General features: G+C 71.8%; 96 protein-coding genes (2 of these 96 only partly in view). 59 read left to right on the top strand and 37 right to left on the bottom strand.

The window, feature by feature from the left end; genetic code table 11:
• On the bottom strand, positions 1-657 hold the 5' portion of the coding sequence (locus tag BJ992_RS01055) for a sensor histidine kinase (protein ID WP_343072440.1). The gene continues 498 nt to the left of window position 1, outside the view; only the first 657 of its 1155 coding nucleotides appear in the window; the start codon lies at positions 655-657; its stop codon lies beyond the left edge, outside the window.
• Between the two features lie 120 nt (positions 658-777).
• Between BJ992_RS01055 and BJ992_RS01050 the strand changes: the two genes are divergently transcribed.
• Both BJ992_RS01050 and BJ992_RS01045 read left to right on the top strand, forming a co-directional pair.
• Positions 778-1908 carry a DUF418 domain-containing protein gene (locus tag BJ992_RS01050; RefSeq protein WP_184978092.1) on the top strand — a complete coding sequence of 377 codons (1131 nt, stop codon included), beginning with the start codon at positions 778-780 and terminating at the stop codon, positions 1906-1908.
• Between the two features lie 221 nt (positions 1909-2129).
• Positions 2130-2753 (top strand): lytic polysaccharide monooxygenase auxiliary activity family 9 protein, encoded by a 624-nt coding sequence (locus BJ992_RS01045; protein ID WP_246496484.1) that lies wholly within the window; start codon positions 2130-2132, stop codon positions 2751-2753.
• Positions 2754-2770: 17 nt separating this feature from the next.
• Here BJ992_RS01045 and BJ992_RS01040 read toward each other — a convergent pair whose 3' ends face one another.
• Positions 2771-3856, bottom strand: a complete 1086-nt coding sequence (locus tag BJ992_RS01040) for a Gfo/Idh/MocA family protein (protein WP_184978090.1) — start codon at positions 3854-3856, stop codon at positions 2771-2773.
• Positions 3857-4043: 187 nt separating this feature from the next.
• Here BJ992_RS01040 and BJ992_RS01035 point away from each other — a divergent pair, with 187 nt between their 5' ends.
• From BJ992_RS01035 to BJ992_RS00995, 9 genes are all read left to right on the top strand, one after another.
• A complete protein-coding gene (locus tag BJ992_RS01035; RefSeq protein ID WP_343072439.1) occupies positions 4044-8258 on the top strand; it encodes a bifunctional nitrate reductase/sulfite reductase flavoprotein subunit alpha in 4215 nt (1404 codons plus the stop codon).
• A gap of 97 nt (positions 8259-8355) precedes the next feature.
• Positions 8356-10032, top strand: a complete 1677-nt coding sequence (locus BJ992_RS01030) for a protein kinase domain-containing protein (RefSeq protein ID WP_184978089.1) — start codon at positions 8356-8358, stop codon at positions 10030-10032.
• A gap of 95 nt (positions 10033-10127) precedes the next feature.
• Positions 10128-10535 carry a TOBE domain-containing protein gene (locus tag BJ992_RS01025; protein ID WP_184978088.1) on the top strand — a complete coding sequence of 136 codons (408 nt, stop codon included), beginning with the start codon at positions 10128-10130 and terminating at the stop codon, positions 10533-10535.
• 12 nt (positions 10536-10547) lie between these two features.
• Positions 10548-11342 carry a molybdate ABC transporter substrate-binding protein gene (gene modA, locus BJ992_RS01020; RefSeq protein WP_184978087.1) on the top strand — a complete coding sequence of 265 codons (795 nt, stop codon included), beginning with the start codon at positions 10548-10550 and terminating at the stop codon, positions 11340-11342.
• Positions 11342-12166: a molybdate ABC transporter permease subunit gene (gene modB / locus BJ992_RS01015; protein ID WP_184978086.1), complete on the top strand. Its 825-nt coding sequence runs from the start codon at positions 11342-11344 to the stop codon at positions 12164-12166. Before modA ends, modB begins: the two co-directional genes overlap by 1 nt.
• The gene (locus tag BJ992_RS01010; protein WP_425503634.1) at positions 12163-13203 is read left to right on the top strand and encodes an ABC transporter ATP-binding protein; all 1041 of its coding nucleotides are present in this window, start codon (positions 12163-12165) and stop codon (positions 13201-13203) included. The genes modB and BJ992_RS01010 overlap by 4 nt, the downstream gene beginning before the upstream one ends.
• Positions 13204-13252: 49 nt before the next feature.
• Entirely contained in the window at positions 13253-14260 is a 1008-nt protein-coding gene (locus tag BJ992_RS01005) for a DNA topoisomerase IB (protein ID WP_184978085.1), read from the top strand.
• Between the two features lie 109 nt (positions 14261-14369).
• On the top strand, positions 14370-14807 hold the full coding sequence (locus tag BJ992_RS01000) for a MarR family transcriptional regulator (RefSeq protein ID WP_221474631.1): 438 nt from the start codon (positions 14370-14372) through the stop codon (positions 14805-14807).
• Positions 14808-14826: 19 nt separating this feature from the next.
• Positions 14827-15246 carry a YybH family protein gene (locus BJ992_RS00995; RefSeq protein WP_184978083.1) on the top strand — a complete coding sequence of 140 codons (420 nt, stop codon included), beginning with the start codon at positions 14827-14829 and terminating at the stop codon, positions 15244-15246.
• Positions 15247-15257: 11 nt separating this feature from the next.
• Here the strand turns inward: BJ992_RS00995 and BJ992_RS00990 are convergent, their stop codons facing one another.
• The 10 genes from BJ992_RS00990 to BJ992_RS00945 form a co-directional block, all read right to left on the bottom strand.
• Positions 15258-16865 (bottom strand): ABC transporter permease, encoded by a 1608-nt coding sequence (locus tag BJ992_RS00990; protein WP_184978082.1) that lies wholly within the window; start codon positions 16863-16865, stop codon positions 15258-15260.
• Entirely contained in the window at positions 16862-17779 is a 918-nt protein-coding gene (locus tag BJ992_RS00985) for an ABC transporter ATP-binding protein (RefSeq protein ID WP_184978081.1), read from the bottom strand. Before BJ992_RS00985 ends, BJ992_RS00990 begins: the two co-directional genes overlap by 4 nt.
• Complete coding sequence (locus BJ992_RS00980; RefSeq protein ID WP_184978080.1) at positions 17757-18455, bottom strand: TetR/AcrR family transcriptional regulator; 699 nt, start codon at positions 18453-18455, stop codon at positions 17757-17759. The genes BJ992_RS00985 and BJ992_RS00980 overlap by 23 nt, the downstream gene beginning before the upstream one ends.
• Positions 18456-18522: 67 nt before the next feature.
• Positions 18523-19029, bottom strand: a complete 507-nt coding sequence (locus BJ992_RS00975) for a flavin reductase (RefSeq protein WP_184978079.1) — start codon at positions 19027-19029, stop codon at positions 18523-18525.
• Positions 19026-19553 (bottom strand): NAD(P)H-dependent oxidoreductase, encoded by a 528-nt coding sequence (locus BJ992_RS00970; protein ID WP_184978078.1) that lies wholly within the window; start codon positions 19551-19553, stop codon positions 19026-19028. The genes BJ992_RS00975 and BJ992_RS00970 overlap by 4 nt, the downstream gene beginning before the upstream one ends.
• Positions 19550-20899: an LLM class flavin-dependent oxidoreductase gene (locus BJ992_RS00965; protein ID WP_184978077.1), complete on the bottom strand. Its 1350-nt coding sequence runs from the start codon at positions 20897-20899 to the stop codon at positions 19550-19552. The genes BJ992_RS00970 and BJ992_RS00965 overlap by 4 nt, the downstream gene beginning before the upstream one ends.
• Entirely contained in the window at positions 20899-21843 is a 945-nt protein-coding gene (locus BJ992_RS00960) for an ABC transporter permease (RefSeq protein WP_343072438.1), read from the bottom strand. The genes BJ992_RS00965 and BJ992_RS00960 overlap by 1 nt, the downstream gene beginning before the upstream one ends.
• Entirely contained in the window at positions 21836-22669 is an 834-nt protein-coding gene (locus tag BJ992_RS00955; RefSeq protein WP_184978076.1) for an ABC transporter ATP-binding protein, read from the bottom strand. Before BJ992_RS00955 ends, BJ992_RS00960 begins: the two co-directional genes overlap by 8 nt.
• Positions 22666-23694, bottom strand: coding sequence for an ABC transporter substrate-binding protein (locus tag BJ992_RS00950; RefSeq protein ID WP_184978075.1), 1029 nt, complete (start codon positions 23692-23694; stop codon positions 22666-22668). Before BJ992_RS00950 ends, BJ992_RS00955 begins: the two co-directional genes overlap by 4 nt.
• 343 nt (positions 23695-24037) lie before the next feature.
• Complete coding sequence (locus tag BJ992_RS00945) at positions 24038-25378, bottom strand: lanthionine synthetase LanC family protein (protein ID WP_184978074.1); 1341 nt, start codon at positions 25376-25378, stop codon at positions 24038-24040.
• 69 nt (positions 25379-25447) lie between these two features.
• Between BJ992_RS00945 and BJ992_RS00940 the strand changes: the two genes are divergently transcribed.
• Complete coding sequence (locus BJ992_RS00940) at positions 25448-26440, top strand: sulfotransferase family protein (protein WP_184978073.1); 993 nt, start codon at positions 25448-25450, stop codon at positions 26438-26440.
• A gap of 4 nt (positions 26441-26444) precedes the next feature.
• Here BJ992_RS00940 and BJ992_RS00935 read toward each other — a convergent pair whose 3' ends face one another.
• Positions 26445-27365, bottom strand: coding sequence for a glycoside hydrolase family 32 protein (locus BJ992_RS00935; RefSeq protein WP_343072437.1), 921 nt, complete (start codon positions 27363-27365; stop codon positions 26445-26447).
• Positions 27366-27565: 200 nt separating this feature from the next.
• Here BJ992_RS00935 and BJ992_RS00930 point away from each other — a divergent pair, with 200 nt between their 5' ends.
• The gene (locus BJ992_RS00930; RefSeq protein WP_184978072.1) at positions 27566-28228 is read left to right on the top strand and encodes an MOSC domain-containing protein; all 663 of its coding nucleotides are present in this window, start codon (positions 27566-27568) and stop codon (positions 28226-28228) included.
• Positions 28229-28284: 56 nt separating this feature from the next.
• Here BJ992_RS00930 and BJ992_RS00925 read toward each other — a convergent pair whose 3' ends face one another.
• Both BJ992_RS00925 and BJ992_RS00920 read right to left on the bottom strand, forming a co-directional pair.
• Complete coding sequence (locus tag BJ992_RS00925) at positions 28285-28704, bottom strand: hypothetical protein (protein WP_184978071.1); 420 nt, start codon at positions 28702-28704, stop codon at positions 28285-28287.
• Positions 28705-28718: 14 nt separating this feature from the next.
• Positions 28719-29063: a hypothetical protein gene (locus BJ992_RS00920; RefSeq protein WP_184978070.1), complete on the bottom strand. Its 345-nt coding sequence runs from the start codon at positions 29061-29063 to the stop codon at positions 28719-28721.
• 278 nt (positions 29064-29341) lie between these two features.
• Between BJ992_RS00920 and BJ992_RS00915 the strand changes: the two genes are divergently transcribed.
• Together BJ992_RS00915 and BJ992_RS00910 are read left to right on the top strand one after the other, a co-directional pair.
• Positions 29342-30658 carry a GNAT family N-acetyltransferase gene (locus BJ992_RS00915; RefSeq protein ID WP_184978069.1) on the top strand — a complete coding sequence of 439 codons (1317 nt, stop codon included), beginning with the start codon at positions 29342-29344 and terminating at the stop codon, positions 30656-30658.
• Between the two features lie 41 nt (positions 30659-30699).
• Positions 30700-31089 carry a pyridoxamine 5'-phosphate oxidase family protein gene (locus BJ992_RS00910; protein ID WP_343072436.1) on the top strand — a complete coding sequence of 130 codons (390 nt, stop codon included), beginning with the start codon at positions 30700-30702 and terminating at the stop codon, positions 31087-31089.
• A 298-nt stretch (positions 31090-31387) separates the two neighbouring features.
• Here the strand turns inward: BJ992_RS00910 and BJ992_RS00905 are convergent, their stop codons facing one another.
• Positions 31388-34510: an AfsR/SARP family transcriptional regulator gene (locus tag BJ992_RS00905; RefSeq protein ID WP_184978068.1), complete on the bottom strand. Its 3123-nt coding sequence runs from the start codon at positions 34508-34510 to the stop codon at positions 31388-31390.
• Positions 34511-34802: 292 nt separating this feature from the next.
• Between BJ992_RS00905 and BJ992_RS00900 the strand changes: the two genes are divergently transcribed.
• Genes BJ992_RS00900 through BJ992_RS00890 form a run of 3 tightly spaced genes read left to right on the top strand, consistent with a single transcriptional unit; the run spans position 34803 to position 37621 of the window.
• Positions 34803-35963 carry a hypothetical protein gene (locus BJ992_RS00900; protein ID WP_343072435.1) on the top strand — a complete coding sequence of 387 codons (1161 nt, stop codon included), beginning with the start codon at positions 34803-34805 and terminating at the stop codon, positions 35961-35963.
• 22 nt (positions 35964-35985) lie between these two features.
• A complete protein-coding gene (locus tag BJ992_RS00895; RefSeq protein WP_184978066.1) occupies positions 35986-36630 on the top strand; it encodes a hypothetical protein in 645 nt (214 codons plus the stop codon).
• A gap of 4 nt (positions 36631-36634) precedes the next feature.
• Positions 36635-37621 carry a carbohydrate kinase family protein gene (locus BJ992_RS00890; protein ID WP_184978065.1) on the top strand — a complete coding sequence of 329 codons (987 nt, stop codon included), beginning with the start codon at positions 36635-36637 and terminating at the stop codon, positions 37619-37621.
• On the opposite strand, the gene BJ992_RS00885 is transcribed toward BJ992_RS00890, so the two are convergent.
• On the bottom strand, positions 37601-39529 hold the full coding sequence (locus tag BJ992_RS00885; protein WP_184978064.1) for a tetratricopeptide repeat protein: 1929 nt from the start codon (positions 39527-39529) through the stop codon (positions 37601-37603). The genes BJ992_RS00890 and BJ992_RS00885 overlap by 21 nt on opposite strands.
• Positions 39530-40048: 519 nt before the next feature.
• Positions 40049-41011: a UDP-glucuronic acid decarboxylase family protein gene (locus tag BJ992_RS00880; protein WP_184978063.1), complete on the bottom strand. Its 963-nt coding sequence runs from the start codon at positions 41009-41011 to the stop codon at positions 40049-40051.
• Between the two features lie 266 nt (positions 41012-41277).
• On the opposite strand from BJ992_RS00880, the gene BJ992_RS00875 reads away from it, so the two are divergent.
• Together BJ992_RS00875 and BJ992_RS00870 are read left to right on the top strand one after the other, a co-directional pair.
• Positions 41278-41802: a D-glycero-alpha-D-manno-heptose-1,7-bisphosphate 7-phosphatase gene (locus BJ992_RS00875; RefSeq protein ID WP_184978062.1), complete on the top strand. Its 525-nt coding sequence runs from the start codon at positions 41278-41280 to the stop codon at positions 41800-41802.
• A gap of 10 nt (positions 41803-41812) precedes the next feature.
• Entirely contained in the window at positions 41813-42751 is a 939-nt protein-coding gene (locus tag BJ992_RS00870; RefSeq protein ID WP_184978061.1) for a glycosyltransferase, read from the top strand.
• Here the strand turns inward: BJ992_RS00870 and BJ992_RS00865 are convergent.
• From BJ992_RS00865 to BJ992_RS33560, 4 genes are read right to left on the bottom strand one after another with little or no spacing between them, the layout of a single operon-like run.
• Complete coding sequence (locus BJ992_RS00865; protein ID WP_184978060.1) at positions 42712-43524, bottom strand: hypothetical protein; 813 nt, start codon at positions 43522-43524, stop codon at positions 42712-42714. The two genes, BJ992_RS00870 and BJ992_RS00865, sit on opposite strands and share 40 nt — an antisense overlap.
• Positions 43521-44744, bottom strand: a complete 1224-nt coding sequence (locus BJ992_RS00860; protein ID WP_184978059.1) for a divalent metal cation transporter — start codon at positions 44742-44744, stop codon at positions 43521-43523. Before BJ992_RS00860 ends, BJ992_RS00865 begins: the two co-directional genes overlap by 4 nt.
• A 55-nt stretch (positions 44745-44799) precedes the next feature.
• Positions 44800-45234 (bottom strand): hypothetical protein, encoded by a 435-nt coding sequence (locus BJ992_RS00855; protein WP_184978058.1) that lies wholly within the window; start codon positions 45232-45234, stop codon positions 44800-44802.
• Positions 45231-45359 (bottom strand): hypothetical protein, encoded by a 129-nt coding sequence (locus BJ992_RS33560; protein ID WP_281390240.1) that lies wholly within the window; start codon positions 45357-45359, stop codon positions 45231-45233. Before BJ992_RS33560 ends, BJ992_RS00855 begins: the two co-directional genes overlap by 4 nt.
• Before the next feature lie 42 nt (positions 45360-45401).
• Here BJ992_RS33560 and BJ992_RS00850 point away from each other — a divergent pair, with 42 nt between their 5' ends.
• The 3 genes from BJ992_RS00850 to BJ992_RS00840 all read left to right on the top strand — a co-directional run bounded on the left by BJ992_RS00850 (position 45402) and on the right by BJ992_RS00840 (position 47206).
• A complete protein-coding gene (locus BJ992_RS00850) occupies positions 45402-45770 on the top strand; it encodes an MmcQ/YjbR family DNA-binding protein (RefSeq protein WP_184978057.1) in 369 nt (122 codons plus the stop codon).
• A 116-nt stretch (positions 45771-45886) separates the two neighbouring features.
• Positions 45887-46330, top strand: coding sequence for a hypothetical protein (locus BJ992_RS00845; RefSeq protein ID WP_184978056.1), 444 nt, complete (start codon positions 45887-45889; stop codon positions 46328-46330).
• Between the two features lie 123 nt (positions 46331-46453).
• Positions 46454-47206 carry a DsbA family protein gene (locus tag BJ992_RS00840; RefSeq protein WP_184978055.1) on the top strand — a complete coding sequence of 251 codons (753 nt, stop codon included), beginning with the start codon at positions 46454-46456 and terminating at the stop codon, positions 47204-47206.
• An 18-nt stretch (positions 47207-47224) separates the two neighbouring features.
• Here the strand turns inward: BJ992_RS00840 and BJ992_RS00835 are convergent, their stop codons facing one another.
• Positions 47225-47878, bottom strand: coding sequence for a TetR/AcrR family transcriptional regulator (locus BJ992_RS00835; RefSeq protein WP_184978054.1), 654 nt, complete (start codon positions 47876-47878; stop codon positions 47225-47227).
• Between the two features lie 126 nt (positions 47879-48004).
• Between BJ992_RS00835 and BJ992_RS00830 the strand changes: the two genes are divergently transcribed.
• Genes BJ992_RS00830 through BJ992_RS00820 form a run of 3 tightly spaced genes read left to right on the top strand, consistent with a single transcriptional unit; the run spans position 48005 to position 51791 of the window.
• Positions 48005-48511, top strand: a complete 507-nt coding sequence (locus BJ992_RS00830) for a (2Fe-2S)-binding protein (RefSeq protein WP_184978053.1) — start codon at positions 48005-48007, stop codon at positions 48509-48511.
• On the top strand, positions 48508-49503 hold the full coding sequence (locus BJ992_RS00825) for an FAD binding domain-containing protein (protein ID WP_184978052.1): 996 nt from the start codon (positions 48508-48510) through the stop codon (positions 49501-49503). The genes BJ992_RS00830 and BJ992_RS00825 overlap by 4 nt, the downstream gene beginning before the upstream one ends.
• Positions 49500-51791 carry a xanthine dehydrogenase family protein molybdopterin-binding subunit gene (locus tag BJ992_RS00820; RefSeq protein ID WP_184978051.1) on the top strand — a complete coding sequence of 764 codons (2292 nt, stop codon included), beginning with the start codon at positions 49500-49502 and terminating at the stop codon, positions 51789-51791. The genes BJ992_RS00825 and BJ992_RS00820 overlap by 4 nt, the downstream gene beginning before the upstream one ends.
• 6 nt (positions 51792-51797) lie before the next feature.
• Here BJ992_RS00820 and BJ992_RS00815 read toward each other — a convergent pair whose 3' ends face one another.
• From BJ992_RS00815 to BJ992_RS00790, 6 genes are all read right to left on the bottom strand, one after another.
• Complete coding sequence (locus tag BJ992_RS00815; protein WP_184978050.1) at positions 51798-54335, bottom strand: lantibiotic dehydratase family protein; 2538 nt, start codon at positions 54333-54335, stop codon at positions 51798-51800.
• A 129-nt stretch (positions 54336-54464) separates the two neighbouring features.
• Positions 54465-55781 (bottom strand): metallopeptidase TldD-related protein, encoded by a 1317-nt coding sequence (locus tag BJ992_RS34095; RefSeq protein ID WP_184978049.1) that lies wholly within the window; start codon positions 55779-55781, stop codon positions 54465-54467.
• The gene (locus BJ992_RS00805) at positions 55778-57163 is read right to left on the bottom strand and encodes a TldD/PmbA family protein (protein ID WP_184978048.1); all 1386 of its coding nucleotides are present in this window, start codon (positions 57161-57163) and stop codon (positions 55778-55780) included. Before BJ992_RS00805 ends, BJ992_RS34095 begins: the two co-directional genes overlap by 4 nt.
• Positions 57160-59694, bottom strand: a complete 2535-nt coding sequence (locus BJ992_RS00800) for a lantibiotic dehydratase (protein ID WP_184978047.1) — start codon at positions 59692-59694, stop codon at positions 57160-57162. The genes BJ992_RS00805 and BJ992_RS00800 overlap by 4 nt, the downstream gene beginning before the upstream one ends.
• Positions 59695-59726: 32 nt before the next feature.
• A complete protein-coding gene (locus BJ992_RS00795) occupies positions 59727-60815 on the bottom strand; it encodes an NAD(P)/FAD-dependent oxidoreductase (protein ID WP_184978046.1) in 1089 nt (362 codons plus the stop codon).
• Positions 60812-63376 carry a lantibiotic dehydratase family protein gene (locus tag BJ992_RS00790; RefSeq protein ID WP_184978045.1) on the bottom strand — a complete coding sequence of 855 codons (2565 nt, stop codon included), beginning with the start codon at positions 63374-63376 and terminating at the stop codon, positions 60812-60814. Before BJ992_RS00790 ends, BJ992_RS00795 begins: the two co-directional genes overlap by 4 nt.
• A gap of 375 nt (positions 63377-63751) precedes the next feature.
• On the opposite strand from BJ992_RS00790, the gene BJ992_RS00785 reads away from it, so the two are divergent.
• The 8 genes from BJ992_RS00785 (at position 63752) to BJ992_RS00750 (ending at position 76392) form a co-directional block, all read left to right on the top strand.
• Positions 63752-63892, top strand: coding sequence for an ammosamide/lymphostin RiPP family protein (locus tag BJ992_RS00785; protein ID WP_184978044.1), 141 nt, complete (start codon positions 63752-63754; stop codon positions 63890-63892).
• Positions 63893-63971: 79 nt separating this feature from the next.
• The gene (locus BJ992_RS00780; RefSeq protein WP_184978043.1) at positions 63972-65846 is read left to right on the top strand and encodes a hypothetical protein; all 1875 of its coding nucleotides are present in this window, start codon (positions 63972-63974) and stop codon (positions 65844-65846) included.
• Complete coding sequence (locus BJ992_RS00775) at positions 65843-68242, top strand: lantibiotic dehydratase (RefSeq protein WP_184978042.1); 2400 nt, start codon at positions 65843-65845, stop codon at positions 68240-68242. Before BJ992_RS00780 ends, BJ992_RS00775 begins: the two co-directional genes overlap by 4 nt.
• Entirely contained in the window at positions 68239-69684 is a 1446-nt protein-coding gene (locus tag BJ992_RS00770) for a hypothetical protein (protein WP_184978041.1), read from the top strand. Before BJ992_RS00775 ends, BJ992_RS00770 begins: the two co-directional genes overlap by 4 nt.
• 99 nt (positions 69685-69783) lie before the next feature.
• Entirely contained in the window at positions 69784-72075 is a 2292-nt protein-coding gene (locus BJ992_RS00765; protein WP_184978040.1) for a lantibiotic dehydratase, read from the top strand.
• A 35-nt stretch (positions 72076-72110) separates the two neighbouring features.
• The gene (locus tag BJ992_RS00760; RefSeq protein ID WP_184978039.1) at positions 72111-73358 is read left to right on the top strand and encodes an MFS transporter; all 1248 of its coding nucleotides are present in this window, start codon (positions 72111-72113) and stop codon (positions 73356-73358) included.
• 333 nt (positions 73359-73691) lie between these two features.
• On the top strand, positions 73692-75602 hold the full coding sequence (locus BJ992_RS00755; RefSeq protein WP_184978038.1) for a cellulase family glycosylhydrolase: 1911 nt from the start codon (positions 73692-73694) through the stop codon (positions 75600-75602).
• A 148-nt stretch (positions 75603-75750) separates the two neighbouring features.
• Complete coding sequence (locus BJ992_RS00750) at positions 75751-76392, top strand: hemerythrin domain-containing protein (protein ID WP_184978036.1); 642 nt, start codon at positions 75751-75753, stop codon at positions 76390-76392.
• A gap of 99 nt (positions 76393-76491) precedes the next feature.
• Here BJ992_RS00750 and BJ992_RS00745 read toward each other — a convergent pair whose 3' ends face one another.
• On the bottom strand, positions 76492-77703 hold the full coding sequence (locus BJ992_RS00745) for a hypothetical protein (RefSeq protein WP_184978034.1): 1212 nt from the start codon (positions 77701-77703) through the stop codon (positions 76492-76494).
• Between the two features lie 75 nt (positions 77704-77778).
• Positions 77779-78225, bottom strand: coding sequence for a hypothetical protein (locus tag BJ992_RS00740; protein ID WP_343072434.1), 447 nt, complete (start codon positions 78223-78225; stop codon positions 77779-77781).
• Between the two features lie 184 nt (positions 78226-78409).
• Here BJ992_RS00740 and BJ992_RS00735 point away from each other — a divergent pair, with 184 nt between their 5' ends.
• Both BJ992_RS00735 and BJ992_RS00730 read left to right on the top strand, forming a co-directional pair.
• A complete protein-coding gene (locus tag BJ992_RS00735; RefSeq protein ID WP_184978032.1) occupies positions 78410-78634 on the top strand; it encodes a DUF2277 domain-containing protein in 225 nt (74 codons plus the stop codon).
• A 609-nt stretch (positions 78635-79243) separates the two neighbouring features.
• Complete coding sequence (locus tag BJ992_RS00730) at positions 79244-80302, top strand: PP2C family protein-serine/threonine phosphatase (RefSeq protein ID WP_184978030.1); 1059 nt, start codon at positions 79244-79246, stop codon at positions 80300-80302.
• An 8-nt stretch (positions 80303-80310) separates the two neighbouring features.
• Here the strand turns inward: BJ992_RS00730 and BJ992_RS00725 are convergent, their stop codons facing one another.
• Positions 80311-81255, bottom strand: coding sequence for a universal stress protein (locus tag BJ992_RS00725; RefSeq protein ID WP_184978029.1), 945 nt, complete (start codon positions 81253-81255; stop codon positions 80311-80313).
• Positions 81256-81384: 129 nt separating this feature from the next.
• The gene (locus BJ992_RS00720; protein WP_184978027.1) at positions 81385-81987 is read right to left on the bottom strand and encodes an Rv1733c family protein; all 603 of its coding nucleotides are present in this window, start codon (positions 81985-81987) and stop codon (positions 81385-81387) included.
• A 363-nt stretch (positions 81988-82350) separates the two neighbouring features.
• Here BJ992_RS00720 and BJ992_RS00715 point away from each other — a divergent pair, with 363 nt between their 5' ends.
• Positions 82351-83223, top strand: a complete 873-nt coding sequence (locus BJ992_RS00715) for a hypothetical protein (RefSeq protein WP_184978026.1) — start codon at positions 82351-82353, stop codon at positions 83221-83223.
• Between the two features lie 17 nt (positions 83224-83240).
• Here BJ992_RS00715 and BJ992_RS00710 read toward each other — a convergent pair whose 3' ends face one another.
• Positions 83241-85082 (bottom strand): bifunctional copper resistance protein CopD/cytochrome c oxidase assembly protein, encoded by a 1842-nt coding sequence (locus BJ992_RS00710; protein WP_184978024.1) that lies wholly within the window; start codon positions 85080-85082, stop codon positions 83241-83243.
• A 263-nt stretch (positions 85083-85345) separates the two neighbouring features.
• On the opposite strand from BJ992_RS00710, the gene BJ992_RS00705 reads away from it, so the two are divergent.
• The 7 genes from BJ992_RS00705 (at position 85346) to gndA (ending at position 94151) form a co-directional block, all read left to right on the top strand.
• The gene (locus tag BJ992_RS00705) at positions 85346-85540 is read left to right on the top strand and encodes a CsbD family protein (RefSeq protein WP_184978023.1); all 195 of its coding nucleotides are present in this window, start codon (positions 85346-85348) and stop codon (positions 85538-85540) included.
• A 726-nt stretch (positions 85541-86266) separates the two neighbouring features.
• Positions 86267-87595, top strand: coding sequence for a CNNM domain-containing protein (locus tag BJ992_RS00700; protein WP_221474629.1), 1329 nt, complete (start codon positions 86267-86269; stop codon positions 87593-87595).
• A 271-nt stretch (positions 87596-87866) separates the two neighbouring features.
• Complete coding sequence (locus BJ992_RS00695; RefSeq protein WP_184978021.1) at positions 87867-88883, top strand: hemolysin family protein; 1017 nt, start codon at positions 87867-87869, stop codon at positions 88881-88883.
• A 159-nt stretch (positions 88884-89042) separates the two neighbouring features.
• Positions 89043-90374, top strand: coding sequence for an acyltransferase family protein (locus BJ992_RS00690; protein WP_184978019.1), 1332 nt, complete (start codon positions 89043-89045; stop codon positions 90372-90374).
• 87 nt (positions 90375-90461) lie between these two features.
• Complete coding sequence (locus BJ992_RS00685; protein WP_184978018.1) at positions 90462-91895, top strand: LCP family protein; 1434 nt, start codon at positions 90462-90464, stop codon at positions 91893-91895.
• Positions 91896-91949: 54 nt separating this feature from the next.
• A complete protein-coding gene (locus BJ992_RS00680; RefSeq protein WP_184978017.1) occupies positions 91950-92618 on the top strand; it encodes an HAD family hydrolase in 669 nt (222 codons plus the stop codon).
• Positions 92619-92711: 93 nt separating this feature from the next.
• Positions 92712-94151 (top strand): NADP-dependent phosphogluconate dehydrogenase, encoded by a 1440-nt coding sequence (gene gndA / locus BJ992_RS00675; RefSeq protein ID WP_184978016.1) that lies wholly within the window; start codon positions 92712-92714, stop codon positions 94149-94151.
• A 43-nt stretch (positions 94152-94194) separates the two neighbouring features.
• Here the strand turns inward: gndA and BJ992_RS00670 are convergent, their stop codons facing one another.
• Positions 94195-94506 carry a hypothetical protein gene (locus tag BJ992_RS00670; protein WP_184989457.1) on the bottom strand — a complete coding sequence of 104 codons (312 nt, stop codon included), beginning with the start codon at positions 94504-94506 and terminating at the stop codon, positions 94195-94197.
• Between the two features lie 180 nt (positions 94507-94686).
• Between BJ992_RS00670 and BJ992_RS00665 the strand changes: the two genes are divergently transcribed.
• The 13 genes from BJ992_RS00665 to BJ992_RS00605 all read left to right on the top strand — a co-directional run bounded on the left by BJ992_RS00665 (position 94687) and on the right by BJ992_RS00605 (position 110162).
• Positions 94687-95991, top strand: a complete 1305-nt coding sequence (locus BJ992_RS00665) for a helix-turn-helix domain-containing protein (protein ID WP_184978015.1) — start codon at positions 94687-94689, stop codon at positions 95989-95991.
• An 81-nt stretch (positions 95992-96072) separates the two neighbouring features.
• A complete protein-coding gene (locus tag BJ992_RS00660; RefSeq protein WP_221474628.1) occupies positions 96073-96900 on the top strand; it encodes an undecaprenyl-diphosphate phosphatase in 828 nt (275 codons plus the stop codon).
• Between the two features lie 149 nt (positions 96901-97049).
• Entirely contained in the window at positions 97050-97946 is an 897-nt protein-coding gene (locus BJ992_RS00655; protein ID WP_343072433.1) for a 3-oxoacyl-ACP synthase III family protein, read from the top strand.
• Between the two features lie 11 nt (positions 97947-97957).
• Positions 97958-98707 (top strand): glycosyltransferase family A protein, encoded by a 750-nt coding sequence (locus tag BJ992_RS00650; protein WP_184978012.1) that lies wholly within the window; start codon positions 97958-97960, stop codon positions 98705-98707.
• An 89-nt stretch (positions 98708-98796) separates the two neighbouring features.
• Complete coding sequence (locus BJ992_RS00645; protein ID WP_184978011.1) at positions 98797-99996, top strand: cytochrome P450; 1200 nt, start codon at positions 98797-98799, stop codon at positions 99994-99996.
• Entirely contained in the window at positions 99993-101462 is a 1470-nt protein-coding gene (locus tag BJ992_RS00640) for a class I adenylate-forming enzyme family protein (protein ID WP_184978010.1), read from the top strand. Before BJ992_RS00645 ends, BJ992_RS00640 begins: the two co-directional genes overlap by 4 nt.
• The gene (locus tag BJ992_RS00635; RefSeq protein ID WP_184978009.1) at positions 101459-102382 is read left to right on the top strand and encodes an NAD-dependent epimerase/dehydratase family protein; all 924 of its coding nucleotides are present in this window, start codon (positions 101459-101461) and stop codon (positions 102380-102382) included. Before BJ992_RS00640 ends, BJ992_RS00635 begins: the two co-directional genes overlap by 4 nt.
• Positions 102383-102503: 121 nt before the next feature.
• Complete coding sequence (locus tag BJ992_RS00630) at positions 102504-103679, top strand: cytochrome P450 (protein ID WP_184978008.1); 1176 nt, start codon at positions 102504-102506, stop codon at positions 103677-103679.
• Between the two features lie 78 nt (positions 103680-103757).
• Entirely contained in the window at positions 103758-106061 is a 2304-nt protein-coding gene (locus BJ992_RS00625; protein WP_184978007.1) for a glycoside hydrolase family 95 protein, read from the top strand.
• Positions 106062-106191: 130 nt separating this feature from the next.
• Entirely contained in the window at positions 106192-107667 is a 1476-nt protein-coding gene (locus BJ992_RS00620; RefSeq protein ID WP_184978006.1) for a serine/threonine-protein kinase, read from the top strand.
• 204 nt (positions 107668-107871) lie between these two features.
• Complete coding sequence (locus BJ992_RS00615) at positions 107872-108825, top strand: ATP-binding protein (protein ID WP_184978004.1); 954 nt, start codon at positions 107872-107874, stop codon at positions 108823-108825.
• Between the two features lie 113 nt (positions 108826-108938).
• Positions 108939-109325: an SCO5389 family protein gene (locus tag BJ992_RS00610; RefSeq protein ID WP_184978003.1), complete on the top strand. Its 387-nt coding sequence runs from the start codon at positions 108939-108941 to the stop codon at positions 109323-109325.
• 192 nt (positions 109326-109517) lie between these two features.
• Entirely contained in the window at positions 109518-110162 is a 645-nt protein-coding gene (locus BJ992_RS00605) for a GNAT family N-acetyltransferase (protein ID WP_184978001.1), read from the top strand.
• A gap of 183 nt (positions 110163-110345) precedes the next feature.
• Here the strand turns inward: BJ992_RS00605 and BJ992_RS00600 are convergent, their stop codons facing one another.
• Positions 110346-110828: a hypothetical protein gene (locus BJ992_RS00600; RefSeq protein WP_184977999.1), complete on the bottom strand. Its 483-nt coding sequence runs from the start codon at positions 110826-110828 to the stop codon at positions 110346-110348.
• A gap of 464 nt (positions 110829-111292) precedes the next feature.
• Between BJ992_RS00600 and BJ992_RS00595 the strand changes: the two genes are divergently transcribed.
• Together BJ992_RS00595 and BJ992_RS00590 are read left to right on the top strand one after the other, a co-directional pair.
• Positions 111293-114364, top strand: coding sequence for an AfsR/SARP family transcriptional regulator (locus BJ992_RS00595; protein ID WP_184977997.1), 3072 nt, complete (start codon positions 111293-111295; stop codon positions 114362-114364).
• 424 nt (positions 114365-114788) lie between these two features.
• Positions 114789-115112 (top strand): hypothetical protein, encoded by a 324-nt coding sequence (locus BJ992_RS00590; protein WP_184977995.1) that lies wholly within the window; start codon positions 114789-114791, stop codon positions 115110-115112.
• Between the two features lie 4 nt (positions 115113-115116).
• On the opposite strand, the gene BJ992_RS00585 is transcribed toward BJ992_RS00590, so the two are convergent.
• On the bottom strand, positions 115117-115343 hold the 3' end of the coding sequence (locus BJ992_RS00585; protein ID WP_184977993.1) for a TetR family transcriptional regulator. The gene runs 364 nt beyond the window's last position; 227 of the gene's 591 nt are visible here — the last part of the coding sequence; the start codon falls outside the window, past its right edge; the stop codon is at positions 115117-115119.

Below are 115343 nucleotides of genomic sequence, written 5' to 3'. Positions count from 1 at the left end.
GGCCAGGGCCTCGACCGCCTGCTCGGGACGTCTGCCTGCGACCAGCCGTGCGGCCTGCGCCTGCACCACGATGCCGGTGATGTGGTGCGCGACCACGTCGTGCAGCTCCCTGGCCAGTGCGAGCCGCTCGTCGCGGCGCACCGTGCCGGCGACCACGCGGCGGTGCGCGTCGAACAGCCGCAGGTTCAGCCCCACGGCCAGGGCCCCGCACCACCCCGCGCCGCTCAGCACCAGCACCGGCGGCACACCGGGGGTCCGAGCGGCGAGGCCGCTGAGCACCACCACCACGAGGCCCATCCCGGCGATCACCCCGGCGCGCAGCACCGGCAGCGTCCGGATCGCGGCCCCCGCGAGCACCGCCAGCGCGAGCGTCATGGCCGGCCCCGGCTCCCCCGGCAACCCCGCCACCCGGGCCGCCACCGTCGCGACCCCGGCGACCACGAGACCGGCGACGGCCATCCGTCCTCTCCCCCGGTCGCGCGTCAACGCGACCGCGCACACCACCGCTCCGGCCGCGACGTCGAACCACCACTGGTCGCCGCCTCGCGCATGAGCGAGCTGCGCGGCCCACCCGGCGAGCAGCACGGCGAACCCGGCCCCGAGCCACCCGTCCACCGTGATCCCTCGCCACCCGGCGACCCGTTCCCGCACGTCCACACCGCTCAGGCTACGAGAACCCCCGCTCCCTCCGGACCGGCCGAAAGTACGGTCGTCCCCGGCCGGATCCCTCTTTCCGGCCGATGCCGTCCCGCGTGCGGCCGCACAGGATGAGGCCTCATGCGAGCAGACGACACACCTGTCAGGGAAGGCCGCCACGCCGGCGGCGCGCCGCGGTCCGGTACGGATCCCGGCGGACACGAGCACGACGGCACGGCCGCCGGTCCGCGGCGCAGGCGGATCGCGGCGCTCGACGTGATCCGGGGGGTGGCGCTGTGCGGGATCCTGGTGGTGAACGTGCAGCCGATCGCCGCCGCCGGGGCTCTGGTGGTGACGCCGGACACGGCCGGGGTGCCGTCGGAGGACGCCGGTACGTGGCTCGGGCTGTTCACCACAATGCGGTTCTTCCCGATCTTCTCGTTCCTGTTCGGGGTGGGGTTCTCGCTGCTGGCGGAGTCCGCGGCGGCCCGCGGCGCCGCTCCGCGGGTGCTGTTGCTGCGGCGGCTGGTGGCGTTGCTGGTGGTCGGGGCCGCGCATCACGTGCTGTTGTGGCAGGGGGACATCCTCGCCGTCTACGCCGTGGTTGGGCTGGTGGTGCTGCTGCCGTCGACGTGGTTGCCGCGGTGGGCCGTCGCGTGGCTCGCGGGGGGCCTGCTGGTGGCGGCGGTGGGGCTCGGCGGCGGACAGCTCGCCTTGGTGCCGGGGCTGTTCCTGCTCGGGTCGGCGCTCACGCGGTACGGCGTGGTCGCGGGGATCGAGCGGTCGGCCAGGCCACCGGCCGTGGCAGGGCTGCTGCTCGCGGCGGCGGCGGCGCCGGTGCTGTGGTGGCAGGCGAGCATGCCGGCGGACGCTCCGGCGTTCCGGTACGTGATGCCGGCCGGCGGGCTGCTGGTCGCCGGGGTGTACGTCTGCGTCCTGCTGGTGCTGCTCCACACGCCGCTGCGGCCGGTGCTGCGGGTGGCGTTCGCGCCGCTCGGACGCATGGCGCTCACCAACTACCTCACCGCCACCGTCCTGGTGCTGGCGATCACCCCGTTCCTCGGCGGCGCGCCGCACACCTGGCCGGCGACGCGGGTGCTGCTGGTCGCCGCGGCGATCCTGTCGGCGCAGTGGCTGTTCTCGGCGCTGTGGCTGCGCCGCTTCACGCAGGGGCCGCTCGAATGGCTCTGGCGGTGGGTCACCTGGGCCCGCCGGCCGCCGCTGCGCGCGAAATCACACGGCGCGTATGGCCGAGGTGAAATTTTCAACTGAACCGTGAGTGATCGACCGGCATTCTTATGGCTGGTCGTCCAACTAATTGTGATCCATTCGCCTGGTCAGCAGCCTGTTGACCAGGCATGGTCATTTGTGTGTCCGCATCGGGTCAGATACTTTCGCAGATGCGGGAGCGCTCCCATCACCCCGGACCCCGACCGGAAAATGGAGACCGCACGATGTCTCACCGTCCCTCACCGCGCCGGACGCTTCGCACCATGTCCCTGCTGGCCTGCGCGGCCCTGCTGTCCACCGTCGGCCTCACCGGCACCGCGTCGGCGCACGGCTCGACGATCAACCCCGCGTCCCGCAACTACGGCTGCTGGTCGCGCTGGGGCAACGACTTCCAGAACCCGAACATGCAGCAGCAGGACCCCATGTGCTGGCAGGCGTGGCAGACCGACGTCAACGCCATGTGGAACTGGAACGGGCTGTTCCGCGAAGGCGTCGCCGGCAACCACCAGGGTGCCATCCCGAACGGCCAGCTCTGCAGCGGCGGCCGCACCGAGAACGGCCGCTACCGCGCCATGGACACCCCCGGCGCCTGGAAGACGACCGCGCTGTCACGCACCTTCAACATCAACCTGATGGACCAGGCCCACCACGGCGCCGACTACATCAAGGTCTACATCACCCGCCAGGGCTACAACGCCACCACCACACCCCTGAGCTGGAGCAACCTGGAGCTCATCACCACGACCGGCCGTTACGCGCAGGCCGGCAACTACTACATCAACAACATCAACGCGGGCAGCCGCACCGGCCGCCACGTCGTGTACACGATCTGGCAGGCCTCCCACACCGACCAGTCGTACTACTTCTGCAGCGACGTCACCTTCTGACCGAGCGTCGCCGCTCCCTAGCGGGCCCAGGCCTCGCGGCCGGTCGTCACCGTCGTCCCCGTGCGCAGTGACTCATCGATCGCGAGGCCGATCAGGTGGTCCTGGCAGCCGTCGGCCAGCGGGTACGGCTCGGGGCCCTCGCCGCGGCACCAGGCCGTCATGCGGCACAGCAGGTCGACGACCGCGAGGTCGTCCTCGGAGAAGCGCGCACCCTGGTACTCGTTGCGGTACACCACACGGCCGTCGAAGGCGATGTGGTCCAGGTCGAAGCCCTCCAGGTTGAGGTCCATGCCGGTCTGGCGGCGCACCAGGCGCGACTCCACGGGGGTTCTCGGGTCCACGAGACGGACCACGCGGTCGTCCACGATCTCGCCGAGCGCGCCGCGCACGACGATCCGCCGCGCGCGCAGCGGGTTCCACCACTGGTTGTCGGTGAAGTCGTACAGGCCGGTGCCGCTCGCGAACGCCAGCGTGGCGATCGTGGTGGCCCGGTCCTGAGGCGTGGCGTCACCGGACCAGCCGTCCTTGGACAGCGGGTCGGCGAGCGGCGCGGTGAACGACCGCGCGTGGACCGCGGCGTCCTCGAAACCGGCGCCGAGCATGTGCCTGATCAGGGACACCGCGTGGTACAGGTGCGTGGAGGAGACCTGCACCGAGGTGACCCGGCCGATGACGCCGTCACGCAGCACCGCGAGCCGCGCCGCGTGTCCCGGCATCAGCAGGTACTGCTCGGCCACCTGCACCAGGCCGCTGTCCCCGACGGCGGCCCACAGGTCGCGCAGTCCGTCGGCGTCCGGGGCCGGAGGTGTCTCGGCGAGCACGGGGACACCGTGCCGCACGATCTCCTCGGTGGCCCCGGGGGTGACCGGCCACGGGACGGACGCGATGACGTACTCCGGCCGCTCGGCCGCGAGCATGTCCGCCACGGAACGGTACGCCGGCACCCCCCACCGCGCCTCGACCTCGGCGCCGCGCGCGGCGGTGCGCGTCACCACACCCGACACCGACAACCGCTCGGGTAGCGCCTCGGCGAGGCGCAGGAAGAACTCCGATCGCCATCCGCTTCCCACCACACCGAACCGGCCCGGCCGCGCAGCACTCATGACGCCACCTTCCCACGTGCGGACGGCCCCCACGGACGGTGAGGACAGTGAACTCGATGCTGCGCCGGTAAAGCGGATGTAACCCGGCCACGTCGGCGGAAGTGACAAGCGTGTAACAGCTCCTTCTTATGGTGCCGGGGTGACGTTCCCGCCACCGCTGTCGGGTGGTCGTTAAGAGGGGAGTCAGGTGACGGTGACCGGGTCGGGGCGTACCGCCACCACGGCGGTACGGACGGTCTGTTCCTACTGCGGCGTCGGCTGCGGCATGGTGCTCGACGTCGCGACGGACGCGAACGGCCGGCGTACGGCCGTGCGCGCCTCCGGCGACAAGGCGCATCCGGCCAACTTCGGGAGGCTGTGCACCAAAGGCGCGACCACCGCGGACATGCTCGCAGCGCCGGGGAGGCTCGGGACGGCGCTCGTCCGGTCCGCGCGCGGGTCGGTCCCGACGCCGGCCCCGATGGACGCGGCGATCGGCGAGACGGCGCGGCGGCTGCGCGAGATCATCGACGAGCACGGTCCCGACGCGGTGGCGTTCTACGTGTCGGGTCAGATGACCCTGGAGGCGCAGTACCTCGCCAACAAACTCGCCAAGGGTTTCGTGCGCACCAACCAGATCGAGTCCAACTCGCGGCTGTGCATGGCGAGCGCCGGCACCGGGTACAAGCTGTCGCTCGGCGCCGACGGCCCGCCGGGCTCGTATCAGGACTTCGAGCACGCCGACCTGTTCCTCGTCATCGGCGCCAACATGGCGGACTGCCACCCCATCCTGTACCTGCGGATGATGGACCGGGTGAAGGCCGGGGCCCGGCTCGTCGTCGTCGACCCCCGCCGTACCGCCACCGCCGCCAAGGCCGACCTCTACCTGCCGATCCGGCCCGGCACCGACCTCGCGCTGCTCAACGGCCTGCTCCACCTGCTCGTCGAGGACGGCCACGTGGACGAGGAGTTCGTCGCCGAGTTCACCGAGGGCTGGGAGGCGATGCCGGCGTTCCTCGCCGACTACCCGCCGGCCCGCGTCGCCGAGATCACCGGCCTGCCGGAGGACGACATCCGCCAGGCGGCCCGCATGATCGGCGAGGCCGGCGAATGGATGAGCTGCTGGACCATGGGCCTGAACCAGAGCACCCACGGGACCTGGAACACCAACGCGCTGTGCAACCTGCATCTGGCCACCGGCGCGATCTGCCGGCCCGGCAGCGGGCCGTTCTCGCTGACCGGCCAGCCGAACGCCATGGGTGGCCGCGAGATGGGGTACATGGGCCCCGGCCTGCCGGGCCAGCGCTCGGTGCTGGTGGCGGAGGACCGCCGTTTCACCGAGCAGCTGTGGGGCCTCCCCCCTGGCACGCTGCGCACCGACGTCGGCAAGGGCACCGTGGAGATGTTCTCCCGCATGGCCGACGGCGACATCAAGGCGTGCTGGATCATCTGCACCAACCCGGTGGCGTCGGTCGGCAACCGCAGGACCGTGATCGCCGGCCTGGAGGCCGCCGAGTTCGTCGTCACCCAGGACGCCTTCGCCGACACCGAGACCAACTCCTACGCCGACCTGGTGCTGCCGGCGGCGCTGTGGGCCGAAGGCGAAGGCGTGATGATCAACTCCGAGCGGAGTCTCACCCTGCTGAACGCGGCGGCGGACCCGCCGGGTGAGGCGCTGCCGGACTGGGAGATCATCGCGCGCGTCGCCTGCGCCATGGGGTACGCCGACGCGTTCACCTACGGCAGCGCCGAGGAGGTCTTCGAGGAGATCAAAGAGGCCTGGAACCCGAAGACCGGGTACGACCTGCGCGGCGTGACCTACGACCGGCTGCGCGCCACCCCCGTGCAGTGGCCGAGCGCCACCGCCGGCGGCGACGGCCGTAACCCCATCCGCTACCTCAACGACGGCACGAGCCAGCACCTCGCGGTACGTGAGGACGGCAGCCGTCCCCGCCTGGTCTTCCCCACCGCGAGCGGCCGCGCGGCGTTCTTCCCGCGTCCCCACATGCCTGCCGCCGAGCTGCCGGACGACGACTACCCTTTCGTGCTGAACACCGGCAGGCTCCAGCACCAGTGGCACACCCTCACCAAGACCGGCAAGGTCGCCAAGCTCAACAAGCTGAACCCCGGCCCGTTCGTGGAGATCCACCCCGGCGACGCGGCGTCCCTCGGGATCACCGACGGCGACCAGGTGCAGCTCTCCTCACGCCGCGGCCGCGCCGTCCTGCCGGCCGTGGTCACCGACCGGGTCCGGCCCGGCGACTGCTTCGCACCGTTCCACTGGAACGACCTGTTCGGCGAGTACCTCAGCGTCAACGCCGTCACCAACGACGCCGTGGACCCCCTCTCCTTCCAGCCGGAACTGAAGGCCTGCGCCGTCGCACTCACCAAGGTCGCCACCCCGGCCACCGGCACCCGGCCCACGATCCCCGCCGCCACCCCGGCCACCGGCACCCGGCCCACGATCCCCGCCGCCGACCCGGCGGACGGCTGGCCGGGTGCCGCCGCACCGGACGTCGCGGCGCTCGCACGCCTGCTCGGTATCGACACCGCGCCGCCGCCGTTCGACGAGCGGGAACGCGGCTACCTGTCCGGTTTCCTCGCCGGGCTCGGCGCGGCCGACACGACCGGCGTGCCGGTGCTGCCGCACGGCGCGCCGTTCGACCCCGGCCACGCTCTGTGGGTGGACGGCGCGCTCGCCGGCATGTTCTCCCGCGCGACGGGGACGGCCACCCTCCCCCGGCCCGCGCCGAGCGAGGAACGCCGGCTGATCGTGCTGTGGGCCTCGCAGACCGGCAACGCGGAGAACTTCGCCGTGACGGCCGCGCAGGCGCTCGCCGACGCCGAGCGCGCGCCGGTGCTGCTGAGCATGGCCGACTGCACCCCGGCCAGCCTGCCGGGCGGCGCGGACCTGCTGGTCATCACCAGCACCTTCGGCGACGGCGACGCACCCGACAACGGCGCCGACTTCTGGGACCGGCTCGCCGACCCCGGAGCTCCCCGCCTGGAGCAGGTGCGGTTCTCCGTCCTCGCCTTCGGCGACACCAGCTACGCCGACTTCTGCGGTCACGGCCGCCGCCTCGACAAGCGCCTGGAGGACCTCGGCGCCGTACGGCTCACCCCCCGCGTGGACGTCGAACCCGGCGACGAACAACCCGCGCACCAGTGGCTCGACCAGGTCATCCAGGCCCTGACCACCACAGCCCCCACCGAACACGTACGCACCGAACCCGTCCCCGCCGAACCCGTCTCTTTCCCCGTACCCGCGCCGTCCCGCGCGCCTTCGAGCCCTCCGGTCACCGAACGGCAGCCCCTGGACGTCACCGGCACCGCGCTGCTGACCGGCAACCGCCTGCTCAGCCTGCCAGGCGCCACCAAGGAGGTACGGCGGTTCACCTTCCACACCGGTGAGGAGCCCCTGCCGTACGAGACCGGTGACGCGCTCGGCGTGTGGCCGGTGAACCCGCCGGAGCTGGTCGCCGAATGGCTGACCGTCACCGGCCTCGACCCGGCCGCCGTCGTCACCGTCTCAGGCGAGGACCTCCCCCTGAGCGAGGCGCTGCGCCACCACGACATCACCAGGATCTCCCCGGACCTGCTGCGTTTCGTCGCCGACCGCGCACGCGACGACCGCCTGCTCAGGAAGCTGCTGCGTCCCGACAACCGCAACGAGCTGGCCCAGTGGACCTGGAGCAGACAGGCCGTCGACGTCCTCGCCGAGTTCCCCGTGGACGCCTCCGCGCAGGAATGGGCCGCCACACTCAAACGGCTCCAACCCCGCAGGTACTCCATCTCGTCCAGCCCCCTGACCAGCCCCGGCGAGATCAGCCTGACCGTGTCGGTGGTGCGCTTCGACAACCAGCACGGCCGCCGCCGCAGCGGCGTCTGCTCGGGTCACCTCGCCGACGTGCCTCTGGGTACCGCGATGCCGGTCTTCGTCCGCCGCTCCCCCCATTTCCGTCCCCCCGCCGACCCCGCCACCCCCATGATCATGATCGGCCCCGGCACCGGCGTGGCCCCCTTCCTCGGCTTCCTCGACCACCGCCGCGCACTCGGCCACCAAGGCCGCAACTGGCTCTTCTTCGGCGAACAACGCCGCACCACCGACTTCTACTACCGCGAGGAACTGGAGTCCCTCCAGGAAGACGGCGTCCTCACCCGCCTCGACCTGGCCTTCTCCCGCGACCAGCGCGCCAAGGTCTACGTCCAGGACCGCATGCGCGAACAAGGCGCACGCCTGTGGTCCTGGCTCCAGGACGGCGCCTACCTCTACGTCTGCGGCGACGCCACCCGCATGGCCAAGGACGTCGACCGCACCCTCCGCGAGATAGCCCACCTCCACGGCGGCCTCACCCCGGAAGCCGCCGACGCCTACCTCAGGAAACTCACCGCCGACCGCCGCTACGCGCGCGACGTCTACTGAGCACTTTCTGCGGTGGAACACACCGCTATGTGAGAAGTTCTGCTCCAGACTGGTGTCCTTCTGAGAGTGGTCTTCGGCCGGGGATGGTGGAACGCCTGTGGGTCGCGAGGCGCTGCGGGTGGAGGATCCGCGCCGGGTCGGACGGTTCCAGATCGTGGCACGGCTGGGAGAGGGTGGCCAGGGAGTCGTCTACCTCGGCGTGGCGGATGGCGGAGAACAAGCGGCGGTCAAGGTGTTCCACTCGTCGGTCCGGGTGGGCCAGGAGTCGGGGATCGTCAGGGAGCTCACGGCGGCGCGGCAGGTCGCCGAGTTCTGCACAGTGCGGATCCTGGAGATCGGGCTGGAGGCCCGGCCGCCGTACATCGCCAGTGAGTACGTCGAAGGGCCGACCCTGCAGCATGTGATCGAGAACGACGGGCCGCGGCACGGCGCGGGACTGCACCGGCTGGCCATCACGACGATCACGGCGCTCGCGGCCATCCACCGGGCCGGAGTGGTGCACCGGGACTTCAAGCCGGGGAACGTGCTGATCGGAGCGGACGGGCCGCGGGTCATCGACTTCGGGATCGCGCGGTTGACGGGTGCGTCGGTCACGACCGGAGGTGCGGCGGGTTCGCCGGCCTACATGGCGCCGGAACACTTCAAAGGAGAACGCATCGGGCCAAAGGCGGACGTTTTCGCTTGGGGGTCGACGATCGCCTACGCGGCGACAGGAGCGCCGCCGTTCGGCGGGGACACGCTGGCAGCCATCGCCTACCGGATCCTGCACGACGAGCCCGATCTCGGCGCGCTGCCCGCTCCGCTGCGGAACGTCGTTGCGCCGTGCCTGGCGAAGGACCCGGCGCTGCGGCCCACGGCCAAGGACGTACTGCTGCGGCTGCTCGACGACAAAGGGGACACGACGGCGGAGGTCGCCGTCCCCGTGCCGGCCGGCGGACCAGATGGCGTCACGGCACCGGGGAAGCCGGTCTCGCGGCGAACGCTGCTCGCCTCTGTCGCTGGAGGTGTCGTGGTCGCGGGTGGCGGGGCGGTGCTGGCGTACGCCACCGCCAGGCGAGAGGAGCCGAAGCCTCCGGTGACATCGCCGGCCGGCCGGAGCCAGGCGAGCGCGACGCCGTCACCTTCACCGTCCCGGGTGGCGCCGCCGCCGGCGAACGCGATCGAGCTGGCGGCCGCGATGGACACCGCGGTGACGGCCCGGCCGGTGGCGGACTTCTCGTTCATGGGTGGCTTCGCCGAGAGCAGCGCCTTCGCTCGCGCGTCCGGACGCCTGGCGTACGGCCCCGCCGGGCCGGACGGACCCGGTTTCGACATACGTGTGCGCGGGTCAGGGGAACGGGTGGTGGTGCTCGGCCTCACGGGCTACGCGATGAACCACGGCAAGAAGGCGTTCGATCTCTACGCCGAGCCCGGCGGAGGTGAGCGTCCGGCGTACGCGGAGGCCGCTTCCATGGTGGCGGCCACCGCGTCCGTGCTCACGATCCTGGAGCTCATCGCGGCGAGCCGCGGCGTGCGGCGGAAAGGCCGCACGTACTCGGCGAGCATCTCCACCAGTTCCGCCGGCGTCGGCCTGCATCAGCTGTTCGGGCCGTGGAACGCGAACCTCGACGCGACGTACCTGTCCTACTCCATCACTATCGACGGGTCGGAGCTGCCTACCAGGTTCGAGCTGACGTGGAAGGTTCCGGTGGGAGGCGCCGGGTTCTACGAGTCGAGCTTCGTCACGTCGTACGGAAACTGGCGTTCGGGCCCACCCATCACCGACCCGACATGACCTTGCCGATACGATGAAGAACCAGGAACAGGTATCGCTGATGCTGACTTAAAGGGCTATCTAGCCTTGCATATGCGAATGTATGCTGATCTCTTGTGACGATGTTCCAGATCAGTGAGGCCGCCGCTTTGCTCGGGGTCAGTGCCGACACCGTGCGGCGGTGGGTGGATGCGGGGCGGCTGGCGGCGGAGCGGGACAGGAACGGGCATCGGCTGGTGAGTGGGGCCGATCTGGCGGCGTTCGCGCGGCGGAGGGTCGCTGAGGACGAGGGGGCGGGGCAGTCTTCGGCGCGCAACCGGTTCAGGGGGATCGTGACCGAGGTGGTCAGGGACGCGGTGATGGCGCAGGTCGAGATCGCCGCGGGGCCGTTCCGTGTGGTGTCGCTGATGAGCCGGCAGGCGGCGGACGAGCTGGGGCTGGAGCCTGGAGTGGTCGCGGTGGCCGTGATCAAGTCCACGAACGTCGTCGTCGAGATCCCCGAGCCGGCGCGTACGGCCGGATAGACAGGAGTCCTCATGCTGTTCGGACGACTTCCGCGGTGGGCCGCCGGCCTGGTGCTCGTGCTGGGGATCGCCGGGTGCGGATCGCCGCAGCCGGCGGCGCATCAGGGATCCGCGCCTGCCTCCTCCGGGGCCGCCGCCACGGAGGTGACCGTCTTCGCCGCGGCGTCGCTCACCGGCACGTTCACCGAGCTCGGCAAGATCTTCGAGGCGGCTGATGCAGGGACCACGGTGAAGTTCAACTTCGGGTCGAGCGCCACGCTGGCGCAGCAGATCACACAAGGCGCGCCGGCCGACGTGTTCGCCGCCGCCAGCCCGGCCACCATGAAGACCGTCACCGACGCGGGGCTCGCCGGCACACCGGTGACGTTCGTGCGCAACAAGCTCCAGATCGCCGTGCCGGCCGGCAACCCGGCCAAGGTGGACGACCTGCGGGATCTCGCCGACCCCAAGGTCAAGGTCGCGTTGTGCGCCGAGCAGGTGCCGTGCGGGGCCGCGGCGGTCAAGGCGCTGGCGGCGGCGGGCCTCACGGTCACGCCGGTCACGCTGGAACAGGACGTCAAGGCCACGCTCACCAAGGTCGAGCTCGGCGAGGTGGACGCGGCGCTGGTCTACCGGACCGATGTGATCGCCTCGGGAGGCAAGGTGAAGGGTATCGAGTTCCCCGAGGCCGACAAGGCGATCAACGACTATCCCATCGCGACGCTGAGCAAGGCCCCGGCGGGTGACCTGGCCCGACGGTTCGTCGACCTTGTGGTGTCGCGGCAGGGCAAGGACGTGCTCGCCAAGGCAGGGTTCGACACGGCCTGATGACCTCGGCGCCACCCGCTCGGCACACCGGGCCCGGCGCGGCCACCGGCCGTCCGCCGTGGGGCCTGGTGGTGCCGGCGGTGCTCGGGCTGGCGTTCCTCGTGCTGCCGCTCGCGGGGTTGCTGGTGCGTGCGCCGTGGTCCACGTTGCCGCGGCGTCTCGCCGAGCCGCAGGTGCTTGAGGCGTTGCGGCTGTCGCTGGTGACGGCGACCATCGCGACGGCTGTGTGCCTGCTGCTCGGGGTGCCGCTGGCGTGGCTGCTCGCGCGGATGGAGTTCCCCGGACGGCGGGTGGTGCGGGCCCTCGTCACCGTGCCGCTCGTGCTGCCTCCGGTGGTCGGCGGTGTGGCGCTGCTGCTGGTGCTCGGCCGGCGAGGGCTCGCGGGGCAGTGGCTCGAGTCGGCGTTCGGCGTGACGCTGCCGTTCACGACGGCGGGGGTCGTGGTGGCCGAGGCGTTCGTCGCGATGCCGTTCCTCGTGATCAGTGTGGAGGGTGCGCTGCGCGCGGCCGACCAGCGGTTCGAGGAGGCGGCCGCCACGCTCGGCGCGTCGCGCTGGACGGCCTTCGTGCGGGTCACCCTGCCGCTGATCGCTCCCGGCGTCGTGGCCGGTGCGGTGCTGTGCTGGGCCCGTGCGCTTGGGGAGTTCGGCGCGACCATCACCTTCGCCGGCAACTTCCCCGGCACGACCCGCACCATGCCGCTCGCGGTGTACCTGGCGCTGGAGACCGAACCGGAGGCGGCGATCGTGCTCAGCCTCGTGCTGCTCGCGGTCTCGGTGGCCGTGCTCGCCAGCCTGCGTGACCGGTGGGTGAGCGGCCCGTGAGCCCGCTGCTGACCGCGCGCCTGGTCGTCGAGCGGCCCGCCTTCCGGCTGGACGTCACCCTGGACGCCGCCGCCGGGGAGGTCGTCGCGTTGCTCGGCCCGAACGGCGCCGGCAAGACCACGGCGCTGCGCGCGCTGGCCGGGCTGACCGCGCTGTCCGCAGGCGGCGAGATCAGCCTCGGCGGCGAGGCGCTGCACACCCTGCCGGCCGACCGGCGGCCGATCGGCATGGTCTTCCAGGACTACCTGCTGTTCCCGCACCTGTCCGCCTTGGACAACGTCGCCTTCGGCCCGCGCTGCCAGGGAGCGGGCCGCGCCGAGGCCCGGCGGGTCGCGGCGGAGCTGCTCGACCGGGTCGGGCTGGCCGGGTACGCCGCCGTGCGGCCGGGCCGGTTGTCCGGGGGGCAGGCGCAGCGGGTGGCGCTGGCCCGCGCGCTCGCCGTACGGCCCCGGCTGCTGCTGCTGGACGAGCCGCTCGCGGCGCTGGACGCGCACACCAGGCTGGAGATCCGGGCCGGGCTGCGGCGGCGCCTCGCCGGGTTCGACGGCGCGACGGTGCTGGTCACGCACGACCCGCTGGACGCCATGGTGCTGGCGGACCGCCTGGTGGTGATCGAGGACGGCGCCGTCGTGCAGCGCGGCACCCCGCAGGAGGTCGCGCGCCGGCCCCGTACCGACTACGTCGCACGCCTGGTCGGCCTCAACCTGTACCGGGGGACGGCGGACGGCGGAAGCGTCACGGTGGGTGAGCTGACGCTGAGCGCGTCGGAGCACCTCGGCGGGCCCGCGTTCGTCGCCTTCTCCCCCGCCGCGGTGGCCCTGTACCGCACGCGGCCGGACGGCAGTCCCCGCAACCTGTGGCAGGCCCGCATCGATGGCATCGAACGGCACGGCGACAACGTGCGTGTGCACCTCGGCGGCCCGGTCACCGCGTTCGCCGACATCACACCCGCCGCGCTCGCCGACCTCGACCTGGCGCCGGGACAGTCGATCTGGGCCGCGGTGAAGGCGGCGGAGACGCACGCGTACCCGGCATGAAATGCGCCTTTACCGAAATGATCGGTTGTTTCCCGGGTAGGGGAGGCGAGTGGACGAGCTTCGGCAAAGCGATCCCGCCGAACCGGGAATCATCCGGCGGCGCAAAGGCCGCGGGTTCCGCTACTTCTACGCCGACGGACGACCGGTGCGCGACCGCGCCACGCTGGCGAGGATCAAGGCGCTGGTTCTACCACCCGCGTGGTCGGAGGTGTGGATCTGCCGGTGGCCGGACGGCCACATCCAGGCGGTGGGGACCGACGCGGCGGGCCGGCGGCAGTACCGGTACCACGACGTGTGGCGGGCCGAGCAGGACAAGATCAAGTTCGACCGGGTGGCCGAGATGGCGGAGCGGCTGCCGAAGTTCCGCGACCGGGTGGCCGGCCATCTGACGCAGCGCGGCCTGACCAGGGAACGGGTGCTCGCGACGGCGGCCCGCATGCTCGACAGCGGGTTCTTCCGCGTCGGCGGGGAGTCCTACGACTCGTTCGGGCTGGCCACGCTGCGCAGAGAGCACGTCACCTGCTCGGCCGGCCGGGTGACGTGCTCCTACCCCGCCAAAGGCAACAAGCCGCGCGAGGTGCGGATCAGCGATCCCGAGGTGTGCAAGGTCGTCACCGCGTTGCGGCGCGGAGATGACGACGACCGCGGGGAGCTGCTGCGCTACAAGGCCGACGGCCGGTGGGTGGACGTGCGCAGCGAGGACATCAACGAGTACCTGCGGGAGACGATGGAGTTCGAGGCCACGGCCAAGGACTTCCGCACCTGGCACGCCACCGTGCTCGCCGCCGTCGGCCTCGCCGTCTCGGTGCGCGCGCGGTCCGCACGGGCCCGCGCCAAGGCGGTGGCGCGAGTGATGCGCGAGGTCGCCGACTACCTCGGCAACACCCCGGCGGTGGCCAGGGCCTCCTATGTGGACCCCCGTGTCGTCGAGGCCTACGAGAAGGGCTGCACGATCGACCGCGCGCTCACCGAACTGGGCTCGCAGGCCTCCGACGGCCGGCTGGCGACCCACGGCGATGTGGAACGCGCCGTCCTGTCGCTGCTCCGCCGGTCGTGACCAGGGATTTCACCGGTCGGGTGGGGTGCGGCGACGTCCCGGAAAGAATCCGATGTCCAGGCCACAGAACACTTGCTTAAGCTATCTTAATCAAGCTAGCTTAAACATTGTGGACGACACCACCCTTCTCGCTCGTGACCTGCGCGTCGCCGTCGGCCGCGTCGCGCGCCGCATGCGGCAGCTCTACGCCACCCCCGCGAGCGCCGGCGGCACGACGTTCACCGAACTCGCCGTCCTGTCCCGCCTGTACCGCGAAGGCCCGACGACCCCCGGCACCCTGGCCGCGGGAGAACGCGTCACCGCGCAGGCCATCGCACCCGTGCTCACCGCACTGGAACGCCGCGCGCTGGTCGACCGCACCCCCGACACCGGCGACCGCCGCCGCGTGATCGTCACCTTGACCGAAGCCGGCCGCACGCTGCTCGAAACCCGCGAACAGGCCGTCATGGCCGAGCTCATTCGCACCCTGGCGACCTTCGACGACGCCGAACGCCGAAACGTGCTGGCCGCCATCCCCCTGCTCGAACGCCTAGCCGACAACCTGTGACCCCCCACGAGGAGCCCCGATGTCCGACCAGGTCAGCGAAGAGGTCCGCACCTTCTTCGAGGAGTTCTCCCGCGCCGGCGACACCCTGGACACCACCGCCATCTCCACCCAGTTCGCCGACACCTTCCTCAGCGCCGACCCATCCGGCACCCAGCCCGTACCCAGGTCCGCCTTCCTCGCCGCACTCCCCGCACGCGAGAAACTCTTCGCCTCCATAGGCGTCGGCTCCATCCACCTCACCTCCCTCACCGAGACCAGACTCGACGACCACTACATCCTCGTCGACACCCGCTGGCAGGGCACCCCGGCGACCCCAGGCGGCGAGCCACTGGACCTCTCCTCCGCCTACATCCTGCACCGCGCACCGGACGGCACCCTGCGCATCGTCTTCTACCTCAACCACCAGGACCTCAGGGAGATCGTCCGCGCACGCTCGTAGCCGGACCCTCCTCACAGGACAGGCATGTCGCGGCGCCGTAGCGCCGCCAGGCCCGCGACGGCGAGCAGGGCCGCGACGGCCGTCAGCGTCACGAGTGGGGTCGCGGTCACCTCGCCACCCGGCAGATGCGGCACGTGGGTGAACGGTGAGATGTCCAGCACCCAGCGGTCCACGCCGATCGCGCCGCCGACCAGGCTGATCAACAGGCACAGCGCGAGCGCGGCCCAGCTCACAGTGGCCAGGCGTGGCAGCAGGCCGGTCAGCAGGACCGCCACGGCGGTCAGCACCCACACGGCCGGCAGCTGCGCGAGCGCTCCAGGCAGCACCCGTGCGACCTGGCCGCCGACGTCGCCGGCGCTCATGCCGAAGCCCAGCCCGAGCGCCAGTCCCGAGGTGACGAGCGCGGCGGCGGGGCCGACCGCGGCGAACACCAGGTGGCTGCCGGCCCAGCGCAGCCGGCCGCTCGCGGTGCCGAGCACCGGCTCGGCGCGGCCCTCGCTCTCCTCGGTACGCAGCCGCAAGGTGGCCTGGACGCCGTACGCCGCGGCGATCAGGCCGAACAGGTTCATCATGGCGGAGATGTAGCCGTCGACCAGGCCGCTCACGCCGCCGAGCCGCGCGACGATGTCGGACATCTCCCGGCTGGCCGCCACCAGGTCGCCGACGCTGTCGGCGACGCCGCCGAGCAGCAGGCCCACCACGGCGAACGTCGCGAGCCACCCCGCGAGCAGGCCGCGGTGCAGCCGCCAGGCGAGCGCCAGCGGTGAGCGCAGGCCGGGCCCGGCGTACGCGGGACCGAGCCGCGGCGGCAGCAGGCCGGCGCCGACGTCGCGGCGCGCGGCGAGGACGACGGCCGCCACGACGAGCGCCACGGCGACGGCCACCGCGAGCACGGCCGGCGCCGGGTCGTCACCGCTGTACGGCGCGATCTTCTGGCCCCAGCCGATCGGCGACAGCCAGGTCAGCCACGACAGCGGTCCGCCGGAAAGAGCGCTGACGTCGCCGGTGAGCCGGAGGACGTACACCACGCCGAGGGTGACGACGGCGAAGGTCCTGGCGCCGCCGGCGCTCTCGGTGAGCTGCGCGGCCACGGCGCCGACCGCGGTGAACACCCAGCCGCACACCGCGAACTGCAGGCCGAACAGCCAGGAGCCGGTGGCGGGAAGTCCCTGTCCGAGCATGCCGAGCGCCAGGATCACGCCGAGCACGGCGCCGGCGGCTCCGGTCGTGAGCACCGCGGCGGCGAGGCCCGCGTGCCGTCCGGTCACCGTGGCGCCGAGCAGTTCGCGGCGGCCGGTCTCCTCCTCGGTCCTGGTGTGCCGGATGACGGTGAGGAGGCTGAACAGGCCGATGACGACCGGGATGAACCCGGCGCGCCACGCGACCAGCTCGCCGACGCTCGACCCGGTCAACGGCCCGTACAGCGCGATGAAGCCGGCGTTCCCCGTGCTGGCGTCGGCGTATCCCTGGCGTCCCTCGGCCGTCGGGAACAACTCGTTGATCGACACGACGTACGAGACCGGCACGACCCCGAGGACGATCACCCACAGCGGCATGAGGACGCGGTCGCGCCGCAGGATGAGGCGTGCCAGCTTCCCGGTCCCCGCCAAGGCGTTCATCGGACCGTCTCCGCCGCGCTCGTCGCGCCGTCGCGCTCGTAGTGGCGCAGGAACAGCTCCTCCAGGGTCGGCGGCCTGCTCACGAGGCTGCGCACTCCGGCGGCGGCGAGTTGCCGCAGGGCCGGGTCCAGCGCGCCGGGGTCCACCTCGAACCGCACGTGGCCGCCGTCGGCGCGCAGGCCGTGCACGCCGTCCAGATCGGCGAGGCCGGGGACCGGGGTGGACAGTTCGGCGTCGATGGAGGTGCGGGTGAGGTGACGCAGGCCGTCCAGGGTGCCGCTCTCGACGGCCCGGCCCTCGCGCACGATGGTGACCCGGTGGCACAGGGCCTCGACCTCGGACAGGATGTGGCTCGACAACAGCACCGTGCGATCACCCCGGCGCAGCTCCTCGCGCACGACCTCGCGGAACACCTCCTCCATCAGCGGGTCGAGGCCGGAGGTCGGCTCGTCGAGCAGAAGCAGCTCCACGTCGGACGACAGCGCGGCGACCAGTGCGACCTTCTGCCTGTTGCCTTTGGAGTAGGCGCGGCCCTTCTTGCAGGGGTCCAGGTCGAACCGGCCGAGCAGCTCGTCGCGCCGCCGCTTGTTCAGCCCCCCGCGCAGCCGGCCGAGCAGGTCGATGATCTCGCCGCCGGACAGGCCCGGCCACAGGGTCACGTCGCCGGGTACGTAGGCGAGCCTGCGGTGGAGCGCGGTGGCGTCGGCCCAGGGGTCGCCGCCGAGCAGCCGTACGGTCCCGGCGTCCGGCCGGATCAGGCCGAGCAGGACACGGATCGTGGTGGTCTTCCCGGCGCCGTTCGGTCCGAGGAAACCATGGGCCTCTCCGGTGCGCACCGACAGGTCCAGCCCGTCGAGCGCGCGGGTGCGGCCGAATGTCTTGACCAAGCCCTCAGCGTGGATCGCCTCGGTCATCGTCGTACTCCTTCGGGTGCGCGGTGTGCCGCGCGCCGCCTGTGGGGGAACCGCGCTGGAGCCGCTCCAGCGTGGCGTGCAGCTCCGCCGCGACCTCCGGGCTGAGCAGAGCGTGCGAGTAGAAATCCACCAGCCCCCGTGTCATGCGGACGTATCCCTCGGTCTCCTGCACATCGGCGCCGAGTACGCGGGAGAGCTGCTCGTGCATGGTGTAGAGCCCCATTTGCATGACGAGCATCACGGCCACGTAGGCCCGTGGGTCGGACACGGCGATGCCCTGCTCGGCCAGCCACTCCTCGCCGAGCCTGAGGTTGCGGTCGAACATCGCCGTGGCCCGGTCGGAGCCGTCCATCATGGACCGTACGAGGTAGCGCTGCAGGCGCAGCACCGACGGATGGACCTCGATCAGGAAACCGGAGTTGACGTGGCCTGCCTGGAAGAGCTCCGCGCGGATCTCGTCCAGCCGGTCCATGGCGTAGGCGTCGCACGCGTCGCGCAGCGCCTCCTTGGAGCCGAAATGGTGGCGGACCAGCCCCGGGGACACCCCCGCCTCGGCGGCGATGTCCCGGATGGGGGCCTTACCGATGCCACGCTCGGCGAACAGCTGGAGAGCCGCGTCACGTATCCGGGCTCGGGCCGTCAGATCCTCGGCCGCCGGGGACGGGCCTGCCACCATGCTCGCTCCACATCTGTACAGGTTCCTACTCGCGTGTACAGCACACTATACACACGTGTAGCGCACGTCAGTTGTGCGGCATGAACCTCCCGAAACGTCCCCGGTGGTACAGCAGCGGCTGGTCGGGCTCGTGCACCAGCGCGTCGGTGACGAGGCCGATGACGAGGATGTGGTCGCCGATGTCGAGGCTGGTGTACGGCGTGCACAACAGGTGGCCCGCGGTGTCGCGGAGCAGCGGCGTGCCGAGCGGACCTGGCCGCCAGCGGGTCGGCTCGGCGAACCGGTCGATGCCGGGCCGTGCGAACCGCGCGGCCAGTTCGGCCTGGTTCCCGGCCAGGATGTTCACCGCGAACTGGTCGGCGTCCTTGAGCTTCGGCCAGGTGGTCGAGTTCTGGTCGACGTAGAAGCACACCAGCGGCGGCTCAAGGCTGACCGACGAGAACGACGTGGCGGTCAGGCCGGCCGGGATGCCTTCGGTCTGGCCGGTGATGACGACGACCCCCGCGGCGTGCGCGGACAGCACCCGGCGGAACCGCGCCGGGTCGACGGCGGGGCCCGGCAGGATCTCCGTCACGTCCCCGCCCCCTGCCGCAGCACCGAGGCGGCCACCTGGGGGGCCACCTGGTCGGCCCACTCGGCGAGCACCGCGTCCAGGTCGGGGATCTGCGCCTCGATCAGCGGGAGGCCGGGGGTCGGCACGGTGGCGCCGAGTTCGAGCAGCAGCGGCCGCAGGTGCACGTCGACGGCCAGTGCGTGGCGGGGGTCACCCATGACGAGCAGCGGCAGCGCGACGGTGCCGCGCAGCGCACGCGGCGGCAGCCGGTCGAGGAACGCCTTGAGCAGCCCGGTGTAGGTGGCCTTGTAGGTGGGGCTCGCGACGAGCAGCACCCGCGCGCCTGCCACCAGTTCGAGCGCCACCTCCACGCCGGGTGACGGCGTGGGGGACAGCAGGTGCGGGCCGAGCGCGGCGAGGTCCACGACCTCCAGAGGCTCGGTGAGGCCGGCGCGTCCGCCGACCACCTCCGCGGCGCGCAACGCCACCGTGCGGGTCCTCGACCCGGCCCTCGGGTTGCCGATCAGTGCGACGAGGCCGCTCACGACGCCACCACCAGGTCTCTTTGTCCGGCGCCGTCCGCGCCGGCGAAGCGGGACGGCGGACGTCCGAGGCCGTAGTTCTCCCGCAAGGTACGGCCGGTGTACTCGGTGCGGAACAGGCCGCGGGACCGGAGCTCCGGCACCACATGGTCCACGAAGATCGACAAGCCGTCGGGGAGCACCGGCGGCATGATGTTGAAGCCGTCCGCGGCGCCGTTCTCGAACCACAGCTGGATCTGGTCGGCGATCTGCTCAGGTGTCCCCGCCACCACGCGGTGTCCCCGGCCACCGGCGAGGCGGCCGAGCAGCTGCCGCACGGTGAGGTTCTCCCTGCGGGCCAGCTCGACGACGAGCCTGCGGCGGCTCTGCGCGCCTTCGGTCTCCACGCCGACGTCGGGCAGCGGCCGGTCGAGGTCGTCCTCGCCGAGGTGGATGCCGGTCATCTGCGAGAGCTGGGCCAGGCCGTAGGCCGGGATGATGAGGTCCTCCAGCTCCTTCGAAAGCCGCAGCGCCTCGCGCTCGGTCGAGCCGATGATCGGCGAGATCCCCGGCAGCACGAGGACCTGCTCGGGCCGCCTGCCGTACCCGGCGAGGCGTCCCTTGAGGTCCGCGTAGAACGCCTGGCCGTCCGCCAGGGTCTGCTGCGCGGTGAACACCGCCTCGGCGTGCCGCGCGGCGAACTCGATGCCGTCCCGCGACGAGCCGGCCTGCACGAGCAGCGGGTGGCCCTGCGGGGATCGTGCGATGTTGAGCGGCCCGGCGACACCGAAGTGGTCCCCGGCGTGCCGGATCGGGTGGATCTTCGCCGAGTCGGCGTACCTGCCGGCGCGGCGGTCACGCAGGACGGCGTCGTCCTCCCAGCTGTCCCACAGCTTGGTGACCACGTCGAGGAACTCGGTGGCCCGCCGGTACCGCGCGGCGTGCGCGGGCCGTTCGATGCCGAAGTTGTGGGCCTCGGCCTCGCCGGCGGAGGTGACGATGTTCCAGCCGGCGCGGCCGCCGCTGATGTGGTCGAGCGAGGCGAACTTGCGCGCCACGTGGAACGGCTCGTTGTACGTCGTGGACACGGTGGCGATCAGGCCGACGTGCTCGGTGACCGCCGCGAGCGCCGACAGCAGCGTGAGCGGTTCGAGCGTGCCGAGCGCGTTGTGCCGGACGTCTCCCTGCAGGGCGAGTCCGTCGGCGAGGAACACCGAGTCCAGCGTGCCGCGTTCGGCGATCTCGGCGAGCCGCTGGTAGTGCCGCACATCGGTGATCAGGGCCGGGTCGGTGCGGGGGTGGCGCCACGCGGCCTCGTGGTGACCCACTCCCATGAGGAAGGCGTTCAGGTGCAGCTGACGGCGGGACATCAGGTGGTCCTCCAGGTGGAGAAACGGCGCTCGACGAGGAGCAGCAGCAGGTTGAACGAGAGTCCGACCACGGAGATCGTGATGATCCCGGCGTACATGTCGGGGATGCGGAAACTGGCCTGCGCGTCGTTGATGAGGTAGCCGAGGCCGGCCTTGGCGCCGACCATCTCCGCGATGAGCAGCACGAGGATCGAGTACGCTCCGGCCAGCCGGATGCCGGTGAAGATGGTCGGCACGGCCGCCGGCAGGATCACCTTGCGGAAGAGCGTGACGGGGCCGAGCCCCATGGACCTGGCCGACTTGATCAGCATCGGCTCCACGGTCTTCACGCCGCTGACGGTGTTGAGCAGGATCGGCCACGCGCAGGCGTACAGCACGAAGGTGATCTTGGAGGGCTCCCCCAGGCCGAGGATCAGGATGAACACCGGCAGCAGTGCGATCGGCGAGGTGTTGCGGAACAGTTCCAGCAGCGGTGTGAGCAGGTCGGCCACCGGTTTGTACCAGCCGATGACGAGCCCCAGCGGGACGGCGAGCGCGATGGCCAGCCCGAAGCCCGACAGCGACCTGATCACCGAGGCCTGGAAGTGCTCACCGAGCTGTCCGCTGAGCAGCAGGTCGTACCACGCGACGAGGTCCTCGGAGAACGGCGGCACGAAGACCCGGTCCACCACGCCGATCCGGGGCAGGGTCTCCCAGACCGCGAGCAGCAGCACGACGGCGAACGAGTTGCGCGCCGCGCGTGAGCCGCCGCGGCTCACCGCGCTCCACAACCGCCGCCACGAGGCCCGTCGCCGCTCGTCCTCCTCAGGCGCGGCGTCGTCGTCGGGGAGGTCGTACCAGTGGACGTCGCCGGGGTACTCCTCCTGCTTCTCCTCAGGGGTCCCCTCGGCGAGGGCCACACTCGTGCCGCCGGCGGTCTCCGGTGCGGTGCGCGTGTCAGCCACGGCGGGCCTCACGCGGGGTCTCGTCCTCGCGCAATAGCGTCCACACGTGGTGGCGGTACTCGCCGAAGGCGGGGTTGGCGCGCAGGTCGCCGTCGCGGGAGTCGAAGTCGACGTGGAAGATCTCCTTGATGCGGCCGGGCCGCGCGGTCATCACCGCCACCCGCTGACCGAGGTAGACCGCCTCGTCGATGCCGTGCGTGATGAAGACGATGGTCTTGCCGGTCTTGTCCCAGATGTGCAGCAGCTCCTCCTGGAGCGACTCACGGGTCTGCGCGTCGAGCGCGGCGAACGGCTCGTCCATCAGCAGAACCTGCGGGTCGAACGCCAGGCTGCGCGCGATGGCGACCCGCTGCCGCATGCCGCCGGACAGCTCGTGTGGGTAGCGCTCGCCGAAACCGGTCAGCCCGACCAGTTCCAGGTAGTGCCGTGCCAGCTCGGCGCGTTCGCGTCGCGGCACCCGCTTGGACTCCAGGCCGAACTCGATGTTGGCCAGCGCGGTGCGCCAGGGGAACAGCGCGTATTGCTGGAACACGATGCCGCGGTCCAGCCCCGGCCCGCCGATCGGCACGCCGTCCAGCAGGATCTCCCCTGACGTCGGCGTGGTCAGGCCCGCCACCAGGTCGAGCAGCGTGGACTTGCCGCACCCGCTCGGCCCGACCAGCGTGAGGAACTCCCCGGCGCGCACGTCGAGCGAGATGCCGGTCAGCGCGGCGAACGGCCGGCCGCCGTCCCGCACGGGGAACTCCTTGCGCACGTCCCTGATGCTGATCTTCGGTAGCGCCGTGGCCGGTTCCAAGGAGAAGGCCTGGTCGAGGGTGGCGGTCATGAGACGCTCCCGTTCGCGTAGGGGTTGAACTCGTTGGTGTACAGGTCGCCGAGCTTGATCTGACCGGGACGGATCTCGCCTTCACGCTCCAGCCAGTCGATCCAGGTCGTGAACTCGCTGTCGGCGATCACCCCGCCCTTCCCGGCGATGCCGGTGCTCTTCCAGAACTTCACCGCACCCGCGTCCTCGTTGCGTCCGCGCTCGGCGATGATCTGCTCGAACTTGGCGATCACTTCGTCGCGGGGATGGGTCTGGGCCCAGTCGATGGCCTTGGCGAATCCCGCGACGAACTTCTTCACCGTCTCGGGGTGGCGCGCGATGAAGTCCTCACGGAACACGACGGCACCCGCGGTGAACGGCCCGAACAGCTCGACGTCGGTGAACAGCGGCCGCAGCCCGCCGCGTTCCAGCGCCTTGTCCTTGAGCACGCCGCCGAGCGTGCCGACCTCCAGCGTCCCCTGCCGCACGGCCTGCTCGGTGTTGACCGGCGGGACGACGACCAGCTCGACCTGCTTGATCTCCGCGGGGGTCAGGCCGTTGCGCTTGAGGTACTCCTTGATCACGGCCTCGTGGTGCGCGCCGAGGGTGTTGACGCCGATCTTCTTGCCGATCAGGTCGCGCGCCGTCCTGATCGGGCTGTCCTCTTTGACGTAGTAGCCGCTGAAGCTCTCCTTGTCGGAGCCGTAGTAGCCGATCACCCCCTTGATCGGCGCCTTCGCGGCTCTGAGCTTGATGATCGCTCCGTTGAACGCGCCGCCGAAGTCGATCTGGCCGGTGGCGACGGACTGGATGTCCTGGGGCCCTGAGATGGTGTTGCCGATCCACTTGAGCTTGACACCGGAGAGGTAACCGAGGTCGGCGGCGAGCTCGGCGAAGGTGACTTGACCGACGCTGCCCTGGTAACGGAGTTCGGTGACGCCGGCGCCGCCGGTCGCCGCGGCCCCCTGGCCGCCGCAGCCGGTGAGCGCGATCGCGAGCGCTCCGGCGAGCACGGCGGACAGCAGCAGTTGCCTGATTCTGATCACGGGATTCTCGTCCTCACGGAGAACGGCATGCTCGCGCGGCTCTGGTGGCGCGCGAGGACATGCGAAAGCACATGGAAGGGGCGTGAGCGTCGTCGGCCACGCGGGGGAGAGACGGGGCGAGGCGGCTACGGCCGCGCACACCGGCCCCGGGCGAGAGAAGGACGGATCGGATGATCAACGACACTGGGAGGCGACGACGCGCCCGAAGTCCACGTACGGGCGCCGGGTCAGGTATTGGCCCTGGCTCATGTCCTTCACGCTACGGCTCCGCACTCCATAAGTCAATATTTCCTACCTGATATACATGAATTTGGCACAAGGATGTGCCTCGCGCATGTGCTTCTCAGGGGCCCGCGCGCCTCGCCATGACCGCGGGAACCGGGATGACCGGGAACGGGTTGTCCGGCAGCAGGATGATCGACCGCGACGGGTCCCCCTGGAGCGCCGCGTGCAGGTGGAGCAGCGAAGCTCCGATGCCGGCCGCACCCACCATGTACCCCGTGTCGGCGGAGATCTCCGACGGCCTGACCCGCCGGTACGCCTGCCGCCAGCGCAGCCCGCGGCCGTCGGGGTCGGTCCCCGAGCCCACGAGGTGCTCGCCGAGCGTGCGCGCGAACGCCAGGTAGGCCTGACGGCCGGTCGCCGACCACAGTCCGACGAAGAACTCGAGTAACCCGGCCACACCGCAGCACTGGCACGCGACGTCCCAGAACCCGGCCGTGCGCACCCACGGCACACCGCTGGTCATGACGCCGTGCGCGAGCAGCTCGACCCATTCCTCGTCACCGGGGTCACCCGCCACCTGGTGCAGCTCGTGGAACATGCGCGCCACGCCGGCCGAGCCGGAGCAGAAGCCGAGGTAGTGCAGGTCACGACCCTGCGGCACGTGATGCGGCACGACCGCGCACCGGCCGCGCACCGTGCTCACCTGACGCACGAACCCGGCGCCGCGCCGCGCGGCGGCGAGGAACCGCTCGTCCCCGGTGACGCCGTACAGCCGGGCCATCAGGAACGCCGTACCCGCCGTACCGGACAAAAAGCCCGGCGTCACCGCGTCCACCGGCAGGTCGGCGGCGTCGCCGAACAGGTGGCCCGGCACGACCGACTCCGCGACCCGCCGGCCGGCCTCGACGGCGACCTCCTCGTACGCCGGCACGCCGAGCACCGCTCCGGCGTGCAGCAGCCCGAGGATGACACCGCCGTCGCCGCGCTGCGCGGGGTCCTTGGACCAGCCCACGCCGTCGTCGAAGATCCGGACCCGGCGCACGATGTGGTCCGCGGCGGCCACGGCCGCGTCCTCGAGAGCGGTGTCGCCGAGTGCCCACCCCGCGCGGGTGAGCGCGACCACCGTGCCGGTCAGGCCGTGGTACAGCGACAGGTCCGTCTGACGGCGCCAGGTCGCGGCGAGGTGACGCGCACCGGCCCGCGCGTCCTCCAGGTACGCCTCGTGGCCGGTCGCCTCGGCGAGTTCGAGGAAGAACAGCACGATGCCGGCGGCCCCCGCGTACAGGGAAGCCGGTTCAGGGGTACCCGCCGAGCGGCCACCCAGGTCGGGGTTGGCCTTCCAGTGCCTGCCGTCCTGGTCGTCGACGGCCGAGGACCTGATCCATCGGGCCGCCGCGATCGCGGCGCTCAGCGGAGTCTCGGCGCGTCCGCCGCCTCGGCGGACCGGATCCGAACTCATGACCAGGATTATCCCATACATCTGGTAGGAATATAAGGTTTGTCGACTGGAGCGTTGGGAGGACCGTCGATGCCGTTTCCGGACTTCCTGGTCATCGGTGTACCCAAATCAGGCACAACCGCCTTGCACGCGGCTCTACGAGCCCACCCCGAGCTGTACATGTCCCCGGTGAAGGAGCCGAAGTACTTCCTCACCGACGGCCCGCCACCGGACAGGGGAGGCCCGGGGGACGCCACGACCTACCGGGAGCACGTCTGGCGGCGCGAGGACTACGAAGCCCTGTTCGCCGGCGCGCCGGACGGTGCGCTGCGCGGTGAGTCGACACCCTTCTATCTGTACGACCTGGCGGCCCAGCGCCGCATCCACGCCACCATCCCGAGCGCGCGCCTCATCGCCGTTCTCCGCGATCCGGTCGAGCGGGCCCACTCCAACTGGACGCATCTGTGGTCGGCCGGGCTCGAACCGATCGGCGACATCGTGAAGGCCTGCGCCGAGGACGAACGCCGCAAGGCCGCCGGCTGGGCCCACTTCTGGCACTACGTCAGCCAGGGCCGGTACGGCGAGCAGTTGGCCCACCTGTTCACCCTGTTCCCCCGTGAGCAGGTGCTCGTCCTGCGGTACCGCGAACTGCTCGACGAGCCGGCGCGCACGCTCGACCGGGTGTGCGGCTTCCTCGGCGTGGCGCGCGGCCTGCTCACCGAGATCCCCCGCGAGAACGTCACCGCGCAGCCCGAGCAGGGGCGGCGCCACCAGGTGCTGTCGATGGCGCTGCGCGCGCTGGCCAGGGCCGGTCACCACCTGCCGGAGCGGCTGGCGCGCACGCCGATCGAACACATCGAAAGCGCGCTCCAGCGCCGCGGCGCGCCGCGGCGGCCCCTCACCTGGGAACAGCGGCAGCGGCTGCTGCCCTACTTCGCCGACGACATCGCACTGCTCGGCCGGGTCACCGGCGAGGACTTCAGCGACTGGCTCGGCCCGCGCGAACGCTCCGGCGGCCTGGTCGGCGCACGTCCACCGGGTCAGCGGCAGGCGCGCAACGGCCGTCCAGGCCTTCGGGAATGACGGGTCACCTCAGCTCGGTGCGCAGTTCGTGGGCCCCGTCGGCGCGGGTGTACTCGTAGTAGAGGCGGGTGCCGCCGCCTGGCAGGTCGACGAGGTCGAGGTAGCGCAGGCCGCCGCCGCGATGAGGCGAGGCGGCCAGCGGCGCCGTGCCGACGGCGGTCAGCGCGTCAGGCGTGGCGCCGACCGCCACACCGGTCTTCTCCTCGTAGTTCTCGGCCGCGCAGGACCGGCCGTCGTAGAACGCCACGACCCGGTCCGCGGCGAAGCGGACCGCACTGACCCGCACGCCGCGCGCGTCCCACTCACCGGGCCTGCCGCGCAGCGCCGTGCCGTGCCAGGTCCACTCCAGCCCGTCGAGGCTGGTGGCGTAGTCGGTGACCATCTGGTCGGCCTGCTCGGGGTCGGCCAGCGGATGGCAGGAGGCCCACAGGTGCCACACTCCGCCGTGCCTGACGATCACGGTGTCCTTGACGCCGACGCTCGCGTCCCCCGCGAGCACGGTGCGGCGGGTCGCCGGGTCGAAGCCCGCCGGGTCGTCCGCCTCCAGCACCTCGACCCGCCAGTGCTTGGTGCCGTACGTGGCGCAGCTCAGATAGAGCCGCCAGCGTCCCTCCGGCGTGTGCACGAGCGTGGGACGCTCCAGGGACTCGGCGTCCATCTCCTCGCGGCGGATCGTCAGCAGGTTCACGAAGTTCGTGCCGTCGGTGGAGCGCGCGATCGCCACCCCGTACCCGCGGCCTTCGCCGACCGGCCGCCGCAGCCGGTACGCCAGGTAGATCGTGCCGTCGGCCAGCACGGCGCTCGGCGCACCCACCCAGTGGCCCTCCCCGGCCACCTGCGGGGTGATCGCGACGGCCGAGCGGTCGGGTACGGGAAGCAGGTCGTCGAGCTCGGCGACGCTCGCGTCCCCTTCGACTGAGGTCACCGCTGGTAGCGGCCGGGCAAGGTCCACGGGTGTTCACTCCTCACGCTGTCGGTCTGAGCTTGCCATACTCAATTTTCCGCTATTACCTATCCACTTTACTGGAAATGCTGGACCGGAGCTCGCGCCGAGATCGTGATCTACCTTCCGGTGCCGGAAATAAGGGCGTGCGCGGGGTTCCTTGCTGCCGATAGCGTGCCTGTATGGGGGAACTCATCTCCGTCAACCTCGCGGTGCCGCGGACCAACCCCGCCAAGGACACCGGGGTGACCGGCATCGACAAGCGGCCCACCGCGGAAGCCGTCCTCGTCCGGGCCCCCGGCCCCAAGGACGCCGGCCTCGGCAGCGGCCTCGTCGGCGACCAGATCTTCGATGTCGCCTCCCACGGCGGCGACGACCAGGCGGTCTACGCCTACGCGCGTGAGGACCTCGACCACTGGGAGGCCGAGCTCGGCCGGTCGCTCACCGAGGGGATGTTCGGCGAGAACATCACCACGCGCGGCCTCGACGTCACAGGCGCGCTCATCGGAGAACGCTGGCGCGTCGGCGACCACGTCCTGCTCGAAGTGTCCTGCCCCCGCATCCCCTGCGGCACGTTCGCGCACTGGATGGACGAGCAGGGCTGGATCAAGCGCTTCACCGAGGAGGCCCGCCCCGGCGCGTACCTCAGGGTGATCACCCCCGGCGCCATCAAGGCGGGTGACCCCGTGGTCGTCGAGCACCGTCCTGAGCACGAGGTCACCGTCGGCGTCACCTTCCGCGCCATCACCCTGGAACCCGGGCTTCTCCCTCTGCTGCCACCGGTGGAGTCCCTGCCGCAGGAGATACGCGACCGCGCCACACGCCGCCTCAGGAAGACCACCTGACCGCACAGCGCGTCTGTTCACCTGGAACGCGGACAGGACCGCGACACGGCACGAGGTCAATCCGCGCAGCAACACCCCTCGTCCTGCGTCGCGGCCGCGCCGTCCGGCTCTCCGTCCTCCTGACGCGCGATCTCCTGCGTGGTCGTGACCTTGTGCTTCTTCGCTGCCGGTACGACGACCTGCAACGTGATGTGACAGATCCGGACGTTCCTGCAGAACGCGCTCTGCACATTCGTCACACCGCCAAGGGTCTCCGTCGAGGTGTGCTGAGTGCCACGCTGGATCACCGGGCTGTTGGTCTCGACGATGCCGCGGTTGTGCTTGCCGTTGGCCGCGTTGATCTCTCCCGGACCGTCGCCGCGTGGTGCGGCCGGCATGGCGTGGCACCGCTTCCCCCCACCGGCGGCGTTCGCGGAGGAGGCGACGGCGAGAGCGGCCGCACAGGCGAGCGTCGTGAGCGTGAACACACCCCTCATCGCGCGTGGTCGCCTCATCTCAGCCTTTGGCGGATCTTGCACACTCGATGCCTGCTCCTGCAGATGGCCGACGCGGAGAAGACCGCACCCCCGATGGCACTGTTCTCCCCGTGCTGCGCACCGTTCAGGTATGCCGGGCTGTTCCACTCGACGAACACCTTGTTGCCCTTGCCGTTCCCGATCCTCAGCCGGTTCGAGTGATGGCCGTCATGCCTGTGCGCTCTCGGCCGGCCCGGTGACGCCGCGGCGTCCGCCACGCCACCCGGTGACACGACGCCGGCGGACAGGACGAGCGCCGAGACGACGAGCGCGACCCGTCCGGCCCCGGCGACTCGCCTCGGCCCGTTTCGCGAGTCCATTCGGTGTACACCTCGATCATCGGAATGCGGCGACCCCTGGCCCTAGTGACACAGCGCTCTTACCCGGCCACTCAACGTCCATCACGCGATTGATCGACAAGGGCCCCCACCCTTACCGGACCTTTGCCAGGCCGATGAACGTCCCCCGCGCGCGTCCGACCGGCCCGGCTCCACGCCACCCGACGATGAACAGCCCCAGCACTGTTCAGCCGATTCTCCCCGCGTGACCCCACCCGCCGATGGACGGTCCTGGCGCGCGTCCGGCAGACTCTGACCACATGACGCCACCCTCGCTCGTGGAGGAGGTCGTCGCCGCCTACCTGGCAGCGGCGGACACCGAGGCACCCGGCCTGGTAGAAGGCCTCTACCTGGAAGGCTCGACCGCGCTCGGCGAGTTCCGACCCCGTGTCAGCGACATCGACTTCGTCGCGATCACCGCCACCCCACCCGAAGGCGCCGCACTCGCCGCACTCGGCCGCACCCACGCGCGCCTGCGCGACCGCTACCGCCGTCCGTTCCTCGACGGCGTGTACCTCACCTGGGACGACCTGCGCACCGGCCCAGAAAGCATCGAGACCCGTCCCGGCGTCACACACGGCCGCCTCGGCTCCGTCCCGGTCACCCCCGTGACCTGGCACACCCTGGCCTCCTACGGCCTGACCTGCCGTGGCCCCGCCAAGCCCGAGATATGGCGCGACGACCGTGCCTTGGCCCACTGGACCGACGCCAACCTCGACTCGTACTGGCGACGCCTCCACACCCGCGCCTCCCGGCCACTCAGCCTGAGGTCGGCCGCCGCACTCACCCCGTACGCGACCGTCTGGACCGCCACCGGAGTGACAAGGCTGCACTACACCCTCGCCACCGGAGACATCACCTCCAAGGAGTCCGCCGCTCGCTACGGCCTGGAGATCTTCCCCGACCGATGGCACCGCCTACTGGAGGAGGCACTGCGCATCCGCCGCGCATCCCCCACCTCGACGGAGCGGTCACGCTACCGAACCCCCATGGCACGCCGGCGCGACCTGCTCGCTTACGCCGAAATGGTCATCGCCGACGGCCACCGCCTCTACGCGCGGCGATGGTCCGGCCAAGTACCCGGCGTCACCATCCGCGCCATGCGTCCCGAGGACGCCACCGAGGTGCTCGCCATCTACCAGGCCGGCCTCGACGGCGGCCACGCCAGCTTCGAGACCACCGCCCCGACCTGGGAGACCTTCGACAAGACCCGCCTCCCCGAACACCGCCACGTGGCCGTGGACACCACCACCGGCCAGGTCCTCGGCTGGACCGCCGTGACCCCCGTCTCGTCCCGATGCGTGTACGCAGGCGTGGTCGAGCACTCCGTCTACGTGTCCCCCGAAGCCGCAGGCCGAGGCATAGGAACCGAACTGCTCAAAGCCCTGATCGAATCCACCGAGACCGCAGGCGTCTGGACCATCCAGTCAGGCGTCTTCCCCGAGAACACCGCGAGCCTCTCCCTCCACACCCGCCTGGGTTTCCGCATAGTCGGCACCCGCCGCCAAGTAGGCCGCCACCACAACACCTGGCGCGACGTCACCCTCATAGAACGCCGCAGCCCCAAGGTCACCTGACCGGCTACGATGACCGGGACCTCACCACGGAAGGCATCCAGGTGGATCTCACAACCAAAGGCCCGTCCTTCGCCGCCTTCTGGCAGGAACGCCACTTGGCCACCCTCTCCACCTCCCGCCCCGGCACCTCTCCCCACGTCGTCCCCGTAGGCGTGACCCTGGACCTCCCCACCGGCACGGCACGAGTAATAACCTCAGCCACCAGCCACAAGGCCCGCCTCATAGCCGCCACCCCCGGCCTCCCCGTATCCCTGTGCCAGGTAGACGGCCGCCACTGGTCCACCCTGGAAGGCCGAGCCGTAGTACGCACCGACCCAGAATCGGTCTCCGACGCGGAACACCGCTACACGATCCGCTACAAACCCCCGCGTCCCAACCCCACACGCGTCGTGCTGGAGATCGAAGTCAACCGCGTCCTCGGCAACGTGTGAAGCATGAGAAAGGCGGGACACCGAGTGTCCCGCCTCCGCTGGTGACCTCTTTGATCAAGCGTGGCATCGTGATCAGCAACGGCTACTTGCCGCCGACGTAGATCATCCAGATGCCGGCCACCATGAAAATCGCCGTAGCGATGTGCATATTTTACCTTTTCGGACCTGAGAAACCAATATAACATCTCGATCTTACCAGATCCGAACGGTTGTGGATCACTGCCGCAAGATCAGCATAACCTACCAGCAGTCACGATGTGGACGGGATTGGGGGGTCTGCGGGTATAAGGAGCCCAGGTCACGCGCCTGCCCTATTGTCCATTTCAGACAGCTTCGTCCGGAATGTAGCCGCATCAGGCACCCCTACTTGTGTGAACAGTTCCAGAGCGTGGCGCCAGTGGGCCACCGCCTTTGGCTGGTCCCCAATAGTGAAATAGGCGTAGCCGATTTGGTTTTGTGCACACGCCTCTTCGTATACATCACCGATGTCCCGCGCGATGTCCAGTGCGGCGCGGAAGTGCTGGAAGGCGGCGTCAAAGCAGCCCGCGCGGTGGTGGATCGTTCCGAGCTGTCGGAGCGCGCGCGCTTCAAGAGGACGAGCCGCGATCTCCACCGAGATGCGCAGTGCGGCCTGGACATGGATCTGGGCTTCGTCATCCCTGTCCGTCTGGATGAGACAAAATCCAAGGTCGTTGAGGACTTCTGCCTCGTGGCGCCGGTCCTCCATGCGGCGGAACAAGGCCAGAGCCCGGCGGTGGTGGTCGAGCGCCTCCTCCCGCCGGTGAAGCTGCCCGTACGCGTTGGCCATGTTGTTCAGCAAGATCGCCTCGTTCACCGCGCTGAGACGCAGGCCCAGCGCACCGACCTGTTCGTAATGGCGCAGAGCCGACTCGGGCCGGCCGAGCCGCAGTTCGGCTTCGGCGATGTTGTTGTGAGTCGTCTGCTGGCCGCGCTTGTCATCTTCCGCCTCGTAGATGGCGAGCGCGTCCCGCAGGCAGCGTGTCGCCTCCGCGTAGTCCCCCTTGCGTGAGCGCAGGGCCGCCAGCAGGTTGAGAGCCGCCCCTTGTCCCCGGCGATCGCCGATCCGTTCGCGGAGGTCCAGCGCCTGCTCGATGTACTCCCGCGCTCGGTCGTACTCGTCCCGGTACCAGTGCACGAGCCCGAGCACCTCAAGCACTTCACTGACGACATGCTCGTCCCCCAACATGCGGCCCAGAGGAAGGGCCTCGGCGGCGAGTCGCAGTGCCTCGTCGTGCTGATCGAGTCTCCAGCGAATCCGGCTGAGATCGGCAAGGGCACGGGCCTCACCCGGACGGTCGGCGAGCTCACGCCACACACTGAGCGCGTATTCGTGCAGTTCACCCGCTTCCACCCATCGCCCTTCGGCATCGAGGTGACGACTTAGAAGATGAGGTAGAACGGCCGATTGACGTCGCCACCCTTGCGTGGCGGCCTGCCGGACGACAGCCGGCAGGTTGTCCCCTTCAGCGTTCAGCCAGGACAAAGCCGCATCCATGTCATCGAAGAGGTCCTCGGTCACCTGTATGCCGGTGGGTTCGGGCCCCAGGGGAGCATGATGTGGGAACAGGAGCCGGTCGGCTCTCCACGCCGCCGCCACGTAGAAGTCGAAGAGGCGTTGGAGAGCCTCGATCTGGACGGGCCGCAGATCTTCCTGAGCCTTCATCCGTGCGTACTCGCTGACGAGCTGGTGACTTCGATAGAGCCCCACGCGAGGCTCGGCGATGAGGTAGTGGTCGCTGAGCTTGTCCAGCCGTCCTTCCGCGTCCACGCGGCTCAGGCCGAGCAGGGCAGCGGCGCTCTCAGCGGTGATGTCCATGCCGGGGTGCAAGCCGAGACGGCGGAACGCCTCCTGCTGAGGTGCGTCGAGACCCTTGTAGGAGAGCTCGAAGGCGACGATGAGGCGGCGGTCCTCTCCGCGGAACTCGCTCAGCTCGTGGTAGGTCTTGGCCATCTTGCGCGCGAGATCCGCGACGCTCCACGACGTGCGATGCCGGAGCTTACTGCCGGTGATCTGGATCGCGAGAGGCAGTCGTTCACAGAGGTCGATCACCTTGGCCACGTCGTCCGCGGGAAGTTCACGGCCTGGGCCCACAACGTTCTCGAAAAGCATGGCGGCTTCTTCGGGAGGCGGCAGGTCCAGACGGATCGACCGCACGTCATCCAGGCCCGACAACCGCCGTCCACTGGTCACGATCACCATGCATCCAGGGCCACCAGGTAAAAGGGGACGGATCTGCTCGTGGCCATCTGCGTTGTCGAGGACGATCAGGACCTTGCGGTGGGCCAAGCGGCTGCGCCACAGGGCTGCCCGCTCGTCGAGGCTCCGCGGCAACTCCGGGGTTCGCTCGCCTATGGGCTGAAGCAACCGGGCCAGCGCGGTAGCCGGGTCCAGCGGCTCACGCTCCTTGGAGTAGCCGTGCAGGTCAAGATAGAGCTGTCCATGGGGATAAGCGTCCATGAGCCGGTATGCCGCCTCGATGGCGAGCGTGGTCTTGCCGACTCCGGCCATGCCCTCAATGACGATCACCGTCGGCCCGGTCCTGCCGGTAGGCGCGCCGAGCAACTGCTCCAGCGCCGTCGTACGGCCCGTGAAGGTCTCGTTGCGTCGAGGCAGCGTGTTCGGTGGCTCACCGTCCCTGGTTTGCGCAACGGACATCAGGTCGGGCTCAGCCCGGAGGATGCGCACTTGCAGGTTCCGCAACGCCGGCTGCGGTTCGGTACCCAGTTCTTCCCTCAGGCGCCGGCGGATGTCTTGGTATACGGCCAACGCATCGGCCTGACGGCCGTTTCGATACAGCGCCAGCATGAGCAACTCAGCGAACTTCTCGTGCAGGGGATGCCGGCGCGTCAGTTCGGCCAGTTCTGGTATGACCTCGGCATTCCGGTCAAGCTGGAGTTCCAGCTCGATGCGCTTGGCCGTCGCGGCCAGGCGCTCCTCCTCCATCATCTCCCGTGTCTGGTTGGCCCAATCACCTGGCAGGCCGGACAGGGGCTCCCCCCTCCATAATCGTGTGGCGTCACGGTAGAGCTGTACGGCGCGCTCCAACTCACCGCTTTCCTCCATCGAGCGGGCCTGGATAAGGAGTGTCCCGAATCGGTGATAGTCGATCGCCTCTTTGTCGATCTCCAGCTTGTAGCCGCCGGACCGATTTATCAGGCGCACGTCCTCCCTTGCAGCTTGGAAGCGTTTTCTCAGTCGTGTGACGTTCACATGGATGGTGCCGCGTGGATTGGGTGGCGGGTCGTGACCCCACATCTTGCCGATGATGGATTCCGTCGGTATCGGTTGTCCAGGACGCATGAGCAGGATGGCCAGCAGGTGGCGCGCCTGGGTCCACCCCACGGGGTGGAGCTGTCCACGGGACCAGAACTCGATGTCGCCGAGAATCCGGAACTCCATTAGAGCCCCTTTCGGGAGCCTGCGTTCCTGGACTACATATTTTTCACTGATGCAACTGTCAAATCCAGAGTCATCCGTGAAACAGTGACACCGATTTATTCGCTCACATGTGCGACTGGCCTCCCACCGCCAGATGACCGCAAGGTTCTCCGCAAGGCCGGACACGGAACATCGAATCAAAGAGGCGAGGGCCCTCGCCTGTCGGCCTGGTGGGGAACTAGGGGGCTGAACGATCGATATGTCTGGTCACGGTTGGAGTAAGGTACCGGTCGGAATCGATGCACGGCGGTGGGTGACGCGCCGGGATTGCAAGCAATTGCTGTTCGTCGTGCACACGGTCACGTCGGGACAGCGGCTGCGGGACGCGCTGCGGCTCGTGGAATCCGATCTTCGAATTCAGGTGATTTTCACAGCGGCGCCTGACGTCTTCAGCAACGGGGTGCGTGAATTCATCAAAAGCCTCGGCGTCATGTCGCTGCCGTGGGAGCACGCCACGCGGCAGCCGTTCGACCTCGCGATCGCGGCCAGCCTCGGGGGGCTGCACGAGGTGCACGCGCCGTTGATCGTCATGCCGCACGGTGCGGGGTTCAACAAGCTGCCGGCGCGCGGGAACGGTGCGGCGGTCGCGACGGATCGCGTGCCGTACGGGCTGGACGCGCAGCGGCTGGTGCACAACGGGGTGGTGCTGCCTGCCGCGATCGCGTTGCAGCACCGGTCGCAGGTGGAGCGGCTCGGCAGGTCGTGTCCTGAGGCGTTGCCGGCGGCCGAGGTGGTGGGGGACTTCGCCTACGACCGGCTGGTCATGAGCATGCAGCATCGTGCGCTTTACCGGCAGGCGCTCGGTGTGGGGCACGACCAGAAGGTGGTGGTGGTGACCTCGACGTGGGGGCCGGAGTCGTTGTTCGGACGGCGCTCGGAGTTGTACGAGCGTCTGATGGAGGAGCTGCCACCCAAGGAGTACCGGGTGGTGGCCCTGTTCCATCCGAACGTGTGGTTCGCGCACGGCATCTGGCAGATCAAGGCATGGCTGGCCGGCTGCATGCGCGAAGGTCTCAGCCTGGTGTCCCCCGACGCGCACTGGGAGGGCCCGATCGCGGCGGCCGACCTGGTCATCGGGGACCACGGCTCGGTCACCCTGTACGGGGCCGTCGCCGGAGTCCCGATCATGCTGGCGGAATTCTCCAGCTCCGAGGTGGACCCGGCGTCCCCGGCCGCGCACCTGGCGTCGTTCGCGCCGCGGGTGTCCCGGCGAGGCTCGTTGCACGGCCAGCTGCACCGGGCCGTCGCGGACTTCCGGCCGGAGAGATACCGCGAGCTCGCGGACGGCATCACCTCGGCCCCCGGCCGGTTCGACCGCAACATGCGGCAGCTCATGTACCGGTTGCTCCAGTTACGGGAGCCACCGACCATTCCGGCCACCGGCCCGGCGTATCCGCCCTTCCTGGTCGACTAGACCGTCGAAACGGAGTCAGACAATGTGGGAGAAACTCGTCACGGCTCACCTGTTCCGGCTGGAGCAGGCACTCGACCTCAGCCGGCTCCCCGCGAACGGCGCGGCCCCGCCGGGAACGCCTGCGGTGCTGGTCATCCCGCGCGGCGGGCCGCTGAGAGAGCCGCACCTGATGATCCTCAGCGTCACGTGCGGGCTGCGCGGCACACCGCCGGGAGTACGGATGTTCGGGGGCACGCACATCGTCGCGCAGTTGAACAGCGCGGCCGAGAAATGGTGCGGGGTCGCCGATGTGCTGGTCGGCCGGGACAGGCGGGCCCTGCCGTTACGGCCGGGTGGCGTCGCGCGAGTGCTCGACAGATACCCGGGGTGCGAGGTCGCCGTGGACCGGCGCAGGCACGGGCACCTCGCGGGACTGCGCGACGGCAGGGTCGTCTCGATCAGCGAGGAGGGCCGATTCTCGTCCCTCTCGCGTCCGTGGCCCGGGTTGTACGGGTCGCTGCTGTACGGGTGGCTGGTCGCCGAGATGCCGTTCGACGGGCTGACCGAGGCCTCGGTGATCGTCGGCCGGTACTCCGGGCCGGACTCGGGACGGCCGAGGTGTTTCGAGGTCGCGGGCCGGGTGCGGTTCGGCGTCACCCGGAACGTTCGCGGCATGGTGAGGGGGTAGCGCCATGGGACGGTCCATCGTGGTCGCGGGTGCGGTGAGTTTCTACATGTCGCTCGGCGTCGAGGAGTTCCCGCTGCCGTACACGCCGACAGCCTTGCCCCGCTGGTTCGCCACCGGAGTGGCAGGCGCGGGAGGACACATCGCGCGGGTTCTGCGGACCCTCGGGGACGACGTGCGGTTGTGCTCGGTGATAGGACGCGACCTGCTCGGCACCGGGATGCGGGCCGAACTCGGCCGGCTCGGGCTGGACGGGCCGGGGATCGTGGAGAGCGAACGGTCGTCGGCGGGGGTGGTGCTGGTCGGGCCGGACGGTCCACGCATGGGGTTCCCGTACCTCGAACCGGTCAACGGGGTCGACTACCCGCCGACGGCGTTCGAGGCGCTGGCTCGTGACGCCGGTCTGCTGGTCCTGACCAACGCCAAGTTCGTCCGGCCGCTGGTGCCGCACGCGGCCCGCCTCGGGATACCCATCGCCGTTGACACCCATCTCATCGCGGACCTGGACGACCCGTACAACCAGCCGTGGCTGGAGGCGGCCACGATCGTCTTCTGCAGCCATGAGCGGCTTCCGTGCTCCGCGGAGGCCTGGTCGGCGGCACTGCTGCGACGGTACCCGCGTTGTGCCGTCGTCGGTGTGGGACTCGGGGCACGCGGTGTGTTGGTGGCGCTGAGGGACGGCCGGCTGGTGCGGGTGGAGGCCGTCGCCCCGCGCGGGGTGGTCAACACGTGCGGCGCGGGTGACGCCTTGTTCTCCACGTTTCTGCACTTCGTGTGCCGGTACGGCGATCCGGTGCGTGCGGCGCGGCACGCGGTGACACACGCCGGCTGGAAGATCGGTCACCAGGCGCCTGTCGCGGCTTCTCTCACGTACCAGGAGCTGTCGGCTCTGGTGGAGTCGCACGGCCCCCGCGTGTCGGTGTGTCACGTGGGCTCGCGAGAAGATGAGGGGAGCCGGTCGGCCGGCGGATGTTCATCCGTCGCCGAGCCGTGACAGCAGTTCCGCCAGCCGGTCGCTGCGGGCACCGGCTTTCACCAGCAGGTTCTGCGCACTGAGGAAATGCTGATGTGCCTCAGTCCGTCGTCCCAGGCGCAGGGCCAGCTCACCGAGGGCCTCCAGGGCTCGCGCCTGGCCGTGCACGGAGCCGAGGTCGCGCATCCCCTGGAGGCCCTGCTCAAGCAGCGTGGCCGCGGTCTCCGGCCCGGCGAACTGTGCGCGGCCGAGCAGGATGAGCACCCGGGCACGGCTGTACCTGTCGTCCACCGCCTCCAGCAGCCGCTGCGCCTCACCGAGGTGCCCGAGTGCCGCCTGCTCGTCTCCACCGCGAAGGAGCGCGTCGGCGAGGTCGCAGGCGGTGATCGCCGTTCTGCGGACGTCTCCCAGTGCGCGGTAGTCGTCCAATGCCTGCCGGAAGAGCGCGGCGGCCTGGCTGGATCGTTCCCGGTCGAGCTCGATGATCGCGAGCCTGCGGCGGCTGCCGGCGATCCGGCCTCGCTCCCCGAGGCTGGTCCAGATCTCCAGGGCCTGTTCGAAGTACTGGACCGCCTTCTCCGTGTGGCCGAGCGCGCGCTGGGCCAGGCCGACACGGTTCAGCATCTTGGCCTCGCCGTACCGGTTGCCGTCGGCCTGCGCCGCGCGCATGCCCAGCAGGTCGATCTCCAGCCGTTCGGCGTAGTGACCGCGGTGGACGAACAGCGGCCACATGGCGTCCACCAGTTCCCACGCGGTACGCGACATGCCGAGGTCCACGGCGGCCCGCACCGCGGCACGCAGATTGCCGAACTCGTGGTCCAGCCAGTCGAGGGCCTGCGTGGGTGCGGTGAACGTGTGACCCTCCGCCGGCTCGCCTTCCAGGCTGTGCCAGGCGAGGCGGTACGGCATGATCGTGCGGCTCGCCGTCCAGGTCGTGGTCAGGTACCGGTCGAGGACACGGCGCATGACCGATTCACGGGTCTCGGCGGAGTCCTCCTGTACGGCCAGTTCCCTGGCGTGCAGCCGGGTGAGGTCGTGGAACCGGTAGGAGCCGCCGGTTGCGTCGTCGAGCATGTTGGCGTCGACGAGGACGGCGATCAGGTCACCGGTCTGTGTGCGCGGGACGTCGAGGGCCGCGGCCGCCGTCCAGTCGTCGAAGGTGGATCCGGGTAGGAGACCGAGGAGCCGGTACGCGCGGGCCGCGTCTGGAGGCAGGTTGCGGTAGGAGAGGGTCAGTGCGGCGCGGATCGGCATCTCGTCCTCCAGGGGCAGCTCGATGAGGCGCCGACGTTCCTGTGTGAGGGCTTCGACCATCTCGGCCAGGGCCCAGCGTGGCCGGGTGGCGAGGCGTGCCGCCATGACGCACAAGGCCAGGGGGAAACATGCGCACAGATCGACCAGCGCGAGTGCGGCCTCGTGTTCCCGGCGGACGCGGTCGTCTCCGAGGGTGCGGCTCAGGAGTTCCAGGGCCGACTCGTCGCTGAGGCGGTCGAGCTGGACGCCGACGGCTCCGCGGGAGCGCAGTCCCGCGAGACGCCGGCGGCTGGTGACGATGGTGACGCCGCCTGCGGACGACGGGAGCAGCGGGATGACCTGCGCGGCGGACAGCGCGTCGTCGAGTACGACGATGAGGCGGCGGTCGCTCACCAGCGACTGATAGAGGGCCGCTCGTTCGGCGAGTCCGCCGGGTATGCGATCGGGTGGCATGCCGAAAGCGCGGATGAACAGGCCGAGCACCTCGGCAGGCTCCACGGGATCGTCGGCGGCGTGGCCCCGCAGGTTCGCGTAGAGCTGGCCGTCGGGGAACTCCTTGCGAGCCTGGTGTGCCCAGTGCAGCGCCATCGCGGTCTTGCCGATGCCTGCCGGTCCGCTCACCACGGCGATCCGCGGTGTTTCCGCGGCGTCACCGGAGCGCAGTGCGTCGAGCATGCTCAGCGAATTGGTCCGGCCGATCAATATTCCCGGCGCAGGAAGTTGCGCGGGAGTGGGGAACGCGGCGGCTTGGTGGTGCACATGAATTCCACCGTGAACGTCACGTGCCTGAACGAGGTGGCCGTGAACTGTGCCGCTCGTCTCATTGACGTGACCGTTCGGTCCGCGCTCTCCTCGATGGGAACCGATGATCGCTCCGGTGGGGGTGAGCAGCCCACCGGCCCACCGCATGTGGACCGGAATTACCAGTGCCGAATGACCGACTACGCCGTTACATGGTCCTGAAATCCGAAAGTCTCGTCAACCCGCCGCTAAGACCATTGCATTATGGCGTTGCCTCTATATTGCGATTTCGCAGCCGTTTCTGTGACAGATGAGGCGAGAGGTTTTCCTGTGACATGTCCGATAGGACGATGATGCCTGATTCACCGTCACAGGGCAAATTCACCGCGCGAAGCGACTGCCGGTCATGGATCGGTGCGAGGATCCAGACCACATGGATATTTCATGACGAAGTCAGTGACGGCTGGTGGCACGGGCACGGCCGCCGTGCAAGTAGGCGTCGAACCAGTCGATGGTGCGGCGGAGGCCGTCCAGGTGGTCGATCCGGGGGTGCCAGCCCAGGTGTTTGCCGGCGAGGGTTATGTCGGGGCAGCGGATGGCGGGGTCGTCTTCTGGACGGGTTATGTAGTGGATGGGGGAGGTTGAGCCGGTCAGGTCGCGGATGGTTTCCGCCAGGTGGAGGATGGACATTTCGGTGGGGTTGCCGATGTTGACGGGGCCTGCGTAATCGCTGTCGGCCAAGGCGAGGATGGCGTCTATGGTGTCGTCCACGTAGCAGATGGAGCGGGTCTGGGTGCCGTCGCCGGTGACGGTCAGGGGTTCGCCGTTGAGGGCCTGGCGGATGAAGGTGGGGACGGCGCGGCCGTCGTAGGGGCGCATTCTGGGGCCGTAGGTGTTGAAGATGCGGGCTATGGCGGTGTCGGTGCCGTGTGCGGTGCGGTAGGCGGTGGTGAGGGATTCGGCGAAACGTTTGGCTTCGTCGTACACGCTTCTGGGTCCTACCGGGTTGACGTTGCCCCAGTATGTTTCGCGCTGGGGGTGTTCCATGGGGTCGCCGTAGACCTCGCTGGTGGAGGCGAGGACGAAACGGGCCTCTTTTTCCTTGGCCAGGCCTAAGGCGTGCAGGGTGCCTATGCTGCCGACCTTCAGGGTCTCTATGGGGTAGCGCAGGTAGTCGAAGGGGGAGGCGGCGGAGGCGAAATGGAGGACCATGTCGACGTCGCCTGCGACGTGGACGAAACCGGTGATGTCGCATTCCACCAGGCGGAACGGGGGGCGGCCGAGCAGGTGGGAGACGTTTCGGGGGGAGCCGGTGAGGAAGTTGTCGACGCAGATCACCGTGTCGCCGCGGTCGAGCAGGCGTTCGCACAAGTGAGCGCCTAGGAAACCGGCGCCTCCGGTCACGACGATCCTCATTCGGGTACTTCCTTCCGGAAATGGCGGCGCGCGCCGGCCGCTCGGGTCTGTTCCCGGTGCGCCTGGCGAGGGTCACCTTGAGGGCCTGGACACCGATCGGGGCACAAGGAATGCCAGGCATGGCATGGTGCGGACACTTCCGACTACCTGGAGGAGGGGGGTTCAAACAGGTGCTGAGGCGGTCGGAGGTGCCGCGGGGGGAAAGAGCTGCGCTTCTTTACGGAAAGTAGTTGTTAGTCACGGGACCGGCGGGGTATCGGAAGCCGATGCCGATCTATGCCCGGCCCGCCGCGGTGCTGTTCGACCGGGACGGGACTTTGGTCGTCGACGTTCCCTTCAACACCGATCCCGACCTGGTGCGGCCGTTCCCCGGGGCCAAGGAGGCGCTTGACCGGCTGAGAAGAGCGGGGATCCCGATCGGCGTGGTGACCAACCAGGCGGGGGTCGCGCGGGGTTTGATCGGGGAGGACGCGCTGCGGGAGGTGAACATGCGGGTCGAGCAGTTGCTGGGGCCGTTCGACGTGTGGATGGTGTGTCCGCACGACGACGGTGACGGGTGTGACTGCAGGAAGCCGATGCCGGGGATGGTGCGGGGTGCGGCGGCGGCACTCGGTGTCGCGCCTGAGGACTGTGTGGTGATCGGGGACATCGGCCGGGACATGGAGGCGGCGCGTGCGGCGGGGGCCAGAGGCATCCTGGTGCCGACGCCGGTGACGTCGCCGGACGATGTGGCGGCGGCGGCCGAGGTGGTCGCCGACCTGAGCGCGGCGGTGGACGCGGTGCTGCGATGAGGGTGCTGCGATGAGGGTGCTGCTCTGGCATGTGCACGGGTCGTGGACGACGGCGTTCGTGCAGGGTGGTCACGAGTACGTCGTGCCGCTGGTTCCCGGCAGGGGGCCGGACGGACGGGGTCGAGCGCGGACGTACGTGTGGCCGGGGTCGGTGCGTGAGGTGCCGGCCGATCGGCTGCGTGAGGAGGAGCCCGACGTCGTCGTGCTGCAACGGCCGCACGAGATCGAACTGGCCGAGCGCTGGCTGGGCCGTCGTCCAGGGGTGGACGTGCCGGCGGTGTACGTGGAGCACAACGCGCCGGCGGGGGACGTGCCGCGTACCGTGCATCCGCTGGCCGGCAGGGACGACATCCCTTTGGTGCACGTGACGCATTTCAACGACCTGTTCTGGGACAGCGGCCGTGCGCCGGCCCGGGTCATCGAGCACGGTGTCGTCGACCCGGGGCACCGCTACACCGGTGAGCTGCCCCGCGCGGGGGTCGTGGTCAACGAACCGGTGCGGCGTGCGCGGGTCACGGGGACCGATCTGCTGCCGGGGTTCGCGGAAGCCGTGCCGCTGGACGTGTTCGGCATGAAGGTCACCGGGCTTCCCTACGACACGTTCGAGGACCTGCCGCAGCACGCGATGCACGCCGAGCTGGCCCGCCGCCGGGTCTACCTGCATCCGTACCGCTGGACGTCGCTCGGCCTCTCTCTGATCGAGGCCATGCTGCTCGGCATGCCGGTGGTGGCCCTTGCCTGCACCGAGGCGGTGGAGGCCGTACCGGCCGAGGCGGGGGTGGTGTCCACGAGGGTCGCGACGCTGACGGCGGCCCTGGCGTCGTTCGCGGCCGATCCGGCGCGCGCCGCGCAGGCGGGGAAGGCGGCACGCGCCGCCGCGCTGAGCCGGTACGGTCTGACGCGGTTTCTTCAGGACTGGGACGCGTTGCTGTGCGAGGTGCGCCGGTAGAGCTCGGTCAGCGGAGGCAGTTCATCGAAGGGGACGGTGAGGCGCACGCCGTCCGCGCCGGCCGACCCGACGGCGGACCAGGGGACGTAGCGGCTCCCCCGGTGCAGCCGGCGGATGATCACGCGGACCAGCAGCGGCGCCTGGCCGCCGGGGCCGCGTTCGTACCCGAACAGCTGGCCGGTGTGCCGCGGCACCACGACGAACCCCGCCACCTGGAACGCCTGTCCCGTCTCGTCGAGCAGCGGCCCGTCCTGGGTCAGCCGCACGTCCGCCACCTGGCCGGCCGTGGCTCCGGACGCGTCGGTGACCTGGAGCCCGATCAGCGCGCTGAGCCGTCCCCTGCCTGGTGTGTTCTCGCCGGGATGCTCGTGTCCCTCGGCGGTGTCAGTCGCGGCGTCCCCGCTCCCCGGGATGCGGGAGACGATGTTGTCCCTGGCCCACCGCTCCAGCGCCGGGTGGCCGGGTTCGCCTCCGACCTGGACCGCGCTGCCGATCTGTGACACCAGCGACATGGGGATGCGGCGCGGCGCGGGGTCCTCCTCGGGCCGCAGCAGCCGGGTGACGGCGGTCATCAGCGCGCCGGGGACGCCGCCGACGCGCGGCCCGAGCGCCAGCGGCCCGTACAGCAGGGCCGTGACGTACGGCCGGCCGCCGGCGTCGAGCGCCGTCTCCAGGTCGTCGACCTTGCACACCATGCGGCCGTCGCGGGCCCGTACCACCTGCCGGTCCAGCAGGTGGAGCTGCGCGTGCAGCACTCTGGCCGTCTCGGTCATTGACCCGCCTTCGTCGCGATCATCAGCGGTACGGCCGCCGCGGCGACCACCAGCAGCAGCACCATGTACACGGTGCCGAGCGCGTTGGAGAACCGGCCGTTGACCTGGTCCCCCATGTAGTCCGGGTCGTTGGCGATCATCAGCACCGGCAGGTACGTCAGGGGCAGCGCCATCGCGGAGAACACCAGCGAGTACTCGGTCACCTTGATCGGGTCCACGGTGGTGAGCACGAGCGCGACGGCGACGATCGTGACGACGAGCACCACCACGTGGAACCGCGCGGCGTCCCGCGGCCGGACGAACTTGCCCCACTGCCAGCCGAAGTACTGGCTGATCGTGTACCCCGACGACAGCGCCGTCTCGAGCGTGGCGCCGAAGGTCGCGGCGAACACCCCGAAGATGACCAGCGCCAGCCCGATCTGCCCGAGCCCGAGACCCACCGGCAGCAGCATCTGGTCGAGCGATTCGACCTGGATCCCGGCCGGCAGGAACACCGTGGCCGCGCAGGCGGCGATGGCCAGGGACAGGAACCCGCCGAGCGGGAAGCCCACGAACACGTTGGCCCGCGAGGTCACGAGGTCCTTGCGTGTCCAGCGTTCCTCGACGCCGCCGGAGGAGAAGAAGAACACCTCGTACGGCGTCATGGCGCCGCCGAGCAGCGCGATGGCGTAGTACCAGTAGGTCGGTATGCCTTCGTCCGGCGGCGGACGTACCGTCTGGTGCGCCAGCGTGCCCCACTCGGGGCCGAGTTTCCACACCGCGACGGCGAACACCACCAGGGCCAGCCCGGCGAGCCCGAAGACCCGCTCCATGGTCTCGAACCGCACCCGCCACATCATGAGCCACGCCACCAGCCCCACACCCGGCACCCACAGCAGGTAGTCGATCCCGGTGGCCAGTTCGAGCGCCAGCGCGGCGCCGCCGATCTCCGCGGCGAGGGTGAGCACGTTGATGAAGAACGACGCCCCGAGGTTGGTCAGCCCGGCCCGCGGTCCGAGCCGTTCGCGTACGAGGTCGAACACCGGCCGCTGCGAGGCGACCGCGATCCGGCCGGACATCTCGGCGAACAGGCAGATGCCGATGACCCCGACCAGCACGACCCAGGCGAGCGACATGCCGAACCGCGCGCCGACCAGCGCGTTCGCGACCAGGTCCCCGATGTCGACGAACCCGCCGAACGCGGTGAGTATGCCGAGCGTGACCGCGAAGAGCTTCTTCACCGTACGGCCCCCGTCGTGGCCCGTTCGGCGGCGGCTCGCGCGCGCTTCCCGCCCTTCACTGGTAGGTCTCCTCGACCCTCCTGAGCCGTTCGGCGATCTCCCCCAGCTCACGGCCCGCCGAGGCGGGGTCGCCGATGCCGTCCCTCTTGACCTGGATGAGCAGGTCCTGGGCCTTCACCTCGGCCTCCGAGGTGAGGTCGGTGACCTCGGTGCGCAGCCGGTCGGCTTCGCCTGACGGCGGCTGCACCGCGCCGAACTGGTCGTTCACCGTGCCGAGGTCGTCCACCACGCGGGTGAGCAGCGTCTTCAGGTACGGCCCGGTGAGCCGGTCCTCGGCCTCGACCGCCAGCCGCGCCAGGTCCACGGTGGACGCCGCCGCTTCGGCCGTCGCCGCGGCCTTCAGTTCGTAGTCCCGCTCTCCCCAGGCCGGCGCGACGCAGCCGCCGAGCGCGACCACCAGCACGGCGACGAGGACGGCCCGCGCGCTCATACCCTCCCCCGTAGCAGGAAGTACGCGAGCGCGCCGACCATCGCGATCAGCTGCCCCCAGGCGAGCAGCAGCACCAGCCCTTCGTCCAGCACGCCACACCGCCTGCCCTCGCAGGGGGAAGCCATGCCGTTTCCCGGAATGTCACAGCCGCCTGGTACACCGGACCCATGGGTGTGACCATCGATGAGTTCCTCGGCATTCTGGACCGGCTTCCCGAGGTGCGGCAGGTCCCTGGCGGTGACTGGGTGGCGATGAAGGTCCGGGACAAGGGCTTCGGCTACCTGTGGGAGCGCACCGAGACCGTGGGGCTCAAAGCCACCATCGACGAGCAGATCGCGCTCGTCTCCGAGCGTCCCGACGTCTTCGAGAAGCAGTTCACCACCGACCGCTTCGGCTGGGTCGTGGTCCACCTCGCCAAGATCGAGCTCGACGAGCTGACCGAGCTCGTCACCGAGGCCTGGTACCTGACGGCCCCCAAGTCCCTGGCGGACACCTATGAGTTCCCTGCCGCTACCGGAGAGGCACTGCCGGGTTGATTCGGATAAAATTCGTGTAAAGCCACATACCACCTCAAATGCCGCAGGTCATACCATTCCTCTGCGCGGTCGCCGTGGCCGCGTCTGGCCGTCGTGAACCGCCGAGGAGAGCTGAGATGGGGCCGATGGACCGCCGTGGACGGGTCTGGGAGGCGCTGCGCGCGCCGGTGTGGCTCTATCGGCTGGGGCTCGGGTGGACGCTCGGACGGCGGGTGCTCTACCTGGTGACGCGGAGGGCCGGCACGGAGACGGCCGCGGAGAGCACGTTGAAGGTCGTGCATCTCGACCGGGCCGAGGGCACGGTGTACGTCGTGGGGGACGGCAGCGACTGGTACCGCGACCTGCAGGCGGGTCCGGCGGTGGAGATACGCCTCGGCAGGCGGCGGTTGCCGCGGCCGGCGCACCGGTTCCTCACACCGGAGGAATGCCGGTCGATGCTGGTACGGCACGGGGGACGGCACCGGTGGACGTGGCGGGAGGCCGGACGGCTGCGCGGCCCCTCCGGCGCGGCGCGGCCGCGTGGGGTGCGGGCCGTCGCGTTCCGGCCGGACCACTCCTGAATCACGGCCGGGCCGCATGATCGAGGGGGTGCCCTGACGGCGGCACCACCCACCTGAGCCGGTAGCGTTTGTGAGGAACGTCCCGGTGGGCCCGCGGGGTTCGGGCCGCCATTCTGGCGAGAGATGGGTTCCAGGGTCATGAGCAAGGCGTCCCGGCAGTCGGCGCGCGATCGCCTGCGCGAGGAGCGGATCCGGCAGCAACAGCAGGACAAACGGCGCCGTCTGCTGCTGATCGGCCTTGTGGTCGCCGTGGTGATCGCCGTGGTGGCCGGCGGGGTCGTCTACTCGTTGAACCGCGCGGAGCCGAGCCGGTACGCCGGCGAACTCGCCCCTGTCACCGTCGACCCGGCGCAGGTCACGGCGACCATGGCGAAGCCGGGGGTCACCACGCCGGTGCTGGACGTCTACGAGGACTTCCAGTGCCCCATCTGCAAGGAGTTCGAGCACACGAGCTCCGGTGTCATCAAGGAGTTCGCCGCGCAGGGCAAGATCAAGGTCGTCTACCACCTGCTCGCGTTCGTGAACCCCGAGGGCTCGCTGCGGGCCGCCGCCGCGTCGATGTGCGTGCCGGGGGACTCCTGGATGCGGTTCCACGACGCGGTCTTCACCAAGCAGCCGGACGAGCGTACGGCGCTGACCGTCGGCGACCTGAAGGGCTTCGCCGGCGACGCGGGGATCACCGACTCGTCGGTCCTGTCGTGCATGGACTCCCAGCAGCACGCGGCGACGGTCCGGCAGCGGACCGACGCGACGTTCAAGGACGGCAAGGTCAACGGCACGCCGGCGCTGTTCCTGGACGGCCGGGCCCTCAGCACCGGCGAGACGCTGTCGGCCGACGGCCTGCGCCAGGCGCTCACCGAGGCCACCAAGGGCTGACCGGCCGGACCGGGCCGGTCAGCGCAGTGCCGGGATGCCGACGGCGAGCGCGGACAGGGCCCGGACGAGCGTCGGCCGGAAGGCGGGGCAGGCGGCCGCGATGTCGGGGTCCTCGGCGTAGAGCCGGCTGAGGACCGGCGAGGGGTTGGCCATCGGGTAGAGGGTGCCGGCCAGCGCACTGGCGGCACCGGCCAGCTCGGCGCCTTCGCCGGCGGTGAGGCCGGCGCCGCTCGCGGCGATGGCCGTGCCGAGGTCGTCGACGACGCCGAGCACGACGCGTTTGAACGCGCGGGCCGCCTCCAGGGAGACGTTGTACTCCAGGCTGAGGGACGCGTGGCCGATCAGGTCGCACAGCAGGGGCCGGGACTCCAGGGTGCCGGCGAGCGTGGCGACGACGCCGGACGCGCCGGACGTGGGGCCGAGCTTGGAGACGACGTCGTCGCGCCAGGCGCGCCACTCCTCCGCCGCGAGCTCCAGGTAGATCTCCTCGCGGGTGCCGAAGTAGCGGATGACGTTGGACTTGGCCAGCCCGACGGCGCTCGCGACGCCGCCGAGGCTGACGTCGCGCACCCCGTGCCGTACGGCGAGGTCTCTGGCCGCGTCGAGGATGGCCTCCCGCCGCTGGAGCTTCTGCTCGGGCCGCCTGGCCCGGGCGAACGGTGCCTGCTTCATGTCCACGCAAGCATACGACTCCGTGGGGACATTCTCCCAGCTTAAAAGAACGACGTTCTCTTGTTAAGGATACGGCGTTCTGTTAGCGTCCCCTGGGGAGGCGGAAAGCCCGCTGATGGAGGAAACGTGGTCGAGGTACGCATACGGGTCAACGGCGTCACCACGCCGCTCGACCTGCAACCGGAGGTCAGCCTGCTCGACGCGTTGCGCGAGCATCTCGGCCTCACCGGCACCAAGAAGGGCTGCGACCAAGGCGCGTGCGGCGCCTGCACGGTCCTGGTGGACGGGACGAGGATCAACTCCTGCCTGGCGCTCGCCGTGCAGTACGACGGCCGCGAGATCACCACGGTCGAGGGCCTCGCGGCCGAGGGCCTGCGCGAGGCGTTCGTCGAGCACGACGGCTTCCAGTGCGGCTACTGCACCTCCGGCCAGCTCTGCTCGGCCGCCGGCATGCTCGCCGAGCACGCGGCAGGCGCGCCGAGCGCGGTCACCGAGCACCTGGCGGCCGGCCCGTGCGAGCTGTCGGAGCCCGAGATCCGCGAGCGCATGAGCGGCAACCTGTGCCGGTGCGGCGCCTACAACGGCATCGTCGCCGCGATCCGGCAGGTCGCGACGGCGGAGGGGGCCCGATGAGGACGTTCGACTACGTGAGCGCGCCGGACGTCGCGACGGCCGTGCGCGAGGTGGCCGAACGGCCGAACGCGCGGTTCCTCGGCGGCGGCACCAACCTCGTCGACCTCATGCGCGAGGGGGTCGAACGGCCGGACACCGTCATCGACATCACCCGCCTGCCGCTGTCGGCGATCGAGGAGCTGCCGGACGGAGGCCTGCGCATCGGCGCGCTGGTGCGCAACAGCCACGTCGCCGCGCACCCCGCGATCCGGGCTCGCTACCCGGTGCTGGCCCAGGCGATCCTGAGCGGCGCCTCGGCGCAGTTGCGCAACATGGCCACGGTCGGCGGCAACCTGATGCAACGCACCCGCTGCATGTACTTCTACGACGAGGCCGCCGCCTGTGGCCGCCGCGACCCCGGCGCCGGCTGCGACGCCGCCGGCGGTCTCACCCGAGGTCTCGCCGTGCTCGGCACGAGCGAGCACTGCGCCGCGACCCACCCCTCCGACATGTGTGTCGCGCTCGCCATGCTGGACGCCACCGTGGAGCTGGAGAGCGTGCGCGGCACCCGCCGCGTCCCCCTCGGCGACTTCCACCGGCTGCCGGGGGACACCCCGCACATCGAGACGGTGAAGGCCGCCGACGAGTTGATCACCGCGGTCGAGCTGCCGGCGCTGCCGATCGCGGCCGTGTCCCGCTACCGCAAGGTCCGCGACCGCGCGTCGTACGCGTTCGCGCTGGTCTCGGTGGCCGCCGCGCTGGACGTCGGGGACGGCGCCGTGCGGGAGGCGCGGCTGGCGCTCGGCGGGGTGGCCCCGAAGCCGTGGCGCGCGCACGAGGCCGAGCGGGTGCTCACCGGGGCTCCGGCCACCGAGGAGACGTTCCTGCGGGCCGCCGACGCCGAGCTGGCCGCCGCCACCGGCGACGCGCACAACGGCTTCAAGATCGAGCTGGCTCGCCGCACCGTCGTCGCGACGCTGACGCGGCTGCTCACCGAGGGGAGCGCGGCATGACCCAGACCGAGACCCGGCCCGCGCCGGCCGCCGAGAGCTATGTCGGCAGGCCGCTGGACCGGGTGGACGGCACGGCCAAGACGACCGGCGCCGCGCTGTTCGCCGCCGAGTACCCCTACCCCGGCCTCACGCACGGCGCGCTGGTGCACGCCACGATCACCAGGGGCCGGATCACCCGCGTCGGCACCGAGCGGGCCGCCGCCGTACCCGGTGTGGTCGCCGTCCTCACCCACCTGAACGCGCCTGCGCTGAAGCCGGCGCCGAAGCCGACCCCCATGAACCCGAGCACGCTGGCGTCCGGCACGTCGGTGGCCTACCTCAACACCGACGAGGTCCACTGGAACGGCCAGCCGGTCGCGATGGTGGTCGCCGAGACCATCGGGGCCGCACGGCACGCCGCCACGCTGGTCGAGGTGACCTACGAGGAGTTCCCCGCCACGGTGGACTTCACCGCCGCCGAACCGGACGCCGTCCTCCAGAAGAGCGACCTGCTGTCGAGCGGCGAGGAGAGGAAGGGTGACGCGGAGGCCGCGCTCGCCGCGGCGCCGGTGTCGCTCGACCTGCGTTTCACCACGCCGCCGCAGAACCACAACGCCATCGAGCCGCACGCCACGACCGCCGTGTGGGACGGCGACCGGCTCACGGTGCACGACGCCACGCAGGGCATCGTCTGGGTCAGGGACCACCTGGCCGTGCGGTTCGGCGTGCCGGCCGCGAACATCCGCGTCATCGCGCCGTACGTCGGCGGCGGGTTCGGCGGCAAGGCGTCGGTCTGGGCCGGCACGCTGCTCACCGCGATGGCGGCCCGCGCGACCGGCCGTCCCGTGCGCATGATGCTCACCCGCGAAGGCGTGTACCGCACGGTCGGCGCGCGCACCCCGTCGGCGCAGCGCGTGGCGCTCGGCGCGCGGCCCGACGGCCGGCTGACCTCGCTGATCCACACGAGCGTCACCGCGAAGGGCCGGGTGGGTGGCGGCCCCGAGCAGGTGACGTCGCAGTCCCGCCACCTCTACGACGCCGAGAACATCCTGGTCAGGCAGAGCCTCGTCGACCTGGACATGCTCTCCAACGCGACCATGCGCGCGCCGGGTGAGGCGATCGGCACGTTCGCCGTCGAGGCGGCGATGGACGAGCTGGCGTACCGGCTCGGCCTGGACCCGATCGAGCTGCGCATGCGCAACGAGCCGGAGCGCAACCCGATCGACGGCAAGAGGTTCTCGCACCGCATGCTCCGCGAGGCGTACGCGCTCGGCGCCGACAGGTTCGGCTGGCGGGACCGCACACCGGAGCCGGGGTCCATGCGGGACGGCCGCTGGCTGGTCGGCATGGGGGTCGCGACGGCGTACCACCCCGCGTGGCTGTTCTGGGGGGACATCACGGTGCGGCTCTCGGCGGACGGCACGGTGCTCGTGCGGTGCGGGTTCCAGGAGATGGGGATGGGTGGCGCGACCGCGCACGCGCAGATCGCGGCCGACGCCATCGGTGTGCCGGTCGGCGCGGTGCGGGTCGAGTACGGCGACACCGACCTGCCGCCGGGGCCGCCGGCCGGCGGGTCGGGTCAGACCGCGGCCGTGGCGGCGGCGCTGCTCGAAGCGGTGGACAAGCTGAAGCGGTCGCTGCTGACCATGGCCAGAAGGTCGCCTGGCTCGCCGTTGCGTGGCCTGCGTCCGCGTGACGTCGTGGCGCGGGACGGCGGCCTGCATCCGGTCGCCGGCACCGGCGAGAGCTATACGGCGATCCTGGCCCGCGCGGGCCGCGACCACGCCGAGGCCGCCGTGGGGTCGCGGAGCAGGGTCGGTCAGGTGGCCGGCCAGGTGAGGTTCATGGCGCGGTTCCTGCGTGATCGGCGGCGGTTCGTGCGTGCCGCGTCCGGTGCGCAGTTCTGCGAGGTGCGGGTCGATCCGGACACCGGCGAGGTGCGGGTGACGCGCTGGACCGCGGCGTTCGACGTTGGCCGCGTGATCAACGCCAAGACGGTGGCGAGCCAGTTGCGCGGCGGCATCGTGATGGGGATCGGCATGGCGCTGTCGGAGGCCACGCTGGTCGACCCGCGCACGGGACGGATCATGAACCCGAGCCTGTCGGAGTACCACGTCCCGGTGCACGCCGACGTCCCCCCGATCGACGTGCACTGGCTGGACGATCCCGACCCCACGATGCCGCTCGGCCTGGTAGGCGTCGGCGAGGTCGGCATCACCGGCGTCGCCGCCGCGGTGGCCAACGCGGTGCATCACGCGACCGGCAGGCGCGTGCGCGACCTGCCGATCACGCTCGACAAGCTGCTCTGAGCGCCGTCACCCGCGGTGCAGGCGCCAGCCCGTGGCGCCGGCGCCGCCGGGGTGCACGGCGAAGGCGCGCAGTTCCATGGTGTGGCGGCCGTCCGGGCCCGTCAGCCACAGGTCGTCCGGTGCGGGGAGCATCTCGCTCACCGTCACCGGACCCGCGCCGCGCGCCACGTGCCGGTGGAACAGTTCCACCAGGTGGCGGCTGGTGAAGTCGAGCAGCAACGGCTTCGGCTCCTCCGGCGTGCGGTAGTACACCTGCTCCGGCATGCCGGACCGCGCGCGCCACTCGCGCGCGGCGCGCAGCAGCCCCCAGCCGCCGAGCCCGGCGTCCCACGGCAGGCCCGGCACCCGCCACCGTTCCCGCTGGTAGACGACACCGCCGACGGTGATCCTCGGGGTGTGCTCAGGCAGCGTGACGGGATGGTCCTCGACCGCCGGCAAGGTGAACGGCGCGAACGGGTCGAAGCCCGGCGCGCGGCGCAACTGGGGGTGCAGCAGCAGGGGGCCGTCGTCGTCGTACAGGGCCACCCCGTGGCCGTCCGCGCGCACGCGCAGCGCGGCCGCGGGAACGCCGCCGGGGCCGGGCAGGTGGGGTCGCAGCTCGATCAGGGTGTCGGCCAGCCGGTACGGGAAGATCTTGGTGCCGCGGCCGATGAGCACCTGGCCCACCCGCACCCCGGCGTCCGCGAACACCTTCGCGAGCAGCGCCGCCACCCGGTCGGGGTCGCCGGACTCACGGCGGAAGTGGTCGGTCGGGAACACCGACAGCAACGCCGGCGCGTGGCCCTCACCCACCACGAGCCGGAACCTCCCCTCGGCCGCCGCCTCGGGCCCGTCGGCCGCGAGCATCAGGTCGACCGAGGTGAACGACGGATGGCTCACGTCGTCGATCGCGGCGAGCGCGCCGGCCGACACGGCGGCCAGCCGCTCCGGGGCCAGCTCCACGTGCGGCGCGTCGCCGTGGCCGTCGAGCAGCCCGCGCAGCGCGCGGCCGAAGCCGGCGAGCGCGGTGTCCTCCGTGCCACCAACCGTGCCATCCACCGGGCCGCCAACCGGGCCGCCGTCCGGTACGGCCGCGGTGGCCGAGCGCAGGTAGCGCAGCAGCGGGACGTCGCCGCGAGGCGTGAGCGCGTCGAGCACCCGCCGGGCCTGCCGCCGCTGGTCGTGGCTCCGCAGCAGGGCCGCGGTGCGCCACAGCTCGATCACCGGGACCAGGTCGTCGCCGACGCGCCGCGCGGTGCCGCCGCCGAGCTCGAACCGCGCGAGGTCGCCTCTGCACTCCTCGAAGACCAGTGTCCGGTCGGCGTACATCGTCCCGCCACCGCGCCGCGCGGCCTCCCCCGACAGTTCCTCGTACCGCTCCTCCAGCCGCCGCAGCGCGGTCATCGCGGTGGTGCGCGGCTCGGCGGCGCACGCGGCGACGAGGCCGGTCAGCTCCTGCGCGGTGGAACTCCACTCCTTGACGGCCTGGTCGGCATCGTCGTCCACAGCCTGTGGACAACTCGCGAGCCAGCCGGCCACCGCCGCGAGCGGGTACGCGGTGTCCGGCGCGGCGGGTGGCGCGAAGACCAGCAGGCGGCGGTGGACGAGCGCCGCGACCCGGGCCGCGACCGACGTCCACGGCTCGCCGAGGTCCGCCGCGAGCTCGGCCACCCCGCGCGTGCCGTCGGCGGCCTCGATCAGTCGTACGTCCTCAGGGGACAGCGCCACGGCCCGGCCGGTGCCGGTGTGGGTCGCGCGGCCGTCCGCCACCTGGAAGGCCACCGAGCGGCGGGGCCGCAGGTGCGGACGCATGCGGGGGTCGGCGTGGACGGCGGCGGTCAGCGCGTCGGCGAGCCGCGCGGCGGCGAACACCGTGCGGGTCACCCGCGACGGGTCACGAACCACGCGCAGCGGCGCGGTCAGCCCGGGGTCCAGCCTGCCGTGGTTGACCGGGCCGTAGTGGCTGTTGGTCTCGTTCTTGGCGGCGAGGCGTTGCAGGTAGGCCGCGAGCCGCCGTTCCACCTGGCGCGCGTCCTTGGCCGATCCGGCGGCGTACTTGCGCAGGCTGTCGTGGAAGGCCGGACTGAGCAGCAAGATCGCGTCCTGCAGGCGCGGATCGGCGGCGACGGCCCTCAGCCGTTCACCGCACAGGGCCAGCTCGGCGGGGTGCGCGGCCTCGGCGCGCTCGGCCAGTTCCGCCGTCACCGCCAGCAGCCGGTTCCACTCGGTCAGCGCCTCGGTCAGCGCCTCGGTCGGTACGGCCGCGCCGTACGCCTCGGGGACGGCGACGGGACGGAAGCGGCCCACCGCCGCACGCTGCCTGCTGAGCAGCCGTCCCGCGGCCTTGTCACCGGCGGCGGCGCGCACCGCGGCGGGGAACGTGTCGCGCAGCAGCGTCGCACGGTGCTCACCGGCCGCGCGTTCCGCGGCGAGCACGGCGTCGATGGCCTCGGCCGACGCCGGCAGCCTCAGCTCCTCGACCGCCTCGTAGGGGAACCCGGTCGTGCGCACCACCAGGTGGTCGAGCAACGACCACGGAGCGGGACGTGGCAGGGCATGCGTCATCTGGGCCTCTTCACGGGGCTGGAGGAGTTCGCTGTCGCTAGCAGTAACTCTCCGAGCTTCGTGAGCCCCGGACCAGGTGAGACGATGTCAGCTAGTTGTCAGCCGCATGCCGGTTGCTGTCAGGCGCGCTCAGCCGGCGTCCATGCGCGAGACGAGCACACCGGGGGTGGAGGCGCCGGCGGCGAGGAACGAACGGGCCGGTTCGTCGGCCACCGCCTCGATGGAGCGGAGCAGCTCGAACACGCCGAGAGACAGCCGCACCGGGCCGAGTGCGTGCGTGCGGCGACCGCCGCGCACCCGCCAGCCGAGCACCACCGTGGAAAACGTGCCGCGGCGGCCCCTGATGGCGCCGGGATGCACGACCCCGACGGCTTCGATGCCGTCGTCCATGGCGGACCGCAACTCGTCCATGGACTGGTGGCCGGGGACGAGCGCGATGCGGGACGGGCTCTCCACGGCCGGTTTGTCCGGCGCCTCGCGGCGTGCCGAGCCGGACGGGGCCACGCCGAGCGCCGCCGCGTTGTCCCGGCCGGTGAGGAAACCGCGCAGCACCCCGTTCTCCAGGAGCGTCTGCGGCCGGGTCGGCGTGCCCTGCGCGTCCACCGGGGTGGGTGGGTCGTCCACGAGGGTGACGGCGGGGGCCGCGATCCTGCGGCCCACCCGGGTCAGCAGGGGACGCATGCCGGCGAGCACGTTGCCGGCGCTGAGCAGGAATCCGAGGCTGCGCACCAGATGCGCGGCGACCTCGGGGTGCAGCAGCACGCGGTGCGATCCGCTCTCCACGACCGCGCGCGGCCCCGCGAGGTGGACGGCACGGAACTCGCGCGCGCGGTCCGCGAGGACGTCCCAGCTCAGCTCGCCGAAGCGGGTGGCGGCGAGCCCGTCCACCATGTGGCCGCCGAGCCCTTCCAGCCAGTGCCACGCGTGGTGGCCCGCCTGCTCGTACGCCACGGCCGTCCCCGCGGCGTCCGCGACCACCGTCCAGCTCCGGCTGCGCACATGCTCGGCGCCGAGCGCGACGGGGCCCTCCACGGGGGTCAGCAGCCGGGACAGCAGAGCACGGCAGTAGTCGAACGGCACGTCCGGCTCCACGGCCGACGGGTGGATCGCGGCCTCGACCGGCCGGCGCGCCGCGACCGGCGGCGGCAGGTCGTGGGGATCGGTGGTGAGCCGGGAACGACGGGCCATCTCGACGGCGAGCCGCGCCACCTGCGCGGGTGAACCGGGTGGCGCGCCGAGCAGCAGGCCGGCGACGCCGCCTTCGGCGCGGACCCGCAGACCCGTGACCGTGGTGACGCCGTCGCGGCTGCTGTGGGTGCCGTCGGCGAACATCTGGGTGGCGCGCACCGACGTGGTGACGGTCTGCACGTCAGCCGCGTCGCCTCCGGCGTCCGCCACCGCGTCGAGCAGCCGTCTCGCCGACGTGAGCAGGTGCTCGGCGGTCACGGGCCGCTCACCCCCATCGCGGCCACCCGCAGCGTCGGCTGGCCGACCGAGACGGTGACGGGGAACTGGCCGAGCTTGTTGCACTGATAGCCGTACGGCATGAAACGCAGGTCGTCACCGATCAGGTCGATGTCGCGCAGCACACCGAGACCCGTACCCGACAGGGTGGCCTCGCGGATCGGCGCGGTGAGCCTGCCGTTCTCGATGAGACGGCCCGAGGTGACCCGCACGCTGAACCGGCCGGAGCTCATGTCGGTCTCGCCGGACACGATGGACTCGACGTACAGCCCGAAGGGGGTCGCCGCGATGATCTCCTCGGGTGCCAGCGCGCCGGGGACGACGTACGTGCAGCTCATGCGCGGCAGCGCGGGGTAGGCGTAGCTGAGGCGCCTGCCGTGGCCATGGGGCCGCGTCCCCGCCGCGGCGGCCGTGCGCCGGTCGTGCAGGTAGGAGCGCAGCACACCGCCTTCGAGCAGGGCCACCGACGCGGCGGGTTCCCCTTCGTCGTCGAAGCGGTACAGCCCGGCGCCGGCCGGCGCGCGCGGCGAGTCGACGAGCGTCAGCCCCGAAGGCGCGAGCAGTTCCCCGAGCACCCCTCCGTACGCCGCGCCTGGCTGCAGCGCGACGTCGGCCTCCAGCCCGTGGCCGCACACCTCGTGCAGCAACGCGCCGGGCCCGCCGGCCGCGAGCACCACCGGCAGTTCACCCGCGGGGGGATCGACGGCGTCCAGGTCGCGCACCGCCGCGTCGGCCGCCGCGCGCGCCGCGGCCCGGATCACCTCGTCGCCGACCGACGTGGCGAGGGTCCCCGGGTCGCGCACCTCGGCCCCCGCGACACGCATCACCCGCGCGGTCGCACCGCCGCGCCTGGCGGTGACGTGGACCCGCAGCTCCACATGCGCGTGCGCGCCGTGGCGCAGCACACCGTCCTCCCTGGCGACCAGCGTGGACCGCTCGGTGAACTCACCGGTGACCCGCGCGACCGTCACCCCCGGGTACGCCGCGCCGGCCTCGGCCGCGGCGACCCCCACCATGCGGGCCAGCGTGGCGGAGGTCGCGATGTCGGTGTCGGTGGCCACGTCGGGGCCGTCCCAGTCGGCGCCTGGCGGGCCGTACACGTCGGCGCCGCGCGCGGCGTCGTTCAGCAGCAACGGCAGCCGTTCGCTCGCCAGCCACGGCAGGTGCCTGTGGTGCACCCCCCGCTCGGTGACGAGGGACAACCCCATTCCCTCCCTGCGGCGCTGTCCGAGCCGCAGGCCGTCCTGTTCGGCCACGACCCGCGACAGCACCCAGGACTCGGCGAACACCTCCGCTCTGCGTCCGGTCCCCGCGGTGGCCGCGAGCCGCACCGCGGCGTCCCCGTCGACGAGCGGCGTGCTCATCCGGGTACCCCGGCCGTCTGGAGCACCGGGGCCGCCGCGCTTTCCCGCGGCAGGGGGACGGCGCGTGCCGCGACCAGGCGCAGTTCCGCGCAGTGCGCGCCGTCCGGTCCGGGGAGCCACAGGTCGCCGGGGCCGGGAAGCATCTCGGAAAGGGTCAGATCACTGCCGGGCTCGCCGAGATGCGCGACGAGTTCGGCGAGGAACAGGCTCTCGGTGTCCAGCAGCACCGGCTTGCGCTCTCCGGGGATCTTGACGAACGACCAGCGTGGCAGCCCGTGCCGGCGTACCGCGCGGCGCACCGCCACGAACAGCGCGAACGCCGACTCCTCGCCGGGGGTGCCAGGCGGGGAGTCCGGGGTGAGCTCGTCGCGGGCCACGAGCCACCGCTCACGCTGGATCACGGTGCGGCCGACCGTGACACGGGGAACGTGCCGCGCGCCGTCGTCGCCGCCGAACGCGACCGGCCGCACCCGAGGCGGGGCCAGCACGTTGTGCGCCGGGGAGTCCAGCTCGCCGTTGTACAGCAGGAAGCCGTCGTGACCAGGCGCGGCGAGCAGCAGCCTGCCGTCTCGCGCCACGACGTCCACCTGACCGGCGGGGATGGTGCGGCCGTCGGTGCGGTGGCTCGGCTGCGCGGCCTCCACGGTGGGGCCGGGGAACTCGAACGGCACGATCTTCGCGCGTTTGGCGGTGAGCATGTTCGCCAGCGGGTGGGTCGTGTCCAGCCGGTCGAGCAACGCCGCCACCTCGGCCTGCGCGGCGGCGGGGTCCTCGGCGAACTGCAGGGCCCACCCCCACATCAAGGCGGTGTCGTGCGACTCGGCCAGCACGAGGGTGAAGTCCCCCGCTCTGACGGCGTCCAGGTCCCGTGCCACGATCATGACGTCCGGCGAGCAGACCAGCGCCTGTCCGGCCAGCGTGTCCGGCGGCACCGCGACGTCCGCCGGGTCGAGCACGACCGGCTCGCCGCCTGCCGCCTTCTCCTCGATCAGCGTGCGCCACCGGGCCGGAGGCACCGGCGGCACGGGCCGCTCCGGCCAGGGGTCGGCCAGGTACCGGGTCAGCGGGACGCGACCGCCTTCCGTCAGGCCGAGCGCGGTCGTGGCGGTCGCGGTCAGCGCGGCGTGCGAGCCGATCGCGGCGGCGGCCAGCAGGTCGAGCACGGGGCCGAGCTCGGCGGTGAGCCGGTCGAGCACGGCGCCGCCGAGCCTGAGCGGGGTGGCGTCACCGAGGCACTCCTCGGTGATCACCAGCCGGTCCGCGTACAGGCGGCCGCCTTCGCGCCGGGGTTCGAGCCCGGTGAGACCGGCCACCGTCCGCTCAAGGTCGTCGAGCAGGTCCTGGCGGCGGGAGAAGCCGGCCTGCGCGAACTCCTGCTGCGTGGCACGCAACGCGGTCAGGTGTCCGAGCCACTCCTCGCGTGCCGCGCAGTCTCCCGGCAGCTCCGCGACCCGGCCGAACAGGGCTTCCAGCGCGCGCGGCTCGGTGACCGGCAGGTCCAGGCCGAACGTCAGCAACCGTGCTCCGGCGAGCCGGTCCAGCGCGGCCACGACCTCGGCGACCGGTGCGCCGGTCAGGCGGGCCAGCTCGGCGGCGTCCCGCAGGCCGTCCACCAGCGGCAGCACCTCGGCGGCCCGTCCGGTGACGCGCACCGTGCGGCTGCGCGCCAAGGTGACCTCGACACGCGCACCGGCCGGAGGGGAGCCCGGGGCCGGCCCCGCGACCGGTGCCGCGACCGACACGGTGGCGAGCGGGGACAGGCGGGGCCGCAGATGAGGACGTACCGACGGCTCCTGTGCGATCCGGTCGGCGAGCGCGCGCACCACCCAGTAGGCGACGTAGGCGTGCCGCCGGGTCACCGTGCCGCCGCGGGGCCGTTCCGCGCCTGGGGAGCTGAAGTCGCCGTAGTTGATGGGGCCGAAGAACGACGCGGTCTCGTTCTTGGCGGCGACCCGCTGCAGGTACCCGGCGATCTGGCGTTCCAGCGACCGCACCCTGCCGGTGCGCGGGCCGGTGAGGTCCCCGGCGACGTGGCCGCGCAGCCCCCGTTCGTACATCTGAGGGCTGGACAACCACACCGCTTCCTGGAACCGTTCGTCCGCCGCGGCGTCCCGCAGCGCCTCACGCCGCACCGGCAGCTCGGCGGCGAGTCCCGCACGGGCCGCCTCCCACGCCTGCTCACGCGTCTCCAGTGCCACCGTGTACCGCGCGAGCAGCGCACGGGTCGCGGCGTCGGCGTCCTCACCTTCCCCGGCCGGCAGCGGCCGGTGCCGCGACAGGCTCTTCCACAGCCTGCGCCGCAGCCGGCCGTCGGTCACCCCGTCGTGGTCGCGCAGGTGCGCCACGGCCTCCGCCGCCGCGTGCGCCACCGCGTCCTCGGCGTCGAGTGCCGCGTCGATCAGCGCGGCCGTACGCGGGAAGGAGACGCGGTCGAGCACGGCGAACGGAAACCCGGTGCTGCGCAGGATGAACGACGGATGCAGCTCCCAGCGGGGTGCGCCGGCGGACAGGTGCTCCTCCACCGCGCTCACCCGCGCTCCGGCGGACAAAGGCTCCGCCGGGGTCACCCGCGCTCCAGCGCCGGGGTGAACGCTCTCACCCACTCGTCGTCACCGGTGGCGAGGTAACCGGCGACGGCGCGTCCGGTGAGCCCCCCGGTGAGGATGCCCTGGCCGCCGTGACCGGTGGCGGCGATCACGCGGTCGTCGCCGGGAACCGTGCCGATCAGGGGACGGCCGCCAGGCGCGGTGGCGCGCAGGCCGCTCCAGGCATCGCGCAGGGTGCCGGAGGCGAGGCGCGGCAGCATGCGGCCGAGGAACGCGGTCAGCACCAGCAGGCCCTCGGGGGTCACCGACTCGGCGAAGCCCGCGTTCTCCTCGGTGGCGCCGACGACGACCGTGCCGGACCTGCTCGGCGCGGCGTACACCGAACCGGACACGACGTGCCGCAGGGTGACGGTGGCGTCCAGGCGCAGCATCTGGCCGCGCAGCGGACGGACCGGCAACGGTGTGAGGCCGGGGATGGCGCCGGACCACGCGCCGGCGGCGACGACGACCCGGTCGGCCTCGATGGCGCCGTCCTGCGTGCGCAGCTGAACACCGCTCGCCGACGACTCGACGCCGAACACCTGGGTGCCGAGCCGCAGCTGCGCGCCGGCGGCGACGGCGGCCTGCTGGAGCAGCGTGACGTAACCGTCGGCGTCCATCACCAGGCCGGTGGGGTCGAAGTACGCGCCGTGGATCTTGGCGATGCTCAGCAGCGGCTCGGTGGCGGTCAGCCGCTCGCCTTCCAGCCACTCGCCGAGGTAGCCGGGGTGGCCGGCGGCGGCGGTCTCCAGCTCCTCACGGTGCTGCGGTGTCCGCACCACCCGGATCACCCCGGCCTCGGTGCGCAGCCTGCCGGGGTCGTTCCCCGTGAGCTCGTCCAGGTCGGCGAGCAACTGCTTGCGGCCGGCCTCGGCGAAGCCGAGCATCACCGGGTCGGCGAGCAGGCGCACCGACGGCACCCCGACGCCTGCCGCGGCGCGCGAGCCGCGTCCGCCGCGCGCACCGGCGTCGAGCACACATACCGAGGCGCCTTGGTCGGCGAGCAGGCGCGCGGTGGACGCACCCACCACTCCGGCGCCGATGACGGCGATGTCGTATCGGGTCATGGGTTTCCCTTTCCGCGAGGTCCCTCGGTGCTGGTCACGTACGTCATCCGCAGTTCGGTGCTGTAACGGCCCCGCCGGTCGGCCAGCCACCAGCCGTCCGGTCCCGGCAGCAGTTCGGTGCACCGCAGCGGGCCCGGCGCCGAGCGCGCCATGTGCGCGAGGTGCTCCAGGCTGAGCGGTTCCGTCAGGTCGGCGAAGAACGGCTTGCGTTCACCCGGCACCCGGACGAAGACCCGGGACGGCAGGCCGTACGCGGCACGCAGCCCGTCCGCGGCGAGCAGCGCGTCCGCCGGGCCGGCGGCGCGCAGCAGGTCGTCGAGCGCGGCGGCGGGGACGTCCCACGCGCGGCGCCACAGCGTGACGCCACCGAGGCGCACACGCGGGGAGCCGCCTTCCACGGCGAGCGGCGGCGCGACCACAGGCGGCGGGCCGAACAGCCAGCTCGACGCGGCGCGCGGATCCCTCGGCCGCAGGAACAGCTCCGCGTGGCCGGGGTGACGCAGCCGCAGGCCCGCCGGGCCGCGCACCACCGTCACGTCGGCGGCACGAAGTCGGCGGCCGGGGTCCTTGGCGGACCGGCCGAGCACCTCGATGTCGAGGCCCGGCAGGTCGCGCTCGAAGGCCTTGCCCTGGGTGCGGCGGTGCACGAGGGCCGCCGGGAGCTCGCCGTCCACGGTGAGCAGCGCGGAGAGGCCGGCGGCGACGCGGTCGTGGTCCGGCAGCAGCGCGCCGAGGTGCGTCCAGATCTGGGTGCCGTGGTGGATCTCGCCGACGATCAGTTCGGCGGCGCCGTCACGCAGCGCCTCCTCGTCCGGTGCGGCGAGGAAGATGTCCGGCGAGACGCTGAGACCGGGTGGCAGGGGCCGGGTGAGCGGTGCGACGTCGGACGGGGGCAGCTCGGCCAGGCCGTCGCGGTCCCGGTCTCTCACGAGGCCCGCGAGCCGGGTCAGCCAGGCGGCGACCTGCGGCGCGGCCGTGATCGCCGCCATGTCCACCCGCGCGTCGAGCGCCGCGATGAACGGCAGGAAACCGATCACGCCACCGGTGGCCAGCTCGGTGTGCAGCTCCAGCGCCTTTTCGTGGACGGCGTCGGCGACGGTCAGCCCGTAACCCGCGCACAGCCGAAGCACCGGATCGAGGTTCGCGGAGACCTCGGCGAGCAGCGGCCCGCCGATCGCGGCGTCCACGACGTCGCCACGGCAGTCCTCTGTGACGATCAGCCGGTCGGCGTAGATCGTGCCGGCGGCCCGCCGCGGCTCGGTCCCGCTCAGCTCGGCGAACACCTGCTCCGCCGCCTGCAACGCCGAGAGCCGCTCGGCGTCCCCCGCCGCCGCGAACCGCGCCACGGCCGCCGCGAACCGGTCCAGTTCCGCCGTCCACCGCTCGTCGCCGAGTTCGGCGAGCGCGGCGCGGAGCGTGGCGAGCGGGTCGTCCACAGCGGTGGGGAGGGGGATGTCGCGGCGGATGACGCCGCGGTCCACCAGGCGCCGCGCGGCGGCGGCCTCCTCGCCGGTGGCCTTCTCGGTGAAACGCGTCAGGGTGAGACCGGTGTCGCACGCGCGTACCGCGGCGGCGGAGGCCGGGTCGAGGCGCGCGGCGCGGCCGTCCGGCAGGGTGAGCCGCCGTCCGTCCGGGGTGGCCGCGAGACCCGGGGCCAGGCGCAGCGGGATCAGGTCGGCGAGATCGGCGGCGGCACGGGCCGCCAGCGCCTCGGCGGCCCAGTGCGCGGCCCGCGTCCAGCGCGCCTGCAAGGTGCCGGGCCGCCGGGTCATCTCCAGCGAGACCGCCGACTCCGGCTCGACCCGCACGGCGTCCACCGGCCCGAAGAAGCTCACCGACTCGTTCTTGGCGCAGAACCGCTGCAGGTACGCGTACAGCAGCCCCTCCTCACGCCGCGTCTTCGCGTTCCGCGTGGCGGGAAGGGGGGTGGCCGGGGCAGTGGGGGTGGAGGAACCGGCTGCGGTGACCGCGACCTCCCGATTGTCCGGGGTCGCGCCGTTCCCAGCGGACAAGGCAGGCGCGGGGACGGGCCTGCCGGTGGAGGTGTGCCGGTGGAGCACGCGTTCGTAGGCGCCGGGGTTGGACAGCAGGACGGCCTCGCGGAAGTCCTCGGTGGCGGCGGTCTCCCACAGCAGTGCGCGGGACCGGGCCAGCGCCTTCTCGGCGGTGGTCTCCACCTCGGTACGGCAGGCGTCCAGCCGGGCCGAGGCGGCGCGCAGCCGTGCGGCCCACCCGGCGGTCTCAGGACCCAAGGACTCCAGTGCGGTCAGTGCCTGAGCCGGTGGCGGCTCGGCCCGTTCCGCGGCGCGGCGCACTCGGTACAGGGCCTTGAACACCGGCGGCGCGGCCCCGGCCTCCTCCTGCTCGCGCACGGCGTTCGCGAAGACCTCGCCGGTGAACTCCGCGTACAGCTCCTCGGCGTGCCGGCGGGCCGCTCGGTACGCCGTCAGGGACCCGGTCACCTCACCGGAGGTGAGGTGACCGAGCGACTCGAAGGGGAAGCCGGTGCGGCGCAGCAGGGCCAGCGGCGCGGGGTGCCACCGGGCCGGATCAGGCGTCATGGCGCCGCCTGGAAATCAAGGGCCGTTCCATGGTGCGTGAACTCCGGGGTCGCGTGAGAGGTCGCCGGTGCCGTGAACCGGAACGGGCTCGACGCCAACCGTAAGCCGACCAGGCCGCGCGGCCCGTCTTCCAGAATGCTGCGTTCCTGCCGCCGCACGCCTCGAACTCGGCACGTCAGAAGAAGACACCGAGGGGCCGCCGTTAGCAGGATCTGTGAACGACAGGCACCGCGCTACCGGGACGCCGGGAAGTGCGGGGCCCGCCGTTTCACCATGCCTGGCCCCGCGCCGTGCGTGCGGCGGCACGGTCAAGGAACACCCTGGTGACACGCGTCATGAGCGGGTCGCCACCGACCTTCGAAAAGGAGCCATCATATGGCCGACGAGGAGATCGCTCCGGAATCCGCGGTCGATTCCGTGGTGGAGGACGCCGCGGACGACGATGAACTCGGCGACCTGGACGACATGGAGTTCCTGCTCGAGGAAATCGAGAACCGCATCGCTCCGCTCGCCTGACACATCGGGCCTGTGAAAAACGGCGGTTCACCGCTGAGACATCTTTTTCCAATTCCACAGGATCGCGATGGGAGCCCTGGTGCGAATGGTCACGAATACTTTGGTGGAGTCCCCGCGTGACGTGCTGCACGTCGGCGGCCTCGCGCCGGCCGCGGCCGGCGCGGAGCCCGTCGTCGTGGCCGTGGGTACCCGGCTCCCCGTCGCCTTCTCGTCCCTGCGTGCCGTGCTGACCGCGCTGACCGCGCTGGCCCCCGAGGCCGTGGACGCGGTCGCGCGGCGCCGCGCGCCGGAGTGGGAATGGTTGTTCCCCGGGACGTTCCCCGGCGCGCCGCTGCTCGCCGACCTCGCCGGCACGCCGTCGGAGCGGCGGCTGCACGCCGAGTCCGAGCAGGTGTTCCGGGTGCTCGACGCCGGCGCGGAGGCGGTGACCGCGGCCCTGGTGGCGGTGGGCCGTCCGTTGCTGCTGCGCGGCGTCGGTCAGGCCGACGTGGTGAGCCTGCGGGCCCTGCCACGGATCGCCGAACGGCTCTCGCTGAGCGGCGCCACCGGCACCGGCCTGTGGCTCACCGGCCTGGACCAGCCGGCCGCGACGTCCGCGCGTGCCGCCGCCGTGCGGCACGCGACCCTCACGGCGCTGCTCGACCGGCTCGGTCTCGACGCGACGGTCCCCGAGCCGTCCACCGGGTCCGCCGGCTTCGCCGACGACCTGCCGGCCGCCGACGTGCCTGAGCACCGCCAGTTGTCGGAGGTCCTCGGTGAGCCCGCCGGGCCGCCGGAGCGTACGGCCGCGTCGGCGCTGCTCGCCATCCGGTCCTGCTTCTTCAGCGCCAACCACGTAGGCGGCATCCTCGCCGCCGAGGCCCTGCTCGCGCTGCTCGACACGGTGCCGGAGCTCGACTGCGCCGCGGTGCGCGAGCACTTCACGGCGCTCGACCCCGGCGACGGCACCCCCGCCATCGGCGTCCACGTGGACCTCGCCGCCTCCCCCGAGCACCTGCGCGCGTTCGCGCGGCGCTCCATCGGTGTCGTCCGCGCGCTGGTGCAGGACATCGACGGCGCGCGTACGGAGTTCGACGAGGCCGCCGCCGTCGCGCCGGACGCGGTGAGCGAGGCGCAGGTGCTGCTGCTGCGCGCGCTGCTCGCCGTCAAGCGCGCCGGCACGCTGCCGCTCGGTGTCGCCGACATCGAGCACGGCCTGCGGCGGCTCGCCGAGGTGCCGTCGGAGGTGTCCTCGGTCGAGCAGGCGTGGCTGCGCAACGTCCGCGCGCTGGCCCACGTGCGGGCCAAGGAGTACCCGCAGGCGATGCGCGAGGAGAAGAAGGCCGTCGCGCTGATCTCGAAGCTGCACTCGGCCGACGCGACCCACCTGAAGATCAACCTGATCTCCAACATCAGTGTGCTTCAGGAGATGGCGAAGAAGTACGAGACGGCGAGCGGCACGTGGGACCACTTCGCCAAGATCAGCTCCGGGTGGGGGGACAGCTTCTTCAAGCACCACACCTACCGCGCCGCCGGGCTCGCCTACCGCGCGGGACGCGACGAGGAGGCCCTCACCGGGTACGCCTCCGCGTACGAGCTGGCACGCAAGCTCGACGACCAGCTCCACCAGCAGATCCTGGCCACCGAGATCGGCGGCATGCTGCTGGACCTCGGCGACAGGGAGCGGGCCGGCGAGTGGTACGCGCTGGCCGAGACCGCGGCCACCACGCTCGGCGACCCCTACGCCTTGGCGCTGGCCCGCACCGGCAGGGCCGTCGCCGCCGGTGAGACGCCGGGGCCTGACGTGCGGGAACTCGCCGCGGCGAGTCTCGCCTTCCGTAAGGAGGCCGCCGCGCTGATCGCCGCACTGGACGACGACGACCCGGCGGCGCCGGCCGCCGCGCTTCCCCGGCCGACCACCAAGCTCAACCGTCCCTTCCGCCTGATCGCCCTCGACCTGGCCACACCGGCATGACCGCGTTCCGGATGCTCGACACCTTCGTGCTGCGGCGCGCGGGCTTCCCGTTCGGCCTGCTGGCCGGACTGGACTGCCCGCGCACCGCGGCGGCGCTGCGTGCGGCGCACCGGTGCGGCAAGCGTGCCGAGGCGGCCCGCGCCGGGCTGCTGGAGAGCACGATTCCGGCGGAGGTCGAGCGGCTGCGCGCGCACGGCGACAAGGCCGCGCTGCGCGCTCTGTCCAAGCTGCGGGCCCGTGTCGGCCGGCGCGCGCCGGCCGAGCTGCCGGCCGGGCCGTGGTCGGCGGAGCTGGTGTCCGGCCACCGGGAGTGGACCGGCGCGTCGGACGAGGCCGCCGCGCACACCGCGCGGGCCGGTGAGCTGCTCGCGCAGGAGGAGCCGCCGGCCGCCGCGGGGCTGCGGGCCGCGACCGGACGGACCGACGTGCGGGAGGCGGTGTTCCTGCTCTCGCCGGACTTCCTGGACTCGCTGGTCCGCAGGGACGAGCGACCGGTGGACGCCTCGCGTACGGCGCGGGACCGCGCGATCGAACGGCGCGAGTACGCCTACCTGCAGCGTCTCGGCGCCAAGAACGAGACCACGAGCTTCTTCGGCCCCGTCTGCTTCGGCCGGGTCGACCCCGAGGCCGACGCCATCGCGTGCGGCCCCGAGACGCCGTCCGGCGTTGCTTCACGGGAAACATTCGCGACGTTCTGGGTGGCGGTCGCCTGGGGCCGGGCCGCCGCCGCGATCCCGTCCATCCGCAGGCGGCTGCCGCCACGCCGGCTGCCGGTCGCGATCATCGACGAGACCGGGACCGCGCGCGTACCCGGCCGGACCCCCGTGCCGCTGACCGGCGCCGATCTCGCGCTGGTGCGCGCCGCCGACGGCGTGCGGACGGCCGCCGAGCTCGGGGACGTCACCGGGATCGGGCCTGAGGAGGCCGAGCGTCGCGTCGCCGCGCTGGAACGCACGCTGCTGCTGCGCCGGGACCTGGAACCGAGCTCGACCACCGTGTATCCCCTGCGCGACGTGGTGGAACGCCTGCCGGACGTCCCGGCCGCCGCGCGGTTCAAAGACGCCGCCGAGGACTTCGACGCGCTGCTCGCGCGGTTCGCCGAGGAACCCGGCGTGGCCGAGCGCGCCAAGATCCTGGAAGCCGCCGAGGAGCTGTTCACGTCGGTCACCGGCGCGGACGCGCGCCGCAACCAGGGACGCACCTACGCCGACCGGTTCATCCTGTTCGAGGACTGCCACGCCGACGGCCAGCCGGTACGGTGGCCCGCCGCGACCGCGCGGCGGCTGGAGCGGGCCCTGGACCCGGTGCTGCGCCTCGGCCTCACCGGCGGCCGTGTCCAGCACGAAGGCCTGCGCGCACTCGCGGCCGAGGTGCTGGCCGAGCACGGCGGATCGCTGCCGTTCCTCGACTTCGCCGACGTGTTCGCCGCGCGCCTCGCGACCGGCGCCTTCGAGCCCGTGCTCGACACCTGGGGCCGGTGGCGGACCGCGCTGCTCGACCGGTTCCTCGCGGTCTCCGACGGCCGCCGGGCCTTCCTCACCCCCGAGGCGGTCGCCGATCTCACCGACCCGCCGGACGGCGCGTTCTTCGTCAGCCCCGACGTGATGCTCCAGGCGGCCGACGACGCGCCGCTGGTGCTCGGCGAGATCCACCCGTACGTCTTCGCCTGGGGCCTGCAGGCCCACTTCGCTCCTGACCCCGCCGAGCTGGCCGGGGACGTCGAGCCGGTGCTGGAGGTGTGGGGAGGCAGGGAGCACGCGGCCACGGTGCTGCACCGCCGTCAGCACAAGGGTCTCGTCGGCTCGACCTACCCCGGCACGTTCATCGAGGTCACCGGCCGGTCCGGCGCTCCGGACGGCCGCGCGGTCGCCGCCGGCGAGCTGCGTGCCGTGCTGCGGGACGGCGTCCCCGAGCTGGTCGGTCCGAACGGCCCGCTGTCGCTGTACATCGGTGAGGACGATCACCCGCACCTGCGGGTCTTCGCTCCCGTCCCGGTGGACTTCCCCCGGCTGCGCGCCGGCGAGCACACCCCGAGGCTCGTGCTCGGCGACCTGGTGGTCCAGCGTGAACGCTGGGACCTCCCCGCCGGCGCTCTCCCCGATGTCCTGGCCGCCGCCACCCGCCTCGAACTGTTCGCCGCCGTGGTCGCCGAGCGGGAACGCCGCGGCTGGCCGCGCCACGTCTTCGCGCTCAGCCCCGCCGAGACCAAGCCCGTCTGCCTGGACCTCGACGTCCCGCAGGCCCAGGAGCACCTCCGCACGCTGGCCGCCGCCGGCCCGCTCGCGATCTCGGAGATGCTCCCCGGACCTGAGGAGCTGTGGCTCCACCGCTCCACCGGCGGCCACACCAGCGAGTTCCGCGTGGCGCTCACCGCACGCGTCGGACCCACCCCATGACCCCCGCGACGGTCGTCGTCCCCCCGCTGGCCGACGTCACCCTGGTGACTCAGGCCGAAGGCCACCGCGTTCTCGACCCGGGTCGCCGTTTCGCCGCGCGTCTGCTCGCCGCGGACGCGACGGCCACCGGTCCGCACGACAGCGGTGAACTGGTCGTACGGTTGCGGGCCGGGCTCGCGGGGCTCGCCGACCCGGCCGGGCCGCTCGGCCGGCTGCGGGCCGCCGCGGTGCTCGTGGCCGCCGCGGTGCACCAGGCGGACGCGGCGGTCGAGATCACCCTGGACGATCTGGAGTTGCGCGACGGCACCACCGAGGATTCGGCGGCGGCGCTGCGGGCCTCGCTCGGCGCGGCGCCGTACGACCCCGAGGTGGACGAGGCCGTCGCCGAGGCGGAGTCGGCAGGCGGTGACGTCTGGCTGGTGCTCGACCGGGACCAGCAACTCCCCGCCGCGCTCGCCATGGCCGCGCGGCTCACCACCCCGCCGCTGGTCACCGGCCGTTTCGCGCGCGCGTACTGGCCGGTGCTGTCCGGCCTGCCACCGCTGCGCCAGGCGCGCCTGGCCGAACCTCCCGCGCCGCTGCGGTACCGGGTGACCGGGCTGCCGCCGGCGGACGGCCCCGGCCCGTACTGGCGGGAACGCGCCGGCGACCCCGTGCCACCGGGGCCGTGGGCCGGTCGCGCCGGGCTCGCGAGGACGGTGGCCGACCCGGACGCGCTGATCGCGTCCGGCTGCACGACGGTCGTCCTCGGGATCTGCGCCGCCGATCACGAGGTGGTCGGCCGTGGCGGCGGCAGGGTGCCGATGGAACGCCTGCGGGCCGCCGTGGACCGGCTGCGCGCCGCCGGCGTCACGGTGCTGGCCGAACTGTGGCTCGGCGCGCCAGGCATCGGCGCCGGCCGCGCGCGCACGGCCGTCGCCACGCTGACCGCCGCCGACGGCCCCGTCGACCGCCTCGTCGGCCTGCGGCCGTTCGACTGGCCCGTGCACTGGACCGGCCTCCACTGGGCCGGCACCCCGGTGGAGGTCACCCCAGCCGCGGGAGACCTGGCCCGCCACCACCGCTTCGACGCGGAAGGCACCCTGCCTCCTGCCGGCGTCCAGGCCCTGATCGCCGAGATCGGCCCCACGCTCGCGAGCACCGGCACCCTGATCCCCGCGCGGGTCGCCGCCGCCTACCTCGCCGAGGACCCCCGCGCCGCCGGGGCCCCGGGGATCGCGCTGGCCCCCGACACCGTGCTGGTGGCGGGCCCCGCGCCGGAGTGGTACGCCGTCGACCTGCGCCAGGGCCGCGTCATCCGCCTCGACCCCCGCGTCGCGACCCGCCTGCGCACCACCCGCCATCCCGTGCCGGAGGCGGACGCGCTCCCCGGCGTCTCCCCCGCGAGCCGCACCAGAATCCTCGACACCTTGGTCGGCAACGGCCTCCTGGTCCGCACATGACGACACGGCGGCGCCGCTTCCGGACATCGGACTGGGGTGCCGTACGGGTGTGCGACGGGCTTTCCGTGTGTTCATGATGTCAGCGAAGGAGCAGGCCGGATGAGTGGTGACGGCGTGGACTGGGAGCTCGGCGCGATCTTCGTGATGCGGCACGCCGGCATGCCGTTCGACTGGGTCGAGTCGCTCGGGGCCGGTCCCGAGGTGCTGGCGGCGTGCGCCGAGGTGCTGGCGGTCGAGGACGAGCTGGCGGAGGTGCTCGGGGACGCGGTGGGTGAGGTCGTCGGCGTGCTGGCGCAAGGCGGCGCGCCACCGGTGCCGGCGCGGGCCAAGGGGCTGGTGCGCCGGTGGCAGGAGGCGTTCGGCCGGCTCGGCGAGGTGTACGCGGCGGAATCGCCTCGGCTGCGGGCCAGGCTGCGTGAGCTGGCGGGGACCGACCGGTTCCAGGACGCGGTGTTCACGTCCAACCCGGGGATGTACGACGGGATGGTGACGAGCTACCTCGCGCTGGAGGAGGTCCCTGACACGGCCAAGTACCGGCGGGTGGAACGGCAGCTCTACAACTACCTGCAGCGGTTCTGCGCCAAGAACGAGACGGCAGGCGCGTTCGGGCCGATGGCCTACGGCGAGGTCGGCGGCACCGGTTTCGCGGTCGAGCCCGCGGGGCCGCAGGTACGGCGCGCGTTCATCGCGCACTGGGCCGTCGTCGAGCTGTCGAGGGCCGCGGCCCGCGACAAGGCGCTGGCCGCGCACGTCCCGGTACGGCTGAGCCTGCTCGCCGTCCGCACGTCCGCCGGGATCGCCACGGAGGACCGTGAGGTGCCGCTGCCTGAGGGGTCGCCGGCGGCACAGGTGGTCGCGGAACTCGAACGCGGTCCGGCGGGCCTCGCGCGCCTGGCCGAGGCCACCGGGGTGCCGGTGCGGCGGGTCGCCGAGGCGGTACGGCCGCTGCTCGCGGCCGGCGTCGCGGTACGCGGCCTTGAGGTGCCCGGTGAGACGGTCGACCCGCTGCCGGGCCTGCGCGCCTCGATCGCTGAGCTGCCTGAGTCGCCAGGCAGGGACCTGTGGCTCGCGCGCCTCGACGGCCTCGCGGACCTGTGCGGACGGTTCGCCGCCGCCGGGGGGGACGTCGGCACGCGGCGTGCGGTGCTCACCGAGCTGGAGACGGTCTTCACGGAGCTGACCGGCGTCGCCGCGCGGCGCGGCGCGGGAGCGGTGTACGCCGACCGGCTGGTGCTGTTCGAGGAGGCCTCGTCGCCGTTCCGCCTGGCGGTCGGCACGGACACCGCGCGGCGGCTGGCCCGCGCGCTCAGCCCGGCGCTCGAACTGTCGGCCGCCTTCGGCGACCAGGTGCAGGACGGTGACCGCGCGGCCATGGCCGCCGTCGTCGAGGCCGCAGGCGGCACGCTCGGCTTCCTCGACTACGCGGCGCGCGCCAGGCCCGAGCACCAGGAAGGGGGCCGTTTCTCACCGGTGCGGCCGGTGGACGTGCCGGCCGCCGACGGTGAACCGGTCAAGCTCGCCGCGGACACCCTCGGCGCCTCAGCACCCGGCCCCCGCTACTCGCTCCCCGACGTGTGCCTCGCGATGACGAGCCCCGAGGAGGCCGTGGACGGGTCGTGGCGTGTGGTGCTCGCGCGCGTGCACCACCACCTGCTGCTGCGCGGCTGGCTCACGACCTTCCACCCCGACCCCGGCGCGTTCGACCAGGTGGCGGCGGGCTGGCTGGCCCGCGACGGGGAAGGCGTGACCGGACTCGCCACCAGCCGCCGCAACAAGGGCTTCTACCGTTTCCCCGGACGCAGGCTCGTCTTCACCGCCACCGACCCCGAGGGACGCGACGACAACGTCTCCGCGGCGGAGTGCACGGTGACCCTGAACGACGGCCGTCCGGTCCTGCGCGATCCGGACGGCGCCGCCATCACGCTGTACCCGATGCTCAACGACCTCACCACCTACCCACCGTTCGCCGCGCTCTCCCACCCAGCGGTGCTGCACGCGCCGGTGCGCGGCGACACCGGCCACCTCGGCAGGGTGACGATCGGCGACGCCTGCTACCAGCGCGAACGCTGGACCCTCGACGCCGCCGCGTTCCCCGCGGGTGGCCGCGGCCCGGCCGCGCTGCTCGGCCTGCGCCGCCTGGCGCGCGCACAGGGACTGCCGCGTTTCGTGTTCGCCAGGGTCGAGTCCGAGCGCAAGCCCGTCCTGGTGGACACCGCGTCGCCGTTCGCGGCCGAACTGCTCGGCCATCTGCTCGGCGGCGGGCCGGGAACCCGCGTCATGGTGGAGGAGATGTATCCCGGTCCCGACGAGCTCTGGCTGCGCGACGACGCCGGCCGCTACACCTGTGAACTACGGATGCAACTGACCCGTCCCGCACCATCCCGCCCCTGAAAGCCGCACACCCTGCCCGCACGAGGAGGGAACGCATGACGACCGAGACCTCACCCGACGCCGGGTCGGCCGAGGCCCCCACGACCGGCCTGCGCCGGTACCACAGGCTGTTCGCCACGCCTGGCGTGGCGACCATGACGCTGGCGGCGCTGGTCGGCCGCCTGCCGAGCGGCATGATCGGCCTGGTCCTGGTCGTCGGCATCGTGCAGGCCACCGGCTCCTACGGCGTGGCCGGCCTGGCCGCGGCCCTGTACGCGGTCGGCGTCGGCGTCTCTGGACCGCTGCGTGGCCGTGCCGCCGACCGGCGGGGCCCGGCGATCGTGCTGGTCGTCTCGGGCCTCGGCCAGGCTCTGGCGATGCTCGGCCTGCTGGTCGCGCTGGCCGTGCGCGCTCCGGTCGCCGTGCCGCTGACGGCGAGTTTCCTGATCGGCGTGATGCTGCCGCCGATCTCGCCGATCATGCGGACGCTGTGGAGCAGGTCGCTCACCGACAAGGGGGTGCGCGCCGCGGCGTTCGCGCTGGAGTCCATCGTCGTGGACGCGGTCTACATCGCCGGGCCCTCCACGGTGGCCCTGCTGCTGGTGCTCGGCGACGCGCGGGTCGCGCTCGGCGTCACGGCCGCGCTGACCGCCGCCGGATGCCTCGCGCTGGCGACGGCCCGTGCGGTACGCGCGGTCGGGCCCGCCGGCGGTGACGGCCCCCGTGACTGGCGCGGCCCGCTGCGCGCGTCCGGGGTGCGCTGGATGCTGCCGATCGGCGCGCTGGCGACCGGCGGCATCATCGGGGTGGAGGTCGCGCTGCTCGCCACCGCCGACGCCTTCGGCAACGCGGACGCCGGCGGCCTGCTGATCGCGGCGTTCTCCGTGGGGAGCGTGTTCGGCGGCCTGGCGTACGGCGCGTCGAAGCTGCGCGGCACCAGCGCGCAGCACCTCGGGGTGTTCCTCGTCGTGCTCGCCTGCGGGTACGCCGTGGCCTCCGTCGTCGCGAGCCTGTGGCTGCTCGCGCTGCTGTTCGCGGTGACCGGGGTGGCGCTCGCACCCATGATGACGGCGCAGTTCACCGCGATGGAGGAGGTCGCGCCTGAGGACGCCATGACCGAGTCGTTCGCCTGGCTGAACGCGCTCGGCCAGGGTGGCGGCGCGCTGGCCGCCGCGGCGGCGGGAAGCCTCGCCGCAGGCGGCCACCCCGGCGGCGGCTTCCTCGTGGCCGCCGGCATGGCCGTTCTCGCCGCCGTCCTCACCTTCGCCGTACGTCCCGCTCCCGCCGTGAGCACGGCGTCCTGATCGCGCCGGCGGCATGAGGCCGAGCGCTCCGCAGGCGCTCGGCCCACCCGGCGTCCACGGCACCTCGGACGTGCGGTTTTGAAACTTTCAACGGATATCGCGCCGGAGGCCGGTGGGTCGCGCGGCGGCCCTGGACCCGCCTGACCATGTCTTTCGATGTGGCACACGGCGCGGGAGCGGGTCGACGCGCGGCCCCGCGCGTGGCCCGTGTGACACACGCTGTACACGCGCAGGAAACACACCCACTATGGGAGCGCTCCCAAAGCGTTCTCAGGCCTCGGCTGCGCCTCAGAACTTAACCGGTTAATTGGTGTGACCAAAGAAAGGCACGTCATGCGAAGGAGACCACGGCAGGCCACCCTCCTGGCCCTGCTGGCCGCTCTGTTCTGCGCCACGCTCGTCGCTCCGCCGGCGGCGAGCGCCGCCGTGGGCCTGCGGGTGAGCGGCACGAACATCACCGAGGCCAACGGCACCAACTTCATCTTCCGCGGCGTCAGCCACGCGCACGTCTGGTACCAGGACCGGCTCGCCACCTCCCTCGCCGGCATCAAGTCGCTCGGCGCCAACTCGGTGCGCGTGGTGCTCAGCGGCGGCCGCTGGACCCCCGCCAACAACGCCGCCGACGTCGCCAACGTGGTCGCGCAGTGCAAGGCCAACAAGCTGATCTGCGTGCTGGAGAACCACGACACCACCGGCTACGGCGAGCAGGGTGGCGCCGTCACGCTCGACGCGGCGGTCAACTACTGGCTCAGCGTGCAGAGCGCGCTGACCGGCCAGGAAGACTACGTGGTCGTCAACATCGGCAACGAGCCCATCGGCAACAACGCCGTCACCCCCGGCTGGGCCCAGGCCACCTCCTCGGCGATCACCCGGCTGCGCACCGCCGGCTTCCAGCACCTGCTCATGGTCGACGCGCCGAACTGGGGCCAGGACTGGTCGTTCACGATGCGCGACAACGCGCGCACCGTCTTCAACGCCGACCCGCAGCGCAACACCGTCTTCTCCATCCACATGTACGGCGTGTTCGACACCGCCTCGGAGATCAACGCCTACCTCGACGCCTTCCGCACCGCTCAGCTCCCGCTGGTGATCGGCGAGTTCGGCCACAACCACTCGGACGGCAACCCCGACGAGGACACGATCATGGCGCAGGCGCAGACCCGCGGCATCGGCTACATCGGCTGGTCGTGGAGCGGCAACAGCAGCGACGTCGGCTACCTGGACATGACCAACAACTTCAACGCGAGCAGCCTCACCTCGTGGGGTGAGCGCATCTTCAACGGCGCCAACGGCATCAAGTCCACGTCGCGCGAGGCCACCATCTTCGGCGGCGGCGGCACCGACACCACCCCGCCGAGCATACCGAGCACACCGTCCGTGGCGAACATCACCTCGACCGGCGCCACCCTGACCTGGAGCATCTCCACCGACACCGGCGGCTCGGGTCTCGCGGGCTACAACGTCTACCGCAGGCAGGGAACGGCCGACACACTGATCGGCCAGAGCACCACCAACACCATCACCCTCACCGGCCTGACGCCGAACACCTCCTACCAGGTCCTCGTCCGCGCACGCGACGGCGCGGGGAACCTTTCCGGCAACTCGCCGGTCACGACCTTCACCACCACCTCCGGCGGCGGCACCGACACGACACCGCCGAGCACCCCCGGCACCCCGGCGGCCTCCAACGTGACCACCACGAGCGCCACCTTGACCTGGGCCGCCTCCACCGACACCGGCGGCTCCGGCCTCGCGGGCTACAACGTCTACCGTGAAGGCGGCGCGCTGCTCGGCCAGAGCACGACCAACTCCATCACCCTGACCGGTCTGACCGCCGGGCTCGTGTACCGGGTCTACGTCCGCGCGCGCGACGGCGCCGGCAACCTCTCCGCCAACTCGCCGACGGTGACGTTCACCACCACAGGCGGCGGCACCACCGGCTGTACGGCCACCGCGACCGCGCAGAGCCAGTGGGGCAACGGCTACGTGATGCAGGTCGTCGTCACCAACAACGGGACCACGACCATGAGCGGCTGGACGGTGACCGCGACGCTCCCGTCCGGCCACACGATCACCGGGTCGTGGAACGCGAACCTGACCACCGGCAGCGGCACCCTGACCGCGCGCAACGTGAGCTACAACGGCACGGTCGCGGCCGGTCAGACCGCGTCGTTCGGGTTCCAGGGTGGCCGTCCGGACAACAGCACGACGCTGCCGTCCGCGTTCACCTGCACCGCGTTGTGAGCACAGCTCCGTGAACACGGGTCTGTGAGCACAGCTCCGTGAACACGGCCGCACCAGCCGTTCGATGGCTTTCCTTACCCGATCGGGAAGGTCGTGCCGGTTCCGCTCGGCGAACCTCTGGGGATTTGCCCCCATTGGGAGGAATGCCATGGCAGACAGCAAGACAATGCCGGAACTGCTCGACGAGAACGACGTGGTGGGGTTGCTCATCCGTCAGCACGCCATGATCCGCGACCTGTTCGCCGAAGTGGAACAGGCCACCGGCGGCGCGCGAGCGGAGGCCTTCGAGCGGCTGGTGCGGCTTCTCGCCGTCCACGAGACGGCGGAGGAGGAGATCGTGCACCCCTACGCCAGGCGCACACTCGACGGTGGGGACGAGATCGTCGACGAACGCCTGCGTGAGGAGAACGAGGCCAAGGAGCTGCTCTCCTTGATGGAGGAACGCGGGACGGACGACCCGTCCTTCGCCTCCCACCTGGAGAAGCTGCGCAAGGCCGTCATGGAGCACGCTCGCGCCGAGGAAAGGTACGAGTTCAACCAGCTCGTCAGGGAGACCAGCGACGCCGAGCGGCGCACCATGGCGCTCGGCGTCAAGGCCGCCGAGGCGATCGCGCCGACGCACCCGCACCCTGGGGTCGAGTCGGCCACCATGAACATCGTGGTGGGGACCCCGACGGCGATCATGGACAGAGCACGGGACGTGATCCGCCAGGCGATGAGCAAGGCCAAGAGCTCCACCAGGGAGAAGAAGGAGGGCGGCAAGGGCGGCAAAGGCTCCAAGAAGCCCTGAGCCCTGACCGGTCCGGCCGTACGGCCGTGCGCATTCGCTGCGCACGGCCGTACGTCGTCCCCGGCGCTCTCCCGGCGTGCGGGCCTCGCGGCGCCGGTGTCAGGGAGGGGTCGGAGTGCTCCGCATGCTGGGAACCGGGTGCGGGCCCTCGGTCTCCATGCGGTAGTCCGAGCCGAACTTGTGCCGGGCCTCCTCCAGCACCTGGTCGCTCGGCGGGGTCTCGCCGCCGTGGACGGCCTCCTGCCAGCGCTGGAACCGCTCGTGCGCGTCCCGCACGTACCCGGTGCCGAGCGTGGTCAGGTCCACCTGGGTGGCGAGCAGCTCACGGACGTAGTGCTTGTTCGGCTCGAAGGTCACCGGCTCGGGCAGGGACGGCGCGAGGATCTGCTCCGGCTCCTTGTCGTCGTGCTGCCGCAGCAGCTCGCAGGCGATGCGCAGGTGCTCCAGTTCCATGGCGAGGTGCAGCTCCCACAGCGACCGCAGCCGGCGGTCGGACTCGGTCTCCATGAAGGAGTAGTACATGTAGCACTCGTTGTACTCGTGGTGCACGAGCTGCTCCCACCAGCTCTCCGCCGGGTCGAGGAGCGTCTCGTAGTGCGTGACGTGCTCCTCCTCGATCATCCCGATCTCCTGGTAGAGCTGGCGTGCGATCGGCTCCATGTACTCGGGTCCGACGTTCATGTAGAAGTTCATGGTCTGCTGCTCGGCCGCCATGATGGTGAGCGCGTGCAGCCGCGAGGCCGGGTGGACGGTGTTCTTGTCGTAGTGGTCCCGCACGTTGTCGATGGGATGCCGGTGGTGCAGCGGCGTGGGACGTCCCGGCATGACCTCGGTGAGGCCGTCGACGATCTTCTCGGCCTTGCGGTGCTCGATCAGCTCGTACAGGTTGGCGTACCGGTAGAGGTGGTCGAAGTCCTCCAGCAGGCCGAACTCGAACGCCTGCTTGATGTAGGGGTCGGGTTCCATCCGCGCCACCCAGGCGGTGAGGTCCACGGCCACCTGCTCGTAGGCGATCGTGGTCTCCAGCACCGAGGCGAGGCCCGGCAGCAGCCAGTTGACGGCCTTCTGCTGCTGCGCCTCGATCACCCGCACCTCGGCCAGCCGCCGCCGGACCTCGAGGTCCCGGCAGTGCCGGGTGAAGTGGTGGCTGAACATGATCGCCTCGATCTCGATGCCGTTCATGGCGATGACGCGGCACCGTGCGTAGGGATCGGAGTGGTCCGGGTCGAGCTGCGGCACGTTCAGCTCCCGCCAGTTGCGTACCTGCCGCTCCAGCGGGATTCCCTGCTGCTCCAAAGGATTGAAGGTCATAGACGTGACCCCTTTGTCCGTTTTGGCCGGGTTTGTCGGTTGATACCCGCCACCTCCGGACGGCAATCCGGCTCGTCAGCCGCCGACCGCCTCGAACGCGTACGCCGTGACCAGGCCGTACGCGAAGTGCGGCGCCAGGTCGGACAGCCATCCCCGCACACCCCAGGTGCGCGGATCGGTCAGCCCGAGCGCCGTCATCGGCGCCGAGCTCGCCACCACGACCGCCACGCCGAGCCCGGCCGCGGCCACCATCGGGGACGGCCGGGGCGCCACCGTGCGCAGCGCGCCGTACGCGGCCCCCACGCCGAGCCCGGTCAGGATGCCGAGCAGCCCGCCGAGACCTTGCGCGCGGCCCCGCGCCGCGTCCTGCTCCCCGAGCGGCACTCCGGCGGCCTCCGCGAGCCGCTCGGCGGTCCGCTCCGGCATGTCACTCGCCGGACGGCCGCGTGTCGCCTGGTCCAGATAGGTGACCATGGTGAGCGCAGTGGTCCCCGCGGCCCCCGCGAGCAGCCCTGCCGTCACAGAGCCGCACACCCCACGCCTCCGGCTGACCCTCCCGGCCATGGCGACCTCCCCTGAACTCGGCACCGCACCGGGCCATCCCCCCGCGGCCCGGCCGGTAACGCCGCTTGGCGGGATTTCTTACCGTCTGACCGTCCTCGGCCGCGTCCTCAGGCTGTCGGTGCCATGACATAGCGTCGGTGGCATGTGCAGGAGCATCAAGACCCTCCGTGAGCCGTACGCCGCCGACGTCACCGACGAGGACGTCCACGCCGCCGCTCTGCAGTACGTCCGCAAGATCTCCGGCTTCCGCGCGCCGTCGGCGCGCAACGCCGAGGCGTTCGACCGCGCCGTCGCCGCCGTGGCCGCCGCCACCCAGACGTTGCTCGACGAGCTCGACCTGCGCCGGGTGCCCCGGCCTCAGGTCTGAGCCCAGAGGGTCGGGAAATCCCGATCCCGAGCCGATCAATTTATATCGGCATATGACAATGATTATCCCGACAGGTTAAACCACTGTCGCGGGGATATTCTCCCACCTCCGCCGAACGCGTACCGCTGCTCTCAACCCAGAGTAAGGTTCGATTCATGAGCCTTTCAGAGATCCCCCGGTCCGCAAGGCGACAGGGCAGGCTCAAAGGGTTATCCGGCGCGCGGAGCCGCGTCCCGTCCGTTCGTGTGGTGAGGTCCTCGAAGTGCTGGTTCACGCACACAGAAAATTGTCCGACTTATCCTTCTACGTGAAAATGCCGGATACCACCGGACGTCCCCCGGCGCACCGGCGGCCCCGCCGAATGACCTCGGCGGCCCGGGCCGTAACACCTCGTGTTTCGGCACCGATGACCATATGCCCAGGTATGCGGCAGGCAGGCACGCGATTCACCCGGCCACCGCGCTGTCCGCGCGCCACATCCCCTGTTACAGTGACCGCGGAACGCTGGGAAGTTCGCTTACCCGTCGGGAATCGACCCGATCCGTGGAGGCGGCCCCCCGCGGCGGCCGGCGCGGATCGCGAGCCGAGCGTCACACGCGCGGAGGGTCCATGACCCAGGTCAACCGCAGAACCCAACGCCTGATGGCCGCACTGCCCTTCGGCGCGCTGTGCCTGGTCGCCGCGCTCGACGCGCTGACCGGACCGGAACCCGGCTACCTGTCGCTGCTGGCCGTGGGGCCGGCGTTCGCCAGCCTGGTCGGCGACGTCCGGCGCACCGTGCTCATCGGCGGGGTGGCGCTCGGCCTCTCCCTGGCCCTGTCGGTCTACGACGAAATGCTCGGCGACCGGCGCAGCGACATGAGCCTGATCTCCATCGCGGGGGTCACCGCGGCGAGCATCCTCGCCACGGTCGGCCGGCAGCGCCGCGAGCGCGAGCTCGCCAGCGTGCGCTCGGTCGCCGAGGTGGCCCAGCGGGTGCTGCTGCGGCCGGTGCCCCGGCGGGCCGGCCACCTGCGCGCCGCCGTGTCCTACACCTCCGCCACCGCCGAGGCCCGCATCGGCGGCGACCTGTACGAGGTCGTGACCGGGCCCGGGGTGGTGCGCGCCATCGTCGGCGACGTGCAGGGCAAGGGGCTCGCCGCCGTCGAGACCGCGGCCCTCGTGCTCGGCGCGTTCCGTGAGGCCGCGCACGACGAGGCGGACCTGCGTGCGGTGAGCGGCCGGCTCGAGAAAGCGCTCAACCGGCGGCTGTCCGGCGAGGAGTTCGTCACGGCCATCCTGGTCGACGCCGACCCCGACGGCACGCTCACCTTGCTCAACTACGGCCACCCGCCGCCGTTGATCCTGCACGCCGACGGCACGATCGAGCTCGTCGAGCTGAGCGACACCGCTCCGCCGCTCGGCCTCGCCGACCTCAAGGTGGAGGGTCCCGCGCCGCACCGCATCGCCTTCGGCCCGGGTGATCAGATCCTGCTGTACACCGACGGCGTCATCGAGGCGCGCGACCGCGCGGGCCGGTTCTACCCGCTCACCGACCGCGCGTTCCTGCTCAAGGACGACGACCCGGAGGCCGCGCTGGAGGCTCTGCGCCTCGACCTGGTCGCGCACGTCGACGCTCCGCTCCACGACGACGCGGCGATGCTCCTTCTCCGGTTCCGCGAGGGCTGAGCCGGCGCTCAGCCGTCCCCCGCGGCCGGATCCGCTCGCCGTTCCCCGGTGCGCGACCGGACCACCGCGGCGGCCGGTTCCGTTCGCCGTTCCCCCGTGCGCGACGGGACCACCGCCACCGGGCCCCGCGCGTGGTGCAGCACGCCGTGCACGACCGAGCCGAGCACGGCCGAGCCGAGCGCGCCACGTCCACGCGAGCCGACCACCAGCAGGTCCGCCGTGCTCGACGCCTCGGCCAGCGCCTCTACCGGGTGCGCGCACACCGCCGTGTCGCGTACGTCCACCTGGGGGTATTTCTCCCGCCACGGGGTGAGCTGGTCCCTGGCGGCCTGCTTTCCCCAGTCGAACGCCTCCTCGGCCGCGGGGGTGTAGGTCTGGAACGTCGGCAGGAACGCCGACACCTGCCAGGCGTAGACGGCGTGCAGCCGTGCGCCGCGCCGTACCGCCTCTTCGAACGCGTACTCCAGCGCGGCCTCGGAGTCGGGTGCGGCGTCGTGGCCCACCACGATCCGTCCGTGCACCTTGTCGTGCGGGTGACCGGCCACCACGAGCGGACATGCCGTGTGACCGGCGAGTCCGATCGACACCGAGCCGACCATCAGGCCCATGAAGCCGCCGAGCCCTCTGGTGCCGACCACGAGTTCGTCGGCTTCCCGCGCCTCACGCAGCAGCTCGACCTTGACCTGGCCGGTGAGCGGCACGGTCTCGACGAGCAGACCCGGGGCCTCGGCCCGCGCCACGGCCGCCGCCGCGGCGAGCACTTCCTCGGACTGCTCGGCCAGCGTCTGGCCGAGAGCAGGCGCCGAGGCGATCGGCACCCCGGTGACCCAGGTCTCGGTGACGTGCGCGATCCGCAGTCCGCCGCCGCGCCGCACGGCGTCGCCGGCCGCGAAGCGCACCGCGTCGAGCGAGGGAGGCGAGCCGTCGGCCGCCACCACGACATGTCCGTTCATGCGTCGTTCCTCTCAGCGCCGAGCCGACCCCGAGCCGACCCCGCGACGACACCGCGACGACACCGCGACGACACCGTGGGGATCCTGTGACGACCCGATGACGACCCAGTGGGACCGGACCCTGGCGGGTCACTGCTTCCTCGGCCGCCACCGCTGCTCGGCCGACTCCCACGCGGCGTCCCAGTCGGCGTACCTGCGGCGGTCGAGCAGCCAGCGGACCACCATGAGGCCGGAGAACAGCAGGCCGGATGCCGCGACCATCACCCCGAACCCGGCCACCGCCGCGTCGGTGACCGTCTGCACGTGCTGGCGCGGCGCCGCCACCGGGTCGCCGGCCTCGTCGACCCACATCCGTGTCACCGAGCCGGCGCGCGCCTGGGCCGGCACCGTGCGGACGGCGACGTGCTCGCTGCCGTCCGGCGCCTGCCAGCGCACCTTCGCCTTGACCTGCACGACCGTGCCCTGGGCCGTGACGGTGGTGGTGCTCGTGGCGTCCTGGAGCAGGACCGCTACAACGGGCTGCCGCACCTCCGGCGCGGCCTGTTCCTCGGCCATCCCCCGCCGGTAGACCTGACCGGCGACCGCGAGCGCGGGCCACAGGCATGCGAGCAGGATCAGCAGAATGAGCAGGACGGCGACTCCTTCGATCCGGTCCGATCGCCGGCGCAGGGGGTTACGGTCGAACCGGTAACGGCGTGCGCATCGCACCACCCAGTCGGGGCAGACTCCCATCTCGCACCTCCTATGGGTCTGTCCCCTTCAGCGTCGCGCCGTCCGGCCCCCTCCCGGCAGGGTCGTCCGGCATCCACCGAGGGGACGTCCGGCCCTGCCCGTCACCTGGTCGTACGCACGCAATGTGACGGGCTCACCACCAACGTACGACGTGCTTGACGCCGCACCGACACGGGGTCCGGTTTGAGATGAGTGTGACTGAAGTGACTATCGTTAAGGTTGCGGTTGTCGACGCAAACTGTGAAGTTTCCGGACAGCGCGTAGTCGAACCTGCTAAGAAGTTGCGCGGGCCGAAAACTCGCGGCGCCGGACCACGCGCCACGCGGTGACCTGTCAAGCGGCGGACCTTACGGAGGATCGAACATGGACCGCGACGGCACGCCAAGGAACCACGACGAGGACCCCATCAACCAGACGGGTCCACTCGGCATGGAGTGGCGCGACGAGACGGACCCACCTGGCGACGTGCTGTCCGACGACTGGCGCGACGGCCATGAGTCCGGCGCCACGGTGGTGGCCGACGGGATCGTCTCCACCGGCGAGCGCTACCACCTGGACGTCCCCGGCGATCCCGGCCGCGTTGCCGAGGACCATGGTGACGACCTCGGCCCCGAGGGCCACGACGGCGACTGGCCCGGCCCCGACGACACCGATGCCGAGGATCGCCGCGGTTTCCTCGGCTCGGGCTGGCGCGGCGACGACGGCTCCGAGGATGAGGAAGGCCCCAACCAGAACCGCCGCCTGATCCTCGCCATGCTCGCCGTGGTCGTCCTGGCGGTCGCCGGCGGCTGGATCGTCTCCTCCTCGGCGAGCCCCGCCCCCGAGGCCACCTGCACCGCCGCCGACTGCGGCGCCACGCCACCCCCGGTCCCCGGCCCCACGGACGACACCGAACCGGACGCGACCACTCCGCCTGCCGTGGACCCCGAGCTCACCCCGGAGCCGACCCCCTCGGCGCCGTCCGGAACTCCGGCGGCGGTCCCGAGCGGCACCCGCTCGCAGAGCGCACCCGACCCCACGACCGCGGAGCCGGAACCCACCCGCACCCGCGACCGTCCCGCCGACCCGCCGCGTTCCAGCGCACCGCCTCGCGATGAGCGGGAGCCGCGCGTCGAGGAGGAGCCGACCCCCACCCCGCCTCCCTCCACCTCCCCGCCGCCGCCTCCCACCACCAAGCCTCCGGCGCCGACCCCCACGGAGAAGGAACGCGACGGTCTGCTCGACTGGCTGTTCTGACGCGCCGCGGCGGGCCGTCACACCCCGATCGCGGCCTTCTCCGGCTCGGGGGAACGCTCGCGGCGGCGCAGTGACAGCAGGCCGAACAGGATCACGATGGCGGCCGCGGCCACGACCGGCCCGGTGAGCACGCCGGTGCCCTGGTCGGCGAACCGGTCGGGAGCCCAGGGAAGAGCCAGGGCCGCGTACCAGTCCTGGCCCTGGATCGGGCCGATGAGCAGCACCAGAGCGATCCAGGCCTGGGTGGCGAGCGCGCCGACGATCATCATGGTGCGCACCTCGGGGGTGTTCCCCGCCGGTGGCGGGTCCACGGCGAAGGCCACGAAGAAGAACCAGGCGCCGGTGAGCACCACGACGAGCTGGGACGTCAGGCGGACGGCGAGGCTGGACTGGGTGGCCTCGAAGACGCCGGTGACGTACAGCACCAGATAGGGGACCGCGTACAGGGCCGTGGCCACCAGCGGATGCGCCGCCCTGGCCGCGACCTTGCCGGTGAGCGCCGCTCCGGCCAGCGGCGCGGCGACACGCAGTGGCGCGAGCGGCGCGCCGACGGCGAACAGCGCGGGGCCCACCGTGCCGAGCAGCGCGTACTGGACCGCGTGCACGGAGAACACGGCCGGTCCGTAGGCCGCGAGGCCCCCGGAGGCGGCGTACAGGATCACGACCAGGCCGGCGAACGCGGCGGCGGTCCGTGCGATCGGCCACGCCACACCTTGCCCGCCGAGGCGGCGCACACCGAGCAGATAGGCGGCGGCCACACCGAGAACGGCGAGCACCAGGATCGGGTCGGGACGCAGCACGGTGAACAGCCGGCCGGTCGTGAGCGGCGGCAGCACGTAGCCGAGCAGTTCGTGCAGCCCGTGCACCTGTTCGGCGCGCGGCGGCGGGGTGCGGGACAGCGCGACGGCGAGTGCCAACGTGCCTGCCATGACGGCGACCTCGCCGGTGGCGAGCCGCAGGAAGGGCCGGGAGCCCTGGCCCGACCGCATCGCGGCGAGCGTGCGTCCCCGGTGCCGGTACCCGAACCAGCCGAGCACGGCCAGCGCCGCCACCTTGGCCAGCACGAGCAGGCCGTAGCGCGAGTCGAGGAACGCCGCGACCGAGCCGAGGCGTACCCAGGCGTTGACCAGCCCGGACACCCCGACCGCCACGAAGCAGCAGAGCGCGAGCGCGCTGAACCGGTTCGCCGCGGTCTCGGGGTTCTCACCGCCTCTGCGGGCCACCAGAGCGATCAACCCCCCGACCCACAGGGCCATCGCGCCGATGTGGAGCATCAGGCTGGACACCGCGATGTTGTGGTCGGCGGCCGACGCCGAGTGGCCGACGTACGCGGGAGGCAGCACGGCGAGCACCGCCGCCAACGGCAGCACGACGCACCAGGCCCGGCCCGCCAGCAGCCATGAGGCCGCCGCGATGACCAGCGCGGCCACGGCGACGATCAGGAAGGCCCGGCCCTGCGGCACCTCCAGGGCGAAGGTCGGCAGGAAACCGGAGTCCAGCGCCTCCCCGATCGGCAGCCCCAGCAGGTCCGACAGGGTCAGCAGCAAGGTCAGCGCCGCGGTCACGGCCCACCCGATCCCCCACAGCGCGGCGGCCCGGCCGGCCCCGCGCCGTTCCGCCGGTCCGCCGCCGAACGCGGCCGCGGCCAGCAGCAGGCCGATCGTCACAGCGGCACAGACGTCGTGCGCGACACGCACCACCGGCAGCCCCAAGGTGGTGAGGGCACCAGGCGTCGGCAGCCCCGGGATCTCGGTGCCCGGCCACGCTCCGCCGAACCACATGGCGAGGAACAACACGAGCACCGCACCGGCGGCCATGAGCGCGTAGACCGCCGGCCGCCGCTGTGAGGGGGTGGTCATTCTCCCGCCTTCCCGTTCCCGGTCGCCGCCGTGATCGAGTATCTCCACGCGGCCCCGGTGGAGCGAGGCGCTCGGGGAACGTACGGCGGGAGCCCCTCATCACGCCGGGTCACGTGATGAAACTTTCCGTCGCGCACCTCGATATCTGGCTTTACGGGTTATAGCAGGACTTGAACCCATCAGATAGGCAGGAACTGCGTTTATCCCCCACGTCCTCGGAGAGGTGCACTAGGGAAGCGATCCATCGCACGAAAGGAACCGTCATGGGGGCGGACGACAAGATCTCCAACAAGGCCGAGCAGCTCAAGGGCAAGGCCAAGAAGGGCATCGGCGAGGCGACCGGCGACGAGGACCTGCGAGCCGAAGGCCGCGCCGACGAGTCCTCCGGCCGCATGAAGGAGGCAGGCGAGCGCGTGAAGGACGCCGCGAAGAACGTCAAGAAGGCCTTCAAGGACTGAAACACCTGACGGTGAGGGCTCCGGCACCCGGAGCCCTCACCGTTTCCCTGTCCGGCCTCCCCACCGAGATCCCGGACGGCGGTCGCGTGCCGGAGCCGACTCATCGGACTCGTGCGCCGGGATCGGTGCCACGGAATCCATGACCGTTGTCTGTGCCGCGGTTGACGTGTGGGGATCCAGGGCCGGTCCTCCGGCTCGGGGTACCGGTTGGTGGGCCGGCTCGGTCAGCCGGTTCAGGTAGCGACTCGGTAAGCCGGTTCGGGTGGCGGTCGGCCGACCGGTTCAGGTGGCCGGTTCAAGTGGTGCCGGTCGGCCGACCCGACTCGGATGCCGGCCAGCCGACCCGACTCGGGTGTCGGTTGGCCGACTGGTTGAGGTAGCCGACTCGGGTGCCGGTTGGCCGTCCGGGTCAGGTGGCCGGTTCGAGTGGCCGGATCAGGTGGCCGGATCAGGTGGCCGGATCAGGTGGCCGGATCAGGTGGCCGGATCAGGTGGCCGGATCAGGTGGCCGGATCAGGTGGCCGGATCAGGTGGCCGGTTCGGCCGGCTGGTCCGGGTGGCCGGTCGAGGGGCCGGTTCGGGTGTCGGTTCGTGGTGGGGTTGAAGAAACTGTGACGGGGTAACGGCTGCGGCATTCCCCGGTGTGGTGCCGGGCCGGTACGGTTCCGGCGAAGGCACCGCACACGTCGCGCGGCCCAGGGGCGGGTCTCGCGGGAAGGCGCCACGGTGATCGTCGATCTGTTGTTCCTCCTGGCCGCGCTGGCGCTGATCATGGCCAACGGCCTGTTCGTCGCCGCCGAGTTCTCCCTGGTCACCGTGGAACGCGGCGAGATCAACCGTCTCGCGCACGCCGGAGACCGCGGCGCACAGGGCATCCAGGCCGCGCTGCGCCGCCTGTCGTTCCAGCTCTCCGGCGCGCAGCTCGGCATCACGATCACTTCACTGCTGCTCGGGGTGGTCGCCGAGCCGTCGATGGCGCATCTGCTGCGGCCCGCGCTCGGCGTGCTGCCGGACGGAGCGGCCGACAGTGTGTCCACGATGCTCGCGCTGCTGGTCGCCACGGTGAGCCAGATGGTGCTCGGCGAGCTGGTGCCGAAGAACGCCGGTCTGTCCAGGCCGATGGCGGTCGCCAGGCTCTCCACCCCGCCGCAGCGGGTCTTCTCCGCGGTGTTCTCCCCCCTGATCAAGGCGTGCAACGCCACCGCGAACGCCGTCGTGCGCGCGTTCGGCGCGGAGCCGCAGGACGAGCTGGCCTCGGCCCGCTCACCTGACGAGCTCAGCATGCTGATGAGCATGTCGGCGGAGGCCGGCACGCTGCCGACCGGCACCGCGGCCATGCTGCGCCGCGCTCTGCTCTTCGGCGACCGCAGCGCCGCCGAGGCGATGACACCCCGGCCGGTCTGCGTGACCATCTCGGCGGACCGCACCGTGGCGGAGTTCCTCGTGCTGGCCCGCGCCGAGCGGCACCTGCGGCTCCCTGTCACCGGCGGCGAGCTCGACGACATCGTCGGTGTGGCCTCCGTGGTCGACGCGTTCGCCGTACCCGAGGCGGGCCGCACGGCCACACCGGTCTCGCGCATCGCACGCACACCCGTGCTGGTGCCGGAGTCGCTCGATCTCGCGGCGCTGCAGGACCGGCTGTTCGCGGCGCGTGCCGAGATGGCGGTGGTCGTGGACGAGTACGGCGGCTTCGCCGGCATCGTCACGGTCGAGGACCTGGCCGAGGAACTGGTCGGGGACATCGCCGACGAGTACGACCTCCCCGAGGAGGGCTCGGACGGCCCGGTGGCCGGCCTGCTCGCTCCGGGTTCCTCCGCGAAGGTCCCCGCCATGCTGCGCGGACACGAGGCCGAGGAGCGCTTCGGCTTCCAGATGCCGGAGGGCCCGTACGAGACCCTGGCCGGCCTGGTGGTCAGCCGCCTCGGCCGCCTCCCCGTACCGGGGGACTCCGTGATCGTGGACGGATGGACGTTACGCGCCGACACCGTGCGGCGCCGCAGGATCGAGCAGATCACGCTCACCGCACCAGGTGGCGAGAAGGAGCACGACAGGTGACCACCGCCGGCCCCTCGGATCCCGCCGGTACCACCGGCAGGGACGAACCCTCCGATACCGCCGACCCCGCCGATACCGACTCCGGCGACCCTCTCGAACCCGCCACCCCCCGGTGGGACACCGCTCGACCGGCGGTGACCCACAAGGCCGCGCCACCGGGAGCCGCGCCACCGGGAGCGGCGCCGACCGGGGTCGCACCATCGGGGATCGCTCCTCCGGGAACCGCGCCGGCCCGCACCGCGCCGGCCGGGAGAAGTGCCGGGAGGGCTCGATGACGCCGCTCGACGGGCTGGTCATCGTGGTGCTGCTGGGGCTGAACGGCTTCTTCGTCGGCGCGGAGTTCGCGCTCATCTCGGTACGCAGGACGCAGATCGAGCCGCTGGCCAGGGAGGGGTCGCGCCGGGCCGAGTCGGTGCTCGCCGCCATGGACTCGGTGCCGCTGATGCTCGCGGCGGCGCAGCTCGGCGTCACCCTGGCCTCGCTGGCGCTCGGCGCGGTGGGGGAACCGGTGCTGGCGCACGCTCTCGAACCCGTCTTCGCCGCGACCGGCGTGCCACACGGCCTGGTCCACCCGGCCGCGTTCGCCTTGGCCCTGTTCGTCGTGGTCTCGGGACACGTGATCATCGGCGAGATGGTGCCGAAGAACCTCGCGCTCGCCGGGCCGGACCGCGCGGCCATGTGGCTGGTGCCGCCGCTGCGCGTGACCGCGAGCGCCACCCGGCCGCTGCTCGTCGTGATCGACGCGCTCTCCTCGGCGGTGCTGCGACTGCTTCGCGTCCCCCGGGCCGAGGAGATCCGCACCGTCTACACCTCCGACGAGATGCCGGCGCTGATCCGTGAGTCGCGTCAGCACCGATTACTCGACCAGGACGAGCACGACCGCATGATCGCGAGCCTGGCCCTGCACGCGCGGCCGGTGGCGTCGGTGATGGTGCCGATCGACGAGGTGATCAGCGTGCCGGCCACGACGGGGGTCGCCGAGTTGCAGCACCACGCCGGCAAGTACGGCCACTCGCGCTTCCCGGTGCGCGGCGAGGCGCCGGGGTCGCTGTGCGGATATCTGCACGTCCTCGACGCGCTGAACGGCCATGCCCCCGGCAGCCCGCTGCCGGCCCGTGAACTGCCGCACGCGCATCACCGCACCACCCTGGCGGAGGTGCTCGCGCAGATGCGCAGGCGCAGGGCCCAGCTCGCCGCGATCACCGGGGACGACGGCTCGGTGCTCGGGGTGGTGACACTGGAGGACGTGCTCACCGGCCTCCTGCACCAGGTCAGGCAGGCGAGCTGACCGCCTTCTCGCACCAGGTCAGGCAGGCGAGTCGACCGCCGGCGGACTTCACGGCGAGGTTCACCACACTGTGTGATGATCGGTTCGACCTCACCGTCAAGGGCCTCCTATCGTGTCCGGGATGGTGAGAGATGAGCGGCTTCGGGTAGGGCGAGCGAAATGCACGTCCTGACCCGTCCGTACCCATCACCTTCGTCTCCACCCCCACCGCGGACCGGCCGGCAGTCCTGGCTCGACGCGCTGCGCGGCGTCGCCGCGCTGATCGTCGTGTTCGAGCACTCCCTGGACGCGCTCCTGCCGGAGATCAGGAACACGGTCAGCCCGTGGTTCAACTTCGGCCAGTACGGCGTGCTCGTGTTCTTCCTGGTCAGCGGCTACGTGATCCCCGTCTCGCTGGAACGCCGCGGCGACGTCCGCGGGTTCTGGGTCAACCGGGTGTTCCGCCTGTACCCGCTGTGGCTGGTGACGGCCGTGCTCGGCACCGTGTTCGCGCTCGCCGAGGTGTACACCCGCCTGCCGCCGGACGCCGGCGAGCAGCCGGTGACGTCCGCACTGGCCCACGTGACCATGCTGCAGGACCTGCTCGGGGTCGACAGCGTGGTCAACGTCTTCTGGACCCTTTCCTACGAGATGGTGTTCTACCTGCTGGTCACCGCGATGTTCGTGTTCGGCATGCACAAGGCGAGCACCGCCGCCTCGGCGGGTCTCGCGTGCTGCGCCGTCGTGGCCGGGGCCGTCGTGCCGGCCGGCCTGATCTCCACGATGCTCGGCGCACCGGTGGTGGCGGCGGTCGCCGCCGTCGTCCTCGTCGCGGGGCTCGCGGCGGTGGTCGCCGGCGGCGAGACGACGCGGCGGCGCGGCGCCGTCGCGATCGCGGCCCTCGGCCTCGTCCTGCTGGTCCTCAACAGCAGGATCGGCGCCTGGCAGAGCCTCATCATCCTGGCGACCATGTTCGCGGGGACCGCTCTGTACCGCATGGAGCGCTCCGGCGTACGGCCCGCCACGCTGCTGCCGGTCCTGGCGGTCCCGGTGCTGTCGGTGGCCGCGGCGGTGTGGCACGGACCGGGGTGGGGCATGACCGAGGCCGCCGCGCGTGAGTTCGTCCAGGGCTGGTCGACGGCCGTCGTGGCGGCCTGGCTGACCTTCGCCGCCGGCCTCGCGTGGCGTCACCGCGCCACCGCGCCTGCTCTGGCATGGCTGGGGCTGGTCAGCTACTCCGTCTACCTGCTGCATCCGCTGGTGGTGCAGGTCGTCCGGCGCGTCACGTCCGACGCCGCGGGACTGTCGCTGCCGGCCCGGCTCGGCTGGGAGGTCCTGCTGTTCGCGGCCGTCGTCGCCTGCGCCGCACTCGGCCACCGGTACGTCGAGCTTCCCGGCCAGCGCATCGGCCGACGGCTGGCGCGCGCCGCGGGACCAGCCCCTGAGGTGAAAACCCACCACTTTCCGGTCAATACCGCGACCGACGATTCCCGCGAAACATCCCGTCGCTAGACTGACCCACGGCTTGCCGGGCGGTGGACCCGGCGCCTGGAGCGGCGGGTGGCCTGGGGGCCACAGCCCCGGCCTCTCGTGGGGATCATGAACGGCGGGCTAGTCGACACGCGTCCCTCGCGTCCGGAAGGCACCACGGAGCGGCCCGCCGGCCGGCGCGCGCGTCCGTGGATGGCATGGGTGTGGTGCCTGGTCGCTGCGGCCACCGGTGTGGCCGTCGCCGTCGCGGTCACGCTGACCGGCGCCTATGTGCGGCTCAGCGGCAACATCAAGCACGACGACGTCCCGACGTCCGCGCTCGGCACCCGTCCGGTCAAGGTCGGCAAGGCGCTGAACATCCTGCTCGTCGGCTCCGACACCCGCGCCGGCGCCAACATCAAGTACGGCCACCACGAGTACGGCGAGCGCACCGACACGATCATCCTCGCTCACCTGTCACCGCAGCGGGACAACGCGCTGCTGATCAGCTTCCCGCGCGACTCGCTGGTCGCGCTGCCGTCCTGTCCCGCGCGCAGAGGCCTGCCGGGTCAGCGCGCGCACGTCGGCATGATCAACGAGTCGTTCAACTTCGGCGGCATCGCCTGCACCTGGAAGACCGTCGAGACGCTCACCGGCATCCACATCGACCACTTCGCCAAGGTCGACTTCACCGGCTTCAAGAGCATGGTGAACGCTCTCGGCGGCGTCGAGGTCTGCGTGCCGAAGCCGATCGACGACCCCAAGGCGCTGCTGAAGCTCCCCGCCGGCCGGCAGACGCTCCAGGGTGAGCAGGCGCTCGGCTACGTCAGGGCTCGCTACAGCCTCGGTGACGGGTCCGACATCGGCCGCATCCAGCGCCAGCAGATGTTCCTGGCCTCCATGGTCAAGAAGGCCATGAGCGGCGCCACGCTCACCGACCCGGCCAAGTTGTTCGCCTTCCTCGACGCGGCCACCAAGTCCGTGACGACCGACCCCGGCCTCGACATCGGGGTGCTGCGGGAGCTCGCGTCGAGCGCCGAGGGTCTCAGCGCGGGGAACATCAGGTTCGTCACAACGCCGTGGCGGTACTCCTTGGCGCAGCGGGGCCGGGTCGAGTGGGTGCAGCCGCAGGCCAGGCAGCTCTTCCGGCTGGTCGCCACCGACACCAAGATCAAGGGTTCGCACATCAAGACGGGCCGCCAGGGTGACGTGCCGAAGTCCAAGATCGAGGTCGTGGTGCGCAACGGCACCAACCGTTCCGGCCTCGCCGCCGAGGTCGCCGCCACCTTGGAGCAGCGCGGCTACAGCGTCGTGCTGGTCGGCGACGCACCCCACAAGCCGTACCCGAAGACGCAGGTCAGGTACTCGCCGAACGGCAGGTCCAGGGCCCCCACGCTGGCCCGCGACCTCGTGACCTCCCACTACGCCGAGGTGACCGACACGACGACCACCCGGCTCGTGCTGCTCATCGGCGACGACTGGCGTGGCGTCAAGCCCGCACCGGTCTCCCAGGAGAGCCTCAAGGGCATCGACGCGACCCAGGATTCCTGCTCGGCCGACTAGCACCAGACACCTCGGGTAATTGCCAGGTGCAGGGGATATCCGAGGACGGTGGCGATGAGCAACGGTGTGATCTTCGACCTGGACGGCACCCTGGTCGACACGAACTATCTGCATGTGGTCACGTGGTGGGAGGCGTTCCGCCGCAGGGGACACGACATCCTCATGATGGACATCCACGGCGCCATCGGCCGTGCGGACCGTGCCCTGATCGAGTACCTCCTGCCGTCCGCCGACGACGAGGAGGCGCAGGCGCTCACGGACGCGCACGCCGAGCTGTACAAGCCGAGGCTCGGCGAGGTGCGTCCCGTGCCCGGCGCGGGGGAGCTCCTGCACCGGCTGGCCCGCGCCGGCCTGCAGGTCGTGGTCGGGACGAGCGCGCACAAGGACGACGCGGAGCGACTGATCGGCGTCGCCGGCGCGCAGGACGCGGTGACGGCCATCGTGCACGCGCAGGACGTCGAGCGCTCCAAGCCCGACCCCGAGCCGGTGCGCCAGGCCCTGGACAAGGCCGGCCTGGCCCCCGGCGACGCGGTCTTCGTCGGGGACAGCGTGTGGGACGCGCTCGCCGCGCGCGGCGCCGGTGTGGAGTGCGTGGGGGTGCGGACCGGCGGCATCGACACCGCCTCCCTCACAGACGCCGGTGCGCGTGTGGTCTACAAGGACTGCGCGGAACTGCTCGACCACCTGGACCAGAGCCCCATCGCCAGGCTGCTCACCGGGTGACAGGCGGCTCGGACCCTCCGCGTAGCGTTGGCTCGTACATGAACCGGATCGTGGTCCGGGGCGTACTGCCGAAACAAAGGAGGGTGGTCCCATATGGCACAACAGGCGGTCATCGGCGTCACCGGGCTCGGGGTGATGGGCCGCAACCTGGCGCGCAACTTCGCACGTCACGGTTACGCGGTCGCGGTGCACAACCGGACCGAGGCCAAGACCAAGGCGCTGATGGAGGAGTTCGGCCACGAGGGGGACTTCCACCCGGCCGAGACGCCGGAGGCGTTCGTGGCCGCGCTGGCCCGTCCGCGCAAGATGGTGATCATGGTCCAGGCGGGGCCCGCCACCGACGCGGTGATCGAGGAGTTCGCTCCGCTGCTCGAACCAGGCGACATCCTGGTCGACGGCGGCAACGCGCACTACCTGGACACCCGGCGGCGGGAGGCCGCGCTGCGCGAGCGCGGCATCCACTTCGTCGGCGCCGGCATCTCCGGCGGCGAGCAGGGAGCCCTCGAAGGACCGAGCATCATGCCCGGCGGCACCCGTGAGGCGTACGAGTCGCTCGGTCCGATCCTTGAGGACATCGCCGCCAAGGTGGACGGTGTGCCGTGCTGCGCGTACGTGGGGCCGGACGGCGCGGGACACTTCGTGAAGATGGTGCACAACGGCATCGAGTACGCCGACATGCAGCTCATCGCGGAGTCCTATGACCTGCTGCGCAAGGGAGCGGAGCTGGCGCCGGCCGAGATCGCCGAGGTCTTCCGCACCTGGAACACCGGACGCCTGGACTCCTACCTCATCGACATCACCGCCGAGGTGCTGTCGCACACCGACCAGGCCACCGGCGCGCCGTTCGTGGACGTCGTGCTGGACCGCGCCGAGCAGAAGGGCACCGGACGCTGGACGGTGCAGACGGCGCTCGACCTCGGGGTGCCGGTCACCGGCATCGCCGAGGCGGTGTTCGCGCGGTCCATCTCCGGCCACGCCGACACCCGCGCCGTCGCACGTGAGCTGCCCGGGCCGTCCGGCGCCGCGTCGTCGTTCGCCGGCGACTTCCCCGACAAGGTGGAGCAGGCGCTGTACGCCTCCAAGGTCGTCGCCTACGCGCAGGGCTTCCACCAGATCCAGGCCGGCAGCGCCGAGTACGGCTGGGACATCGACCTCGGGGCGATGGCGACCATCTGGCGTGGCGGCTGCATCATCAGGGCCCGCTTCCTCGACCGCATCCGCTCCGCCTACGAGGCGGACCCGCGTGCGGCCACGTTGCTGTCGGACGCCAACTTCGCCGCCGAGGTGGGGGCCGCGCAGGACTCGTGGCGTGACGTGGTGGTGGCCGCGACCCGCACCGGCATCCCGGTGCCAGGTTTCGCGAGCGCCTTGTCGTACTACGACGCGCTGCGGTCCGAGCGCCTGCCGGCCGCGCTGGTGCAGGGACAGCGCGACTTCTTCGGCGCGCACACGTACCGCAGGGCCGACCGCGACGGCACCTACCACACCCACTGGGAGCTGCCGGACCGGCCGGAGAGCCGGGTCGACATCTGACCCGCCGCGCGCCGGTCCGTCCCGGTGAGACGGCCGGCGCCGCTCAGGACGTGGCGCCGGCCCGGTGCTCCTGCTCGGCGATCAGCCGGGTGAGGGTCACCGGGTCGTCCGCGTCCACGGTGCGCCACACGCCTGCGGCCTCGTCGGCCTCGCGGAACCGCCGCCGGGTGGCCCAGTAGCGGCCGGTGTCGGACCGGAAGACGCTCCAGCCCGGCGGGGACGGCGGCGCGGACGCGAGGACGGTGGGACGGTGTTCGTCACATTCGTCGAACTCGTCGAGTTCGTCGAGCCGGTTCATCTCGTCGAGACGCACCGATAACAGGGGGTGGCGGACGGCCGCCGGCGATTCACGCATCGGACCTCGTTCACTTCCAGGCACGAAAGGCAGGCCGATCGAGGGTTACGCTGCCTGCCATTTGTGGCTTCGTCAGTCCACGCGGTGACTTCCGCGCTACCGTCAGTGTGAGTGCTCGATGACGGGCTGTCACCGTTGCGGTCATGCCGCACCGTCATTGCCGCAACACGAGGGGTGACCATGACCAGCGGGGCCGAGTTGCGCGACCTCCGCACACGTGCGGGTCTCAGCCTGGGCCGCCTCGCCGAGATGATCGGCGTCTCCGCAGGTCACCTGAGCAGGGTGGAGCGAGGCGACCGCGAGGTCACCCCGTCGCTCCTGCACCGCTACGAAGTCGCCACAGGTCTGCTTCTCTCGGGTCACGGCTTGCCGGAAACCCCCGATGCCGACACCCCCGAAATGGGTAACGTCGATGACATGAAGCGACGGGGCCTACTCTCGGTCATCGCAGCCGCATCCGTAGGGGCCGCCGGAGGTGAGCCGCTGACCCGCCTGCTCGACGGCCTGGCCGCGCTGCCGCCGTCCCGCGTGGGGCTGTCGGAGGTCGAGGCCGTCGAGGCCGCGGCCGATCTCGCCTTGCGGATGGACTTATCCAAGGGGAGCGGCGCGGCGGTCGCCATGGCACGCGGCACCATCGAGTGGGCCGTGAAACTCTGCGACCAGCCGATGGCCACCACGACCCGCGAGCGGCTCGGCTCGGCCATCGGCCTGCTCGCCGACCGCCTCGGCTGGGCCACCTACGACCAGGGCCAGCCGGAGCGCGCGACGCGCCTGCTCACCTTCGCGCTCGACTCCGCGGCCCGTGGCGCCGACCGCGACCTGCGGGCCCACACCATGCTCGACCTGTCGGCCGTGTTCGCCGATCTCGGCCGGCCACGGGACGGCGTCGAGATCCTGCGCCTGGCCCTCGGCGACGAGCGCGTCTCGGCCGCCGAACGCGCCAACCTCCATGCCGTGGCGGCCCGCCACTGCGCCGCCGCCGGCGACGTCGCCATCGGCCTTCGCCACATCACGCTCGCCGAGGAGACCCTGACCGGCGAGGCGGTCCCGGCCACCGGTGATGTGCCGGCCTGGGCCCGGCACATCACGGTGTCCCCCGGCCACCACGACAGCGCGCTCGGCCTCGCGCTCTTCCATCTCGGCGAGGACCGGCGCGCACGTGAACGCCTGGCGTCCGCCTTGGCCGTCCTCGGCGAGAACCGCACCCGCACCAGCCTGCGATGCCAGACCCGTCTCGCCGTGCTGCGCGTCAAGGAGGGTGATCGCGACGGTGGCGCCGACCAGGCCAGGCACGCGGTCGAGCAGGCCGCCGACGTGCCGTCCATGCGGGTCGCCAAGGACCTCCGCATGATGATCGGCCACCTGCGCGAGTGCGGCATGACCGATCTCGCTCGTGAGCTGTCGGCCGCCGTCGCCGCGCGGGACCGGCCCCCGCTCCCCGCGCCGTCCGGCCCCGCCTCGGCCGCGCGTCCGATCCGGGCCTGAGCGGGCCCGGGTTTTCGGTAGCCTCACTAGCCTCGCGTCACGCTCGCGGCGCCGCCGCGCGTTCCCGGAAGGTGTCCTTCATTGATCGGCTGGTTTGAGGCGCTCGTGCTCGGCCTCGTGCAGGGCCTCACCGAGTTCCTGCCCATCTCGTCCAGCGCGCACATCCGTGTGGTGTCCGCGTTCTTCGGCTGGGAGGACCCGGGAGCCGCCTTCACCGCCGTCATCCAGCTCGGCACCGAGACCGCGGTGCTCATCTACTTCCGCAAGCGCATCTGGGACATCATCTCCACCTGGACCCGCTCGCTGTGGACCCCCGAGCTGCGCGAGTACCCGGCGGCCCGCATGGGGTGGTATGTCATCGCCGGCAGCGTGCCGATCGGGGTGCTCGGCCTGGCGTTCAAGGACCAGATCGAGACCACGGTGCGCGACCTGCGGCTGGTCGGCGCCTGCCTGATCGTCTTCGGCCTGCTGCTCGCCGTGGCCGACCGCCTCGCGCGCAACGAGCTCACCCTGGACAAGAACCTCAATCTGCCGCACGCGCTGACGTACGGCCTCGCGCAGGCGCTGGCCCTGATCCCCGGCGTCTCCCGGTCGGGTGGCACGACCGGCGCGGGCCTGCTGCTCGGGTACCGGCGTGAGGAGGCGGCGGAGTACTCGTTCCTGCTCGCCATCCCCGCGGTGCTGATGTCCGGCGTGCTGGAGCTGTTCGAGATCGGCGGCGGCGAGACCCCGGCCTGGGGTCCGACCATCCTCGCCACCATCGTGTCCTTCGCGGTCGGGTACGCCGCCATCGCGTGGTTCCTGCGGTACATCAGCAGCCACAGGTTCACCCCGTTCATCGTCTACCGCGTCGCGCTCGGCGTCGTGATCATCGCCGCGGTCGGCCTCGGCTGGATCCCCGCGAGCTGACCGGTCCCTGACCACCCGATGATCTGGATATTTCGGTAGATTGCCCCGCACAGGGGGATCGGTTCAGGTCATCACGGGGGGTCGCCATGTGGGCCCGCATCTCAGCTGTCTCCACATACCTGCCAGAGAGCACCCTCACCAGTGCCGAGGTGGAGGCGCGGATCGACGGCTACGTCCCGCACCGCGGCATCGTGGAACGCATGACCGGCATCAGGCGGCGGCACGTCGCCGCGCCGGACGAACAGGCGTCCGACCTCGCCGCCGCCGCGGCCCGCGGGCTCGACCACCGGGCCGCCGACCTGCTCATCTTCGCCTCGGCCTCGCAGGACATGGTCGAACCCGCGACCGCGCACATGGTCGCGGCCCGGCTCGGCCTGTCGTGCCCCGTGTTCGACGTCAAGAACGCCTGCAACAGCCTGCTCAACGGCGTGCAGGTCGCCGAGGCGCTGATCCGCACCGGCGCGCACCGCACCGTGCTGGTCTGCACCGGCGAGGTGCCGTCGCGTGCCGTGCGGTGGCAGGTGTCGAGCCGCACGCAGTTCGTCGAGGCGTTCGCCGGATACACCCTGTCCGACGCCGGAGCCGCCGTGCTCGTCACGGCCGATCCGGCGCGCGGCGTCTTCTACCGCGAGTTCCGCGCCGACTCCACGGCCTGGGCCGTCGGCACGCTGCCAGGCGGCGGCTCGGCGCATCCTCGTGACCCCGAGCACTCGTTCTTCCGCGGCGACGGACGGCGGCTGCGTGAGGCGTTCGAGCTCCTCGGCCCGGAGATCTTCCTGGACGCGCTGAAACGCACCGGCCTCACCTGGGACGACTTCTCGCTCGTGGCGGTGCACCAGGTCGCGGTGCCGTACCTCGACGCGCTGGTGCGCGTGCTCGGCATTCCCCGCGACCGCCTGGTCGTGACGCTGCCGGAGCACGGCAACTGCGCGTCGGCGAGCCTGCCGCTCCAGTTGCACGCCGGTGCCGCCGGTCCGGGGGACCGGGTGGCGTTGCTCGGGCTCGGCGGCGGCATCAGCCTCGGCGTGATGTTCGCGGACCTGTGAAGGCGGCACCGATGGACCTGTGGGTGATCGTCCCGGCCTACAACGAGGCCAAGGGCATCGAGGCGACGCTGCGCGCGCTCGAGGCGCAGGACGACGACCGCTTCCGGCTCGTCGTGGTGGACAACACCAGCACCGACGGCACCGGTGACGTCGTGCGGGCCTACGCCGGGACGTCCCGCATGACGATCGAGGTGATCACCGAGCCGCGCAAGGGCACCGGGGCCGCCGCCGACACCGGCATGCGGCACGCCATGGCCCGCGGCGCCACCCACCTGGCGCGCACCGACGCCGACTGCCTGCCGCGGCCCGACTGGGTGCGCGCGATCAGAAGGGGCTTCGCCGACGGCCTGGAGATGGTCGGCGGCCTGCTGCGGCCCCGCACCGACGAGTTCCCGCTCAAGCTGTGGGAGCGCCACCTGATCCCGTTCCTCGTCGAGGTGGCCGCGACGTTCGGCCGGTTCCGGCCCGGCAACCGCGACCCCGCCTACCTCGGCCCGTACGTCATGATGCCCGGCGCCACCGTGGCCATCACCGCCGCGTTGTACGAGCGTTCCGGTGGCTTCCCCCGCGTCGCCATCGAGGAGATGCACGAGGACCGTGCCCTGGTCAACCAGGTCCGCCGCCTCACCGGCGCGTACGGCACCCGCCGCGACGTGGTGGTGTACGGCTCGGTCCGCCGCCTGCGCGCGTACGGCCTCACCGGCACCCTGGCCTGGTACGCCGACCACCACTACCGTCCCGACGTGGTCGACATCCGCTGATCCTCATGTCCTCTTCCGGTCTTCCCGATCCCGAGCCGGCCCCGTCCCGGCGTCCGGATCTCGCGCGTGTCTCCTTCCGGATATTTCCCGTGAATCACGAGACGCGCCTCCACCTGGCCGCGCACCCGCTGGCGTACCCGCTGCTGCGCGCGGTCGCGAGGCTCGGCCCCGTCGTGCGGGTGCCGGGGGTCGGGGTGGTGGTCAGCGACGCCGCCACCGCACGAGTCGTCCTGATGGACCAGGCGGCGTTCCGCAAGGACGGCCCCGGCTCACCCGGCGACCTGTGGACCCCGGTGCTTGGCCCGTCCGTGCTCCTCAACATGGAAGGCGAGGCGCACACGGCACTGCGCAGGAAGCTGGCCCCGCTGTTCACCCCCGACGCGGTGGCGTCGCTGGTGTCCGGCGTGCTCGCGGGCCCGCTCGCCGCGTTGTCCACGCGGCTGCGCGAGGGGGAGACGGTCGACCTTGCGGACGAGATGCGGCTGATGGCCGGTGCGGTCATCTGCCGGGTGATCGGCATGGGGGAGGTATCGGCCGCCGACGCGCGCGCTCTGTTCGCCGACGGGGAACGTGTCGTGTCCATGGTGTCGCTCCGCTCACGCGGCCTCACCCCACGGCAGGTCGCCGTCGCACGCCGGGTGCTCGACCGGGTCGGCGCCATCGCCGCCGCGGCCTACGAGACCGGCGACGAGACCACCGTCATGGGCCGCATGCGCGCGCTCGGACTCTCCGCCGCCGAGGCCCGCGGCGCGGCCGGCGCGTTCTTCCTGACCGGCACCGAGACCGTCGCGTCCTTCGTCCCCCGCCTGGCCGCGTTGCTGCACGACACCGGCACCCTCCGCGCCGCGCCGGTCCCCGCCGAGGATCCGTCGCCATACGCCAGGAGCGGGCTCGACCTGGACCGGCTCATCGAGGAGGCGTTGCGGTACACCACGCCGACGCCGGTGATGCTGCGGTCGGTGGCGGCGCCGTCCCGTGTGGGACGGGTGGCGGTACGGCCCGGGGACCGCGTCGTCGTGGCGACCTTGAACTGCACCCGCGCGTACGGCCCCTTCCGGCCGGACCGGCGCCATCCACCGGAACTGCGCCGCCTGTGGTTCGGCGCGGGCCCGCACTTCTGCATCGGCTACCCGCTCGCGCTCGCCGAGATCCGCGCCGTCACCGAGGTCCTGCTCACCCACGACGTCGAGGTGGTGGCCCGCGGACCCGCGCGCCGGGTCCTGCTCCCCGCCTACCGGCACCTGTGGATCCGCCGCCGCGCGCGCACCGAGGAGGGACACAGCAGATGAGCCGTGACGTGGTGGACGCGGTGCTGGCCGCGGCCGGCCGGCACCCCGGCCGTACGGCCGTGATCGACGGCCGCGAACTGACCTACCGTGACCTCGCCGCGGGGGTCCGCGCCGTCGCGGCGGCCATGGGGCCGCTTCACGGGGAGGCGGTGTTGTTCGTGGTGCGGCCGGGCCCGGACGCGGTGGTGGCGGCGCTCGGCGCCGTGGCGGCCGGTGGCATGCTGGTGCTCGCCGATCCGGGGCTCACCCCGGCGGCGGCCGACGCGCGTCTGGCCCTCGCGCCTCCCGCCTGGGTCGTCGCGGACTCGGTCGCCTACGCCTTCGCCGGCCCGCTGCGCGGCCTCGCCAGACGCCGCGGCCTCTGGCTGCCGGACCTGCGCGAGCCGATCCCCGGCCGTCCGGTACGCCACATGACCGCAGGCCGATGGCTCCCCGGCGTCCCTCGCGGCGCGGCGCGCCTGCGCCACCTTCCGCCGGCGGACGGCGTCCCCTCCGGTGGGGACGCGGGCCAACCGGCCGTGGTGGCCTTCACCTCCGGCACGACCGGCCGTCCCCGTGGGGTGGTGCACACGCGCGGCTCCCTCGGGGAGGGGGCCACCCTGTTCCAGCGGGCCGTGCCGCTGACGCCGGGGGACGTCGTGCACACCGACCAGCTCATGCTGGGCCTGCCGGCGCTGATGGCCGGCGCCACCTGGTCCCTGCCGGGGTCGCGGCCGTTCACCGAGGAGCTGGCCACGCGCGGCGCCACGCACGCGTTCTGCGTCCCCGCGCGCCTCGGCCCGGCGTTGGACGCCGGCCCTGAGCCGCCTGCCACGCTGCGGTGCCTGCTGCTCGGCACGGCCCCCGCGCCGGCCGGCGTGCTGCGCCGCGCACGCGCCGCCGCGCCGCACGCCGAGGTGCTCAGCGTCTACGCCACCACCGAGGCGCTGCCGATCGCGATCGCCTCGGCCGAGGAGAAGCTGGAGGTCACCGAAGGCGACCTGCTCGGCGCACCGCTTCCCGGCGTACACGCGCGGATCGCCGCCGACGGGGAGCTGTTCGTCTCCGGCCCGCATCTCGCCGCGGCCTACCTCGGCGGGCCGCCGCTGACCGAGGTGGCGACCGGCGACCTGGCCCGCCTGGACGACCATGGACGTCTGGTGCTGCTCGGCCGCAAGAAAGACATGATCATCAGGGACGGGGTGAACATCTACCCCGGCCTCTACGAGCCCGCGGTGGCGGCCCTGCCTGGAGTGGCGGAGGCCGCGCTGCTCGGCCTCCCCGACCCGGAGACCGGCGACGAGGAGGTCGTGCTCGCCGTCGTCCCCGAGGACGGATTCTCCCTGACCGCGCTGCGCCGCTCGCTGCCGGAGGTCGTGGACGCCGCCGCCATGCCGGGCCGCGTCGCCGTACTCGACGGCTTTCCCCGCGCGGGCCGGTCCGCCAAGCTGGACCGCGACCGGCTGCGCGACCTGGTTGCGCGATGAGGCTCGCCGTGACCGGCGCGTCCGGATTCACCGGCGGCGCCGTGTGGCGGCTCGCCGCGGCCGAGGGCCGGCAGGTGCACGCGTTCGGCCGGCGTCCCGCGAGCGCGCTGCGCGACACCCCGCCGGGGGTCTACCGCTCGTGGGACGTCACCGGGCCGGTGCCGCGCGACCTTCCCGAGGTGGACGCCGTGGTGCACTGCGCGGGGGCCGTGTCCGACTGGGGCCCCGCGGCCGGGATCTTCGCGGTCAACGTCGACGGTACGCGCAAGGTACGCGAGGCGTTCCCCGGTGCCAGGTTCGTCCACGTCAGCACGGCCAGCGTCTACGACCCGTTCCGGCCCACCGTCATGGCCGGCGAGCACGAGTGCCGCGCGCGGCGGCACGTCAACGCGTACGGCGCGTCGAAGGCACGTGCCGAGGAGGTGCTCGCCGGGACGGCCGTGGTGCTCAGGCCGCACGCGGTGTACGGCCCGGGGGACACGGTGCTGCTGCCGCGTGTGCTGCGGGCCGTGCGGGGCCGGCGGCTGTTCGCGGTGGGTGACGGCAGGCAGCGGATCAGCCTGACGTCCGTGGCGAACCTGGCGCGCGCGTGCCTGCTCGCGGCGGACGGGCCGGTCGCCTCAGGGGTGTTCAACATCACCGACGCCGAGCCGGTGACGCTCGACGAGGCGCTGCGCGCGCTGATCGCCGAGCTCGGTCTCGGCGTACGGCCCTGCTACCTGCCGGCGGCCCCGGTGACGGCGCTCGCGGCGGTGGCCGAGACCGCGTTCCGTGTGCTGCGCCGGCCGCATCCGCCGACGTTGACCCGGTACGCGACGGGGCATCTGGCCGTGGAGCGCACGCTGGACATCACGGCGGCGCGGGAACGACTCGGGTACGTCCCCGCGCCGACGTCCTTCGCCGGAGCGGCGAACTGGTGAGCGAGCCGCAGTAAGACTCAATCATCACCATTAGTCATGACATCTCTTGACCATCGTGGTTGCGTCCGACTTCTTCGGGTGCGACCGTCGAAGAAAACCCGACGAGAGAAGGGGCACGCCGGTGTCCGATCTTCCTCAGTTGCCGTTTCCCCGTCGGCACCCTCTCCAGGTGCCGCAGGAGTACCGCGAGCTGCGCGCGACCGGCCCCGTCACCCTCGTCCGCACCCAGGCCGGGGACGAGGCCTGGCTGGTCACCGGCTACGAGGAGGTACGCGCGCTGCTCGCCGACCCCCGCCTCGGCCGTTCCCATCCGGCGCCGGAGACCGCGGCGCGCGTCTCGGGCTCGGTGCTGCTCGGCGGCCCGAGCGGGGACTTCGCGACCGAGCGCGCCGACCACGAGATGATGCGCAAGCTGGTGGCCCCCGCCTTCTCGGCCCGCCGCATGCAGGCGCTCGCCGGACACGTCCAGGAGCTGGTCGACGGGCTGCTCGACGAGATGGCCGGCAAGACGCCGCCGCTCGACCTGCACGCGCACTTCTCCCTCCCCCTGCCGGCCCTGGTGATCTGTGAACTGCTCGGCGTGCCGTACCAGGACCGCGACCTGTTCCAGTCGCTCGCCGACGGCATGACCGACGTGCTCGACCCGGTGGCGGCGAGCGCCGCCAAGGACGAGCTCTGCGCCTACATCGGCACCCTGCTGGAGAGGAAACGGGAGAACCCCGCCGAGGACCTGTTCTCCGACCTCGCCACCATGGACGCGCCACGCGAGCAGGTCGCGATGCTCGGCGCGGCCCTGCTGTTCGCCGGTCACGAGACCACGGTCAACCGCATCGACCTCGGTGTGCTCCTGCTGCTCGGCGACCGGCCCCAGTGGGACGCGCTGGCCGCCGACCCCGCACGCGCTCCGGCGGCGGTGGAGGAGATCCTGCGGGTGGCGTCGCCGTCCGACCACGGACTGGTGCGGTACGCCAAGGAGGACCTGGAGTTCGGCGGGGTGACGATCCGGCGCGGCGACGCCGTGGTGGTCAGCCCGACGGCGGCGAACCGCGACGAACGGATCTTCGACCGGCCGGACGAGTTCGACACGACACGGCGTCCCGAGGACCCGCACATCGCCTTCGGCTACGCGCGGCACTACTGCGTCGGCGCGAGCCTGGCCCGCGTCGAGCTGCGCTCGGCGTTCGCGACCCTGCCACGGCGGTTCCCCACCTTGGAGCTCGCGGTCCCGCTGGAGGCACTGCCCCGGCGTACGGGAAGGCTGACCGGTGGGTTCTCCGAGGTGCCGGTGACCTGGTGACCTCGGCACTTACACCATTTCGTCACTCGATCTGATTCACCCCGTTAGGATCTGGTTTCGATCATCGAGCGGGGAGAGATGCTGACCCTGTGGTACGACCGTCCCGCGGACGGGCCCGAGGAACACGAAGCCTGGGAACGGCTGGCCCTGCCGATCGGCAACGGCAGGCTCGGGGCGATGGTCTTCGGCAGGGTCGGTCACGAACGGCTGGCGCTCAACGAGAGCACGCTGTGGACCGGCGGCCCCGGCTCGGCGGAGACCGGCGGCGAGTATCGCGGCGGCGACTGGCCGGTGCCCCGGCCCGGCGCGCTCGCCGAGGCCAGGCGGCGCGTCGCGGCGGACGGACGGCTGGAGCCGCGGGACGCCGCCGGCCTGCTCGGCAACCCCGCCGCCGGGGACGGCCACGTGCCGGGGTTCGGCGCCTACCAGCCGCTCGGCGACCTGCTGCTGACCGTGGACGTCCCCGGCGAGGTCACCGGCTACCGCCGCGCGCTGGACCTCGCCACCGCGATCGCCACGGTGGAGTACACGGCGGACGGCGTGCGGTTCACCCGTGAACACTTCGCGAGCAACCCCGCCGGCGTCGTCGTGGTCCGGCTGGCGGCCGACCGACCGGGCCGGATCGGGCTCACGGTGCGGACCTCGCGGCCCGCCACGGCGCGCGGCGGACGGCTGACCTTCTCCGGGTCGCTGGACGACAACGGGCTGGTGTACGAGTGCCAGGTCCAGGTGCTGGCCGTGCGCGGCCGTCGCAGCGACCTGGACGACGCCGTCGAGGTGCGCGGCGCGGACGCCGTCACGCTGGTGCTGTCGGCCGGCACGGACTACGGGCCTGTCCACCCCGGCTACCGCGGCTCCGACCCGCACGACGAGGTCACCGAGCGGGTCGGCCGCGCGAGCGCGAGCGGGTACGAGGACCTGCGTGTCGAGCACGTCGCCGACCACCGGCGCCTGTTCGGCCGGGTGCGCCTCGACCTCGGCGGCGCCGGCGCCGCGTCCCTGCCGGCCGATCGCGCCGTCGCCGCGTACGGCGCCGGCGGGCCGGGGGACAGGGCCCTTGAGGAGCTGCTGTTCGCCTACGGCCGCTACCTGCTCATCGCCTCGTCACGCGAGGACTCGCCGCTGCCGGCCAACCTCCAGGGGATCTGGAACGACAGCACGACGCCGCCGTGGAACTGCGACTGGCACACCAACGTCAACGTGCAGATGAACTACTGGCCCGCCGAGGTGACCGCGCTGCCGGAGTGCGCCGAGCCGCTGGTGCGGTTCGTCGAGGCGTTGCGCGCGCCGGGCCGCCGTACCGCACGCGCGATGTTCGGCGCGTCGGGCTGGGTGGTGCACCAGAACACCAACCCGTTCGGCTTCACCGGCGTGCACGACTGGCCGACGTCGTTCTGGTTCCCCGAGGCCGCGGCGTGGCTCACCCAGCATGTGTACGAGCACCACCTGTTCGGCGTGGACGACGATTTCCTGCGCGAGCGCGCCTACCCGCTGCTGCGGGAGACGGCGGACTTCTGGCTGGACACGCTGACCGAGCGGGACGGCCGGCTGCTCGTGTCGCCGAGCCACTCGCCGGAGCACGGGCCGTTCACCGCCGGCGCCGCCGCGTCGCAGCAGATCGTGTGGGACCTGCTGGCCAACACCGTGGAGGCGGCCGACCTGCTCGGCCTCGACCCGGGTTATCGCACGCTCCGCACGCTCGGCGGCCTCGACGAGGGGCTGCGTGTCGGCGCGCACGGACAGCTCCAGGAGTGGTACGACGATCTGGACGACCCGCGTGACACCCACCGCCACGTGTCCCATCTGTTCGCGTTGTACCCCGGCAGGCGGATCCGGCCGTGCACGCCGCTCGGTGAGGCGGCGCGGGTGGCGCTGGAGTGGCGCGGCGACGACGGCCCCGGCTGGAGCCGCGCCTGGAAGGCCTGCCTGTGGGCCCGGCTGCTCGACGGCGACCGCGCGCACCGCCTGCTCGCCGGTCACCTGCGCGAGGCCACGCTGCCGAATCTGTTGAGCACGCATCCGCCGTTCCAGATCGACGGCAACTTCGGCGCCACGGCGGGTGTCGCCGAGATGCTGCTGCAGAGCCACTGCGGCGTGATCGACGTGCTTCCCGCGCTTCCCTCGGCATGGCCGCACGGTTCGTTCGACGGGCTGCGCGCGCGGGGGGGACACACGGTGGGGGCCACCTGGCGGGACGGCACGCTGACCGAGGCGCGCGTGGACTCGGGCCGGGGGGGTGAGGTCCGGGTGCGCAACGTGGCGTTCCTCGGCGGCTGCCGGGTCGAGGCGCGCGGCGGGCCGTCCCCGTCCGCGCGGTGCGATGACGACACCGTGGTGTTCGAGGCGTCGGCGGGTGGTGCCTACGCGATCGTCCCGGTCTGAACCACGGACCGCGAGGCATGTTCGCGGTACGTAAACGCTCCTGTGCGGTTGGAGCGCGCTAAGTGGTCGATTATGGGAGACTTCCGATCTGCTGCATATCTTCGCTAAGCCTGCGAAGGGGCATTTTGGGATGGGCACTCCGGGCCAACTGATCGTCAAGCGCTACCGGCTGGTGCGAGCTCTGGGTCAGGGCGGCATGGGCATGGTCTGGGAGGGGCACGACACGCTCCTCGACCGGCCGGTCGCGGCCAAGGAAGTGCTCTTCCCGCCGGGGATCGGGTCCCGGCAGCGGCTCGACATGATCCACCGCACGTCGCGCGAGGCACGCACGGCGGCCAAGCTCAACCACCGCACCATCGTCGGTGTGTTCGACGTGGCCGAGGACGACGGCCAACCGTGGATCATCATGGAGCTGGTCCCGTCCCGTTCGCTCGACCGGGTCATCGCCGGCGAGGGCCCCCTGTCGGTGGCGAGGGCCGCCGCCATCGCGTCCGAGGTGCTCACCGCGTTGTCGGTGGCGCACGCCGCCGACGTGGTGCACCGGGACGTCAAACCCGCCAACATCCTCATCGGGTACGACGGCCGCGTGGTGCTGAGCGACTTCGGCATCGCCACCAGCCTCGGCGACCCTCGCGCGCAGTTCAGCGGCACCGTCGGCTCCCCCGGTTTCCTCGCGCCGGAACGCGCCGACGGCGCACCCGCCACCCCGGCGGGAGATCTCTGGTCCCTCGGCGCCACGCTGTTCGCGATGGTGATGTGCCGTCCACCGTTCGACGGCGACATGGGGCCGCTCGCCAAACTCCTCACCCAGGACGCCGAGCTGGCCAAGGCCCCCGAGGAACTGCGGCCCGTGCTGACCGGCCTGCTGGCCAAGGACCCGGCCAAACGGATGGGGGCCGAGGAGGCCAAACGGCTGCTCGACGCCATCACCTCCCCCGCGCCACCCGCGTCCCCGCCTGAGCGCACCGGCCGCGCGCGACTGCTGACCGTGGTGATCGCCGCCGCGGTGCTGGCCGGCGCCGTCGGCGGCTGGGCCGTACTGCGGCCCGACGCCGCCGCGACCGCGCATCCCGTCACCCCGGGGACCCCCGGCACCGCCGCGCCGCTCGTCACACCGTCCGCCTCGCCGTCCCCGGCCGCGGACCGGCTGCGGCTGAAGTGGCACGAGGGGGACGGCTGGCGGGCCGGCGTGCCACGCGGCTGGCGCCTGGTCACCAAGGACGACACCTTCACCTGGTCGGAGCCGGAAGGCACCGCCTACCTCAGCCTCTCGGTCCTCGACCTCGACGGCAGGGACCCCATGGCCCTGCTGCGCGAGACCGAGACGGCCCTGTCGTCGGAGGTCCGCGACTACCACCGCGTCCGCCTGGAGAAGGTGCGCGGCAGGAAAGACCTGACCGCCGAGTGGGAGAGCACCTGGACCGGCCCCGGCTACCACAGCTGGGCCGTCAAAGGCGTGGCCTACCACGAGACCCAGCGCCTGATCGTCACCGGCACCCGCGCGAGCGTCATCACCTGGACCACCACCCGCTCGGAGTGGCGCCACCTCGCCTCCACCCGGAAGGCCGTCTTCGCGTACTACCGGCCACCCCAGCCCCCCGCCTGACCCGGCCGTGTCCCTCGCACGTGACTCGCGGGGAACCGCCGCGGGTCCGTGACGCCGCAATGTGCCCGGCCTGTCCCCATCGTCCGGGTCACCGGGCTGACCTGGGTAAAAACCGTCGTTCCCGCGTGAGGAACCGTCGCCGCCGTGGCATGATGTCGTCCACGGTACTTGCAATGGTTTTCGTTATCAGATGGGATCGGCTTCATGAGAGTTGCCTTCGTCGGCAAGGGCGGCAGCGGCAAGACCACCCTGTCGTCGCTCTTCGCCAGGCACACCGCGCGCCAGGGTGACCCGGTGGTGGTGATCGACGCCGACATCAACCAGCACCTCGGCATGGTGCTGGGGCTCGCGCCGGGTGACCTGCCGGCGCCACTCGGCGCTCACCTGACCGAGATCAAGGACTATCTGCGGGGTGACAACCCCCGCATCGCCTCGGCGGCGTCCATGGTGAAGACCACACCGCCGGGCCGGGGCTCACGGCTGGTGACCCTGGACGACCCCTACTTCACCGAGCGGCACTCGGTGCCTGTCGACGGCATGCGCCTCATGGTCACCGGCCCGTTCAGTGAGGACGATCTCGGCGTCGCGTGCTACCACTCCAAGGTCGGCGCGGTCGAGCTCTTCCTGAACCACCTGGTCGACGGGCCGGACGAGTACGCGGTGGTCGACATGACCGCGGGAGGCGACTCGTTCGCCTCGGGGCTGTTCACGCGGTTCGACATGACCTTCCTGGTCGCCGAGCCGACCCGCCAGGGGGTGAGCGTGTACCGCCAGTACCGCGACCACGCACGCGACTTCGACGTGCCGATCGCGGTCGTCGGCAACAAGGTCCACTCCCCGGCCGACGTCGCGTTCCTGCGCGACCAGGTGGGAGACGACCTGCTGGTCTGCATGGAGCACTCCCCCGCCGTACGCGCCATGGAGCAGGGCCGCGCTTTCACCCTCGACGACCTGGAGCCCGCCAACCGGGAGGCGCTCTCGGTGCTCCTGGCCCGGGTGCGCACACAAGGCAAGGACTGGGCCAAGTTCGGCCGCCAGACCGCCGAGTTCCACACCCGCAACGCCAAGGCGTGGGCCAACCGCGCCACCGGCGAGGACCTGCTGCGCCAGATCGACCCGGAGTTCGTCTACGGCGAGCGCACCGCCGTGGTCGCCTGAACCACGCGAGCACGCGGGGGCCTCAGTCACGACTGTCGCCGTCACGCCACATGGAGTAAGCCCGGCGCCGCGCCTAGCGTCGGATCCGTCCCCTTGCGAGAGGAGAACCAAGCATGTCGCTGACCGTTCCCAACGAGCTCCTCGACCAGGCGCGTGCGGGCGACGTCGACGACGAGGCCTTCGTGGCCTGCGTCCGCGACTCCCTGCCGTACGCCTGGTCGCTGATCACCGGCCTGGTCCGGCGGCGCGAGGAGAGCGGGGCCGAGTTCGCCGACAACGAGACGCCGCCACCGGACGAGGCGGCCCGCGGCCAGCTGCTGCGCTGCCTGGCCAGTGACGCGATGCGCGGCGCACTGGAGCGTCACTTCGGCGTACGGCTCGCCTTCCAGAACTGCCACCGTGTCGCCGTCTTCGACCCCACGGCGGAGAAGGCGCTCGGTGAGTTCGTCACCGCTCGCGCGCAGATACTCAACCAGCGTCCCGGCCTGATCGACTGCTGAGCGCAACCGGCCCTGCCGCCGGATCCGGCCCGCGCCAGGACCCGGCGGCAGGCCCGTCCCACCTGCGCGGACGACACTCGAAGCGCGAAGGCGACCGGCGTACGCGAGATGACCGCCGCGTTTCCGAGCGCTCACCAAGATGTCGCGTGACATTTGACGCGGCGTAAGGGGCCCACCCCCCATCATTTGCTCATGCCCGCTTTCGTCACCCTGTCCGGACGCTCCGTGCGCCTGGAACCGCTCAGCCTCGCGGCACTGGACGACCTGGTCGCCGCGTCGAGTGAGGACCGTTCCACCTACTCCTTCACTCGGGTTCCCACAGGCCGGGACGAGATGGCCTCGTACATCGGGGCCGCTCTGGCTGAGCAGGCGGAGGGACGCACGTTGCCCTTCGCCATCAGGTGGCTGCACACCGACCGAGTGGTCGGATCCACCCGTCTCATGAACCTCGAGTACTGGCAGGGTCCCCTGCCGTGGCCTCCGGGGACGCGCGGCGTCGTGGGAGAGGTCCCGTCCGTGGCCGACATCGGTTACACCTGGCTCGGCGCGTCCGCGCAGGGCACCGGTGTGAACCGTGAGAGCAAGTTCCTCATGCTCTCGCACGCCTTCGAGACCTGGCAGGTCCACCGCGTCACACTGAAGGCCGACGTACGCAACCACCGGTCCCGGGCCGCCATCGAGGCTCTCGGCGCGCATCTCGACGGTGTGCGGCGGGCGGACAGCCGAGGCGCCGACGACACGGTCCGCGACACCGCGTACTACTCGATCCTGAGCTCGGAATGGCCGGCCGTCCGAGAACGGATGCACGCGAGGCTCGGCCTCGCGCAGGCGGCATGAGAGGACCCGTCGCCGCCGCGTGACCGCCATACAACCGCGACGGCCCGCCCGGTCGCCTCTTCGGCGTCCGGGCGGGCCCTTCTGGTCCCCCGCGGCTGTCCCCGCGTCCCCGAATCCCCCCGGTCACCCAGGTCCGTCCCCTACCGGCACCTGGATCCCCGTCGGCGCGCAGCCGCACCTGGTTTACTCCTCGTCGGCCTCGAACACGTAGTTCCACCGGCCGCAGTACTGCTTCTTGTCCTGGTGCTCGTTCCAGTAGCAGACCCGGACCTGCGCGCTGTCGACGTCGCTCTCGGAGAAGTGGAAGGACCGGTAGCCGCTGGACCCGCACTTCTTGGCCCAGTAGGTCGACTCGTCGCCGTCCTCGTTCTCGAACTTGACCTGCACGTAGCCGCACAGCCACCACGGGGTGCTCTTGTCGTACAGCTTGCCGGAGACGTGGATGTCACCGTCGTGGTCCTCCCAGACCTGACCCTTGGCCTTGGCGCGGGAGGAGTGGTTCCACCACTTGGAGTAGTAGGAACCCCAGTGGTCGTCGAAGTCGAAGCTGGTGCTGCTCGCCGGCGCGGTGGCCGCGGAGGCCGAGGCCGCCACTGCGGGGACACCCACCGCGATGATCGCGGACGCGGCGGCGAGACCGAGGATGTTGCGGATGGAGCGGTTCATGGTGGTTCTCCTGAGATGAGGCCCCCGGTGTCTTCCCCCCCGGGGCTTTCGCTGTGACTCAGTGATAAATCCGACCGCCTGCAATGCACTTACAACGTCCTTATGTCTCCCTGCAAGGCGCTTGAGCCGGACGGGAATTACCAGGTCCGGGCACCGGGACGGGCATGCCCGGGTGCCGCTCGCCGCTCGTGGTGAAGGCCTGCCGCCGGATTCCCGGGGGAAGCGCCGGTCCGCCGGGCCCGGTTTTCCGCGGACCCGGCGGGGTGGCCGGCAGCCGTGCGCGGCCGCCCCCGCGTCGTGGGGTCGCGCTCGACCGTGGTCCCAGGATGGGTGGGGGAATTCAACGGGAGATTGACGTGAAATCAACGCGCGGATTAACGAGACGGGCCGCGCATAGGGAGAATGCCCCGGGGGATCTATTATTTCCTACGCGAACAGGGTCGCAGGGGTGGAGAACACGAGCTATGGCTGGTCAATACGGCGAGGCCGGCCTGCGTTTCGCCGTGCTCGGTCCCGTGCAGGCGTGGCGGGACGGTCTGGAACTCGAGCTCGGCACCCCGCTGCAACGCTCCATCCTCGCCATGTTGCTGCTGCGTGAGGGCCGTGCGGTCACCCCGGTCGAGATGATCGACGCGGTGTGGGGCCATGACGCGCCGCCGCGCGCGCTCGGCGCGCTCCGCACGTACGTCTCCCGGCTGCGCGCCGTGCTGGAACCGGGTCGTTCGCCTCGCACCCGTCCCGAGCTGCTCACCTCCGTCGGACGCGGCTACGCCTTACGCCTGCCTCCTGGTGTGCTCGACCTCGGCGTCTTCGAGCGTCGCGTCACCGCCGCGGAGAACTCGCGCCGGGACGGCGACCACGCCGGCGCCGCGGAGACGCTCCGCGAGGCGCTCGCGCTGTGGACGGGTGAGCCGCTGGCCGGCGCCGTCGGGCCGTACATCGATAACCAGCGTGACAGGCTCGTCGAGCGCCGTATCGGCGTGGTCGAGACGCTGATGGAGCTGGACCTCCGCCTCGGCCGGCACGCCGACGTCATCCCGGAGCTGATCGCGCTCACCGCCGAGCATCCGCTGCGTGAGCGCCTGCGCGGCCAGCTCATGCTCGCCTACTACCGCTGCGGCCGGCAGGCCGACGCGCTCGCGGTGTTCTCCGACACGCGCAGGGCCCTGGTCGACGAGCTCGGCATCGACCCCGGCCACGAGCTCGCCGCGCTGCACCAGCGCGTGCTGTCGGCCGACCCCGGCCTCGCCTGGACCGCCGCCGCGCCGTCCCGCGCCACGCGCTCGGGCCCCGCCGCGAGCGACACACCGGAGCGTCCCCGTCCCCCCGTGCGTCCCCCCGTGCGCCAGGCCGCGCCTCCTCGCGACACGACCGCCGCCGAGGACGGCGACGAGCCGGTGCAGGAGCTGCCGCGGCCGGCGCAGCTTCCGGCCGCCGTGAACGACTTCACCGGCCGCAAGGAGGCGGTCAACCGGCTGCGCACCTTGCTGACCAGTGCCACGGGGAGCGAAGGCATGCCGGTCGTCGCGGTGTCCGGCATCGGAGGTGTGGGGAAGACCGCGCTCGCCGTCCACGTCGCGCACTCGGTGCACGAGGTGTTCCCCGACGGCCAGCTCTACGCCGACCTGCGCGGATACACCGAGGAGCCCACCGCTCCGGAGTCGGTGCTTGCCGCGTTCCTGCGCGCGCTCGGCCTCCCGGTGGACGTCATCCCCGACGGCCTCGCCGAGCGTGCCGCGTTGTTCCGCTCGCTGCTCGCCGACCGTTCCATGCTCGTGCTGCTGGACAACGCCAGGGACGCCGAGCAGGTGGAGCACCTGTTGCCGGGCACCGCGGGCTGTGCCGCGGTCATCACCAGCCGGGTCAAGCTCGCCGACCTGCCGTCGGCCCGCCTGCTGGACCTGGAGGTCATGGAGCCCGAGGAGGCGCTCGGCCTGTTCTCGGCGGTCGCGGGTCCCGAGCGGATCGCGGTGGAGCGCGCCGCGGCCATGGACGTCGTCGCCGTCTGCGGTTTCCTCCCGCTGGCGGTGCGCATCGTGGCCGCGCGGCTCGCGGCGCGGCCGGCCTGGACGGTCGCCTCGCTCGTGCCGCGGCTCGCCGACGAGCGCCGCCGTCTCGACGAGATGCGCATCGGCCACCTCGCCGTGGACGCCACGTTCGCGCTCGGGTACGGCCATCTCGACCCGGGCCAGGCCCGCGCGTTCCGGCTGCTGTCCCTGCCGAACGGCCCGGACATCTCGCTGCTCGCCGCCGCGGGTGTGCTGACGCTGAGCCCGATGGAGACCGAGGACATGCTGGAGTCCCTGGTCGACGTCAGCCTGCTCGAAGCCCCGGCGCCTGGCCGGTACCGCTTCCACGACCTGCTGAAACTGTTCGCCAGGCGCCAGGCCGAGGCCACCGAGGACCCTGCCGCCGGTGCGCTCGCGCTGCGCAGGCTCCTCGGTTTCTACCTCGCGTCCGCGCAGGCGGCGCACCGCCTCGCCTACGAGGGCAGCGTCATCGCCGACCATCTGGTGGCCGTCCCCGGTACCGGCCGTGGCTTCTCCGGTGCGGCCGAGGCCATCGCGTGGCTGACCGTGGAGGCCGAGACGCTGTTCGCCGCCATCGGGCAGACCGCGGAGTCCGGCGCGACCCCCGAGGAACTGCTGCCGGCCGCCGACCTGCTGCTCGCCATGGAGCCGCTGCTGGAGTCGGGGGCGTACGTCCGGGAGTTCGTGGCGCGTACCGGTGCCGTTCTCAGTGCCGCCGAGCGCGTCGGGGACCGCGCGAGTGAACTGCGCTGCCGGTATGTGCTCGGACGCGTGATGTTCGGCGGGAACCGTCTCGCCGGCGCCGCGGAGCAGTTCCAGGCGGCGCTGGAGCTCGCGACGGTCACCGGCGACCGCATCGTCACCGGCGAGCTGCTCAACGGGCTCGCCGTGGTCTCCGGCCGGGCCCGGCGGCATGAGGAGGCGCTGACCTGGTTCGACGCGGCGCTGCGCGCGTACAAGGAGATCGGGGCCGCGGCCGGTGAGGCTCTGGTGGCGAGCTACTCGGCGCGCGACCACCTGGCGCTCGGCCACCCGGAGGCCGCCATCGCCGCCGCGGAGCGCGGCCTCGCCATCTTCACCGAGCTCGGCAGCGGCGCCGGCATGGCGCGGGCCCGCTACCACCTCGGCATCGTGCTCACCCGTGTCGGCCGGCTCACCGAGGCCGTGGTGCACCACGCCGAATGCCTGGACTTCTTCCGGGCCGGCGGGCAGAAGGTGTGGGAGCAGCGGGTCTGCTGCCGGCTCGCCGAGACGTTCATCGCGGCGGAGCGGTTCAGGGACGCGGTGCGGCACGCGGAGCAGGCGCTCACCCTGAGCAGGGAGATCGGCCACCCGTACGGCGAGGCGCTGTCGCTGACGGTGTTAGGCCGGGCCCTCGCCGGCACCGGCAGCGTCCGGCGCAGCGGCGACTGCCTGCGGCGCGCACTGGAGATCTTCACGCGGCTCGGTTCCCCCGAGGCCGCCGACCTGCGCGCTCTGCTGAAGCTGGACCAGGTCAGCGATTAGGTCCTGTACGTCCCAGCCGGGCTCGTCGTCGATGCGTGTCATCCACACATGATTGATCATCTATGGCGTCCCTTTTCGCCGAACGGGGCTCGATCAGGTGCCCGGCCGGCCGTCAGCCGCCGCGGGGTGCCAGGGGGCCCGGTGCCTACCGGATGGCGACCTCGCGGCGGCCGGGCCGCCTGACGATGACGACCGGCCGGGACATGGCACGGATCTCGAACCCCCAATCTCCGTGCCTGCATCCGAGGGTCCCCGGCCCTGCTCAACGACGGATCAACGCAGGATAAACGGGACTGTCCACCCAGGTCAGCCGGACATAGCTGGGGTGCCGGGTGGGATAAGCGGTTCGCAAGCACGAGTCAAGTGGGTACCGATATCAAAGGAGCGTAAAAGCCCGCCCCGAGATGGTCCTAGGAGCGGATCGATGCTGATCCCGTGTTTCGCGTGCGAGTCCCGGTTCCGGCCCGACGAGTTCTTCCTCGCCTGCCACGACTACAACCGCGGCATGGATCTGGTCGCGTGGACATGTCCCCGATGCGGCAACCGGGATGATTTACGCGTCCTACCGGACGCGCTGGGCTTCGGCTACCCCCGGCGTGGCCGGTTCGACGTGCAGGACCGCTTCCAGGTGCCGGGCCTGCGCCGCCAGCGCCAGGACCTGCGGCTCGACATCTGCCTGGACAAGGACGTCTGGCACGTGCACACCCGGCTGAACCGGCTCGCGCACCGCTCGCCGTCGCGTACGTAACGGGTCAGGGCACGCGCAGGCTGGTCCAGGCCGCCTGGCAGAGGCCCTGGATCTCCTCCGGCGTCGGCTGGTGCGCGCCGGAGAACCACAGGCGGCACATCTCTGTGGCCGAGCCGAGCCACAGCACGTAGCACATCGTGGGGGCGACCGGCCGCAGCACGCCGTCCTTCATGTGGGGACGCCACCAGTCGGCCACCTCACGGAAGAACGCGCGCCGCGCCTCGGCGACCT

This window comes from Sphaerisporangium rubeum (assembly GCF_014207705.1).
Lineage (GTDB): Bacteria > Actinomycetota > Actinomycetes > Streptosporangiales > Streptosporangiaceae > Sphaerisporangium > Sphaerisporangium rubeum.
This window is presented reverse-complemented; position numbering and strand designations above follow the sequence as displayed.

What these genes read in the sequence shown, in the direction of transcription:
- BJ992_RS01050 (WP_184978092.1), top strand. Translation starts at nt 778, where the DNA reads ATGCGAGCAGACGACACACCTGTCAGGGAAGGCCGCCACGCCGGCGGC.
- BJ992_RS01045 (WP_246496484.1), top strand. Translation starts at nt 2,130, where the DNA reads ATGTCCCTGCTGGCCTGCGCGGCCCTGCTGTCCACCGTCGGCCTCACC.
- BJ992_RS01040 (WP_184978090.1), bottom strand. Translation starts at nt 3,856, where the DNA reads ATGAGTGCTGCGCGGCCGGGCCGGTTCGGTGTGGTGGGAAGCGGATGG.
- modA (WP_184978087.1), top strand. Translation starts at nt 10,548, where the DNA reads ATGCTGTTCGGACGACTTCCGCGGTGGGCCGCCGGCCTGGTGCTCGTG.
- modB (WP_184978086.1), top strand. Translation starts at nt 11,342, where the DNA reads ATGACCTCGGCGCCACCCGCTCGGCACACCGGGCCCGGCGCGGCCACC.
- BJ992_RS00995 (WP_184978083.1), top strand. Translation starts at nt 14,827, where the DNA reads ATGTCCGACCAGGTCAGCGAAGAGGTCCGCACCTTCTTCGAGGAGTTC.
- BJ992_RS00990 (WP_184978082.1), bottom strand. Translation starts at nt 16,865, where the DNA reads ATGAACGCCTTGGCGGGGACCGGGAAGCTGGCACGCCTCATCCTGCGG.
- BJ992_RS00985 (WP_184978081.1), bottom strand. Translation starts at nt 17,779, where the DNA reads ATGACCGAGGCGATCCACGCTGAGGGCTTGGTCAAGACATTCGGCCGC.
- BJ992_RS00980 (WP_184978080.1), bottom strand. Translation starts at nt 18,455, where the DNA reads ATGGTGGCAGGCCCGTCCCCGGCGGCCGAGGATCTGACGGCCCGAGCC.
- BJ992_RS00965 (WP_184978077.1), bottom strand. Translation starts at nt 20,899, where the DNA reads ATGTCCCGCCGTCAGCTGCACCTGAACGCCTTCCTCATGGGAGTGGGT.
- BJ992_RS00955 (WP_184978076.1), bottom strand. Translation starts at nt 22,669, where the DNA reads ATGACCGCCACCCTCGACCAGGCCTTCTCCTTGGAACCGGCCACGGCG.
- BJ992_RS00945 (WP_184978074.1), bottom strand. Translation starts at nt 25,378, where the DNA reads ATGAGTTCGGATCCGGTCCGCCGAGGCGGCGGACGCGCCGAGACTCCG.
- BJ992_RS00940 (WP_184978073.1), top strand. Translation starts at nt 25,448, where the DNA reads ATGCCGTTTCCGGACTTCCTGGTCATCGGTGTACCCAAATCAGGCACA.
- BJ992_RS00930 (WP_184978072.1), top strand. Translation starts at nt 27,566, where the DNA reads ATGGGGGAACTCATCTCCGTCAACCTCGCGGTGCCGCGGACCAACCCC.
- BJ992_RS00925 (WP_184978071.1), bottom strand. Translation starts at nt 28,704, where the DNA reads ATGAGGGGTGTGTTCACGCTCACGACGCTCGCCTGTGCGGCCGCTCTC.
- BJ992_RS00920 (WP_184978070.1), bottom strand. Translation starts at nt 29,063, where the DNA reads ATGGACTCGCGAAACGGGCCGAGGCGAGTCGCCGGGGCCGGACGGGTC.
- BJ992_RS00915 (WP_184978069.1), top strand. Translation starts at nt 29,342, where the DNA reads ATGACGCCACCCTCGCTCGTGGAGGAGGTCGTCGCCGCCTACCTGGCA.
- BJ992_RS00905 (WP_184978068.1), bottom strand. Translation starts at nt 34,510, where the DNA reads ATGGAGTTCCGGATTCTCGGCGACATCGAGTTCTGGTCCCGTGGACAG.
- BJ992_RS00895 (WP_184978066.1), top strand. Translation starts at nt 35,986, where the DNA reads ATGTGGGAGAAACTCGTCACGGCTCACCTGTTCCGGCTGGAGCAGGCA.
- BJ992_RS00890 (WP_184978065.1), top strand. Translation starts at nt 36,635, where the DNA reads ATGGGACGGTCCATCGTGGTCGCGGGTGCGGTGAGTTTCTACATGTCG.
- BJ992_RS00885 (WP_184978064.1), bottom strand. Translation starts at nt 39,529, where the DNA reads ATGCTCGACGCACTGCGCTCCGGTGACGCCGCGGAAACACCGCGGATC.
- BJ992_RS00880 (WP_184978063.1), bottom strand. Translation starts at nt 41,011, where the DNA reads ATGAGGATCGTCGTGACCGGAGGCGCCGGTTTCCTAGGCGCTCACTTG.
- BJ992_RS00875 (WP_184978062.1), top strand. Translation starts at nt 41,278, where the DNA reads ATGCCGATCTATGCCCGGCCCGCCGCGGTGCTGTTCGACCGGGACGGG.
- BJ992_RS00870 (WP_184978061.1), top strand. Translation starts at nt 41,813, where the DNA reads ATGAGGGTGCTGCTCTGGCATGTGCACGGGTCGTGGACGACGGCGTTC.
- BJ992_RS00865 (WP_184978060.1), bottom strand. Translation starts at nt 43,524, where the DNA reads ATGACCGAGACGGCCAGAGTGCTGCACGCGCAGCTCCACCTGCTGGAC.
- BJ992_RS00855 (WP_184978058.1), bottom strand. Translation starts at nt 45,234, where the DNA reads ATGAGCGCGCGGGCCGTCCTCGTCGCCGTGCTGGTGGTCGCGCTCGGC.
- BJ992_RS33560 (WP_281390240.1), bottom strand. Translation starts at nt 45,359, where the DNA reads ATGGCTTCCCCCTGCGAGGGCAGGCGGTGTGGCGTGCTGGACGAAGGG.
- BJ992_RS00850 (WP_184978057.1), top strand. Translation starts at nt 45,402, where the DNA reads ATGGGTGTGACCATCGATGAGTTCCTCGGCATTCTGGACCGGCTTCCC.
- BJ992_RS00845 (WP_184978056.1), top strand. Translation starts at nt 45,887, where the DNA reads ATGGGGCCGATGGACCGCCGTGGACGGGTCTGGGAGGCGCTGCGCGCG.
- BJ992_RS00840 (WP_184978055.1), top strand. Translation starts at nt 46,454, where the DNA reads ATGGGTTCCAGGGTCATGAGCAAGGCGTCCCGGCAGTCGGCGCGCGAT.
- BJ992_RS00835 (WP_184978054.1), bottom strand. Translation starts at nt 47,878, where the DNA reads ATGAAGCAGGCACCGTTCGCCCGGGCCAGGCGGCCCGAGCAGAAGCTC.
- BJ992_RS00825 (WP_184978052.1), top strand. Translation starts at nt 48,508, where the DNA reads ATGAGGACGTTCGACTACGTGAGCGCGCCGGACGTCGCGACGGCCGTG.
- BJ992_RS00820 (WP_184978051.1), top strand. Translation starts at nt 49,500, where the DNA reads ATGACCCAGACCGAGACCCGGCCCGCGCCGGCCGCCGAGAGCTATGTC.
- BJ992_RS00815 (WP_184978050.1), bottom strand. Translation starts at nt 54,335, where the DNA reads ATGACGCATGCCCTGCCACGTCCCGCTCCGTGGTCGTTGCTCGACCAC.
- BJ992_RS00805 (WP_184978048.1), bottom strand. Translation starts at nt 57,163, where the DNA reads ATGAGCACGCCGCTCGTCGACGGGGACGCCGCGGTGCGGCTCGCGGCC.
- BJ992_RS00795 (WP_184978046.1), bottom strand. Translation starts at nt 60,815, where the DNA reads ATGACCCGATACGACATCGCCGTCATCGGCGCCGGAGTGGTGGGTGCG.
- BJ992_RS00790 (WP_184978045.1), bottom strand. Translation starts at nt 63,376, where the DNA reads ATGACGCCTGATCCGGCCCGGTGGCACCCCGCGCCGCTGGCCCTGCTG.
- BJ992_RS00785 (WP_184978044.1), top strand. Translation starts at nt 63,752, where the DNA reads ATGGCCGACGAGGAGATCGCTCCGGAATCCGCGGTCGATTCCGTGGTG.
- BJ992_RS00775 (WP_184978042.1), top strand. Translation starts at nt 65,843, where the DNA reads ATGACCGCGTTCCGGATGCTCGACACCTTCGTGCTGCGGCGCGCGGGC.
- BJ992_RS00770 (WP_184978041.1), top strand. Translation starts at nt 68,239, where the DNA reads ATGACCCCCGCGACGGTCGTCGTCCCCCCGCTGGCCGACGTCACCCTG.
- BJ992_RS00765 (WP_184978040.1), top strand. Translation starts at nt 69,784, where the DNA reads ATGAGTGGTGACGGCGTGGACTGGGAGCTCGGCGCGATCTTCGTGATG.
- BJ992_RS00760 (WP_184978039.1), top strand. Translation starts at nt 72,111, where the DNA reads ATGACGACCGAGACCTCACCCGACGCCGGGTCGGCCGAGGCCCCCACG.
- BJ992_RS00755 (WP_184978038.1), top strand. Translation starts at nt 73,692, where the DNA reads ATGCGAAGGAGACCACGGCAGGCCACCCTCCTGGCCCTGCTGGCCGCT.
- BJ992_RS00750 (WP_184978036.1), top strand. Translation starts at nt 75,751, where the DNA reads ATGGCAGACAGCAAGACAATGCCGGAACTGCTCGACGAGAACGACGTG.
- BJ992_RS00745 (WP_184978034.1), bottom strand. Translation starts at nt 77,703, where the DNA reads ATGACCTTCAATCCTTTGGAGCAGCAGGGAATCCCGCTGGAGCGGCAG.
- BJ992_RS00735 (WP_184978032.1), top strand. Translation starts at nt 78,410, where the DNA reads ATGTGCAGGAGCATCAAGACCCTCCGTGAGCCGTACGCCGCCGACGTC.
- BJ992_RS00730 (WP_184978030.1), top strand. Translation starts at nt 79,244, where the DNA reads ATGACCCAGGTCAACCGCAGAACCCAACGCCTGATGGCCGCACTGCCC.
- BJ992_RS00725 (WP_184978029.1), bottom strand. Translation starts at nt 81,255, where the DNA reads ATGAACGGACATGTCGTGGTGGCGGCCGACGGCTCGCCTCCCTCGCTC.
- BJ992_RS00720 (WP_184978027.1), bottom strand. Translation starts at nt 81,987, where the DNA reads ATGGGAGTCTGCCCCGACTGGGTGGTGCGATGCGCACGCCGTTACCGG.
- BJ992_RS00715 (WP_184978026.1), top strand. Translation starts at nt 82,351, where the DNA reads ATGGACCGCGACGGCACGCCAAGGAACCACGACGAGGACCCCATCAAC.
- BJ992_RS00710 (WP_184978024.1), bottom strand. Translation starts at nt 85,082, where the DNA reads ATGACCACCCCCTCACAGCGGCGGCCGGCGGTCTACGCGCTCATGGCC.
- BJ992_RS00705 (WP_184978023.1), top strand. Translation starts at nt 85,346, where the DNA reads ATGGGGGCGGACGACAAGATCTCCAACAAGGCCGAGCAGCTCAAGGGC.
- BJ992_RS00695 (WP_184978021.1), top strand. Translation starts at nt 87,867, where the DNA reads ATGACGCCGCTCGACGGGCTGGTCATCGTGGTGCTGCTGGGGCTGAAC.
- BJ992_RS00690 (WP_184978019.1), top strand. Translation starts at nt 89,043, where the DNA reads ATGCACGTCCTGACCCGTCCGTACCCATCACCTTCGTCTCCACCCCCA.
- BJ992_RS00685 (WP_184978018.1), top strand. Translation starts at nt 90,462, where the DNA reads ATGAACGGCGGGCTAGTCGACACGCGTCCCTCGCGTCCGGAAGGCACC.
- BJ992_RS00680 (WP_184978017.1), top strand. Translation starts at nt 91,950, where the DNA reads ATGAGCAACGGTGTGATCTTCGACCTGGACGGCACCCTGGTCGACACG.
- gndA (WP_184978016.1), top strand. Translation starts at nt 92,712, where the DNA reads ATGGCACAACAGGCGGTCATCGGCGTCACCGGGCTCGGGGTGATGGGC.
- BJ992_RS00670 (WP_184989457.1), bottom strand. Translation starts at nt 94,506, where the DNA reads ATGCGTGAATCGCCGGCGGCCGTCCGCCACCCCCTGTTATCGGTGCGT.
- BJ992_RS00665 (WP_184978015.1), top strand. Translation starts at nt 94,687, where the DNA reads ATGACCAGCGGGGCCGAGTTGCGCGACCTCCGCACACGTGCGGGTCTC.
- BJ992_RS00650 (WP_184978012.1), top strand. Translation starts at nt 97,958, where the DNA reads ATGGACCTGTGGGTGATCGTCCCGGCCTACAACGAGGCCAAGGGCATC.
- BJ992_RS00640 (WP_184978010.1), top strand. Translation starts at nt 99,993, where the DNA reads ATGAGCCGTGACGTGGTGGACGCGGTGCTGGCCGCGGCCGGCCGGCAC.
- BJ992_RS00635 (WP_184978009.1), top strand. Translation starts at nt 101,459, where the DNA reads ATGAGGCTCGCCGTGACCGGCGCGTCCGGATTCACCGGCGGCGCCGTG.
- BJ992_RS00625 (WP_184978007.1), top strand. Translation starts at nt 103,758, where the DNA reads ATGCTGACCCTGTGGTACGACCGTCCCGCGGACGGGCCCGAGGAACAC.
- BJ992_RS00620 (WP_184978006.1), top strand. Translation starts at nt 106,192, where the DNA reads ATGGGCACTCCGGGCCAACTGATCGTCAAGCGCTACCGGCTGGTGCGA.
- BJ992_RS00615 (WP_184978004.1), top strand. Translation starts at nt 107,872, where the DNA reads ATGAGAGTTGCCTTCGTCGGCAAGGGCGGCAGCGGCAAGACCACCCTG.
- BJ992_RS00610 (WP_184978003.1), top strand. Translation starts at nt 108,939, where the DNA reads ATGTCGCTGACCGTTCCCAACGAGCTCCTCGACCAGGCGCGTGCGGGC.
- BJ992_RS00605 (WP_184978001.1), top strand. Translation starts at nt 109,518, where the DNA reads ATGCCCGCTTTCGTCACCCTGTCCGGACGCTCCGTGCGCCTGGAACCG.
- BJ992_RS00600 (WP_184977999.1), bottom strand. Translation starts at nt 110,828, where the DNA reads ATGAACCGCTCCATCCGCAACATCCTCGGTCTCGCCGCCGCGTCCGCG.
- BJ992_RS00595 (WP_184977997.1), top strand. Translation starts at nt 111,293, where the DNA reads ATGGCTGGTCAATACGGCGAGGCCGGCCTGCGTTTCGCCGTGCTCGGT.
- BJ992_RS00590 (WP_184977995.1), top strand. Translation starts at nt 114,789, where the DNA reads ATGCTGATCCCGTGTTTCGCGTGCGAGTCCCGGTTCCGGCCCGACGAG.